Here is an 84,841-nt window from a genome sequence, read left to right as displayed (position 1 = left end):
TGTAACCTGGACTGTTTCGGATATCTGTGATACGATCACCACGCAGGCGACCTACACGGTAAATCCGGTTCCGTCGCTTTCTTTTAGTGATCCTGCTGACGACTCTTCTGATGGGTGCGAGTTTGACGCAATCGACCTGACTACTGCTCAAGGGCTGCTAGATGCAGACCTGCAGGCATGGGTAGATGTCAATCAAGCTACCATTGCAGCATCCGGCGGTTGCAGTCCGACGGTAACGAATGACTTTACAACTCAGTCAATAGACTATTGTACAAATGGAACTGTTACTATTACCTGGACGATCGAAGATCTTTGCGATACTCAAACTCGTCAGGCGACTTACACATATACCGCACCGCCGGATGTTATAATTAATTGTCCTTTGTCAATAAATATAGAAGCATGCCAACCACAAAGCGATATTGAAGCTGCTTACAATGCATGGGTAGCAGGGTTTACTTATTCAGGAGGCTGTAGTTCAACAGACAACATTGCTTCAATTCCCGCACTTCCGGCAGATGCATATGATAACGGAGCAAATCTTTCGTTTACATACACCGTTGACAATTTGTGTAGTCCGCAGAGTTGTACCTCGACATTTGTCGTTGAACCGGATACCATTCCGCCGACCTTTACAGCTGATCCGTACGAGAACTGTGTAGATCCGCTGCAATATGTAATTTATAATGAATCAAATCCGAATCCGTATTTCAACCAAACTGATCCGAACCTGGAGAAAGATCCCAGTCCTGATCATAGGACAATGTATGCCGGTGATACTTTCCTTGATTTGACTTCACTCGAGGACAATTGTTGTGATTCACTTTCAATGGTCGATAACATACATTGGAGGATTGATTTCCAAAATACCATAGATCCAATAACTGGTGCTACTATTGTTAATGATCCTATTATTGGAACAGGACAACCATCGACTTATGGAAGTGATATTCAATTGTGGGGTGATGGAGTAAATTACACAACACTTATTCATACCATTACCTATTGGGTAGAAGACTGCCACGGTAATGTAAGTGAAGAACTAGTTAATGAGATAAAAATAACACCAAGACCTCAAATAATAAAACAGTATTAGAAGAAGAAATGAAAAGAGATAAACAACATAGTAACATTAATACATTCCGCATGGATATTGACCCTGCTGCACAGGGAGCGGCCCTGCTGCATGGTGAGCTGTTCCTGCTGCCCGGGGAGCCGTACTTGCCACCCGCTGAGGCGCCACAACGGTCCAGCAGGTCGTCCTGCCCGACAGGGCGGGGTACTATACCCGCAGGGCTGACAATTTGTATAGCAGGGACGCGTCACAAGGTCACAGGGCTGACTTTTTGTGAGCCCGGGACAGGTCATAAGGTGGCAGGATTGGCAAAATCTTCCGCAGGGCGGGAAAAAATTGTTGCGGGGAAACAAGAAATTGCTCAGGGAAGGGGTAACCTTGCCGAGGGAAGCACTCAGACTGCCCATGGACAGCTTAAATTCGAGCGGGAAGCACTTAAACTGCCGATGGACGCCTTAAATTGCCGATGGACGGCTCAGATTGCCGGGGGGCCGTACCAAATGCGGGTTTCAGAAAAAGACGAAACACGGGTAAAACCTTCAGGATCTTTGAAAACTTTGACGGTTTCGGAAGGAAGAAAAAGAACCGTTCTAGCCCGTCGCACACCCTTTAATTCCCTAAAGGGAGTCGGGGCCAAGTGTGAGAACTCCCCTTCAGGGGTTGGGGGTAGCACAGGAGCAAGAAGAAGGAATGATGAATGTCCCCTTCAGCTAAAGCATGCCGGGCAGGGATTAACGAACGCTTCTGTTCGTAAGGATTTCTTTCCCCTCCTTGACAGGAGGGGGTGCGAAGGGTCGAGTGAGAGAAGGGGTAGTGGATTAAAAGATATAACTGAAACAGCAAACATGCACGAAGCTCTCCGCCGCACACCCTTTAATTCCCTAAAGGGAGCCGGGGCCAAGTGTGAGAACTCCCCTTTAGGGGCCGGGGGTAGCGTTGGAGTGATAAGAGAGAATAACGATTTTAAACCTTCAAGGCTCGGCAAACACTTGAAGGTTAAGCAAAACAAGTCAGAACACGAACCTTTAGGAGTTTCACAAACCCTAAAGGTTTCAGTAACACATAACAAAATAAAATCAATTTCTCTGGTAACAGGGGAAAGGACAGTAGCTAACAATTTAAAACAATCGAGTGCCTATGAAACATGACTAATGACTAAAATCTTTCCGGTTCTGTAATTAGGCTGGAGAGTTGGTTCTGTACGGGGGAGCTAACAACCCCGGGGGCGATCGGGAACTGTGGTATTTTTTCTCTACAACAACAAGTCTTAATTGACGATACAACAACTACCACATTCCCGGAAGCCGGACCATCAGGCTTCAAATCCACTTTCGCCATCGAGCGATCGGGGCGAAGGTGGAATTTGAGAATAAAAAAAAGGATGCGCAGTGTTGCGCAAAACAAAATTTAAATAATAAAAATTTGGATAGTTAAGATGCCTGTTCGTTCAAAATATCAATTCGTTGACCCCGTCCCTAAAGGGAGCGAATTGATTGTACCTGCACCCTTTAGGGTTGGGGTAAACAGGTAGAAGCAATTTGCGGCTATCCAAATGAAAAGAGTAAAAAAATAAAGAATGTTGAATAAAGGATTACATAGCGAAGGAGTTCAGAGTTCAGAGTTCAGAGTTCAGAGTAATGAAACGAACTTGACTTCAGCTTCTGGAATGCCACGTCATCCCGTCCCGATAGCTATCGGGATTGTTTCAGGATCTCATGCTCGTGGCTCGAAGCTCTGTGCTCAAAGCTATCTACATCCACAAAACAAATTTGCCTATGAAACATCCCTAACATCAATAAAAGCGATGCAGCTGAAGGATTCTTCACAGCAGCTTACTTCAACTCTCCCCTCAGGGGAGATAAAGAGGGGTGAAAAGAAGTCGCCTTTATGCAGCAATGTATTAATAAACAACCTCATTGACCCGACCCTAATTGATCTGCGTTATCCTTATACCAATTGTTATACAAAATGCCGCAAAGCAAATTTTGTAGTTACAATGGTTAATGCCGATAGACTGAAAAAGGAAGTCCCGAAACTTCGGGACGACAATTTTGAAGCTCATCGGTACATACAAACACAAATTGAGTTTAGTAACATTAACAAAAAACGGATTGACAAACCACTAAAACCAAACTGTCGATCCACAAACATTAAAAACACGTTCTGTGACCTTGATGAGGATATAATTTGGAAAAAATCCAATCTAATTATTCATGCCCTGCACACCAGGAGCACGAATTTCTCCCCCCTAAAAAGGGGGAGTGTCCCTGACCATAAGCGTCAGGGAGAGGGGGTAGCTTTCAATACATACCCAATTCAATTAACAGAACCGTATTAACGTAAAAATTAATATCATGAAAAAGCAAATTTTAATTTTATTCTTGTTCGTAGCGGCTATAGTCGCCGGAACGTCTAATGCCTTTGGGCAACTATCTGTTGGTAGTCCTGATCTTCCCTATTTGGATGTACAGCCTACTTACTGTACTCCTGCAACTCCTATTGACTGCGGAAATGGAAGTGATGCCTTAGCTCCAGTGCCTGGTACATCTTATGAGTATACAGTTACATCTCCTACGTCGACAGGTGCTGTGCATTGGTTTGTAGCCGACCTTACTGCAGATGGTACTATTGTGGACGCCCAGGGGAATATTGCTGCGACAATAGAATTAGCGGATGGAACAAGTAATTATATCCTAACCGCCGATGGAGCATATAATGATGTGACCACTCCTAATACCTCTAAGACTGTTAATATCACATGGAAAGCATTTGATGGTAACGCTAATACTATAGTACTGGTTGTGTACAATGTTGACGATGCAAATTGTACGGATAATATGGAAGTATACCGCATTATTCCTCAATACAATTTTTCACTTGATATTGCTAGCATAGCAGATGATGGTGTTAATGGAGGTGATGTAGCTCCTGTTGAAGATTGTGTAAACCCAATTCAAGCTGCATCGTATGACGGTTCTAACTTAACCGTGGATTACGGAACAGATTACGTTTTCTTTGCGGTTAATGCTTCCAACTGGCAAACCTCTTGGATGCCTGGCGATTTCGCAGTAACCACAGATCCTGGCTCTGGCCTTGGTGGAAGTACTGTAGCTGTTACTGGATGGGCTTATCCTGATCAAGCTTTCGGGGCTTCTTCAGTATGGAATACCGTGGGAACAGACCCGGTAGAAGCAAGTCATTATGCAAGTAATAATAATGGCTTTATCGCCTCAGAATGTATTATTGTCCGGGTTGAAGTTGTCCATAGTACTTTAGATGAAAACATTTTTGCTGAAACCATAAATTTGACGGTTAATGGCGACATGTACAATGCGGAAACTGCTACTCATGATGGAACTTATCCTGATTTAGAAAGTGGAGATGGTACAACTGCTTGTACTGATGATCTTACATCAGACAATGCGGATTACATACTTACTCCGAGACCTGATATTGATGAGACTACTCCTTCTCCGTTTGAAACTAAAGTTCCTGCTGGAGACTAGTAGTTATGAAACTTGCTTTTTCATAACCTAAGATATAAGGCGCAGAGCGCAAAGGGCACGGGGCCAGGTGTCCCGACCCTTCAGCCGGCGCTGGATTAAGGAAGAAGGATTGAAGGACTGAAGCATTGAGGGATTGATAATGATGTCCGGAGATACAATCTAAAGAGGTTATGAAGAAGTGATAAACAAGGCAAAAGTCAAAAGAAGAAAGTCAAAAGTGTACGTCATTAATGACGATTGACTAATGACTTGTAGCTCTAATAGAATTCCGAAGGCCGAAGTGTTGAGGACAGTGAAGCTGTCCGAAATCCTGACCAAACTTGTCCTGACCGAAGCGTCAGGAGCGTCAGGGCCAAACGGAAATACAAAAAACTTAGCGTCTTAGCGCCTTGGCGAGAGATTAATTCACGTAAAGTCGCAGAGTCGCAAAAAGGAAGTGAACAGTCTCAGTTAGCAGTATTCAAAGTCATCCGACTTGAAGCTTGCAGCTTATGACTTGTAGCTTATATAAAATTTTAAACATGTAAAAATGTGAACGATAAAACTTACAACATCAGGAAAAGCAATGCACCTCCCCTGGTATGGGGAAAGCCAAAAGCTCTAAGCTCTAAGCTCGAAGCCCAAAGCTCCATGACCCGGGGTAGGCTGCTGCTTTATCCAAACAACGGATGTTGGAAACGTGGCCGGGGCGACCCGCCCATCCAACCGGTTGATACTGCCCAACGGGCAAATTCATCCTCTGTGGACCTCTGCATGCACTCTGAGCTCTCTCCCGAGGTATCGGGACAAGTTGCGGTTAAATATAAAATCGAAACAACAGGGAATCAGGACAGCGCAGAGCAACACAGAGCGATGATTAATCCGCGAAAGACTTCAACCTGTGAAATAAATCGAAGATTTTTGCAAGGCAAATTTCACAGGCTAAAGGCTTTTCGCCGGTACTGCATCCCGCATGTTCGGGCCTTGCAGGAGAAAATGTCTTTAGTTTTAAGCGATCCGTGTAAAAGATGTTGTGAAAAAAATAGAGTTCACTAATACTGAAAAAAAACAAAGACCTTCAGGTGTTTAATAACCTTGTAGCGTTTTGAACCACGAAAGTGAAAGACAAACAAATGAAGAATAAAAGTTCACAGCTTACCCGGATTCCCCCTTTAGGGGCCAGGGGTAGCAAGGACTTTAGAATAACGAATGATGATTAACGATTTATGATTGCAGAACGAAGAAGGCCCAGGCTGAGGCACAGGCGAAGAAGAAAGTGAACAGTCACAGTTTTCAGCCTGCCCGGCAAGCTATAGCTGACGGGTCGCAGTTGATAGTTTTGCAATTTGACAATAGAACTGTTTAGCAATAGCAGTAAATGGAATGACAAATAATAAATGTAAGAGTGACAAGCACGAGGCTCACAGCCCGCAGCTCAAAGCTCGATCAATGAATGATGATTAACGAATTAAGAATAATGAAGGCAAAGGTGCAGGCTGAGGAGCAGGAAAACTTCAAAGGGGGCGGAAGATTTCAACCCGGGGCAAGATTCTGGGATAAGAAGTAATGATCGCCCGGGCTTAAGATTGAGTCGTTGATCAAAGTTCAAGTGCCGTTTTGAGCAAGAAATTGCCGGATTTAATCATGAATTGAAGAAGATGAAAAAAATGTACTGAGAAAAAAAAATTACTTACGCACAAGACCGAAGTTATATGCGGACATAAAAAAAAAACTACCGCAAGTAATTTCAATCATTACCGCAAGTAATTTTAATAACACATTTGATAGCTGGATTTACGAATGAAAATATTAGAAGTATGAAGAAAATTTACATTTGGCAGTTTTACAATTTAACAATAGAACAGTTTAACAATGATTAAATAGAAGTCAAAAGGAAAAAGGACAAAGTCAAAAGTCTATCCGGAATTCAAAAGCAGACGGGGCAAAAGAAAGCTCTTTAATAATGACTGATGATATTGACTGGTGTCTTACAGCTTGTAGCTGATTATGAAGAAGAATCTCGTACATACTATCATTACCGCTTTACTGGGAATATTCCTGGTAGCACTGACCGTGGCAAAAGCTTCGGCCCAAACGCCTATTTCGGTGAACGAGTGCGATACCATGACCTTTAGCGTAACCAGCCGTCCGGGTATTCCGGAACCGCATTATGTGTGGGGCATTTACGAGGCCTCATCCGGTACAACCGATGTGCTCGATCCGGCCGGAACACTCGATCCCGCATTGCATTTTGTTGATGGCATGTATGCCAGTGGCGAAGGCAGTACGGTTCAGGTAGTCGGTCTTACACCCGGTTTTTATTATGTGCGTATTCACGTGATTGATGAAGAAAGCTGTACCGATAATATTGAGATGTATGTACTGGAGGTGCTGGAATCAACACTCGATCTTGAAGTTTATGCCGATTCGGTATGTATAGGAGAACCTACCAATGTTTACATTCGGTTTACAGGTATCGGACCTTACGATGTGTATTATACCATTGGCGACCAGGTAACACCAAGTGTAGTGAATGTGATGGGCGGAGTACCGGATCCTGAAATAGCCATTCCGATTACCGAGCCATTACCGGTAGGTGAGACCACATTCTGGATAATTAAAGTAGAAGATAATTGTAAAGCCTATGAATATTCGGTAGATGAACGACCAAATACCGGAATCCTGATCTACCCAAAACCGGCCAAACAACCGATCTATTTAAAGGAGGATTAGCGTATGGTGAACATAAATTGTAAATTCGAAATGAACTTAGCGTCCTGGCGTCTTAGCGAGAGAATTTTCACGCGAAGCCGCGAAGCCGCAAAGAATAATTTGAAAGACAAACATTAAATAAAAGATAAACAAGCTCGAGGCTCACTGCTCACAGTTTGTAGCTCAAAAAAGAAATGAAAAAATTGATGTACATAGCATTCTTCCTGTTGATGGCGGCAAACCTGCTCGCCCAGGAGACCTATGTCATTGATTCGGTATGTGTGGGCGCCGAGCGTACCTATCGTCGCGATGGAGAAAAACTCTATACTTACTACTGGGATATTGTGGATAGGCTAGCAGGTGATACCATGCACAATATACCTGGTGTTGATTTTACGGAGGTAGATGGAATAGACACTACCTGGGGCAATGAAATCACGCATCTTTGGGACAAGGTTGGTGATTTTGATATTGTGGTCATGGTGACGACCGAACACGGTTGTGATACGGTTGAACAAGGTATGGTACGGGTATTCCCGCTTCCCGAAGCCATAGCCGGCGACGACCGGGTGATCTGTAATGTCGACGATATTATACTTTCGGAAGATACTGCTTATAATTACAGCATCCTTGAATGGACAAGTCTTAGCGATGGTACTTTCAGCGATCCGTACAGCCTGCATCCTACTTATTACCTGGGGCCCACCGACAGTGTTGCAGGCAGCGTAACACTGGTACTTAGAGCGGACGGACTGGCAGATAACGGAACCTGCGAACCCGATTTTGATACAGTGACTTTTACGTTTAGCAGACCTGAAGTTGAATTGACGAAAATTGATCCCTTATGCTACAACGACAGCAATGCATCCATTACTGCGAATGTCACTGTTGGGCAGCCTCCTTTCGATTATGTATGGGAAGGACCACCGGGTTTTGAATCTGTAAATTCAGCTACTGTTAATGGTTTATGGGCCGGAACCTATAACGTTACAGTCACCGATGCCAACAATTGTACGGTTTCCGATTCTATAAAGATCGTGGATCCAATTCTGCTGGAAGAACAAATTGACGACGTTGGTATAGTGAGCTGTTTCGGATATTCCGACGCCTATATCCTGTCATCAGCCTGGGGAGGTACCGGAGAGCTTTCTTACAATTGGCAGGGAACACTGGGATCAACCTTCGATACCGATGATATTTACGACATTCCAGCCGATACTTATATTTTAACGGTTACAGATTCGAATCGTTGTGTTGTTCGCGATACGGTATTAATTGCACAGCCCGATTCACTGCTTGCTTATATTACAGTGGACGATTCGATATTATGCGTTGGAGAACAAGTAATTTTAATTGGTAATTCGGTAGGAGGAACCGGTAGTATCACCAGTACATGGTCGGGATACGGTGCTAATTTCCTCGACAGAAAAGATAAAGCAAATGTGATCTTTAAGAACTCAGGACCGGGAATTTTCGATTTAGTCTACACAATTGAAGATGACGAAGGATGTACTGCCAGCGACGAGATTCAGATTATTGTTTACCCGCCTGACTTTGTGTACGATTCTATGGAAATTTGTGCGGGTGCAGATCCTTTCATCTGGAACGACAAAACGATTACCAGCGACATGGATCGAGTTTATAGAGATACTTTGATCAACCAATATGGCTGCGACTCGGTTATTACTCTGGACGTTACGGTCTTGTTCCCTGAACCAAAAGACACTACAATTTATATTTGCGAAAATCAAGAACCATTTGTATTGTACACCGACACGATTGTTCCGGGTGTTCCGGGAATGGATAGCTTGTACCTCGATACGATGTATTATTCTACCTCTGGCTGCGACTCCCTTCATATTAAGCTGGAAGTATTTACACTTCCAATAACAGATACGCTGCTGGATACTACTCTGTGTGTAGGGGCTCCGGAGTTTGCATGGAACAACCGCTGGATCATGACCGAACAGGATAGTATTTATCTGGATACCCTGGTAAATAGTTTTGGGTGTGATTCATTGCTTACCTACGATGTGAAAGTGACACCTCCTGATACCTTCAAGGTTGACAGCATCATTTGTCAGGATGAACCTGAATTTGTATGGAACGGAATTACGATACAAACAGTTTTCGACAGCATTTACGAGGCCAGGTTAACCAATCAGTATTTGTGTGATTCGCTGGTTTATCTCAATATGCATATTGTCCCGTCAACCGATACTATCATCGATACGATGCTATGTTACGGGAATCCGCCTTACGCCTGGAATAACCTTACTATTTTTGCCGAAAATGACAGTACTTACCTCGATACGCTGGTGAATGCAGCCGGATGTGATTCTCTGCTGACATATAATGTTGAAATAATAATTCCGGATACGGTTTATGTTTACGATACCTTCTGCCGGGGCGAGGTCGTGGCCGACTGGAATGAAATACCGATCCAAACACTCACGGATGAAATTTATGAGGCGCAATTGACGAATACAATGAATTGTGACTCGATCGTGTATTTGGGTGTTACCATCCTTCAGGGGATAACGACTCACGATACCATTGAAGCCTGTGAGGAATATACCTGGTTAGCGGGTAACGGTCAAACTTATTATGCTTCGGGGACCTATCTGCATACGGTAGGTGGAAGTATCTGTGCCGATAGTCTGTGGTTGCATCTCACCATAAGTCCACCTATCGATATCACCGCCGATCCGGTTGATGTATTGTGTTACGGCGACAGCACCGGCACGATCGATATTACGGTCAGCGGTGGACTTAGTCCGTTCACCTTTAAATGGAACACGGGCGAAACAACTGAGGATCTGGCCAACTTACCGGCCGGAATCTATTCTGTGCTTGTAACTGATATAATTGGATGTAGCGATTCGATCGAAGTTGAAATCACACAACCAGATTCTGTTTCGATCATTCTCGAGGCAATAACTCATGTTTCTGATGCCGGACTCAGTGATGGTAGTATTGAAGTCTCGGTTGGAGGAGGAACTCCGGGCTATACTTACGAATGGACCAATGAAGCGGGTGTGGTAGTTGGTATCAATGAAGATCTGTATAACCAGCCAGCAGGAACGTATACACTACATGTGCTCGATGCGAGTGATTGCCCGGCTGAATTTACAGCGACCATTATCGAACCTGTTCCACCAGAGAGGTATATGGTTTGTGCCGGGACTACTGATTTAACCTGTTATGAAGATCTGGCAAATTATCCGATAGCAACTACCCTTTCAGAATTCCTGGCTTTGGATACCTCACTGGAAGTTTACTCAATATGTGGCATAGACACGGCAACGTTTACTTATCGTGATTCTGTTATCACAGCTAGTTCTTACTGTTATGAGGAAATCAGGATTTACTCGGTTACCGATTCCTGTGGTAATATTGTCGGGACCTGTTATCATCAGGTAATTGTTGATGACAAGGTTCCGCCAACGATGAGCTGTCCTCCTGATATTACGGTTACGGATGGAATTGTACCCGATCCTTATGCAGATACCACCGCCTTCCTGACTGCAGGAGGAACCTTCGATGATAACTGTGCTGTAGTCAGTTTCCGTCATGTGAGAGATGTATCAGATGGAGGATCCGATCCTGAAATTATAACCAGGACCTACGAGGTGACAGATTATTGTGGTAACGTTGACAGATGTGCGCAAATCATAGAGGTATATATAACAGTCGAGTTTGTGATTGAATGCGATGGCTTACCATCAGAAACATTTGAATGTAAAGGAGATTTGCCAAAATATACGCTTTCAACTTTTAGAGGCGATGGTGGTTATGCCAACAGCTATCCGTTAGATATTGTCAGTTTTACTTATAAAGATCAAAGTAACGGCCAAACCTGTCCTGAAACGGTAACACGTACATTCACCATTACCAATGAGGTTGGTGACGAGGAATCGTGTACCAAGGTTTATGTAATAGATGATAATACGCCGCCAACTTTGATATTACCGGATAAAGAAGCTTATTGCAGCATAACAGCCTCAGAATGGAGATTGCCTTATGAGGATTACGTTGATGTGCTTAGGTATCGAAACTCACACGGTAATGACGCATTCGACAATTGTGGTAACTCAAATATTAGGCTGGTTACATTCATGAGTCAAACCAAACGGGGAACCTGTCCAACAGTATATGAAAGAGTGTACCGCATTTACGACAGATGTAATAATTGGTCAGAAACAACTGAACTCATTTATGTTTACGATACTATAGCTCCGGTTATTACTTACTTTGAACCGATTATTGAAAGCGAGTGTGATTTACCGCCGGAATATACTGATGCGAGACCTTTCGCAACTGATGAATGCGCTGTTCCGCAGATCACATTACTTGAAGAGTTTGCAGGAGGTGTTACAGAACCGGATGTATTCTACCGCCGTTACCGTATAACCGATGGTTGTAACGATGTGGATACGCTTCAAAAGATAATTATCAATACTATCTATACTCCGGATTTTGAACCACTTGGTCCGCTCTGTCAATTTACTGAAGCGCCTGAATTACCTGATACTTCATTAGATGGATTTACAGGTTACTGGTTCCCGGATACTTTGAGTACCGATGAGTCAGGATTATTTACTTTAACATTTATCCCGGATTCGGGACAGTGTGCAAGTCCGGTGACCATGGAGATTGAGGTACGTCCGGCTATCGAGGTGTATGAATTATTGCATGTTGATCAGGACTATAATCCGGCACCGGTTGGCGAAATACAAATTGGAGTCTATGAAGGAACCACTCCTTTTGATTATTTGTGGAGTAATAGTGACACAACTGATTACATCGACAGCTTGGCTGCAGGTACTTATACGGTTTACGTAAACGATGCTATTGGCTGTATCGATACACTCACTGTTGAGATTACTTCGTTAGAGCCTGAGCTGGCCTGTATCCCGGATACAGCTATAGAATGTCCGGATCCGTCGCAATATCCGAAAGCAGATGACATTAGTAAGTTTATGGCCTACGGTGGCTTCTACAATCCGTTGTTTATCTTGGACGGATTTGAATCTTTCGACCAATTTGTTGACCGAGACTCCTGTCTAAGCATCGATCGCTTCTATGTGATCAAAGACATTTACGGCCGCATTGATACCTGTGTTCAGCATGTCGACTTCTACGATAATGTTCCACCTGTGATCATTGCTCCTGATGGCGATACCTCTGAATGTTCATCGATAGTAATTCCACGGATTGATAATTATGATGATTTTATTGCTTTGGTTGGAGTAGAGAATGCACCATACGATCCGAATTGTCAGATTGATCCGACAACGTTTACAGTTCGTGATACAGCAATTATCCTGGCACCCGGTCGTTCTCAGGTGATCTATTACTTTAGCATTGCCGATTTCTGCGGAAATGTTGGCCGCGATACCAGCTACTACCTGGGAATCGATGACCAGGCACCGGAAGTATTCTGTGCTGATATAACTGTTTACCTCGATGAAAAAGGAGAGTATCAGATGACAATTCGCGATTCAGTGGCAATTGTTGATAGTGTTTATGATAATTGTACGGCACCGGAAGACCTGGAAGTTTATCTGCAATGGAGAGATGTGACTTGTGAGGATGTGGAATCCGGCATCCAGGTTCAAATAATGGTCGTTGACGAAGCTGGTCTTTCAGATAGTTGTACGGCAACGATTACTGTAGCGGATACCTTGCCACCAACAGCACTTTGTAAGCCTGATACTATTTACCTCGATGAGAACGGGCTGGCGAGCATTACAGAAGATATGATCGATAACGGATCGTTCGATAACTGTACGGATGTTACACTCGAACTCGACCGCTACAATTTCGACTGTGATAATCTTGGTCCGAATACGGTTACTCTGACCGTAACTGATGGGTATGGATTACAGGATAGTTGTAGTACTACAGTTACCGTACTTGATACCATTGCACCTCGGATTACCTGTATCACGCGCGATACGGTTCAGCTCAGTGAAGAAGATGGAACCTATACACTCACCTATGCAATGGTTACTACATCAGAGTGGGAGAACTGTACAATTGTTGACACCTTGTTAAGCAGGTATGTACTCGATTGCGATGATATTGAAAACAGTCCGGTAACCATTACTGCAATTGCGATTGATCAGAGCGGAAATGAAGGCTATTGTACTGCAGAGTTCGTGGTATTTGGTAACCTTCCTCCGGTTGCACTGCCTGACTACGATACAACTGTAATGGATGTGCCGGTAACTGTTAACGTTGTGGAGAACGACTATGATGTTGGTTTAAAAACAGACATAAAAAATGAAACATTAGAACTGGTAACTGCACCGGCCAATGGTTCAGTGCAGATCGATAAAGTTAGTGGTTCTGTTACCTATACTCCTAATCCCGGATTTGTTGGCGATGATGTATTTATGTATACCATTTGTGACGATGCCATTCCTTGTAAAGAAGAGTGTGCTCAGGCACTGGTATTCATCACAGTTGTGCCGGCCAACGAGCCACCTGATGCCGTTGATGATTACTTCGAAGTACCGTGTATTAGTCTGACAGGAAGCGTAACATTGAACGATTCCGATCCTGACGGCGATGCTATTGTTGTGAATTCAGTGCCGCTTGTACAGCCGGTCAACGGAATACTGGTACTTTACGATGACGGACATTTTGAATATGAACCATTTGTTGATTTTACCGAGGGTATCGATAGCTTCCAGTATGAGATATGGGATATACCGCGTTTCGGAGAAACCTTGTACGACACAGCCTGGGTATATATTACCCGTGTACCGGATAACGATTGTGACGGTGTAGCCGATGCAATTGATATCGACGATGATAACGACGGTATACGCGATAATATTGAAAACGGAGGTTTCTGGCCTGAGGATCCGGATGCTGTGCTGGTAGATTCTGATCAGGATGGTATCCCGGATTACCTGGATATTGACTCGGATAATGACGGAATTGTTGACAACATTGAAGGCCAGTGGGAGCCTAAAGAGAACTGGAATGAACCGGTTGGATGGCGGGATGAGAACAACAACGGTTGGGATGCGCACTACGACTATGATGAAGGTGCAGGAGGTATTCCATTCGATATCGACCTGGCAGATACCGATGGTGATGGTATTCCGGATTATCTGGATTCCGATTCGGATAACGATAACGTTCCTGACTACATTGAAGGAAATGACGACAATGCCGATGGTATTGCCGACGTGACAAGGATCTACAGCGATATCGATCGTGACGGTCTGGATGATGCCTACGACTGGGTTGACGGATGGGGAATTCCGGATCTGATAGACAACGAAACGGGAAGTACGGCACCATTGCAGGACTTTGATGGTGACAATATCCGCGACTGGCGTGATATAAATGATGAAGACGACGAATACCTGACCAGGGATGAGGATATCAACGGCGACGGTGATTATAGCAACGACGACCTCGACCTTGACGGACATCCGGAGTACCTCGATACTGAGCTGGAGTGCGAACTGTTTATCCCGGAAGGATTCTCGCCAAACGACGACGGTGTCCACGACTTCTTCCAGATCCTGTGTATCTATCCGCGTTACCCGGATGCGAAACTGATGATCTTTAACCGGAACGGTAACCTGCTCTGGGAGAAAGAAAAATACGGTAACTATGACTACTGGGGCTGGAACGACGCCTGGTGGTGGGGAACTTCCGACAATAAACTTACCATTGGTCGTTCGGGTGGATTACCGGCAGGAAACTACATTTATGTATTGCTGCTGAACGATGGACTTGGCGGAGTTCGTAACGGAACCGTTATGCTGGCATACTAGAGTAGTTTATTCACGCATGAGTTTGATATAAAATCCAGATCCCATTTTTTGCACTGTTCCTGCCTATCTGCAGACCGCTTTAGAACGGTGTTAAGCTTGAAACAGATTCCTCGCTTTGCTCGGAATGACAAGGTATTTATAGAGTTAGATGTTGGTGAGGATGTTTTGGTAACTTTGCCACCAAAACATCCTCACCAACATCTCTTAGAATCAGAACTCTCTGTCATTCTGAGCGTAAAGCAATGAAGCGAAAGAATCTTTTCATAAAATTTTTAAAGGACAACAGTGCAAAATCATAAGGAATAAGTATGATCAGTCATATCCGCTATCACCACCTTAAAAGACGGTGTAAAATACTCTTTGCTGTAATTGATATCTTTCGTCGAACGCACTTATTTAGATTGACAGGGAATCAACAATCTAAATCACCCGTTGAATAAAATCAGGTGTTACTCCAGCGCCTGCTCAATGTCCGAAATCAAATCATCAGGATTTTCAATACCCACCGATAAACGCATCATGGTGTCGCGGATATCGGCCACATTTCTTTCCTGCGCTGTAAATTCAGCATATATCGTCGATTCCGGATGGATGATCAATGATTTGTTGTCGTTAAGGTTGGTAGCTCGTCTGATTATTTTCAGTTTGTTCATAAAACGGTAACAGGCTGCTTTTGATTCGAGATCAAAACTCATAATGGTTCCGGGAACGCCTTCAAAATATTTCTTTGCCCGCTCGTAACCGCGATCGTTTTCCAGGCCGGGATAATCTACCCGCTTTACTTTGGCATGACCGCTAAGAAATTTACCGAGTTTCATGCAGTTTTGGTAACAGCGTTCAACTCGGATTTCAAGGATATCGAGGCCTTGTATCTGGAAGCGTGCAGTTTGCGGAGCCATACTTCCTCCGGTGTTCCGGTAAATGTTCTTTTTAATTTTGGCGATCAATGCGTTTTTGCCAAACTTTTGAATGTAAGTTGAAACATTCGGATTGAGGTTCCAGTCGAAATTCCCGTGATCAACGATGGCGCCACCAAACGAAGTAGCGCCACCCGAAATGTATTTGGTGGTTGAAATTACCTCGATGTTTACACCAAAGCTGCCGGCCATAAAAACATTGGGCGGTGTGATGGTGCTGTCGGCAATAAGCAGCAAATTGTGCTTGCGGGCAATTTCGGAAAGCATTTCAATATCCGGAATTTCGAGCTGTGGATTAGTTACCGTCTCGAAATAAATAGCACGTGTTTTTTCATCGATCAAGGCTTCAATTTCTTCTGCATTTTTTAAATCTGAAAAACGGGTTTCCAGACCAAACTCAGCCAGCGTTTGTTTGAAGAGGGCCAGCGTGTGCCCAAAAAGCCGATTGCCCGAAATGATATTTTCCCCGGCTCGCGTAATCGCCATAATCGTATTCGAAATAGCGGCCATTCCTGAACTAACCGCCACCACTCCCTGGCTTTCGGTTAATGCCTTTAATTTAAGCTCGAAATATTCAACTGTAGGACTCGACGAACGGGAGTAAACGTGTGCAATGTATTCTCCCTTAAAATTTGCTTCGATTTGTTCTGCAGAATCAAACTCGTAAGCTACTGCTTCGTAAACTGGCATCTGCAATGCTTTGTGCGGATCTTCTTTAGCGTAGGGTACATTTAATGCTTTTGTTGTAAAACCGGTTTTTGGCATCATTAAAGTTTTTAGAAAAAACAATTGTGAAACATAAAAAGTTTTAAAAGAATTTCGAAAGTTGGTATAGTATTTGTAAAACAACCTGCAGTTTTAGATTAATAATTAAACAGCGTTTAAGGATTATTATTCAACCATGGCGCCCCCCGCCATGGTTTTTTTGTGCACAAATTTTCTGCGTCTTTTGACATTGTATGTTGATTTAATAATAAATAGGTAGGACGAAACTATTTTGTAACAAAAATCACAACTAAAAACGATGATCTCATGTAATGCTGGTTCGATTATTGTAACTTATAGTACGGTTTTAAATTAATAATTAAAACCATTTATAGTAAACTTAGCCATGGTGCCCCCGCGCCATGGCTTTTTGCTAAAACCCCGCTAAGATTAACCATGCGATTCGCAACTCCCTTTTAAGCATTCAACTGTTCATAGTTTTGCAAGGCTACAAATTTATTACAAAAGAATATTTTTTGCAGGAGGGGTAGTAAGCATCTAAGCACATTTTGTGTAATGTTTCGGGTTAAAGGAATCAAGGCTGCATTCTTACGCCTTGTTTTTTATCGGGTTATTCCGATTCCTTTATGAATACCTTGAAAATTATTGTAAATTTCATTAACTGTTTACCTTGTTTACATATCTTTATGAAAAACGAGGAGGACAATTTTGCTTGCATTATGCAGCATTAAAAATTGTTTAACGAAAGACACAATAACATGAAAAAATATCTGCCTAAACTTGTACAGGACGATCCGTGGCTGGAATCCTATTCGGGGGTCATTTCCGACAGAATGATAGTAGCCGAACGCAAAGAAAAAGAACTCACAGGAGGTGCATCTCTTAACGACTTTGCATCGGGTTACTTGTACTTTGGACTGCATAAAACACCCAACGGTTGGGCGATGCGCGAATGGGCTCCCAATGCTACACACATCTATTTGGTTGGCTCGTTTAACAACTGGGAGGAACAATCGCAATATGCCTTCACTCATATTGGAAATGGCGTTTGGGAACTTATTTTACCTGAAGATGCATTGCAGCATGAAGACTTGTATGCTTTGCAAGTGTATTGGGCGGTGAATTCCGGCAAACGTATTCCGGCATGGGCGAAACGGGTAGTTCAAGACGAAGAAACCAAGATGTTCAATGCGCAGGTTTGGGCACCCGAGGAGCCCTATTCCTGGAAATATCCAAATTTTGAACGTGCTGATGAGCCTCCCTTGATTTATGAAGCCCATGTGGGAATGGCAGGTGAAGAACCGCGCGTGCACACCTACAATGAATTTCGTGAACACATGCTGCCACGAATAAAGGGAAATGGTTACAACACCATTCAACTGATGGCCATCCCGGAACATCCTTACTATGGTAGCTTTGGTTACCATGTGTCGAGTTTCTTTGCAGCCTCTTCGCGTTTTGGAACGCCCGACGAACTTCGCCAACTCATCGATGAGGCGCATGGCATGGGAATAGCCGTTATTATTGACCTGGTGCACTCGCATGCTGTAAAAAACGAAGTCGAAGGTCTGGGAAAATACGATGGCACACGTTTTCAGTTTTTCCACGATGGACCCAAAGGGGAACATCCGGCCTGGGATTCATACTGTTTTAACTACGATAAAAATGAAGTATTGCATTTTTTGCTGTCGAACATCAAATTCTGGATGGAAGAATATCAATTCGATGGATTTAGGTTTGACGGGGTAACCAGTATGTTGTATTTCAATCATGGCCTGGAAATCGCCTTTACAAATTACGACGATTATTTTAACGCCAATGTTGATCACCAGGCAACCACCTATTTTAAACTGGCGAATAAGCTGATGAAGCAGGTTAATCCGAAATCGATATCAATTGCCGAAGATATGAGCGGAATGCCCGGTCTGGCTTCTCCTGTAGAAGATGGTGGTCTTGGATTTGACTACCGGATGGCCATGGGAATGCCCGATTTTTGGATCAAAGTGATTAAAGAAAAGTCGGACGAACATTGGGATGTTGGTGAGATTTTCTACCAGCTTACTTCGAAACGAATGGAAGAAAAGGTGGTGAGTTATGCCGAGTCGCACGACCAGGCTTTGGTGGGCGATAAAACCATCATTTTTCGATTGATCGATAAGGAGATGTATTTCAGCATGCGAAAAGACCAGCCCAACCTGACCGTTGACCGTGGAATTGCGCTACACAAAATGATACGTTTGGCTACCGCAAGCTCAGCAGGCGGTGCTTATCTGAATTTTATGGGCAATGAATTTGGTCATCCCGAATGGATTGATTTTCCGCGCGAAGGAAATAACTGGTCGTTCAAACATGCCCGCCGGATATGGAGCATCGCCGACGACCCTGAATTGAAATTTCACTGGCTCTACGATTTCGATAAGGAAATGATTCAGTTGCTCAACGAACATCGCATTATCACTGTGCCTTCGGTTGATCTGGTATTGGATAACAAACCTGACCAGGTTCTGGCCTACCACCGCGGACTTTTCCTTTTTGTGTTCAACTTTAATCCTGATAAATCGTTTGCCGATTATGGTATCCCCTTGGGTGCAGGAAAATACAAAGTAGTGCTGAGTTCCGATTCAGGCCGGTTTGGTGGCTATGATCGGGTGGATGAGCAAATCAGTTATTATACCATGCCGAGTGCGGGAATAAACAGTCAGCATTACCTGAAACTTTATCTGCCGGCACGAACAGGTTTGGTATTTAAAAAAATCGATATTGCAAAGGTGAAATAAATGGTCGACTCAAAATTCCATACCCCGGTAAAAATTCCTAAAATACCGTGGGAAACGGGCTATCAGAAAAAGAACATTTTTATGGGCTCGTGTTTCACCGAAAACGTGGGGCAAAAAATGGAAGACCTTAAATACCCGGTCGACATTAATCCTTTTGGAATTTTGTATAACCCGACATCGGTAGCCGAAGGACTGAAATCACTGTTGTCTGTCAGAAAATTTGGCCCCGACGATCTTGCCGGGTACAACGGTTTGTGGCACAGTTTCTCGCACCATGGTCGCTTTTCGGGAACGGATAAAGACCAGGTGCTGGAAAAAATAAATACACGAATTCAATATTCTTCAGAATTTTTGAATACTGCTGATTTTTTATTCATCACGTTTGGTACGGCATGGATTTACAGGTACAAGAAAACAAAGGAGATCGTTTCCAATTGCCATAAAATACCGGCAACTGAATTTAACCGCGAGCGCTTATCGGTTGATGAGATTGTGGAAACTTACAGCGCACTGCTTCCCGCTGTTTGGAAGATGAACGAAAGCTTGAAAATAATATTTACTGTCAGTCCAATCCGGCACTGGAAAGATGGCGCCGTTGAGAACCAAAGAAGCAAAGCCATTTTACACCTGGCAATCGATGAACTGCAGAAACGCTTTCCTGAGCGTTGTGCTTATTTTCCGTCCTACGAAATAGTTATGGATGAACTGCGCGATTATCGCTTCTATGCGGCTGACATGTTGCATATTAGCGAAGTAGCCGTCAATCATATCTGGCAGCTTTTTGAAGAAGCACTGATTGATGAAGAAAGTCGTAAACTGGCTCAAAAAGTACAGAAAATACGATCCGCAGCGGCGCATCGTCCCATCAATAAATCAACTCCCGAATTCAGGAAGTTTATTAAGAAAATTTATAATGATATCCTTGAACTTGAAATCGAATTTCCCTATCTTAACTTAAAGTTAGAAAAAGAACATTTTACCCGTAATTTGGAGAAAACGGGAGGTGTTCACTCTAAAAAGTGATTAAAATCATATAATTTTGTGGGCGAGGGTTTGTCCTTACTTCTAACTTTCTTAATCAATAAATCTCACACAAAATTTTAGGATTATGCATTACCTCAGTTTTGATCAGGAGCAGTTAATCAATTTAGAATATTCGCTTTACAAGGAAATACTTCGTACCAACAAAGCCGGATCATATCTTTGTACAACACTCAACGGATGTAACACACGAAAGTACCATGGATTACTGGTTAGCCCGATTGAAAATTTTGGAGGTGAAAAGCATGTTTTACTGTCATCGCTCGACGAGACAATAATACAGAACGAAGCTGAATTTAACCTGGGGATCCGCCGTTATCAGGGAGGATCTTACGAACCCAAAGGACACAAATACATCCAGAATGTGAGGTTTGGAAACGTACCAAAAATAACCTACAGGGTAGGAGGTGTGGTGCTTACGAAAGAGCGTTTGCTCGTTGAGAAAGAAGAACAGGTACTGATAAAATATACCCTTGAGAAAGCCAAAGCACCAACAACCCTCCGCTTAAAACCTTTTCTGGCTTTTCGAAACATTCACGAGCTCAGCAAAGCAAACATGTTTGTAAATACGCATTACAAAAATGCCGACAACGGAATATCGGTAAAATTGTACGACGGCTACCCCGACCTTTTTATGCAAACAAGTAAAGCATCGGATTTTGTTCCGGCGCCCGACTGGTATTACAATGTTGAGTACCTGAAAGAATTGAACCGTGGCTACGAATACCTCGAAGATCTTTTTGTGCCGGGTTATTTTGAATTTCCTTTAAAACAAGGTGAGTCGATAATTTTTGGAACCGGCTTAAAACAGGTAAAATCGGTTTCCCTGAAGCAACGGTTTACACGTGAATTTAAAAAACGAGGGCAGCGGGAGACCTTTAACAGTTCGCTCGAACATGCGGCCAGACAATTCGTAATGCATAAAAAGAAAACGGCAGAGATCATTGCCGGATTTCCCTGGTACGGCAGCATTACACGGCAAACATTTATTTCGCTTCCCGGACTCTGTCTCGCACTCCGTGAACAAAAGCTGTGTGCGACCATCCTCGATTCGTACCTGAAATATTTTAACGATGGATTTTTCCCGGATAATATCAATGCCGAAAAACTGACTTACCATGCAGCCGATACTTCGCTTTGGTTTGTTTGGGTGGTTCAGAACTGTTACAAGAAGAACGGAAATCCAAAATCGACCTGGAAAACATATGGTCCTGCAATTAAGCGCATTTTAGAAGCTTATCGTGATTCAAAGCTGGATTACATCGGGACAAACGACGACGGCCTGGTTGAAGCTTACAAAGATAATGTTGCATTGACCTGGATGGATTCGAGTGTGAACGGAAATCCGGTGGTGCCGCGACCTGGGATGGCGGTTGAAGTAAATGCCCTGTGGTTTAATGCCATTTGTTTTGCGCTCGACCTGGCAGATATGGCAGGCGATATGGAATTTATCGATCAATGGAAAGACATGGTGGAGAAAGTAGCCCGCTCGTTTCTGAAAACCTTTTGGAACGATGGCCACGAATCTTTAGCTGACTATGTTTACCAGGGACAGGCCGATTGGGCCGTTCGGCCAAATATGGTCATTGCAGTGGCATTCGATTACACCCCGCTGTCAAAAGAGCAGCAAAAACAGGTGCTTAGCGTTGCCAAACGTAAGCTGCTTACCAACCGAGGATTACGGACTTTGTCGCCCGATCATTTGCGCTATAACGGCAACGTTACCGGGAACCATCAGGAACGTGAACTTGCCGTCCATATGGGAGCTGTTTATCCCTGGTTGTTGCAGTTCTTTGTTGAAGCCTACCTGAAAATTCACAAACGGGGAGGGTTACCATTTGTTAAGCAGATTGTCGAGAGCTTTGAGCAGGAGATGACAGAGAACTGCGTGGGTACGGTTTCCGAAATGTACGACGGAAATCCGCCGCACGCAGGAAAAGGTGCCCTCTCGCAGGCATGGAACGTGGCCGGAGTAAATTACGCCTTACGATTGATCCACAAATACAGGGAATAATAAGTTAGAACTGAATCTTAAAAATCAGTAGTAATGAAGATACTCATGTTTGGTTGGGAATTTCCACCACATATTTCAGGAGGCCTTGGAACCGCTTGTTTCGGACTTACAAAAGGACTCGCTGAGATTAAAGATGTGGAGGTAACTTTTGTTGTGCCAAAAGCTTTTGGCGATGAGGACCAGTCGGCCATGCGCCTGATTGGTGCAAATACAGTCCCGATCAGCAAGAAGGAAATCCAGCTTGGCGAAACCGAAAAAAAGATGGAATATCTGGAGGTCGATTCCACAATTGTTCCTTATGTCAGCGAAGAAGAATTCTGGAAACTCAAAAGCAAGAAATACAGCCGAAATACACGTTTTGTTGAAACAGAAGATGGAACTACCATCAATTTCACCGGAACGTATGGCGGCGGGTTGTTAGAGGAGATTAAAAATTACGGATTGGTGGCCGAGATTATCGCTTCAAGTGCCGAATTCGATATTATACACGCCCACGACTGGCTGGCTTATCCGGCAGGAATGGCTGCCAAAAGGGCTAGTGGTAAGCCGCTTGTTGTGCATGTTCATGCTACCGACTTCGACCGGAGTGGCGGCAGTGTAAATCCCCGTGTGTATGCCATTGAACGCGAAGGAATGGAAATGGCCGATAAAGTGATAGCAGTCAGCAACCTGACGCGAGATACCGTGATCAATAAATACGGCATTAACCCGGAAAAAGTTGAAACTGTTTATAATGCAGTTGAGCCGGTTAATGATGAACCGACTTCATTGCCGGAAAAAGGAATCGACGAAAAAGTGGTTACTTTCTTAGGGCGGATCACCATGCAAAAAGGTCCTGAATATTTTATTGAAGCTGCCAGCCTTGTTCTTCGGAAAATGAACAATGTGCGTTTCGTGATGGCAGGGAGCGGCGATCTGCTCGATACCATGATCACCCGTACCGCCGAACTGGGAATTGCAGACAAATTTCATTTTACCGGTTTTTTGAAAGGAAACGATGTCAGCGCATTGTTCAAAATGACCGATGTATTCGTTATGCCTTCGGTTTCCGAACCCTTTGGAATTGTTCCTCTTGAAGCCATGCAATTGAATGTGCCCGTTATTATTTCCAATCAATCGGGAGTGGCCGAAGTGCTCGAGAACGCCATTAAAATCGACTTCTGGGATACCTTTGCCATGGCCGATTCAATCTTTGGAATACTTAATTATCCATCGCTGGCAACTCACTTTAAAACAGAAGGGAAGCACGAAGTAGATGCGTTCAGATGGGTAAATTCGGCCATGAGAGTAAAAGAAGTATACGACAATGTGTTAGCCTAAATTATAAATAGAAACGAATGAAATCAATTTGTTTATCATTACAAGTGCACCAGCCATTCAGGTTCCGTCGCTATCGTTTTTTCGATATCGGCAACGATCATTATTATTACGACGATTATTCGAATGACGCTATTCTGCAGCGGGTAGCTGATAAAGCATATCTTCCCGGGAATAAATTGTTGCTGAAACTCATCGATAAGCTTGAAGGGCAGTTCAAAGTTTCATTTGCAATTTCGGGTACTGCACTCGAACAATTTGAGTTGTATGCTCCCGAAGTTCTTGAATCTTTCCGGGACCTGGCAAAAACCGGTTGCGTTGAGTTTTTATCGGAAACCTATTCACACTCCTTAACCTCGTTAAAAGATGCGGCTACTTTTAAGGATCAGGTGAAACAACACGACGAACGGATATTTGGATTGTTTGGACAAAAGCCGCAGGTATTTAGAAATACCGAAATGATTTATTCCAACGAGATAGGGGAATTGGTTTCAAAAATGGGATACAAAGCCATGCTCACGGAAGGTGCAAAGCAGGTACTGGGCTGGAAAAGTCCGAACTTTTTATATGTAAATGCTTTAAATCCAAGGCTGAAAATATTGATGCGCAACTTTAAACTCAGCGACGATCTGGCTTTTCGTTTCTCCAACGGTAACTGGTCGGAATATCCACTGACAGCCGAGAAGTTTATTGGCTGGCTCAATAAGCTCGAAAAAACAGAGGAGGTGGTTAATTTATTTTTGAGTTATGAGTCATTTGGGGAGCGTCAACCGGCAGAAAGCGGAATTTTTGAATTCCTCGAAGCCTTTGCCAAACAGGTTGTTAAAAGCGATGAGCTGGCTTTTGCCACACCCGCCGAGATTGTAGAAAAATTACAGCCTATTTCTGTGGTCAATGTTCCCGAATCAATTTCGTGGGCCGATGAAGAGCGCGACCTTACTGCCTGGCTGGGGAACGGAATGCAAAAAGAAGCCTTCAATAAACTGTATGAACTCAGTTCGCGCATGAAACGATGCCGGGATGATGAATTGCTGAAAGACTGGAATTACCTTCAAGTAAGTGATCATTTCTATTACATGTCGACCAAACATTCGCTCGACGGTAGTCAGAACCGATCACAAAATCCATTCGATTCGCCTTACGACGCCTTCATCAATTACATGAATGTGCTTAGCGATTTTAAAATGCGGTTAAATGCACTGGTTCCTGAAAATGAAACCGAAAGTGAAATCGCCATTCTTCAGCGCATAATTGAAGAAAAAGATGAAAAACTTAAAAAACTGGAGGCCGATCTGAATCGACTGCAGACAGCCAAAAAGCCCAGGAAACCACGCGCTAAAAAGGGTAAATAGTTTTGAATTTCAGAAAATTAAAGAAAAGGTTAAGAGAAATTGTATAAACGACAAAATATACAAATAAAAACTATTTTTGCAATCCGTATTAATCACGGTTACAAAGATGAACCAATAACATATAAAGGTGTTAACCTTTGTTCAAGGTTCTTTGCTGTTAGTTAATATTAATAATCAAAAACAATGAGTACAGAAAAATTAAGATATATACCAGCACCGGAAATTGAGGTGGCTGAGTGGCGTAAAATTAGTGTAGAATCCAATCTTCCGGATAGTTTGCAGCCCTTGCGCGAGCTCTCTAAAAACCTTTGGTGGGTTTGGAGCAACGAGGCACGCGAGTTGTTTCAGTATATTGACGAAGAGATTTGGGAAGAATGCGAACACAATCCTATTCTTTTACTCGATAAAGTAAGCTACAATCGATTACTCGAACTCACAAGAGACGAGGGATTTATTGAGAAAATGCACCGGGTTTACAATTCGCTGAATGCTTACCTCGAAGAACGTAAATCGCTTGAAGGTCCTCAGGTCGCATATTTCAGTATGGAATACGGCTTGCACGACAGTTTGAAAATTTTCTCGGGAGGACTTGGAATTCTGGCAGGTGATTACCTGAAAGAAGCCAGTGATTCACGGGTAAATCTTGTGGCCGTTGGCTTACTGTATCGATTCGGGTATTTTAAGCAGACGCTGAATTTGCACGGCGAACAGATGGCGAATTATGAAGCCCAGCAATTCACCAAGATCCCTGTTCAACCTGCTGTTGATAAGGATGGGAATTGGGTAAATGTTGAAGTACAATATCCCGGAAGAAATGTTGTTGCACGGGTTTGGCAGGTAAATATAGGTTCCGTGAAACTCTTTTTACTTGATACTGATCATACCGGAAACAGCGACGAAGATCGTTTTGTTACGCATCATTTGTATGGAGGCGATAATGAAAACCGCTTGAAACAAGAGTTGCTGCTTGGTCTTGGTGGTATAAAAGCATTGAAACAACTGGGATACGATTCCAACATCTATCACTGTAATGAAGGGCATGCTGCTTTCATTGGAATCGAACGCATTATTAATCTGATCAACGAAAAAGGACTGTCGTTCGCCGAAGCACAGGAAGTAGTGCGCGCTTCAACTGTTTTCACTACGCACACGCCTGTTCCGGCAGGGCACGATTCGTTCCATAACGACATGTTTAAGCACTACATGAACAGTTTTCCGGATAAACTGGGGTTGAAATGGGATGAGTTCGACATGCTGGGTAAAGCCCACAAAACCGACGATCATTTCAACATGAGTTATTTGGCCAGCAACTTGTCGCAGGGGATTAATGGTGTGAGTATGTTGCACGGTGATGTGAGCAAGGAAGTACTCAAAGATATGTACCATGGCTTTTTGCCCGAAGAGCTCGAAATCGGTTATGTAACCAATGGTGTGCATTATCCGTCGTGGACTGCACCTGAATGGAGATCTCTTCATAAGCGATATTTCGGTGAACATTTTCCGGCCAATCAGTTGGATTTTGATGTTTGGAAGAACATTTACAACGTACCCGATCACGAGATCTGGGAACTCCGGAAAACCTTGCGTTTGAAGATGATCAACTACATCAAACAACGGTTTACCAACAACTGGATTAAAAGGAATGAGAATCCAAAGATCATTACCGAGATTTTGGGTAAGTTGAATCCCAACTCGCTGACCATTGGTTTTGCTCGTCGTTTTGCAACCTATAAACGGGCGCATTTGTTATTCCGTAACCTCGATCGTTTGGCAAAAATTGTCAATAATCCCGAACGTCCGGTTCAATTTATTTTTGCAGGTAAAGCGCATCCCGCCGATAAGGCCGGTCAGGATCTGATCAAGCACATTGTGGACGTTTCAAAGCGACCGGAATTCAGAGGAAAGATTTTGTTTGTGCAAAATTACGATATCAACCTGGCAAAAATGCTGCTCCAGGGAGTTGACGTGTGGATGAATACACCTACTCGCCCTTTGGAGGCTTCAGGAACAAGTGGAGAAAAAGGGGTGATGAACGGAACACTGCACTTTTCTGTGCTCGATGGCTGGTGGGTTGAAGGTTATCGCGAAAATGCAGGATGGGCATTGCCGGCAGAACGTGCCTATGATGTACAGGATTTCCAGGATGAACTGGATGCCGAAACCATCTATAATATACTCGAAGATGAGGTTGTGCCATCGTACTACGAACGCAACATGGCCGACATTCCTGAACGTTGGATCGGCTATGTTAAAAATACTATCGCCCAGGTAGCTCCTAATTTTACTACCGGAAGGATGATCAGAGATTATCAGGATCGCTACTACAATCCACAGTTTGAGCGGGCTTCGCGAATTCTCGCCGATGATTATAAATTGGCTAAAGACCTGGTAGCCTGGAAAGAATACATCATTTCGAAGTGGAAAGGTGTTAATGTGAAGAAAATTGAAATGGTAGAAGGATTCACCACCCGTTTTATTATGGGAAATGAATATCCGGTAAAGGTAACTGTCGACCTGAACGGGCTTTCGCCTAAGGAAGTTGGTGTTGAGCTGGTGATCACAGAAACCAGCGAAGAGGAAGGGACAAAAATCTTCGATGCATGGGAGTTTGAACCACAAGGATGCCAGGATAAACTTTGCACCTATTCGTACCTTGTTAAACCGGCTCACCCGGGATCCTTCAATTACAGCTTCAGGTTGTTCCCAAAACATGAAAACCTGCCACATCGCCAGGATTTCAAGTACATTAAATGGATTTAATGCAATTATTTATTCGATAATAAAAGGTGTCGCTTGACACCTTTTTTTGTGCCCTGAAATCAATGACGGAATCTTAACAGAAATATATTCAGTATTTGATTGAGCTTTGTCCGGCTAAGATTTTTTTCAATTCATACAAACTGTTATTTTTACAGCCCAATAATTAAAACCATTAACTTCTAAGTCAGTTACAGGCATGAATTCACGGAATTACTGTGCTCGCTTACAAGTTTAAACCGCTTAAAGTAAGTCGTATGAAGAACAGGAAAAAAATTGGAACAAAGATTAAGGACTTCAGGGAGTTCCGCCAGATGAGTCGTGAAGACCTGGCATTAAAAGCTAATCTCGATCCGGTTCAGCTTGAAATGATCGAAGAAAAAGGATCTGTTCCTTCATTAGGACACCTCATAAAAATTTCGCGCGCATTTGGTGTGCGTATTGGCACCTTCCTCGACGATCAGGAAAAAATCGGACCGGCCATTGTAAGAAAAGGTGAAGAACAGGCGGCTTTCAGTTTCTCAACAAAAGATGAAACTACGCGTGAGCACCTTAACTTTTTCTCGCTGGCACAAACAAAGCCCGGACGTCACATGGAGCCGTTCATTGTTGAAATTGAAGCAACGGCTGCATCCGACTACAAATTATCCTCGCACGAAGGGGAAGAATTTATCTTTGTTCTGGAAGGAAAAGTAGAGATCAACTACGGGAAAGAAATTTATCAGCTTGAGCAGGGCGACAGCATTTACCTCGATTCCATTGTTGCACACAATGTACATGCCGTTGCCGATCAGAATGCAAAACTGCTTGCGGTTGTTTACACGCCGGTATAACTAACTAAACAAGACTGATATGCAGTTACTCGATTATACCCTGGGCCAGATGTTGGAAAAATGGGCCTACGAAACTCCCGATCAGGATTTTATCGTTTATCCCGACCGCGACCTGCGTTTTTCATACAAGCAGTTCAACGAACGGGTAGATCAACTGGCAAAAGGATTCTTGTTCATAGGCATCAAACCCGGCGACAAGGTTGGAATTTGGGCTAAAAACGTTCCTGACTGGACTACCCTGATGTTTGCAACTGCAAAAATCGGAGCGGTTCTGGTTACCATCAATACCAATTATAAACTTCACGAGCTAGATTACCTGCTTAAGAACGCCGATATTCATTCTCTGTTTTTAGTGGAAGGATACCGTGACAGCGATTACGTTCAAATGATTTTTGAGCTGGTTCCCGAGTTAAAGACCCAGGCACGTGGCGAGTTAAAGAGCGAACGTTTCCCAGAACTGAAAAACGTGGGTTTCATTGGTCAGCAAAAGCATCGGGGGATGTACAGTACGGCCGAGCTCATTTTGCTGGGATCGCACATCGATGATCTGGAGTTGGAAAGTGTAAAAGAAACGGTGAATTGCCACGATGTGGTAAATATGCAATATACTTCGGGTACTACCGGATTCCCGAAAGGTGTTATGCTGTCGCATCATAACATTATAAACAATGGTTTTGCTGCCGGCGAATGCATGAAATACACCCGCGACGAGCGCCTGCTGGTTTGTGTACCTCTTTTTCATTGCTTTGGTTGTGTGCTTGCAGTCTGTGCCATTATTACGCACGGTTCTACCATGGTGATCAACGAAGAATTCGATCCTTTGATGGTTTTGGCTTCGGTTCAAAAAGAAAAATGTACCGCATTGTATGGAGTTCCAACAATGTTTATTTCTGAGCTGAACCACCCGATGTTCGATATGTTTGATCTGTCGAGCCTTCGGACAGGAATTATGGCAGGAGCATTGTGCCCGATTGAAACCATGAACCAGGTGATGGACAAAATGCACATGAAAGACATTATTATTGTTTACGGTCTTACGGAATCCTCACCCGGAATGACAGCTACGCGGACGCACAATTCACCCGAGGTTCGTGCAACCACAGTTGGCTTCGAATTTCCGAATGTTGACGTTAAAATTGTTGATCCCGAAAGTGGTGCAGAGTGCGAGCCCGGAGTCCAGGGGGAGATTTGTTGCAGGGGCTACAATGTTATGAAAGGTTATTACAATAATCCGGAAGCTACAGAAAAAGCCATCGACAAAGAAGGTTGGCTGCATTCGGGCGACCTGGCCATAAAAACTGAAGACGGGTTCTATAAAATTACGGGCCGTATAAAAGACATGATCATTCGTGGTGGGGAAAATATCTATCCGCGCGAAATTGAAAACTACCTGTATGGAATGCCGCAGATAGAAGCTGTTGAGGTGGCAGGCGTTCCAAGTAAAAAATACGGAGAAGCCGTTGGTGCTTTCATCAAGTTAAAAGATGGACAAAAACTTACCGAAGAAGAAGTGATCGATTTTTGCCGGGGGAATATTGCCCGGTTTAAAGTCCCAAAGTATGTTTTTTTTGTTAATGACTTTCCGATGACAGCCAGCGGTAAAATCCAAAAATATAAATTGAGCGAACTTTCACTTGAGCTTTGCAAGCAAAAAGGTATTGAAATCGTATAATTGTAAGGCGATTTTTATGCTGAAAAATAATTTTATTCTACAAGAGTATTACAAGTAATGTACAACATATATTATATGTTGGAATACCTGATAATACTGACTTTCATCATTTCCCGGCTTATCATAAACCAACACTTTTGCAGCGAAATAGTTATGAGCAATTTTTTTTAGATTTTTAACCCATTATACGAAGGGTAATAATTAGACAGCGCAGTAAATAAGGCCAGTGATCAGATGATCTCTGGCCTTTACATTTACAATAACCCAAAACTATTTTATCTTTGCAGCACATAAATCAACTCTAATGGCTAAATACAAACGTATTTTATTAAAACTAAGCGGCGAATCACTGATGGGCAGTCAGCAATATGGCATCGACCAGCAAAGGTTGAGTGACTACGCTGAAGAAATTGCAGATATTGTTAAAGGTGGAACTCAGGTAGGTATTGTAATTGGCGGCGGAAACATTTTTCGTGGCCTCAGTGGAGCAGCCAAAGGTTTCGATCGGGTAAAAGGCGATCAGATGGGAATGCTGGCCACAGTAATAAACAGCCTGGCGCTAAATTCGGCTCTGAATAATGCCGGAGTAAAATCGAAGGTGTTAACAGCCATTAGAATGGAACCCATTGGCGAATATTATTCAAAAGATAAGGCCGTTGAGTTACTATCAAAAGGGGAAGTAGTTATAATTTCCGCCGGAACCAGTAATCCGTATTTCACAACTGATACGGCCAGTGCACTGCGAGGAATTGAAATTGAAGCTGACGTGATGTTGAAGGGTACCCGCGTGGATGGTATTTATTCAGCCGATCCGGAAAAGGATCCTGATGCAACCCGGTTCGAAACGATTAGCTTTGACGAAATATATGCAAAAGGCCTAAAAATAATGGATCTTACGGCGACCACTTTATGTAAAGAGAATGATTTGCCGATCCTCGTATTCAATATGGATCAAAAAGGTAATTTAAAGCGAGTTATGAAGGGCGAATCGTTAGGAACAATAGTGCACAACTAATTGTTTCTTATTTTAACTTGCAATAAATTATTTAAAAAATTTTCAAGTATTTATATTTTTTCTATATTTGCTAACAGTCCTTGGTTGGAAACTCAGTGTTTTAACGAATGCAAGAAGAAGTAGATTTAGTTTTAGACGTTTGTAAGGAGAAGATGGGGGCAGCCGTTGAGCACCTCGACAAAGAACTAGCTCACATTCGAGCAGGAAAAGCATCACCAGCCATGTTAGACGGCGTTCTTGTAGAATATTATGGAAGCCAGACACCTTTGAATCAGGTGTCGAACGTAAGTACACCCGATGCGCGTACAATTGCAGTTCAGCCCTGGGAGAAATCATTGATCCCGGAAATTGAAAAAGCGATTATAAACGCAAATTTGGGACTGAATCCGGACAACAACGGAGAAATTATCCGAATAAATGTTCCGGTACTTACAGAAGAACGAAGAAAGTCGCTGGTAAAGCAGGTACACAACGAAGGTGAACAGGCAAAAATCAGTATCAGGGGGGCACGAAAAGAAGCAAATGACGAACTCAAGAAGCTTCAAAAAGACGGATTGTCTGAAGATATGGAGAAAGATGCTGAAGACCAGGTACAAAAACTGACCGACGACTTTGGTAAAAAGGTAGATACTTTAGTAGATGCTAAAGAAAAAGATATTTTAACGATATAATTGTTTCTAGTTTTCTGTTTTCTGAACATTGTTTAATTGTTTTCATGGCTTTGAGGCAGCTTGTAGAAGCTGCCTTTTTTTTGCCTTTTTTTTCAGCTTATCAACACCGGAATTTAATGTGATCCCGATCCCTTTCTTTTGAAGTAATAACTTTTCTTTTCAGAACGTACATCGTATGTGTACACCTGTTCGTGTCGGTAAAAAATGGAGAGTAGCCCGATATCACCTGCACAAAAAAAGCTGTGTGTAGACATAATCGTAATCATCAGGTAGAACTCCGGGGAGTGAAGAAATATAAAAAGCCCCACGATAGTTATCATTTTAATGACGACAAATGGCGCCAGGGCGATCAATTCAAACTGTGATTTGTTCAAAACGTGCCGGTCAGCTTCGGCATAGAAAATAAATTTGCGCAAATAAGCTCCGTAATGCACTTTTTTAGCCCCGCTAAGTTTCAGCGCCAGACCATGAAGTAATTCATGAATAGGAATCAGCAAAGTAAAACTAAAAAGTAAAGCAACTATACTAAAAACAAGGGGAGTCCAATTGTCGTGGTACGCCAAAACTATGGAACGCGTGATAAAAAACATTCCGACCAAAAGCATCAGGATCTGGTAAATCATAAATCCGGTGATCAACTTTCCGCCTTGTGCCAACTGCTCCAGCACAAATGTTTTTATGGTGGAATGCTCCAGTTCAGCGATCAATTCAAAATTTTCCGTGTTTTGTAATTCTTCAATCGTTGGATTTGCCATACCTACTCATAACGGATTATCTTATAAAGGTCTTTCAGGTTAAAAAGTTTAATAAGAATGGCAAAAACAAAGGCGCCTAAAATCATGCTTAGGTAACCGGTTAGCCAGTGACCGATGCTTTTTGAAAGTGTGCCGATAACGGCAACCACTCCAATAAAAATCAGTATCTGGAATACAAATCTGAAGTTTACATTGAGCTGAAATATCCTAATGGCAAGAATAAGCTGAACTGCTCCTGTAAAAAGCTGCGTGACAAGGCTGGCGTATGCCGATCCAAAGGCCTGAAAACGTGGGATTAGTATAAAGTTGAGCGTTACGTTTATCAGCATGCCGGTGAAAGCCATGATGTTTAGTTGTTTCATGCTGCCATTAGCCGTTAAAAGCGTACCGAAAATGTAGGTTGTGGCAATACCGATAAATCCGGTCATTAGGATTCCGAGAATGCCGGAAGAGTTTTCGGTATTGGAAGTATAAAGAACATCCATTATTTCGCTGGAGTAATAAAGGCTGGAAATGGCAATGATTATGGCCGGTACAATTAAAAGGGTAAAAGAAAGTTTTGCCATTTGACCGATATGTTCTTTTAGCTTGATCATTTTTGAAAATATGGGAAGCAGCAAACCGGCAAAAAGAACTCCAAACATCGAAACGGCATCGAGCAGGCGAAAAGCCTGTGCGTAAATTCCGGCTTGTTCCTTGCCAATTGGGTGGGGAAGCAGGCGTTCAAGCATCACCGAATCGATCCGGTTATAAAACGACATCAGTAAAATCAGCAGGGCGTAAGGATAAGATTTTCGAAGAAAAACCGCAAAGAATGCCAGGTTGAACCTTATTTTTATTCGGCCTGATTTGCTGAGCACAATACTTAGTGTGATTAATGCTGTGATGGCGTATGCAAGCGTTTGAGCATAAACGAACCAATTGATGGTAAACACAATATTGAACATACTCGTGAAGAGTAAAAGACTGCAAATAATGATCATCAGAGTGCGATCGAGAACCGAGATAAAACTATCGGTTCGGAAAAGGTGCAAGGCACTAATGTTCGATCGCAGATAGAGGGTGAATGAAATCAGAAACTGGTTGAATATCAGGAAAACCAGCAGGTGGAACTGCACCTGGTCATAGCCGATAATGGCAGCAGCTCCAAAAGTGAAAATAGCATAAACAATGGCCAGTAAGAACTTCAGACTGATGATGTGCGACAAATGTTTTGGCAACAAAAAATTGTGCTGGGCAATGTTTCGGTTGTTGTAATTGGTGATACCCAGATCGAGCAGGATATTCAGCAACATTGAAAAGTTGAACAGGGCAAAATACAGCCCGTAACTTTCATCTCCAACGGTATTCTGTACAGTTCTGTCGATACCAAAAATCCAAAATGGTTTGATCAACAGATTGAGGAAAAGGAGTAATATCAGGTTAGTTACAAATTTACGCTTCAAAACATGAGGATAAGTTTGTTGCAGCTACGTATTTAACGCCTAAAAGTAGCAAATATTGAACAACCCGATCGATAAAATAAATACAAACTTTGTACATTTACCAAAACTTGAAATTTACTCCATGGTTATTGCGGTTAATACGCGTTTACTTATAAAAGGCAAGCTCGAGGGAATCGGTTGGTTTACTTACGAAACACTAAAGCGGATGACGCTGAATCATCCGGAGCACGAGTTTATTTTTATCTTCGACCGGGCTTACAGTCAGGATTATATTTTCGCGGAGAACATCGTTCCTGTAGTAATCGGTCCGCCAACACGCCACCCGGTTTTGTGGTACCTGTGGTTCGACTATCAAATCCCGCGTATTTTAAAAAAGTATAAAGTAGATCTTTTTTTATCGCCTGATGGATATCTTTCGCAACGGACAAACGTGCCTCAGCTGGGAGTTATTCACGACATCAACTTTGTACACCGCCCCGATGACCTGCCCTGGTTAAAAGCAAAATATTACAATTACTACTTTCCGAAGTTTGCCAAAGCGGCCAAACGTTTGGCAACGGTTTCGTTTTATTCGAAAGAAGATATCAGCCGATCCTTTAAGGTCGATTACGATAAAATCGATGTGGTGTACGACGGTATCAACCAGATTTTTGAACCTATTTCGGAAGCGGAGATTACAAAAGTTAGACAGAAATACACCGATGGCTCGGATTACTTTTTATTTGTTGGTGCATTGCACCCGCGTAAAAATGTATCGGGATTACTAAAAGCCTTTGATGCCTTTAAAAGCGTTAACGGTAACGAGACAAAACTGGTTGTGGTTGGCGGCGAAATGCATAAAACCGGTGATATCCACGAAACCTTTGAGAACATGCGATTTAAAAAGGATGTAGTGTTTACAGGACGTGTACCGACCAGTGAGTTGCACGATATTTTCGGCGGTGCACTGGCGCTCACTTTTGTGCCTTTTTTCGAGGGATTTGGAATTCCGATTGTTGAAGCCATGAGCGCGGGTATTCCGGTGATTTGCTCCAATACTACTTCAATCCCGGAGGTTGGAGGCGATGCCGTGCTTTACGCCGATCCGATAAAAATTGACCAGATTACAGATGCCATGATCAAAATCCATAAGGATTCCGAACTGCGCCAAACTCTTGTAAAAAAAGGATTCATACAAAAAAATAAATTTAGCTGGGACGAAACCGCCCGATTGCTTTGGATGAGCGTTGAGAAAGCACTTCAGTAAGAGGAGTGTCCTGTGGTCAGTTGCATTTGCCAGTACTGCAATCTTTCAATTTAACGGTTTAGCAATTTTACAATTAAATGAGTAAGCAACAACTTTTATCCTGTTTCCACAAAAATAAAGTTGAAGCCGGTTGCGACGAGGCCGGGCGAGGATGTCTGGCCGGGCCGGTGTTTGCTGCTGCTGTGATCCTTCCTTCCGGTTTTGAAAACGAACTGTTGAATGATTCCAAGCAACTTTCAGAAAAGAAACGTTACGAGCTACGTCCACTGATCGAAGAACAGGCCCTTGCCTGGGCAGTAGTGGCTGTCGATAACCGCGAAATCGATGAGGTGAATATTCTGAATGCTTCCTTTCTGGCGATGAACCGCGCGGTGCAAAAGCTTAAAATTGAACCTGAACATTTGCTGATAGACGGTAACCGGTTTCGACCACAAACAAAAATTCCGTTTACCTGTGTGGTGAAGGGTGATGGCCGTTTTTATTCCATCGCAGCGGCCTCGGTGTTGGCCAAAACCTATCGCGATGATTTTATGCTGCAGATCCATCAGGAATTCCCGAGTTACAACTGGGACCAAAACAAAGGTTACCCGACAAAAAAACACCGCGCTGCCATCAAAGAATTTGGGCCGACAAAATACCACCGAATGTCGTTTCGGCTGCTGGATGAACAATTGGAACTGGACTTTGAGTGATCGAAGTTCATCACAAGTCAGCTATGGCGCATCAAAATATTTTTTAACCACAGGCAACGTTTGCCGGATCATATGCATTTTATAGATAGAAAGAAACAATCTGACTGAGTGCAACTTCAAAAGTTAATTCATAAAAGTTCGAAAGGAGAACGACGGGCGCAAAAGCAATTCTTTGAACTGTATGCCGACCGTTTGTTTGCCGTGGCCAGGCGGTATGCGGTTTCGTATGAGTCTGCCGAAGAGGCACTCTGTCAGGCTTTTCTGAAGATCTTTGAAAAACTGCCGGACTTCGAATTTATCAACGAAGCTGCTTTGTTGGGGTGGTTGTCCCGTATCGTGATCAATCAAACGCTGATGGATCGCCGGAAGGAACTTAACACACTATATAAATTGGAAACGATCCATGAAGAGCACTACAACATTGCAGGCACAGAAGAGATAGACGATGCAGCTTTAATTGAAGTGGTGAAAGAACTTCCCGACGGTTACAAGACCGTTTTTATGATGCACGTGGTAGATGGTTATGCGCACAAGGAAATTGCAGAAACGCTTGGGATCTCAGAAGGTACTTCGCGTTCGCAGTTTTTTAAAGCAAGGAAATTATTACAAAAGAAATTGAATTACGACTATGGACAAGCTGGAACATAATATCAAAAAGGCATTTGCTGAAAATGATGCCGGCACCCGATACCCGGGAAAGGAAGCGATGTGGGAACGTTTGGATAATTCACTGGGTAGTTCCAAAAAAGTGGCAGCATGGTGGAGGGTGGCTGCTGTTTTTCTGGGCTTGTTACTGGCGAGTGGTGTTATTGCCGGATTAAATTATCAGCGGAAACAAGATGCCAGAATTGAGAAACTGGAAACAAACAACTTGCAACTTCAGTATGCACTTGATTCCCTAAAGTCGCTGCCTTTGCAGGTAAAAACGGAAACGAAAACGGTGGAGAAGGTCGTTTACCGTGATCGAATCGTTCAGCAAAAACAAAAGTCCAATGAAACAAACTGGCAGCAAAAATACCTGAATTTGCAAGACTCCTCTGAACAGTTACTTTTTGCTCAGCAAAAAAACCATAAAGCAGAACTCGAAAAGCTGACCGCTGATTTACACGCTGCCCAAACCGAACTGACTGCAATAAGAAGCACGGATGATTCAAATCAGGCAGAACCTTTTCAATTAAAAAGCGAGCGGGTGGAACTGGATGTTCAGAAAAAACCAGCTGTTAATAATCCGGAGATGGAGGTTAAAATATTCCCGAAAAATTTTGGCGGCAAAACAAAAGATTTAAACAGAACACTCTTTAAAAAATAGCCATGAAAACATTTAAAACAGTATCAATCGTATTTATTCTAAGCATTATTTCTCAATCGGTAACTGCCGTGAGCGCTACTTTTAAAGGCGACACCATTCGCTATAAATTTGATAAAGTGCTGGTGGAGGTAACAAGTCCCAATTTTGTTTCGAACAGTCCCGAGAGATTACAGTTGGGTGAGCGAGTAAGCCAGGTTCAAAAGATTTTGAATGAGATGACGATCGAGAAACCTTCTGAGGGTGAGCGTGTAATGATTGCCGTCCGGGATGTGGGAAATGATCTTCTTGAAGGAAATTTCAAAATCCTGGAGCTAAGAAACGAGAAAATGAACTCCAAGGACCTGGTGATTTTTGACGATGGAACCATCTTCGAAAAAGACTTTGGAAGGTATTGTATCAGTTTAAATTACCATGACCTGATAATGAAGCTGTATTTAGACAACCTTTCCGACTTGTCCTATTTTTCATCGGATTTGTTTATGCAAAAGGCAAAAAGCGGAACCGAAAGTATTCAGAAGGAAATAGGACAGCACCGAAAGTACCCGGTTCAGGCTTGGGTTGATTTGCGTGCTGGTACCCCGGAAGTATTCATCCAGGATTCGGGCGATAAACCGCTCGATATGCTCTTGATCTCTGGAGGAATAGGTGCCGGTTGGGTAAGAAACACCTTTGTTTCTGATCTTAATTTTCGTCTTGGACTTGGATTCGTAAATCGGGGAATGATGAAAAATATCTACTCCGTTGACTGGAGCATCATGTATGATTTTACGAACTCAAGCGATGAAAATTATTTCGACTTGAATCATTTTGTATCCTTGGGGTGGGAGCATAATTTTTCGAATTCTCCGCTGGAAGAAAAATGGTACGGACTCTCGTTGGGTTACCTGGTAAAGCAAAACAACCACTTTTTTAAGGAAAATACCTTTCGCTTATCGATGAACAAGAAAATCAACAATACATTTTCTGTAAAGCCGGAACTGTATTTCAACGATTTCTTTAAAAATATTTACCCGGGTATACGGTTATCCGTAGCTTTCTAAAAAAACCTTGTTCAAGCGTAACTGTATCCCGGAGAAATTCGGGATCTTTTACATTTGCCTGAAATGAATGGCCAGTCCTGAATTGGGCATAATATTAAAATTCAACTCCGAAGAGGGATTAACTGTCTTGGTATCGATGCGGACTTTTGTAGGAACATCAATTTCAGGATCGTACGAATAAATGATGGCTTCATAATTTTCACCTGCATCAAGAAATGATAAATCCAGTTGCAATTTATGTGAATTTTCTCCCGTTAAGGAGCCGAGAAACCAGTCTTTGTCTGATTTTCTGGCAACAGTTGCAAATTCTCCAATTTTACCTTCAATTACTTTTGTGTCATCCCAAACCGTTGGCATATTTTTGAAAAACTTCAGTTCCGGGGTTTCAACAATAAAATCTTTGGCACCGGGCACTCCACCAATTACATCCGAAGAATTTGGCGGACGATCGTACCAAAAAAGAAACTGCCAGGGACTGTACATCATTACAGCTTTCGCGAGTTGCGAAACATGCCCGCCCATTTTTTCAGTAACGCGTGGTGCATAGTAGCAAATGGTGTTATCGCCGGCACCCGCAAGCATTCTGGTAAAAAGCGTTATCAAAGTATGCCGGTTGTCCGGGCTCTCTTCGTCGCCGCGAATACCTTCCTGGGTCATGAGGTTGGGGTAGGTGCGTGAAAATCCGGTGGGCCGGTATTCATCATGAATATCAACCATCAACTCGTATTTGGCCGCTTTTTTTACGGCATCGTGCAGCCAGGCCGTCCATTCCTGCGATCCCACCTGGACAAAACCATACTTTAATCCTTTTACTCCCCAGGATTGGTACAAAGGGAGAATTTCATCAATTTGTTTTTCCAGAGCGCGACGATTTACATAAAGGATAATACCAATTCCTTTGCTGTTGGCATAGTCGATTACTTTTAGCAAATCGAGGGGACCGGGCGATCGCTTCGGATCAACAGTAATCGTGGTTGCATCTGAAGTTTCGTCATATTCCAGTCCGTACCATCCTGCATCAAATTCAACGTATTGTAAACCGTTTTTCGCAGCAAAATCAACGCAGGCGATTCCGCCTTTGGTCGTCAGTGTCACTTCACGAATTACTTTCCCGGGTTTAATCCACGAAACATCATCAATTGAACATGGATCATTCAGATTTTGAAGGAAATAATTATTCTCCAGCAGTTCTCCCGGAGATTCTCCAATCATTATTGTTCGCCAGGGAGTAGTATATGGTAGCTTTATTTTGGGCTGATCGTGTAAAACCGCCATCAAAGAATTGGATGTGTCGCCTGCCTGCATTTTCATGCGCGAAAAATCGATGAGTTTTGCTTCGCCAATCGCCAGAAATTTATTTCCGGCTTCAACTACCAATGGCCGTTCAACAGGATTTGAGATTTCGTTGACAGGTACTTTTCGGTATTCCGATTGTGCCCGGTCAGAAACCCAGCAATTGTAGTTATCGGTTAAGCTGAATTCGGTGAGTTCTTCTTGAATCCGTAATTCTTCATTCTCCTGATCCGAAAGAAAGTTGACATTAAAAGCGACTCCTTCGTTATACACCCGAAATGTTACCTCAAATTCCCTGGCGCGGTCGCTGTTTTCTTTTAATCGGATTTCTACTTGATTATAAATATCCGGAACCTCGGCGAGTTTACCGTAGACAGGTTTCCAGCTTTGATTAACTTTTGATTTTCGAACCGAAACGATTTGTATGTTTGTTCCAATTTTCTCTCCATTGTCAAGCTCGAATCCAATAAAAGAAGGTTGTAAAATGACTTTCCCTCCGGTACTTACGGAATAATAGTTGTTGGACGACTGATCGATCCAATAGTCGACTTTTATTTTCCCGTCGGGACTTTGAACAGAAACGGAATTGGAATCACTGCATGCAAAAGACAACATGGCCAGCAAAATAATTATTAGGTTTTTCATATGATCAAATTTGTTTATTTTCAACGGTATCATATGGAATTCGCATGTCGGTCGGTTGACGGATAATCATCAACGGCTGGATTGAACCCTTTTTCATGCTCATTTCATGGTTTAGTTGTATTTCATTTCAAATATCAGAAATGAAAATAACAAATGGTAGCTGAACCCAAAAAATGTAGATGATTTTTCTTTTTAATTGGAGGCAATTTGTTCACCCATAGCAATCGATGTTTCCAGCCCTTCACGGGTGTTTTTGATCAGGTCTGCGTCGAACTTAATTTTATCTTTTTTAAACAGAAGAACGAGGGTCGATCCGCCAAAAGCGAAATAACCTTTTTCGTCGCCTTTTTTTACCTGACCTGTTTGGTAAGTCTGAATGATACTGCCAACCATTGTCGCGCCGACATCAACAATAATGATTTTGCCGAAATCTTCGGTCGTAAGCGTGCAATATTCGCGTTGGTTCCGGCAGAAGATCTCTAAATTTTTCTGCAATGCCAGTGGCGAAACCGAATAATAGTGACCTTTTATTTTGATAGATTCCGAAGCCTTACCTGCTGCCGGGAAATGATAGCGGTGATAATCGGGAGGGGCAAGCCGGACAATGGCCATAGCGCCATCCTTGTATTTCTGCGCTAATTCTTTATTCAGAAGAAATTCATCCAGCGAGAATTCCGATCCTTTGATAAAAAACGAACGAACATCATTGAGTGACGGAAACACCAGGATTTTTCCATCCGCCGGAGAAACTAATCCCTCCTGAATGGTCCGCGCCCCGGGTTTTAATTTGCGGTAAAAAAACTGGTTAAAAGTTTTATAATTGCCGGCATCCTGAAATTCATCGATGTTGATATGGTGTTCAGCAATAAATCCGGGAATTCTTTTGGCCGACATTTTTGTATCCATGTACCAGCCTCCAAGGTCGGAAACAATTTTGCGCTTCACCAGCAAATGTAATGCAACCTTACCTGTTGCCGACGAGTAAAGCCATTTTAGCATACCCTTGCCCGGAACCGTTTCTTCCTTTATTTCGCCACTCGCTCTTTCTATGTATTTTATGCTGTTCATTTTGTTGTCGAGTTCAACTCTTTGCCGGCACGAAAAAAATAGTAGGAACAGAAGAATTAAACCCGTTAATCGAATAAAACTATTCAGGTTTATAGCCAACATCTTCCAGCAGATTAGGTTGAAACGAGGCTTCTACTGCAAGTTCGTCGCAACGTTCGTTCAACGGATTATTGGCATGCCCTTTTACCCATACAAATTTAACAAGATGCTTCTTGTAAATCTCCAGAAAACGCATCCATAAATCGGCATTTTTTTTCCCTTTAAAACGTTTTTTTACCCAGTTGAATACCCAGCCTTTTGCTACTGCATCAGCTACGTATTTCGAGTCGGTGTAAATGGTCACTTCGCTACCCGGGATTTTCAGGGTTTCCAGTGCCACAATTACGGCCAGCAATTCCATGCGGTTATTGGTTGTCAGCCGGTAACCTTCCGACATTTCTTTGCGGTGTTCGCCGGAAAGCAGCACAATTCCATAGCCTCCCGGTCCGGGATTTCCTCGTGCCGCACCATCGGTGTATATCGTTATTTTGGGTCGGGCCATTTTATTCAGGTTGTGAGTACTGAGTACAAAGTAGTGAGTAAAAAGTTACTTAAACAAAAAACCCCGTCAAAAATGACGAGGTTTTGTTGTAAATATCTTGCGGAAGCTACTTTATAATTTCCATTTCTTCAATCAGGTGGTCGGCACCGGCGTATACATCGATCACCCACAGCACAAAGCGGATATCGACATTTATACAACGTTGCAGGTTTGGCTCAAAGGCAAGGTCACCACTCATGGCTTCCCAGTTACCATCGAACGCAATCCCGATCAGTTCTCCTTTGCCGTTAATTACCGGACTACCCGAATTACCACCGGTAATGTCGTCGTTGGTAATAAATGCTGCATGAAGTTTTCCATCGGCATCAGCATACTGACCATAGTCTTCTGCCAGCAAAAGTTCTTTCATACGCGCCGGAACGTCAAATTCGTAATCACCCGGAATTTCTTTCTCCAAATATCCGTCGGTAGTGGTGTAATACTTGTAAGTTACACCATCGCGAGGATCGTAATCCAGCACCTTCCCGTAGGTTAAACGCATGGTTGAATTGGCATCGGGATAGAATTTTTTGTTGGGCTGCATTTCCATTAAGCCCGCCAGGAACAGACGTTGTCCTTTTTTTAGCTCATCGCTTTTTGTTGAAATTTCGTTGCCGATTTCGCGGTACTTGCTGAAAATATCGTCGGCAGCATTAAAGGCCATGTCTTTCTTTAACACCTTTAACGAAGGATCATCAAGGAAAGCGAGGAATTCTTCTTTGCTGTCGAAAATGGATTTACGGAACATTTTTTCCGCATATTTTTCGTAATCACCTTTGTACTTCTTCTGAATATCTGAAAAGAATGCAGGCTGGAATTTCGGTGCGTTTTTAGTAGCATAGATCTGCATCAATGCTGCAGCAATTTGCTGATCGGTGTAGGCGCTGTAATCTTTGTAAAAGTCTTCAGCCATTGCTTTAAGAGCCACTGAATATCGCTCAATCCTTTCCTGATTTTTCTCCGGATCTTTCAGAAAATCAACCATTGGTTTCATCCTGTTGGCAAACATGAAAATTTCGGGGCCGCGCAGCAAGGCCTCCGACATGTAGGCACGCGCTTTATCTGCTTCAACATCGGTATAGTAATCTTTAATCAGACTCAATGCCTCACCGTATTTTGCTTTTCTGGCGGAATTGGCATTGACCCAATCTGTAAATTCATTTTCCAGTTCTTTTTTCTGATCGATGACTTTCAGTTTGGTAAGCGCCTCGTTTTGGCCAATTGCATTTTTGTAGTAGTTGGCACTGCGTGCATGTTTTGAAGCGTATTGGATTTTTGCTTTTTGACTGCTGGCCATGTAATCGGCGATGATATCCAGTTTTTTCTCCCTTACCTCAATACGCGAGGTATTGGTCACTTTCATGGTGTAGTCGATTCCGTACGAAGTTTTGTACCGGTCGGTTCTTCCCGGGTAGCCCATTACCATGGCAAAGTCGCCTTCCTGAACACCTTTTAGCGAGATGGGTAAAAAGTGTTTTGGCTGGTATGGAATGTTGTCTTCGGAATACTCGGCAGGTAAGCCGTCGGGGCCGCTGTAAACACGGAACATCGAGAAATCGTTGGTGTGACGGGGCCACATCCAGTTGTCGGTGTCGCCGCCAAATTTTCCCAGTGCCTGTGGTGGAGCACCTACCAAACGCACGTCCTTGAATGTTTCAGTAACAAACAGGTAAAATTTATTGGAGTTGAAAAAGTCGCGCACATAAACTTCGTAGTGCGTATTCCCTTTTGCTTCTTGTTCAAGCTGATCGGCCACAGCGTTAATTTTATTACTGCGCTCTTCTTCGCTCATGTCGTCGTTAACATCAGCCAGTACTTTATCAGTGACATCCTCAATACGCACTAAAAATGTCACTGTTTTTCCCGGATTTGGCAGTTCTTCGTCCCTCGACATCGCCCAGAATCCGTCTTGCAGGTAATCGTGCTCAACACTCGAGTGTTTTTGTATTTCGCCAAAACCACAGTGGTGGTTAGTGAGTAGGAGTCCGTCTTTCGAAACGACCTCAGCAGTACACGATCCGCGATCGAGCGCTACAACTGCATCTTTCAGGCTCGAGTTGTTAATGCTGTAAATCTCATCAGCACTCAACACACAACCCATTTCATGCATGGTATTGATGTTTAATTTGTGAATCAGTGAAGGAAGCCACATTCCTTCGTCGGCTACTGCAGAACCGAAAAGAAGCACCGTTAATAGCAGTATAAGATTTAATCTTTTCATTGTTTAAAAATTTAAAATACCCTTTGTTAATCCATGGGATTCGCCTCTTTGACAAGGTAAAGTCAATTTAGGTATTCTTGTACTAAAAATAAGAACCGCAAATATAGTTTTTCCAATCACTTCAAAAAGTGATATTTCTCTTAAAAAATAGTTTCGTTCAACATACTTTTTTGGAAAGTAGTTCGAGTTGAAGTTATTTTTAGGATTGGTTTTAGGATAGGTCTTTCCCGGGGGATAAAAATTACACCTGAATATTATTTTTTCTGGAAGGAAGTTTTATTTTTCGTAAAGATCGTGAATATCGCATGCTGCCAGTTCAACAAAATAAGCGGCTATTTCATCGGTAACATCTGTTACAAATTTTTCGCCTTTTTCGGCTGTTGATTTTTTTGGATTCCCGATTCCGGTATCTTCCGATACTTTGTCCCACCGACGCGGTGCCCAGGCTGTTTTATCTCTCAAAGCTTTTAGTTTGGGTAATTTTTGACTTCCATCTCCGGCTTCGGAAAGCGGCAAAACGAGCTCCGGGGAAAAATGTAAAATGATGCTGGTTTCCATCTCGTTGGCGTGATCGCCGGCTTCTACGAAATACTTTTCAGGATCGAGAAGTTTAAACCATTCAACCAGCGACAGGAACATTTCGGGAAATTGTGGTTGAATCTCACGGATGATAGGCTTGAAATCGTTTCCGCCATGACCGTTCATGATCACCAGCTTTTTAATTCCCTGCCTGTCGAGTGCCGTAACAATGTCTTTAAAAATCAGGGTTTGGGTTGAAGGAAGTGTGTGCAAACAAAACGACAGTTCAAGTTGGCCAACGTTCTGAACTCCAAGTGGAATTGTTGGCAACACCATGATTTTTGCTCCTCCGTTCCACGCTTTTTCGGCAGACAAAGCAGCAATTTTTGCCGTTTCCAGCGAATCAGTACCATAGGGCAAATGGTAATTGTGTGGCTCGGTGGCTCCCCAGGGAAGAATGGCCACATCGTATTTCTGATTTTTGATTTGCTTCCAGTTGGTTTCTTCTAAAATATACGGTTTCATGGTGTTTATTTTTCTATATGTACAGTGGTAAAAACAATCCCCTGATACGGATTCTGCATTCCTGCTTCGAACAAACAGCCTAAGGTGTTTTTGTTGATTTGGCACAAGTCGGAATATGCCGCTGGTCCGGGATGCAGTACTTTGTGAACTTTCCAGGTTTTACCTTGGTCGACACTCCTTTTTAATGTCATATTTGTGCGACTGTCGGTGCTGGCCGGATTCAGAAACCACACCGAATTGTTGGCTTTGGTGTACAGTAAACTGGCCTGGCATATTGGTTCAATCAAGGCGGTATCCGACTGAAGTTTCGACCAGGTTAATCCACCATCATTGCTGTAACTTATTTTACGTGCTTTCTGTTCTCGGTCGTAATTACGCATGTTTAGTACCAGCTTTCCGCCCGGAAGTTCTGCAACAGTGCTTTCGTTAACCTGATGTTGCGGAGTAGTACCACCAAGAAGCCAGGTTTTCCCATTATCATCGGAATAAATGACATGTGAATAATAGTGTTTGGTTGCGGCTTCAATATGATCACAGGGAATAAGCAGACGGCCTTTGTTTTTGCCCGATTCAATTTGAATACCATGACAGGGGCCGGTGGCATACCAGGTCCAGTTCTTTTCTTTTACGCTCGAAGTGATTTCTGTTGGAGTTGTCCAGCTATCTCCGTTGTCCGACGATAAAGACACAAAAACGCGTCGGGTGTCTTTGCTTTTCAGGTCAATAATATCTCGTTCGTGATCCTCTCCCAGGTTCCAGGTCATCAATAAATGAATTTCACCTGTTTCGGTATCAACAACCGGTGCCGGATTTCCACAAACATTGTCACCGTCGTTCCAGATTACTTTTAGCGGGCTCCAGGTTTTTCCGTCATCATCCGAACTTTTCATAACCAGATCGATATTGCCCGTATCTGAACTTCCGTTTATGCGTCCTTCGGCAAAAGCGAGTAATCTTCCGGAGTTTGTTCGTGCAATGGCCGGTATGCGAAAAGTAGTATAACCTTCGGTGCCACTTTCAAAAATGTAATTTAATGGTTCTTGCTGATGGATGATGCTCTCGATGGGGATGATCTGATAGGTCAGGTCGGCCTGACTTCCTTCATACAAAATGCCGATATGTTTTTCATCGATCTTCGTCATGCAGGAATAGCCTCTTCCCCCCAATTCATCGATAAGAAAATTGTACTCCGAAGGCCACGTGTTGCCGTCATCAAAACTGACTTTAATGGTTAAATGGTCTCGTTTGGTCTTTGAATTTGGATTACTGAATACCACCAGCGATTGCAATTTTCCTCTTATTTCAAAAGTATCTTTAATAAGGCTGGCCATGCAGTTTGGTTCCTGTAAAGTGTGGTTTGATGTCGGATGTTCCGTCCAGGTCGTTCCGAGATCACCGCTTACATAAACTGCACGTCCGTTTTTTTCAGTAGAGTTGTTTCGGTTACGGTCGTCGCGCATATTTAACATCAGTTGCCCCTTGTTTAACTCAATAACCTGGGCTTCGGTAGTGTGCGATTTAGCGCCAGTGCCAATGTGCCAGTTTTCGCCGCGATCTTTGCTCCATATTATAGTAGAGTAGGGGATTTCATTTTCATCTTTAAATTGGGCAGGAAAAACCAGTGTGCCGTCTTTCATGGTAATACCTTTACCGGGTCCCTGTAAAAGCAAATGCCATTTGGGATTTTTTACTTGTTGGGTAATATTTATTGGTTCCGACCAGGTAAGTCCGTCGTCCTCCGATTTCACCAGCATCAGCTGGCTGGTTTCTTCCGGTTTTATACCGGGTTTCGATGCAAACCAGTTTCTTTGTCCGGGATGGCCATGCGCCCAAACAGCAGCTACCCAAATGTTGTTGGTCTTCCGGTCGACAAGCACCGACGGATCGCCAATACCATTTTCTATTTCAGCTTTGCCGCCCCATTTGCCCATATTCATAATAACTTTCATGGGAGCCCACGAACGACCGCCATCAGTACTGCGGCTCATGCCAACATTTATGTCTTCCTGTAAATCGGTTGCACTGTTTTTCCGATTGTCGTAAACGGCAATTAGTGTTCCTTTGTTGGTGGTAGCCAGACCGGGAATTCTGTAGGTGTTAATGCCATCATCTAGATGTTTTCGTAAAGCAATTCCATATCTTAATTCAGGTGTCTTTTCGGTGTTTTTAACAGAATATGTATGCCCTGAAATAGTAAGTTTTTTGCAAGCGACTTTGACGGTGTTCGTCAATTCAGCCTGATGGGCCATATTTAAGGCCAGCCAAAAAGTATTAATTCCTTCCAAAAGTTTCTGTTCACCTTTTATTGCTGTATGCTGTTTTATGTTTTTTCTTGTTCCGAAAATATTGCTCGCATCCAATTCGTGATAATTAGCTGCAAAATATGCTGAAATTTCATCAATATCTGTGTTTGGTAAGTTTCCCCAAATCTCAGTGTTAATTTTCTGTAGTTTGAGATTATTTTCTTTACCCGAGGTGAAGATCCTGATTTCAAGAACCGGATTCGTGATTTTTCCTTTTAGAACCGGTATTTGGTATGCTTTTACTGAAATGGAGTCTACTTCCATTTCCCGGGCGTTTGCCTGAAAAATAAGGATCGAAAAAAGCAGAATCAATACAGTTGGTTTAAGCATGTTAGATTGTAGTTTATTGGTTCAGACGAAGGAGAATACCTAAAATCGTAACAAGGTGATTCCGAAGGAAAAAGGTGTTAGTTCAGGGCCTTTGTCTTCTTTGAAAAAGGAGACCAGGTCATAAGTGGCATGAAGATTTATCCAACGGTATCCGGTTCGTATCATCAATCCGTAGTTGAAATCGCGCAGCGAGAAATGATCCACTACCTTAAGTTTTTCGTTTTGTTCCACCTTGTATTTCACTTTTGTGTGGCTGGTCAATCGCACACTGCCATACATGCCTCCAGAAATGTACATCCGGTTCCTGTAATTATTTACCGGTATCTGAAATTCGGCCAGCACGGGAAGTACCAGCGACACCAATCCCAGTTTCGATTTTTTGATATCATTAAAAGTCAGTTCCTGTGGTTGCACCACATTGTTTTCATCCAAAACAATGGAAGTATTGTCGTCCAGACGGTAACTGTACATCCGAAGTCCAAGCCCGGTTACCAACCCAATGGTACTTCTGTTGCGTTGCAGACCGATACTTTGTTGAACAAAATTGATGTACAACGAATTTGAACGAAGCACATCGTTACTCATGAAATCATTGTCGTAGCCCGAGTAATCTTCATTTAAAAACAGATTGAATCCAATATCGATTCCTGCCCAGTGCCCTGTGAAATCATCCTGCCAGAAATTAAAGCCGCTTGTGGTCACCTGCCGGATATTTATTCTGCTCAAAATCTTTTCAGGGTCTTCATCCACAGGCACAATTGTATCGCTTACCTGAGCACATACACCCTTGAACAGACCGACGATCAGTCCTATAATAAGGAGTAACTGCCGGAAATAACGTTTTGTTTTCAATGGCATGGAAAGATTCATAAGATCTTTTTTGTATGATACCTAGTAACAAATGTAAGAGAATCCCCCTTAAAATGCAGTGCTTTCAGGTGTAAAAAAGATAAAACGATGTTGAATCCGACAAGCTTGTATTGGAGTGGGATTTGGTGAACGTTAAATTTCCTGAAAGTTTTGCATAAATCGCTGAAAAACAAATTAAAGGAGTACCTTTGCGGCCACTTTAAAAATTATAGATGAATTTATTCGAATCAATGGGTTTAAGGTCTGAAATCCTGGAGGCTATTCAGGAAATTGGATTTGAGAAGCCCACGCCGATACAGGAAAAAGCAGTTCCGTTTTTACTGGAAAGCGATCAGGATATGGTCGCATTGGCTCAAACAGGAACAGGAAAGACCGCGGCTTTTGGCTTGCCCATTATTCAGCAAATTGATAATACAGCAAATGCACCGCAGGCATTAATTTTAAGCCCAACACGGGAACTGGCATTGCAAATTGCCGCCGACCTCGAACAGTTTTCAAAGAACATTAGTAAGCTGAAGATAGCTGTTTTATATGGTGGCGCTGACATCAAAAAGCAAATTAAAGCTCTTGAATCGGGAGCTCAGATTGTTGTGGGAACTCCGGGAAGAACTTTCGACCTCATTCGCAGGAAAAAGCTTAAAGTTCATGGCATTCAGTGGTTGGTGCTCGATGAGGCCGATGAAATGCTTTCAATGGGATTTAAAGACGACCTGGACGGAATCCTGGAGGATACGCCGGCAGAGAAACAGACCTTGCTTTTTTCGGCTACCATGCCAAAAGAGATCGTTTCCATTTCCAAAAAATACATGACTGATCCGCATGAAATTTCAGTTGGGAAGAAAAACATTGGTGCTGAAAACGTGGAGCATCATTATTACCTGGTGCATGCCAAAGACCGCTACATCGCATTGAAACGTATCGCAGATATTAATCCAAGTGTTTATGGAATTATATTCTGCCGCACGCGTGCTGAAACCAAGGAGGTTGCCGATAAATTAATGAAGGACGGATATAGCGCCGATGCGCTTCATGGCGATTTATCACAGGCGCAGCGCGATCATGTGATGTCACGATTTCGTGCCGGACACCTGCAAATGCTGGTCGCTACTGATGTGGCAGCTCGTGGTCTGGATGTGAACGACCTTACTCATGTTATCAACTATAACCTACCCGATGATCCGGAGGTGTATATTCACCGAAGCGGACGTACCGGACGTGCCGGGAAACGTGGAATTTCCATCACGCTGATTCACATGCGCGAAAAAGGGAAACTCAAGGACGTTGAGCGTAAAATAGGTAAGAAATTTGTTAAGGTTGCAGTTCCAAGCGGCAAGGAAATTTGTGAAAAACAACTGTTTAACCTTATCGACAGGATGGAAAAGGTAGAGGTAAATAATGAACAGATCGAGCCTTTTTTACCGGTTATTTACAAGAAACTGGCTTGGCTCGAACGCGAAGATCTAATTAAACGTTTTGTCTCTGTTGAGTTCAATCGTTTTCTTAAATACTACGAAAATGCCAAAGATATTAATGTTGATGAAGCTTTTGAAAGAGAGTCGCAACGTGGCGATCGGAAAAAACGCGGACGCGAGGATAGTATTCGCGGTGACCGGGGCAGAGGAAGAAGTGGTTCCTACACTTACTCGCGTTTCTTTTGTAGCGTAGGTAAGAAAAATGGCGTCAACAAGCGCTCAATTATTGATCTGATCAACCAGAATATGCCTGGGAAAAGCGTTGAAATTGGTAATATTGAAGTATTGAAAGGCTTCTCCTTTTTTGAAGTGGATCAACGCTACGAAAAAGAAATTATGAAATCCTTTAAAAATGCCCGTTACAAAGGCCAGCGAATTGGCATAGAACTGGCAAACAGAAAAGGCAAAAAATAAATTGAAAAGCTGATCGGATTTCCGGTCAGCTTTTTTCTTTCCCGTTCGTCCCCCAATATCTCCCGTTCAGCAACTCTTTTTTTCTAAAATGTTTTCATTCTGCGAATTTTGGATCAGAAATCATTCAAAATCAAAAAAGCCATGAAAACAATTTCTTTATTTCTCGCACTGGCCCTGGCAACAAATGTTGTCGCGCAGCAAATCCAAAAACTTAATATTCCTGAAAAGCTTCCAAACGATCTGGAACTGATCGATGAAATTCAGCATTTTCGGGTGACAACTACGCATTACAACGGTGATATCTTTGGCAACTTTTATAACAAGCAACAGATTTGTGGCGACTACACCCGCGGGCTTGAAGGAGGAAAAGTAAAATGGAACAATGTTAGTTTTTCACAGTCGAATTCGCCCGACCGAAATGCTAAATTCCCCAGTCCTTCTCCTGTTGCTTACATGGAAAACTTTACCTACCTACCCAATGAAGACATGTTAAAAGCCGAGAAATTTGAAGCTTTTACTGAGTATGCTGATTTTACCAAAAACCTGGTTTGGGACATGCTTGGGATCGAAGGATTTGCCTGGGCTTATTTCGACAAATTGCAACTTAATTTGCCTTATGCCGTGGAGGGAATGAACGGGAAAGTGGATTTGGCCGGTCAGGGGTATTTCGAAAATAAAGACATTCAATTAACCTGGACGGGAGTCTCGGAACGAAACAATGAAAACTGCGCGGTAATTGAATACCGGACTTTGAATAATCCGCTGGAAATAAAAACGGAAAGCCTCGAAATGAAAGGGCGCAGTCACTATTGGGGAACCATTTGGGTGTCGTTGGAAGACAAACAGATTGAACATGCTGTATTGTTCGAAGATGTGGTAATGGAATTACTGTTTCCCGGTGCCACTCAAAAACAATTAATGGATGCCACGCGAGAAATTACGTTTAAACGGATAATCTAAATAGCACTGATTATTAGATACGGATTGGGTGTCGGCGAGCAATCGCCGCCGCCCGATTCCATTTACCCGGCAATTATATGTATTGTCCTAACATCAAAAAGAATTAGTTTTAGTATTTTCAAAAACCAAATCATGAAACATCCAACGGCAAATAAAACAGTTCGGCAAAAAGTAATTTGGCACCTGCTTGTATTGGCTGGCGCAGTTGGTGTTAGTGCCCTTTTCAGCCTGATCTTATTTCAAAAAATAATTCATTCGGGACTCTTAAACATGCTCGTCCTTACTTTTCTTCAGTTGGAGTTATTTTTGTGGCTGGGGTACCTGTTTTTTTATGGTGTTAAACCTGATGCACCCGGAGTTATAAAAACCACATTAATTCGATTTATACTCTTCTATCTCACCGTTTTGGCAGTTGCATTTATGCTTTACGTATCACTTTACACCTATCATTTCATACGTTCCGGATCCGATTTTTCACAATATTTACCCAGTCTTTTTAGTGCTGATCTCAAGTTCTTTTTTAACGCAGTAATTATTGGATTTGGACTGGGTGCTCTATTCTTCTTTTATTCTCAATGGACCGATGCCTTAAAAAGCATGCAAAAGCTAAGGGAAGAAAAGCTAATCTTTCAGTACGAGACATTGAAGAGCCAGGTCAATCCGCATTTTCTTTTTAATAGTTTAAATACTTTGTCGTCGCTGGTTCGAAAAGATGTGGACCTATCGGAAGAATTTATTTTGAAACTGTCGTCAGTTTATCGATATGTACTTGAAAACCAGGATAAAGATTTGGTTCCCTTGAAGGATGAACTTGCTTTTGTGAATGACTTTTTTGCGCTACAAAAGGTTCGCGATCAGGAAAAGATTGAACTTCAGGTTGAATCAAACGGGCAGGGATCAGAAATGATTGTTCCGGTTTCGCTGCAAATGCTGGTTGAAAATGCATTAAAACACAATGTGGCTTCACGTAAAGAACCTTTACGGATCACGATTCATTACGAAGGATTGGACAAGATAGTAGTAAGGAATAATTTGCAGGAAAAGGAACAATTGGGTACTTCTTCAGGAATTGGATTGAAAAACCTGGATGAGCGCTGCCGATTGATACTCGATCGTGAAATTGAAATCGTGAAAACACAAGATGAATTTGTGGTGAAACTACCTCTTAACCCGTGAAATGATGCAAGTAGTAATTGTAGAAGATGAACATTTAGCGGCTGAAAAGCTGGCGGATCAGCTTCAGCGAACGGTTCCGGGAATCGAGATATTAAGGATCTTGGAATCGGTGGAAGAGGCTGTAAATTGGTTCGGATCGCATCCGGCACCCGACCTTGTGTTTATGGACATTCAGTTGGAAGACGGCATTTCATTCGAAATTTTCGAAGCGATAAAACTACAGGCTCCGGTAATTTTTACCACAGCTTTCGACGAATATGCCATTCGGGCATTTAAAGTGAACAGCGTTGATTATTTATTGAAACCCATTAGTGAGGAAGATTTAAAAAAGGCACTTCAAAAATTCAGAAATATTTTTAATGAATCGGATTTTACCAGCCGGGTCACCCGGGTAATCGAGCAGGTTTCGAAAAAGTATAAAACACGGTTTTTTATGAAAGTCGGGACTCATTTTAAATCGGTGAAGGTGGCCGATATCTGTTGTTTTTTTGTTGAAGAACGAAATACATTCCTGAAAACTACATCGGGGAAAACCTACGACATCGATCATTCGCTCGACCAGTTGCAAACCATGGTCGATCCGGAACAGTTCTTCAGGATAAACAGGAATTTCCTGGTGAATATCAACTGTATTTCAGAAATTGTGGCCTATTCAACCACTCGCTTAAAACTGAAGTTGGAGGTAGAATGCACAGAAGATCTGATTGTTAGCCGCGATCGTGTGTCGGAGTTTAAACACTGGATGGACAAATGAAAAAAGGAGCCCGAAAGCTCCTTTATCCTCTTCTCTTAAGTTAATCCTGTTAACTTCCCTTCTCTCACTCAATATGTTGTGCTGGTATTAAACCAGTTTTGCATCAAGTTCAATTCCGGCAGTACCACCGGCATATAGTCGCGAAATCGGACATTTTTCCTTGGCTGCTGCTGCAAGTTCATCAAATTTTTCCTGCGATAAACCTTCGCATTTCACTACGCTGGTTAATTTAATGTTGGTTATTGCAGGACCACCGTCGAGTTCGCCTAAGGTTACTGCTGCCTCTGTTTCAATGCTTTCCGGCGTAAGTTCTTCTCCACTGATTAAAGCTGAGAGGAACATCGAAAAACATCCGGCTTGTGCTGCGCCTACCAATTCTTCCGGGTTTGTTCCTTTTCCGTTTTCGAAACGCGAGGCAAATGTAAACGGGCCGCTATAACCGGTTATATCCATTTTCCCCGAACCTCCTTTTAAGGTTCCGTTCCATACTGATTTTACTTTTCTTACAGTCATGTTTCAAATTTTTTAGTTCACAGTTATTAATGTTTTATCGCCGGGCTGCCAGTCGCAACCGGTTAGTCCGGGATTTTGAGTAGCTTCTAGTGCTCTTAAAACTTCTTTTACGTTACGGCCCGTAGAATCGTTATTGCAATTTACCCACTGAATGATTCCTTCGGGATCAACAATAAATGTTGCACGGTACGCCACGCTGCCAGGTTGTAATATACCCAATTTTTTGCTAAGCGACTTTGAAGTATCTTCAATTAATGGGAAAGCCAAATCGTTTAATCGCGGATCGTTGGTTTTCCAGGCCAGGTGAACTTCCTGTGTATCGGTAGAAACACCATACAATTCGGTATTCAGTTCGGCAAACTTAGCTGCATTGTTGTTAAACTCAACAATTTCGGTTGGGCAAACAAAGGTAAAGTCTTTCGGATAGAAAAAGATAACCATCCATTTTCCTGCCTTTTTATGATCGTCTGAGGTAATCGTTTCAAACTGATTATTGGCCAAAACAGCCTCTTTCTTAAATTTTGGGAATTTTTCTCCTACTGATTTCATGCTTTTTTTGTTTTATAATTTCTTAATTGGTTTTCTTTAAAAGATGAAACAAAAGTAGAATGAAAAAGTGCTCCCATCAAATCGATTTTTTTGAACGTAAATAGACGAAAATTATACCCGCACATATAAAATACTGATATTTAGTCAATTTTTCAAATTGTATTTCTTACAGTCATCAATGGGGATATCATTTTTGTCTTTCATCGATTATTTGTTTCACAACATTTGGTGTTGATTTAAGTATCAATATGACTATATTTAAAGACTTTTTGAAAAAGTATAAAATACCTATCCGATTAAACAAATATTATTATGGAGGAAAAATCAAACAAAAGTAACGTATCAAGAAGATCGTTTATTGGTACTTCGGCCGCAGTTGCAGCCGGAATTTCAATTGTACCGAGTCATGCTGTGGCTGGCTTGGGACATAAAGCACCCAGCGACAAACTGAACATTGCCGGCGTTGGTGTTGGTGGAATGGGGTTTGCTAACCTTAAAAATCTGAAGTCGGAAAATATTATTGGCCTCTGCGACGTGGATTGGAAATACACCGGAGGTAATGGTGTTTTCGATACCTTCCCAAAAGCAAAGAAGTACAAAGACTGGCGTCGGATGTACGATGACATTGGTAAAGAAATTGACGGGGTTGTAGTGGCAACTGCCGACCATACCCACGCCATTGTTGCAGCTACTGCCATGACAATGGGGAAACATGTTTATGTGCAAAAGCCTTTAACTCATTCGGTTTACGAGTCGCGCTTACTGACCAAACTCGCTAAGAAATACAACGTGGCTACTCAAATGGGTAACCAGGGATCGTCTGGCGAAGGAGTAAATCTTACAACCGAATGGCTGGCAAACGGCGAAATTGGAGATGTAAAGAAAGTGGAGGCTTTTACCGACCGTCCGATTTGGCCGCAAGGTTTGAATACCCCCGAACAAGGCCAGTGGGTTCCTGAAACTTTGGATTGGGACCTGTTTATCGGTCCGGCTAAGATGCGTCCTTACAATGAAATTTACCACCCATGGAACTGGCGTGGTTGGTGGGATTATGGAACGGGAGCACTTGGCGATATGGCCTGTCATATTTTACATCCTGTGTTTGTTGGTCTCGAATTAGGATATCCGATACATGCACAGGGAAATTCAAGTTTGTTGCTGAATGATTGCGCACCCGTAGCACAATCGGTAAAACTTACTTTTCCGGAAAGAAAAGCGAAGAAAAAAATGAAAATGAAACTTCCTGAAGTTGACGTTCACTGGTACGATGGCGGTATTAAGCCGATGTTGCCAGAAGGTTGGCCCGATGGAAGAAATCCTAACGATTCGGGTGGTGGTGTATTGTTCCACGGATCAAAAGATACGCTGGTTTGCGGATGTTATGGAAAAGATCCATGGTTGCTTTCGGGTCGTACACCTGATGCCCCAAAATTCCGTCGCCGCGTAGAAACCAGTCACGAAATGGATTGGGTACGTGCTTGTAAAGAAAGTGCAGAGAACCGTGTGCCAACCGCTTCCGATTTTAGCGAAGCCGGACCATTTAACGAAATGGTGGTAATGGGAGTTCTTGCCGTTCGATTACAGTCGTTGAATAAAGAGCTGGATTGGGACGGTGAAAACATGCAGTTTACCAACCTTACTGATGATGAAACCATCCGTACTGTGGTAAAAGATGGGTTCAAGATTCACGATGGTCATCCAACATTTGACAAAACATGGACGGATCCAATTTCTGCCAAAGAATTTGCAGCTGAACTAATCAAGCATACCTACCGTAAACCATGGAGTTTACCTGATATGCCTGCATAATAAGAATAAGATATTCGTTTAAGGGTGTCAACAAACGACACCCTTTTTTTGCCTCCTGTGAAAAGCAGAAAATTACTTGCGTAATTTCATGCAAATTTGTAAACTTGCACGCCGAAAATCATGATTACTTGATGGTTTTCATTTTGGGCCTATAGCTCAGTTGGTTAGAGCACCTGACTCATAATCAGGGGGTCCCTGGTTCAAGCCCAGGTGGGCCCACTTAGCAATCAAAGAGTTACAAGATTTATTACTTGTGACTCTTTTTTTGTTTGCACAAAATTTGCACGAAAAAGTCTTGTTTGTCTATTATTTAGCCCTGATTTGAATGATTCTTTCTGAAGTATTTATCCTATTTCGAGTAAGCAACCGCATCTTTGAATTATTACACTGTAGTTATTTATCTCAATCGTGATTGATTATTCATTCGCTTGTTAATCCAGTTATTTAACAATAGAAGAATAAATACTACAATAATCCATTGCGCAACGCAGGTCATCAGGCTGTAGGCACTAAATGGGTTAAACCAATCATCTACTGAAGCAGAAAGAGAAAGCCACCACACCAGCAGTACGACTGCAGCGATTGGGATAAAAAATTTCATTATCCTTTCCCACCATATACCAAGTTTCCAATCATCTGTGTTTGTTAGAATTTCTTTCTGTCTTATATTAGCTAATCCTTCGCGGATTAAGATAAACGCAATAAATGCCCCCGATATCATTAAGGCCAGTCCCCAAACAAAATCCTGGTTACTAAGAAAATTCAAATTTCGGGCTGAAGGAATACCAAACAAATAACTGATTAAAACCACGCTAATAATTGCCCAGGGACGTCTCATGCCACCGTCAATTAACACACGAGTGGGCAGTTCCATTTGCGCAATTAAAGAAGAAAAGCCTGCAAAAGTTAATCCCAGAAAAAACAATACGGCAAGGGGATTCCCAAAAAACATACGTGCAAACAACTGTGGCATCCAAATAAAAGTTAATCCTGTTGAAGCGGGGCCACTAGTTTTCATGATTTCAAGAATTTCAGGTTTCGTCATACCCATATCGGTTTGTAAAACAGCAAACACAGTCCCAAATATAATGATACCGGAAACCAGAGAAATAAGGTTATTCCCAATGCCGGTTGCAAAAGCATTTTTCACAATACCGAATTTTCTTTTCATGTATATGGCATAGGTCAGAAATAAGCCCCACCCGGCACCGGTATCCCAGGCATTTTGCGTAAGTGCTTGCAACCATATTTTGGGATTCTGTAGTTGTTCCCAGTCTGGCTTGAACAAATAAACTACCCCGGACCAGGCTCCCTCCAAAGTAAGTGCCCGAATGATGCTCAATAAGAGGATTACAAGAAGTGTGGGAATCAGAATTTTATTAACCCGTTCGATGGAAGAAACCCCCTTCCAAATGGCCAGGGCACCTAACCCCATAGCCAAAGCATGCGAAATAAGCGGCCATCCACCACTTTGATATTTATTCCAAATGGTCATTGATGTTTCCATGGTATCAGGGAGCGAATGTGTTAGCGTGTAAGCAAAATAGTATATGCACCACCCCACCACTACAGAATAAAAAAAAGTAATTGCTGTGGCGACAAAAGCAACAAAAGACCCCATCCAAGCGAACTTTTTACCGATTGCTTCGATAAAAGTTGCAACAACCCCGCGACGGTGTTTCATTCCTAAAACATATTCTCCAATAATCAGGGGAATACTCCAGAGAAAGAGAAAAGAAATCCAGGCAATCAAAAATGCACCGGCACCATCATCCCCACCATTTTGGGCAACAATGCGCGGAAACCGCCAGATATTACCTGTACCAATTGCTATACCTAAAACACTGAGAATAAATCCCCATCGGGAAGAGAAATGCTGTTGTGAACCTTTAGTATTGCCGTTTGCCATTAAAAATTCTTAGTTCAAGTGTAGTTAGAATCATTCTGTAAAAGTTAAAATACAATTTTATTGTTGATCTACAATATAAATTTCTCAAATGGCATATTTCCCGTAAAATCAAATCAATATCATACAAGTAATATTTTTTGATTTCATGTTTCCCGGTAACACTTGCATAAAGCTAATTCTGCTTCTTTCTTTGTCGTTCAGTTTTTTTGATAATCTCGATGTAAATCTTAATAATTAATCAATACTGCAATTCCCAGAAAGATTCCTGCAATCAGCACTAGGATAAGGAATAGTGGTGCGATGAAGCGCAGCCATTTTTCATACGGGATTTTTGCCATGCTGAGCATCGCCATCAGGATTCCTGAGGTGGGAATGATGATGTTTGAAAATCCGTCACCTGAGGTGAAAGCAAAGACAGCAGTTTGCCGGCTTACACCCAGCACATCTGCCAGCGGAGCCATAAGTGGCATGGTTACTGCAGCCTGACCCGATCCTGACGGGATGAAGAAATTGAGTATGGTTTGGAAGACGAACATCCCTTCAACAGCTACGATCCTGGATGTATCGTTCATTAATCCGGAAGATGTATGAATTATCGTATCGAGGATCTGACCATCTTCAAGTACCACACGAATTCCACTTGCAAATCCGACCACTAGTGCAGCTACTACCATCTCTTCCATTCCTTTAACAAAAGCTTTCATTGCTTCTGATAAAGAAAGGCCGGAGACCAGGATTGCTATTATTCCCATCAACACGAATGCTCCCGACATATCGTTCAGCCACCATCCCTTCTTCTGAAAGGCATATATTGTATAAAAGAATACAATTGCAGAACTGGAAAGAATCAGGATGTGCGAAATTTTCAGTGGTTGTTTTTCCATTTTAATATCGGCAATTGAAGGATCATCATTCGGAATCATCATTTTTGAAGGATCTTTCCTGATCTTTCTTCCGTACAATAATACGTATCCAATTGTCACAGACATGATCACCACAAAAAACACGACTCTGAACAGTATGCCGCTGCCTGGTGGAACCTCGGCAATTCCCTGGGCAATCTGAACGGTAAAAGGATTAGTTGTTGCCGCCGCAAAACCGACAAGTGCTCCCAGATAGATTATCGACATGCCATAGATACGGTCATATCCAAGTTTGTAAGACACCATAAGGAATATAGGAACCAATGGGATCAGCTCTTCTCCCATTCCAAAAGTTGATCCACCAATACCAACCGCAAGCATGAGGGTAATGGTCAGAACAGGTCCGGAATTTGAAAAGCGCTCAAAGAGCGTTTGTATAAAAGCCGTTATGGTTCCCGTACGTTGAAAGATTCCCAATACACCTCCAATTATAAATAACATGAAAATAATGTTTGGAACATCTTTTACATCCGCCATACCGCGGGGAATAGCCGTTAGGAATCCAATTAAGCTGACCGGACTGGCTCCCTCGTCATTTGATTCGCCAAAGAATATTCCTTTAAGCGAAATATGCTTGTTTAATTTGCTGTACGTTCCCGGGATGACAACTGTTCGGGATGATCCTTCGATGTTAATTGTCTCGCGCTGATAGATTCCGGATGGTACCACATATGAAAGAACACTGCATAAGAAAATGATAACCGTAAGTAGTACGAATACGTGCGGGATTTTAAATCGCCTGGATTTTTCTGAACTCATCTGAATCCTTTTTTCTTAAAAATAGTAATTAATTGACTGAGTCAGGAAGTGGAATTGATTTTGGAGATGTATTTGCAGGTTTATAGTACAATCACCCCTTCAATCTCATCCACCTTTTCGGTAATCTCCACGATTTCATCAGCAGAATCCATAAGAGCAATACAAGTAACTGAAACGTGTTTTAGATTTGGTGTGTGTTTGAAGGTGATTTTCCCATCTCTGGGAAGAAAGGCTTTAATACGGTCAACATTGCCTTCGTGATTGGGCGCAATGAATTTAAACATATATTCCAGTGGCCAATCTTCGGTTTCCATTAATCGGTATCGCAGGTTTTTATATTTGTCAATATTCATAAAATTCGAGTATTTTTAGTAATACAATAGAAAGCACTGTTTCGTTCACTGCTTTAAGCTTAAATTGATTGTTTTTGATTTAAAACACGAAATGCAAATGCCGCTCAAATATTCAATTTTTCGGCTAATTTCACAACTTGTTATTTATATTGTATTTTAGAAAACGATAAATGTTGTGTAAAGTCCAACCTACCTAAGATTTGAAAAGAATTCTGTACATATTACTCTTCATTGTTCCACTTTTGGGTGCTGCTCAGGTAAAAAAGATTGGTGTTCCGAATATTCTGAATTACCCCAAAGTAGTGTATAAAGCAGGTACGCAAAACTGGGGAGTTGCGCAGGATCCGGATGGCTTTATGTATTTCGCCAATAACGATGGTCTGCTTCGTTTCGACGGGTTGAACTGGGATCTGTTCAGAGTTTCAATATCACCGGTAAGGTCGGTTTGCATCGACGATGAAGGAACAATTTATGTCGGGCTTGACGATGATTTCGGAATTTTTGATACCAATTCAAATGATGGCCCGGTATTTCGCAGTTTGCGCGATAAATTACCCGATGACGTCAAGGAGACAGATGTCGTCTGGAAGATTTACGACACACAATATGGTATTGTTTTTCAGTCGTTTCAGTACATTTTTATGTATGAAGATGACGAAATTAAAATCATTCAACCGCAAGAGGAATTCTACTATTCTTTTTACGTAAACAAACGTTTGTTTTTTCACGAGCCGGGAGTTGGACTCTTTGAATACATCAATGGATTTGTGAATAAAGTACCGTGGGCTGATGATTTAAGGGACAAGGAAATACGTTCGATTGTAAGTTTTTACGAAAATCATTTGTTGATTGGAACGCTGCAAAACGGATGGTACGAGTATAAAAACGGTAAGCTCGGGAAATGGAATGCGCCCGTTAACGAGCAAGTGCAAAAAGACATACTTTTTTGTGCCGTAAGGCTTGATGGGAACAACCTGGCCATTGGTACCATTTTAAACGGATTGATCATCACCAATTCTGACGGGGTAATAATCCAACACCTCAACCGTACAAAAGGGGTTCAAAACAATACTATTTTAAGTTTGTATAACGACCGGTCGGGTAATTTATGGCTTGGACTCGACAACGGGGTGGATTACATTGAGTTGAATTCTCCATTAAGTTACATTTCGAGTGCCGATGGAATAAGTACCGGTTATTGCGCAATCGTACATGATCATTTGCTTTATCTGGGAACAAATCAGGGGCTTTTTGTGAAGCCTTTTAGTGCTGGCGGTAATTTTGAACAGAATGAATTTGAACTGGTTCCGGAAACCGAAGGACAGGTTTGGAGTTTAAAAGTATTGAACGGGAAATTGCTTTGTGGCCATAATCTTGGTGCTTTTCAGGTTGAAGGAAAGAGCGCCACCAGAATAAGCGACGAACCAGGGGGGTGGACTTTTATACAGCTTGAAGAAGATCCTGATTATGCCGTTGGTGGAAATTTTAGTGGTTTAACGGTTTTTCATTATGACGGTAATAACTGGGAACTTGTTAACAAAGCAAAAGGCTACAGCGAATCGAGCCGTTTTCTTGCTGAAGACGAATATGGTAATATTTGGATGAGTCACGGGACAAGAGGTATTTTCAGGATAAAGCTTAATGCAATTCGCGATTCGGTTGTCGACAATAAACTATATGGTATAAATGAAGGTTTGCCTCAAAATTCTCTGAATATATTGCTGGTTATCGATAATGCATGGTACATTTCTACGGTTGATGGTATTTACAAATACAATGAAACTGATGATCGATTTGAGAAGGATGAGCAGATGAATGCGCTTTTCAACTTAAATAAACAATTGAAATTTGTAGATAAAGATCCCAAAGGAAATTACTGGTACATTGCTGACAGTGAAACCGGGGTGTTGCATAAAAATGACGATGGTACATATACAAAAATTGTGGCGCCATTCAAGCAATTAAGTAACAAGCTGGTCCAAGGGTGGGAATTCTTGTATGCATATGGCATCGACAATGTATTTATTGCAACGGAATCTGGATTTGCCCATTATTCTTCGCGCATTGTAACATCTTACGACCATCCTTTTAAATGCTTTATAACAAAGGTCGATGTACCTTATTTAGATACCGTGATTTATCCTGAGAGCCAGGAAACAATAAACGAATTTCCTTTTAAAAAGAATGCCTTTCGCTTTTATTTTTCAGCGCCTTTTTACCAGAATCCTGAACAGATTGAATTCTCTTATTTTATCGAAAATTATTCCGATCATTGGTCATCGTGGTCGAATGATATTTACCGCGATTTAACCAACTTGCCCGAGAACGAATACGTATTTCGTGTAAAAGCCAGAAACAGCTTTGATATTGAAAGCGAGGAAGCCAGCTATTCATTTGTGATCACGCCACCGTGGCACCGGTCAAGAATGGCTATGTATTTGTACATCTTCCTGGTACTTCTACTCGGTTTAGTTGTTGTTTGGTTGGTAAACAAACGCTTCGAGAAATCGAAACAGAAGGAACGGAACAAACACGAAAAAGAACTTCGAAAGAAAGAAAAGGAATTCGAACAGCAATCGGTATTGGCTGATAAAGAGATCATTCGTCTGAAGAATGAAAAACTGGAGGCTGAAAAACTTTCGCTCGATAAGGAACTCGCCAATCAAACGCTGAACATTGTAAACAAAAACAAGTTCCTGACGAAAATAACCGGGGAACTTAAGCGGATGTCTGAAGAAACAGAAGATAGTACCGTTAAATCGAGAATGGCCATTCTAAAGAAACGTATCGACAAAGAGATCGACAATCAGCACCAAAAGAAAATATTTGAAAGTTATTTTGAAGAGGTGCATGCCGAATTTTTTGAACGACTGAAAGAACAGTTCCCGCAATTGTCACCAAAAGACCTGAGACTGTGTGCTTATATTCGAATGAACATGTCGACAAAAGAAATTGCCACTTTACTTACAATCTCCGAACGCGGGGTTGAAATCAGCAGATACAGACTGCGTAAAAAGCTTGAGCTTTCCCGTGACGTTAATCTGTCCACTTTTCTGATAAATTTATAGTTTTTCATTTCCTGTTGTACAACACATTTTTTATTGAGGTAGTATTTAGTGAGAATTGTGTATTTCAAAATACTGTAAATCAGATTTATAAAAAATGAATGATGTATTTTTGATGTATTCATGAAATGTTTCTGATGTAATAATGTGATGGCGAATATTTTGCAAATGTGCCTGATTTTGTGTCAAATTTGTTGTCGTCGAAAGATAAATAGCGACAAATATTGATGAACAGGTCATTTTTATTTGAAGCTGTATTATTTGTTGTTTAACTAAACTATGTAACTATGGTATTCAAAAATTATCCTTGGAAACCCCCAAAGGTAATTCCCCAATTTATTCCAAATTATTTTACAGCTAGCTTGTACACTTATTAAGTGCAAGACATTTCGAACAATAACTATTATTACTAATATCAAAATTTGATCTATGAAAGAAAAACTCGTAATGAGAAAAATTCTCATGTTGCTTTTGAGTACAATTTTATCCTGGGGTGTTTTTGCACAGGAAGTTGTACTAAAAGGTGTAGTCGTTTCTGCGGATGATAATCAACCCTTGCCGGGTGTAACTATCGCAGAAAAAGGTACAACAAATGGAACGGTCACCAATGTAGATGGTGAATATTCTTTAACTGTTCCTGCTGATGCTGTACTTGTTTTTTCATTTGTGGGAATGAAAACACAGGAATTGGCTGTAGCCGGAAGAACCGAACTTAACGTACAAATGGAGAACGTCGCGTTCGACGTTGACGAGGTGGTGGTTGTCGGTTACGGTGTTCAAAAGAAAAGTCTGGTTACAGGCGCCATTTCAAAAGTGGAGGGCGAATCGTTAAAGAAACAATCCGACATGCGTGTAACACAGGCGCTGCAGGGAAAAACAGCCGGTGTTGTAATATCAGGTAACTCAGGGCAACCGGGCGACAACGTATCGGTTCGTATCCGGGGTATCGGAACAAACGGCGATGCGGAACCGCTTTATATCATCGACGGACTTCCGATGAGTGGAGCAGGAACCGATTTTCTTTCTTCAGGCGACATCGAGTCGATTGAAGTGCTGAAAGATGCTGCTTCGTGTGCTATTTACGGTGCACGTGGTGCAAACGGTGTAATTCTTATTACCACAAAAAGCGGTAGTAAAAACGAAAAATTCACGGTATCGTACGACGGTTATTACGGCGTACAAAATCCATGGAAAAAGATTAACCTGCTGAATTCGCAGGAATACATGATGTTGACGAATGAAGCATCATTGAACGGAAACGGTTCTTTGTTCTTCTCGAACGAAGATATTGCCGGATACACTGCTGACACAGACTGGCAGGATGAAATGTTCAATTATGATGCACCAAAACAAAATCACTCAATCAGTTTTAACGGAGGTACCCAACGTTCAACTTATTCATCGTCGATAAATTATTTTAATCAGGAAGGTATTGTGGCCAAGGGAAAATCGGAATATGAAAGGTTCAGCTATCGTTTGAATACTACTAGCGAATTCGGTTTCTTTAAATTAACCAGTAACGTTAACCTGGTTCGCATAATCAGTAAAGGAATTGATACCAACAGCCATTTTGGAAACGGTTTGGCTCAAGCCTTAAACATGCCGCCAATTGTTCCGGTATACAACGAAGATGGATCGTGGGCAACTCCCGAGCAGTTCGGAATTGGATTGCAGGAGATCACGAATCCAGTGGCTTTGTTAGACCAGGTGAACTCGGAAACAAAAACCAGTAAATTTATTGGTGGATTGACCGGTGAAATTGATTTTGGAAAACTTAGTGAGACATTGAAAGGCTTAACTTTGAAATCGTCGTACAGTGGTGAATTTGCTTTGGTCGACGACCGTGGTTATTCACCTGATTACTACCTCGATGCACTGCACTTTACAACAACCGATCAGGCTAACCGTCAGATGCGGACATATAGCCGATGGAACTTCGAAAATGTATTGACTTACGACCGTACGATCGATGATCATCACTTTACTTTAATGGCCGGTACCACTGCCTTCCAGGATGAGTTTAATAACATTGGCGGTAGCAAAAGGGATGTGATCTTCGATGATCTGGAGCATTCATACATTGATAACGCAACCGATCCTGAAAGTATGAGTGTTTACGGTGGTTTCTCGGAACACACGGTAGCTTCTATCTTCGGACGTATTAACTACGACTATAAAGACCGCTACATGCTGGCCGCAACGCTGCGCCGAGATGGTTCTTCGCGTTTTGGTGCTGAAAATAAATACGGTTACTTCCCGTCATTCTCTGCAGGTTGGGTAATCTCACGCGAGAATTTCATGGAAAATGCCTCAGGAACAGTCAACCTGTTGAAGCTGAGAGCCAGCTGGGGACAGAACGGTAGCGAAAACATAGGTGATTTTGGTTATACTTCAATTATTGGTAACCAGAACATCTATTATTTTGGCGACAACAAAACTCAGTACAATGGTACACAACCAACGCGTATTGCAAACCCGTCTTTGAAATGGGAAACTTCGGAGCAAACCAACATTGGTGTTGACTTTGCAACCCTGGAAAGCAGCTTACGTGTTTCGTTAGATTATTACATCAAAACTACAAAAGACTGGTTGGTTACTGCACCGGTTCCTATGTTGGTGGGTAACTCTGCACCAATTATCAATGGTGGCGAAGTAAAAAACAGCGGTTTTGAAGCTGAGGTAAGCTACCGCAAACAATTTGGTGATTTTTATTTCAGTGCATCGCTCAACGGAGCTTACAATAAAAACGAAGTTACCGATATTCAAAATGCCGAAAAACGCCTGCAGGGTGGAGACGGTGGTTTTGGCCAATCAGGAATTTTGTATGCCGGTGTTGGAACACCAATGGGTATTTTCTACGGCGTTAAAACCGATGGAATTTTCCAAACTGAAGAAGAGGTTGCTGCTTACACCAATAATGATGGCGGATTGATTCAGCCACAGGCCAAACCGGGCGACATTCGCTTTATTGATGAGAATGGCGACGGACAAATTACCGAGGACGACCGTGTAGATATTGGTTCACCTTATCCTGATTTTACAGGAGGTTTAAACCTTGAAATGGAATATGCAGGATTCGATTTTAGCATGTTTATTTATGCTGCACTCGGACAGGAAGTGTACGATGCAACACGTCGTTACGATATGAACGGTACCAACTACCGCGGAGAATGGCTGAATCGCTGGACCGGTCCTGGAACATCTAATAACTATCCGCGCGTAACATTTGTTGATGATAACGAAAACATGCAAACGGTGAGCGATTTCTTTGTACACGATGCAAGTTTTGTGCGCCTCAGAAACATTACACTGGGTTATACATTGCCGGCGTCGGTAACCAACTACCTGAAAATTGACAGAATTCGTTTCTATGTTTCTGCTGAGAACTTATTGACTTTCACTCCGTATCTGGGATACGACCCTGAAATTGGTGGTGGAGTATTTAGCAATGGGATCGATCATGGTATTTACCCGCAGCCAAGAACAGTTTTTGGTGGTATAAATATCACTTTTTAACAGGATCATCTGAATGCATTTAAATTCAAAATTTTAGAAAGATGAAACGAGCATGTAACAAATATCAAATCAAACACGATCGTATCGCATGCGAGTTACTCGGTTTACCGTTAAAAATTAAAAAGAATAAACGAATGAAAAACAAAACAATATTAATGCTCAGCTTTATTGCATTGGTTTTGCTTCAGGTATCCTGTTCACAGGATTTCCTCGAGCTTCAACCTAAAACTGGGCAGGTAGAAGCCAACTACTATCAAAACGAAGAGCAGGCATTTTTGGCTGTTACAGCTGTTTACGATGCCTATTCTGTGCAGAACTGGCAATTTGTACCTACCATGTCTGATATTTTCTCAGACGACACTTACGCCGGTGGATCTAACATTAGCGACATGGCCCAATGGCAAGACATGGAAATGTTTAATATGGACGCTGAAAACGGATCATCTTCCGATCTTTGGAATCGTTGCTACTCGGGTATTTACCGGGCCAACCTGTATTTGCAAAAACAGGAAGAAGTAGAGTGGGTAACCGACGGATTAAAAGAGCGTCTGGAAGCTGAAGTGCTTTTCCTGCGTGCTTATTTCTACTGGGATTTGGTTCGCCACTACGGTTATACTCCGCTTATCACTGAAGTTTTACCTTCGGTTGAAGATTACAAGAGTCTTCCACAAAATACACCCGACGAACTTTTTACGCAAATTGCAAGCGACTTGTTAAAAGCCGAAAGTGTTTTGCCGGTGTCATTGACTGCCGAAGAAACCGGACGTATTTCGAAAGGTGCGGTGCAAGCTTTAATTGCCAGGATTTATATGTATCACGAAGATTTTGCAAAACCTGTAATTGGCGTTGGAAACTGGACCGATGGATCAACAACAATTGACAAAGCCTATGCACAGCAAGCTTTAGAATCGGTGATCACGAGCAACGAATATGCACTAGTACCCAGTTATGCTGAACTTTTTAGCTGGGAAAACCAGAACAACGAAGAGTCGATCCTTGAAATTCAGTACTCCGAAAAAGCCATGTCGGGCGACTGGGGCGGCTGGAACATCAATGGTAACTTCTCGTGTGTTTGGGTTGGCGTACGTAATCCGTCGGGCGATAACGGCCGGCTTTTCCCGGGATGGTCTTTCTCAGTTCCTACCTGGAGTTTGGTAAACGAATTTGAAGATGGCGACCCGCGTAAGGATGTAACCATTTATAATGCCGAGACAAAACTCGACGACTATACACGTGCATTCATGAATACCGGTTATTTCAACAATAAATTCATGGCTCTGAATGCCTACATTGGACCCGGTGGTGACAACAGTCACAATTTCCCGCGTAACTTTATGGACATCCGTTATGCCGATGTACTTCTTATGGCATCCGAACTTTTCCTGTCGGATAATCCATCAAAATCGCTGGATTATTTCAACCAGGTTCGTACCCGTTCATTGGGAGAATCGGCAGCTAAATCATCGATTACCATCGACGATATCTTCCACGAACGTCGCGTTGAACTTGCACTAGAGGGAAGCCGTAAATGGGATTTGCTGAGAAGAGGTAACGATTATGCCGCACAAATGATTAACAGCAGTTTTAATGTGCCGGCCGATGTACCAAATCCGTCGCATTTCGAACCACGTACTTTTAAAGCCGATACCTGGGGCATGTTCCCAATTCCGGCCAGCGATATTCGTAACACAAACGAAGGTGCGTTAACACAAATGGTTCCCGCTTATAAGTAGGCATAAATCGTTTAATCATTTAATATGAATAAGATGAAACGACCATGGCAAGAAATTGGACATAAGGGATGACTATTAAAATCATGGGAGTTCCATCTTATACCTTTGAAAACTTACAATTTTAATAAGATGAAAAATAAAATATATTTTAAACTGTTCGGGTTGCTGGCACTAATCATGATGTTCAGCTGCGAACCATTTATGGATGAAAACCCGGAATCGAGTACCAACCTTCCGCCTGATCCGGCTGCAATGGACTTCACCATTTCTCCTGGAAGCGATGCTTTCCATTTTATTGTTGAGCTAGTGAGTCCGGATATGAGTGGTATTTATGCCGTTAGTTTTGATATGGGGAATGGTACTACGGTAAGAAAAGAATCAGCAACGGCTTATTATCCGCTGCCGGGAGATTATACCATTACCATGAAAATTACAACCAACGGAGGAAGTAGTTCAATTACAAAAACACAAACCACTACCGAAACCGACTACTCAATTTTTGATGATGAGAAATACGTTGCTTTAACAGGTGGTATCGAAAATACTGAAGGTAAAACCTGGGTGGTTGATGCTGAAAGTCAGGGACATTTTGGTGTTGGAGACGCTTATCTGGCAGGTGGAATTGGTGTGGATTGGTGGTCAGCTGCTCCTTACACCAAAGAAGGTACAGGTGCTTATGATGATGAATTGACATTCTTCCTTGATGGATTTAAAGTTATCTACGAAAACCACGGAGTAAGCTATGTTAAAGGTTATATGAAAGATGACCCCAACCTGGCTGATGTATATTTAAATCCACGTCAGAATAAAGATGACTATGATGTGGATTATGTAACACCGGTAAACGGATCCTGGTTGATCTCTGAAAGAGATGGAAAAACGTTCCTTTCCTTCTCAAGCCCGACTCCAATTTTCCCGGGACTCGATGTAGGTGCTTTGGATAATGAATACGAGATTCTCAATATTTCGGAGAATTACATGGAGTTGACATGTTTCAGTGCTTACGAGGACTGGACCAAGTGGCATTTCATTCTGCGCAATAAAGACTACGTAAAACCATCAATTGAGTACAGTATTACTGTTGATCCTACCGGTGATGTAAACACTTACGGCGTTAACTTTACTGTGGGTAACATACCTGCCGGTGAATCGATTGACAACATTGCTGTTGATTTTGGTGATGGTACGATAAAAGAAACTGCCGATGTAAACGAAGTATTGACAAATACTTACATGCGCAAAGGAACATACAATGTTACGGTTACTACAACCACTTCACTGGATGTTGAAAGCGAGTCGTTTACGGTTGAGGTCGCAGAGAATCATCCGGATTACGAAGAATTCCTGCTTGATGCAATGGTGATGTATGCCGATTTCAGTGAAGTAATGTTGGCATCCGTAGAAGGACAGGATTGTTTTGTAGCTACCTCTGACAACCCAATGATGCAGTATCCGAACAAGAGCTCAAAAGTTGGATATTATTCAAAAACCAACAATCAGTGGGCAAATGCCTTTATGCAGTTGCCCGCCGGTTATCGTTTCGACCTGACCATCCGTCACACCTTTAAAATGATGGTTAATGGAAAGGCAGGCGATGTTGTACTCTTGAAACTGGAAAATACCGATTGGGGTGGCGATGCCTGGATGTCAGGGGTCGAATTAACCTACACCATTCAGCAGGATAATACCTGGGAAGTGGCAGAATACAACTTCGAAGGTGTTTCCAATAACGGCTCGGCAGGCGATTTCTTCACCGGCGATGTAACTGATCCGGCTGCGGCTGTGAGCAAAGATTTTTATAATGTTATTCGTATCATGTTGAATCCGGGTAACGGAGATGGTACACACGAATTCTATTTCGACGAGTTGGCAGGTCCTCACGTAGAGGGAATAAAATCTGCCTCTCTGAAGTAAGTTTAGTTAGATGACAAGGGGAGCATTTGCTCCCCTTTAACTCCTGTTTTCTTTGAAAAGAATCACAAAACCTTTTTAACAAATGTCGGTCAGGTTGGCCACAGACTGTGTTTGTTTCGAAGGGAGACGCTAAAACTATGCATATCAGTCAGATTAAAATAAAAAAGGCAGTGTTGAAATTGTTCGTGTTGCTCGTGCTTATTTCGGGCAGTACAACCATTTTTGCCCAGGGGTTTTTACATGCCGAAGGTAACAGAATTGTAGACGGGAATGGTGAAAACGTCATCTTGCGGGGAATAGGCACCGGCAACTGGATGGTCATGGAAGGTTACATGATGAAAACCGAAGGAGTGGCCGGTACGCAACATGAATTTAAAGCCAAACTCGAAGCACTGATCGGCGAGGAAAAAACCAACGCTTTTTTTGATACATGGTTGCAAAATCAGTTTACCAAAACCGATGTCGACTCCATGAAAGTGTGGGGTTTTAACAGCGTTCGGGTAGCTATGCATTACAATTTGTTTACACTGCCGATTGAGGAAGAACCGATTGCAGGCAAGAATACATGGTTGCTCAAAGGATTTAAAATGATCGACAATTTGCTCGACTGGTGTGCCGATAACGAAATGTACCTTATTCTCGATTTACATGCGGCTCCCGGTGGACAAGGGGCAAATGCTGACATTTCAGATTACGATCCATCGAAACCATCGCTTTGGGAGAGCGAAGCTAACAAAGCAAAAACAGTGGCACTCTGGCGAAAACTGGCCGAACGTTACAGCAACAGTCAGTGGATCGGCGGATACGACCTGATCAACGAAACCAACTGGACATTTTCAGAACCTGATAACCAACCTCTGCGCGATCTTTTAGAGCGAATTACAACTGCCATTCGTGAAGTGGACACCAACCACATCGTCTTTATCGAAGGCAATAGTTTTGCCAACGATCATTCGGGATTAACTCCGCCGTGGGACGATAATTTTGTATACAGTTTCCACAAATACTGGAGCGGGACTTCTACAAACGATCTTGACTGGATCATTGCTTTGCGCGACGAATACAACGTTCCGCTGTGGCTTGGAGAATCGGGCGAAAACTCGAACACCTGGTTTACGGAACTCATCACATCGTGCGAGCAAAATAACATTGGCTGGTCGTGGTGGCCGGTAAAAAAGAATGGCATCAACAACGTGCTGTTTGTGCCAATGAGCAATCGTTATCAGAACCTGGTGAGGTACTTAAAAGGCGAGATCTCTACAACTCCTTCGGCTTTGGAAGCGAACCAGGCCGTTTTAGAGTGGGCAAAAAATCAAAAAATTGAAAACAACAGGGTTCAGCGCGATGTGATCGACGCGATGATCCGCCAGCCGCACACCGACGACGTGATTCCTTATGTTGATCGGAAAGTTGGAGAACCGGTGTATTTTACAGAATACGACCTGGGGAAAAACGGTTTTGCCTATTACGACAAAGTTGCGGCCTATTATGGCGGAGATTATACCGCATGGAATACAGGTTGGGAGCTTAGGAATGACGGAGTAGATATTGAAAAGTGCCTGGACACCGAAGCCGTAAACAATGGTTACAACGTGGGTTGGACAGAACAAGGCGAATGGATGAAATATACCATCAAGGCAGATTCTACTGCTTTGTACACTTTTAATTTAAGATACGCGTCAGGTGCTTCCGGAGGAATGAAATTTCATCTCGAGGCTAACGGTGCCAGGGTGAGCGAAGATTTTAGTGTGCCATCGAGCGATGGTTGGCAAAACTGGAAAACAGCCTCATTTCAAAATGTACTGCTCCCTGCCGGAAATATCCAACTGAAATTTGTGATTGATCAGGGAGAATCGAACCTGAGTTATTTTGAATTTACCGATCCAAAATCAGCAAAAGATCTGGATTTTGAAGCACTGTCAGCACACACCGCTACTCAAAACTCCGACATATTCTTAGTCGTTAACAAAGCCATTACCAGCGATGAGGAAACACTGAATATAAGTGATTTCCAAATAAAGGTCGATGGTAAATCGGTTGGTGTTGATAGTGTTGGATTGGATGCTTCAAATTCGAATACAATCGTTTTAAGCATCGATCAGTCTATTCGGTCTGATCAGTTGATCACTATTTCTTACAGCGGAACTTCGGTGAACGCGGAAGGTCAGAATCTGGAATCTTTCATTGATTTGCCGGTGGAAAACAATGCACCATTAACGCATGCAATTCCCGGAAAAATTGAAGCCGAGGCTTTTGAGCTTAACCGCGGACTTTCGCTCGAGAACTGTACCGACCAGGGTGGGGGACAGAACACCAGTTATACAGCTCCGGGCGAATACCTCGATTACCGGGTGAATGTTACCCGAACAGGAATTTACCAGTTGAATTACAGGGTAGCCACTGAATACTCTGATGCCGAATTGGTGTTACAGGCAGGCGATGGTGAGAGTTTTAGTTCGCTGGATACCATCAGGTTCGAAAGCACCGGAGGGTGGCAGAATTGGGAAACTCAAACGACCAGCGTTCGGCTCGAAGCAGGTTATTATTTTATTCGCCTGCTGATCAAACAGGGCGAGCACAACCTCAACTGGTTTCAACTCGATTTATTGACTTCAGCACCGGAAATTGAAGCGGCTGAATCGTTCCGCATTTATCCAAATCCGGCGAATCGAAAATTAACGGTTGAATTTTTGGAATACCACTACAATCCGGTAACACTGCAGGTATTTAATATGAGGGGAAGTGCTGTTAAAACGATACAGCTTGAATCCGGCAGCCGTGCGACGATTGACGTTACCGGTTTACTGCAAGGAGTTTATGTGCTTCGTTTGGTGGATTCGAACAAAACAATCAATAAACAATTTCTGGTCACTCATTAAAAAACAGAATGAAAACATTTCTTTCCATAGCATTTGTACTCGCATTTGGTCAGCACATTTTTGGCCAGGTGAAGGAGTTGATATGGGAAGACAATTTTAATACCGGCCAGCTTAATCCTGAAAACTGGAACATAGAAACAGGTACTGGTGTAAATGGAGATTGGGGAACCGGTCAACTCGATCGCGCCACCGATCGTCAAAAAAATATAAGCTTTCTGAAAAACGTGCCGGGAGCAGAAGATGCCTGTTTGGTAATTACTACGCAAAAAGAATTTTACATCGACAGAAACTACACCAGCGGGCGTATTAATACAGCCGGGAAAAAATCGTGGGGCCCCGGGCACAGAATCGTTGCAAAGGTTTACCCGCTTGATGTAAGACAAATGGGACAGGGATTTGCATTTTGGATGATGCCCGATGAAATACCTTCGGGTTGGAATTATATCATGTGGCCACAGGGAGGTGAAATTGATATTATGGAGTATGTAGGCTCTATCCCGTTTCATAACCTTGGAAGTGTGCATTATGCCTGGTTTTGGCAGGACAATCAATATGTCGATTGGAACCACGGACACCAGGGGGCTTATTACAGTTATGCCGAAGGCGAAGTGCCCGATCCGGCTGAACCTGGTTATGGAGACTATCCGCCTTCAACAAACGATCCTAACGCAGGCAGTTCCGGATTTCACGAATATGGAATTGATTGGTACGCCGATCGGATGGAGTTTTTTGTGGACGACAATGTTTATCACATCCATTACCTGAATGATGGCGGCGCTTATTCAAAAGATGGCGAGGATCAGTTCACCGTTAAGTCTATTGCCGGGCGGAGAGTTGGTGTTTCGGAATATTCCAATCATTTTCCCGAGTGGCGCCCGTTCGAGCATAAAATGTACGCCATTTTAAGTGCGGGTGTTGGCGGTAGTGATTATACTTATGGAGGACCAATTGTACCGGAAGCCGATTTTCCATGTTCGGTTTATATCGACTGGATCCGGGTATATAAACTGGATGTAAATGTTGGGATAAAGGAAACAGCGCAAAATTTCGATTTTCAATTCTATCCTAATCCGGCAAGCGATAAACTCACCGTCGATTTGTTCGGTGCTGACCAGGAATTGATATCAATACAGGTTATCGATATTCAGGGAAGGGTATTAAAAGAACTTCATGCTAAAGGAACCCGAAAGGTTATAATCGATTTGAAGGGAATGACAGAAGGTAATTATCTGCTTAGTGTAAGCGACAAAAAAAGTAAACAAAGCAAGCGGTTTATGCTTGCCGGAAATTGATGAAGCGCAAAGTTGAAATCTTAATTAAGAAATTGAAAAAATTGAAACATTTGTTCGACAAGGAGAAGGATAATTTAAATATTATAAAATCTACAGTAAGTGCATGATTTTAACCCGGACAAATGCGATAAGCAAGAAAACTGAAGAAGAACAAAAAAGATGAAGACACTACATTTTAAAAATAAATGGCCCATATTAATGGCGTTAATCAGCCTGATCATTCCATTTGCCGGTTGTGGAGAAGAAGATGAACCGGCAGCAGCGTTTGAGGTCGATTTCTCATATTCTTTTCTCGACGATAACAATGTTCGTTTCAGTAATACTTCGGAAGGAGAATACCACATCATGAACTGGGATTTTGGAAATGGCCGCACCGAATCGACTACCACTAAAAGTCAATCGTACGATGTTTATTATCCCGAAGCCGGCGACTATGACGTAAACCTGACTGTTCTTGGTCTTGATGGGGACCGAAAATCAGCTACAAAATCAGTAAATATTGCAAGCACCGATTTCTCCATTAGTTTTACGGCTGAGCCTGATGGTGCAGATCCAAACTATGTAAATCTTGAAAATACTTCGATGGGCGATTTCGATGCTTTCAGATGGGTGTATCGAAATAAGATCATCGAAAATGAAACCAATGCAGTGGCTTATTTCCCCTATGCCGGAACTTACGAGGTTCAACTGATCATCGATAAGAACGGCGAAACCTTTAGTTCATCGCAAAATGTTACGATAGTATCTGATGATCCCGAATATTTCTCAAAACTGGAATTGGTGTGGTCGGAAGAATTTGAAGGCAACGAAGTAAATGCCGATACCTGGACTTTTGAAACCGGCTCGGGAGGCTGGGGCAATAACGAACTTCAGAATTATACCGATGGCGATAATGTAACAGTTCAGGATGGTATTTTAACCATTACTGCCGAAAAGGTGAACGACGCACAGGTTGCCGGATCCTACACTTCAACCCGAATGATCACCAATGGCAAAAAAGAATTTACCTACGGGCGCATGGAAATCAAAGCCAGGTTACCAGAAGGAACAGGAATATGGCCGGCAATCTGGATGCTGGGGTCCAACATTGGCAGCGTGGGCTGGCCGGCATGCGGCGAAATCGATATCATGGAATACGTGGGTTATGAACCCAATACAGTTCATGCCACCGTTCACACTGCGGCCGGATACGGAGGAAATGCAAACGGAAGTAGCAAAACGCTGGAAACAGCTGAAGAAGACTATCATGTTTACGGTTTGTTCTGGACCGAAAAGGAACTGGTATTTTATACCGATTCAATTGGGAATGTAACTCATCGTTACGCGCCATCTTCAAAAGATGATGAAAACTGGCCGTTTAACAAACCACAGTTTTTTATCCTGAATGTTGCTGTTGGTGGCAATTGGGGAGGTGCTCAGGGCATCGATAATTCCATTTTCCCGCAATCGATGGAAGTGGATTATGTGCGTGTTTATCAGGAAATGTAAAAATAAACTATACTAAAATGAAGATTAAAATTTTAACATCAATCGTTGGGCTTTGGCTGTTGGCAAGCTGTGCTGCAGGATTAAGCGATAGTCAGGATCTGCAGGAACAGAAGATCAGGCAAATTATCAGTGAGATGACACTGGATGAGAAAATTGGCCAGATGCAACAATCAAACGATGGTTTTTTCGGTGACGACGAAGCTACAAAACAAGCCATCAGGGATGGCAAAGTAGGATCGTTCCTCAATATGGTGGGGGCAGAACGCATTGCTGAATTTCAGCGTGTGGCTCTCGAAGAAAGTAAGCACGGAATTCCGCTTTTATTTGGTCGTGATGTTATCCACGGATTCCGCACCATCTTCCCGATACCTTTGGGAATTGCATCATCGTGGGAACCGGATCTGGCTCAGGAAGCCATGCGTGTTTCAGCGGTTGAAGCTTCGTCGATGGGGATTAACTGGACCTTTGCACCCATGATGGATGTTACCTGGGACCCGCGTTGGGGACGCATTGCAGAAAGTTGTGGTGAAGATCCCTTGCTGGCATCTAAGTTTGCTGTAGCTATGGTCAAAGGTTTTCAGGGCGATTTGAATGATCCGACCGCAGTGGCAGCCTGTGCCAAACATTTTGTGGGTTACGGTATGTCGGAAGCCGGTCGCGATTACAATACCACCTATATTCCCGAGCCCTTGCTGCGCAATGTTCATTTGCGTCCGTTCAAAGCTGCAGCCGATGCAGGTGTCCTTACTTTTATGTCAGCGTTTAATGATTTAAATGGAGTGCCGACTTCAGGAAACGAGTTTACGCTGAAACACATTTTACGTGATGAATGGGGTTACAAAGGGATGGTCGTTAGCGACTGGGCATCGATTGAAGAAATGATCGCACACGGATTTGCGGCCGATAAAAAACAGGCGGCCGAAATTTCGGTAAAGGCAGGTGTTGATATGGAAATGGCCTCCACCTGTTATGCCGACAACCTGAAGCAACTGATTAAAGAAGGTGTAATTTCGGAAGATTTGGTCGACAATCATGTTGCTAATATTTTGCGCGTGAAAATGGAAATGGGATTGTTCGACAAGCCATACGACAATCATGTTTCGACAGACACAATTTTGGCGCCTTCACACTTAAAGGTTTCACGCGAACTGGCGCGAAAAAGTATGGTTTTGCTAAAAAATAACGACAATACTTTACCCATTTCTAAAAACATTCGTTCGCTGGCCGTGATAGGTCCGCTTGCTGATGCTGCCCGCGACCAACTAGGAACCTGGATCTTTGATGGCAATGGTGACGACTCAACCACTCCCAAAGAAGCTTTTGGTGAGATTCTGGGCAACAGAATGAATTACAGTTCGGGATTGGAATACAGTCGCGATAAATCGACAAAAGGCTTTGCAAAAGCCATTTCGGCAGCTCAAAATTCTGACGCTATTTTAATCTTTGCAGGAGAAGAAGCCATACTTTCAGGAGAGGCAAATGCCCGCGGAATTATCGATTTGCCGGGTATTCAAACTGAGTTAATTACGGAACTTAAAAAGACGGGTAAGCCGCTTATTTTGGTTGTTATGGCCGGAAGACCTCTGGGCATTGGTGCCGAAATGGACATGGCTGATGCAGTGCTCTATGCCTGGCATCCGGGAACCATGGCCGGACCTGCAATTGCCGACCTGGTGTTTGGTGACTTCTCGCCTTCGGGAAAATTGCCTGTAACCTTTGTTAAAGGTGCCGGACAAATTCCGTTCTATTATTACCGTAAAAATACAGGCCGCCCGGCTACCGAGAACGACGTTGTTTATATTGACGACATTCCACGCGATTCCAAACAACTTTCTTTGGGTTTTAAATCAATGCATATCGATTACGGAATTACTCCGCTACTTCCGTTTGGTTACGGCTTAAGTTACACCGAATTTAAGTACGATAACCTGAAACTTTCATCCAAAGAAATGTCGACTGATGGGGCGATTACGCTATCAGCCGATATTAGAAACATTGGGAATTACGAGGCTGAAGAAATCGTTCAGTTGTATATACACGATAAAGTGGGAAGTATTACACGACCGATAAAAGAATTAAAAGGTTTTGAGAAGATCAACCTGAAACCAGGTGATGTAAAAAATGTGAGTTTTGAACTCAAAGCAGAAGATCTGCAATTCTATAATGGAGATGACTATATAATCGAGCCGGGCGACTTTGAAGTCTGGATCGGACCAAATTCCGACGAAGGTTTAAAAGGCTCGTTTGTATTGAAATAAAACCGGGGAAAGACAGTAAGTCTAAAGGCACTTTCAGAAATGAAAGTGTCTTTTTTAGTTTAGTTGTCCCGTAAACATTCCTCTATAATGGCCTCCACGTGAATTTTTGTGGTATTCAGAAAAGGTAGCTGTAAATATTCCTTTTCCTTAAAAAGAAGAGGAAACTCGGTGCATCCCAGGATAACCGCATCTACATTGTGTTTATCTTTTAAATCGGCAATAATTTCGAGGAATTCGTTTTTTGTTTGCTCTGTAAAAATACCAAGTTCCATCTCGTTAAAGATTTTGGAATGGATAAATTCGATTTGCTCTTCATCCGGCACAAAAATATCGATGTCAAAATCCTTGAATACCTTCCGGTAAAAATCGTTTTGCATTGTGAATCTCGTTCCCAGCAACAGACAGCGTCCGAGTTTCATTTCTTTTGCCCGCTTTGCGCAGGACTCTACAATACTAATCAACGGAATTCCAAGCCGGTCCTGAACTTCATCAAAAACAAGATGTGGAGTATTGGCGCTAAGTACGGCAAAATCGGCCCCGGCATTTTCAAGGTCTACGATCCGGTCTGCAAGGTACTTCGCAGCTTCCTTACGCTTTCCATCGTTTAAAAGCCCAACAAACTTCCACATGTCCACACTGTAAATAACAATTTCGGGATAAACAGCCTGCCGATTTTTGTTCTCCTCATTAAAATAATTAATGATCGTTTTGTAATAATCAATAGTAGCTTCAGGTCCCAAACCTCCAATAATTCCAATTCTCTTCATCCTGTTTCAATTTTGCTTGTCAGCTTTAAGTGAAGTTCCCTCAAAAGTAACAAATTCAAAAGTGAGCAACTGGATTTTAAATAGGGAGTTGCTGCTCATGTAAAAAACATTAACTTTGCTGCACATCAAATATTCTTTCCAAAGGGTGTTTGATTATACAGAAGAGTGGAGAGATCGGGCTCTGAGAAACTCTGGCAACCTTGTCCGTCGAATGACGGATGAAAAGGTGCCAATACCCGGCCGGAAACGGAATTATAATTTAAGCACAAGCGATGAAGAAACTGCACAACAAATTATTTTTTACCAGCTATTTGCACGGGGCGAATATGTGCATGCACAAGCGGTACTAACCGCGTATCAAAATAGCATCGTAAAAAATTCCATTAACAAAATTAAACATGAAGATTGAAGCTGATTTCGGTGATGTCATGCTCCGACTTAGAGCTTCCAACTTCCGACTTTATAAAATATGTCGAAAACAAAATCGTACGAAGAAATTAACCAAAAACTTAAGGCCGGGAAAGCAGTTGTACTAACCGCCGAAGAAGTTTCGGAGATGGCCAAAGAGCTGTCGCCCGAAGAAATAGTTGAAAAAGTAGACGTGGTAACCACAGCCACTTTCGGAGCGATGTGCTCATCAGGTGCCATCATTAATTTTGGTCATGCCGATCCTCCAATCCGAATGGAAAAGATCAGGTTGAACGGAGTTCCCTGTTACGAAGGACTGGCGGCTGTTGATTCCTACATCGGGGCAACTGCCTGCGATCCGGAACGCCCTGAATATGGCGGAGCACATGTTATTCAGGATCTGCTGGAAGGTAAGGATGTTTTGCTCGAAGCCTGGGCAAAAGGCACCGATTGTTACCCGCGAAAACACATCAAAACCAGGATTAATATCAATACTGTAAATGAGTTCACACTGTTTAATCCGCGCAATGCCTACCAGAATTACAATGTGGCTGTTAACACCACAAAAACCATAAAACACACTTACATGGGTACTTTGCTGCCCAACCTGCGAAACGCTACTTATTCCACTTCGGGCGAACTGAGTCCGTTGATCAACGATCCGGAGTTTAAAACCATTGGCCTTGGAACACGAATTTTCCTGGGAGGAACGCAGGGATTTGTGGTTTGGCCGGGAACACAGTTTCACACCACCAAACCCAAAAACGAATTTGGTGTGCCGGTGACCAACGCTGCAACCATTGCAGTTATGGGGAATTTAAAAGAAATGTCGGCCGATTACATTCAGGCGGCCTACTACGAAAAATACGGGGTAAGTATGTTTGTAGGTATCGGAATTCCGATTCCGGTGTTGAATGCGGACATTGCCAAACGCGTATCAATCAACAACAGCCAGATCGAAACTTCCGTGCTCGATTACGGGACGGTGGGAACGCCCAAGCTGGGCCAGGTGACTTATGAACAACTTCGTTCGGGGTCAATAAAAGTGAAAGGGAAAAAGATCCGCACAGCACCGGTAGCCAGTTTGTCGAAAGCACGCAAGATTGCCGATGAACTTAAAAAATGGTTGCTGAATGGCGATTTTGAAGTGAGTAAACCGGTTCAGATGTTCCCGCAAAACACCGCATTAAATGGTTTAAAAGAAACGGAGGTTGATAATGATTAAGAAAAGATACATTCTGAATTTCCCGCCCGAGAGCGGTGACAAAGCTTTTACATATCACCTGGTAAAAGATTACGATGTTCGGATTAACATTCTGAAAGCTGAAGTTTATCCCGGCAAACGAGGTAGTTTGTTGCTTGAACTGCAGGGGAAAAAGGACAATATAGAGAAAGGGGTTGAATACATTAAAAGCCACAAAATTGTATGCGAATCGCTGGATAAACGCATTCATTTTCAAAGTGAAAAATGTATCGATTGCGGCAACTGTACCGCCGTTTGTTTTGCCGGTGCGCTTACTATGGACAAGCAGTCGTGGAACCTCGATTTCAATAAGGATAAATGTGTGGTTTGCGAACTTTGCATCCCGGCCTGCCCGTTAAACCTTTTTAAAATTGATTTTCAGTAATGAATCTTTTTGAAGAACGAACATACCGTACCCAGTTTAATACTGAACGTTTTAAAGGATTCGAGGTGAAGCACCTTGAAACGGATCTTTGGGTTGGAGTTGATCCGGGGTCATTCGATGAAAAAATGGAAGGTTTAGTATTGGAAAAAATCAAAAGCTTACGGAAAATATTTGATAAATACATTGAAGAAGAGCCTTTTTTCAAGAAGAGTTTAAAGCCTTTTCAGCCCGCAGAAATTGCGCCTGCAGAAGCAAAAGAGATGGCACATGCAGCCGAAAAAGCCGGGATCGGACCAATGTCGGCAGTAGCTGGTTTGTTTGCCCGTGAAGTGGGCGAAGAAATTCGTCGAAACTTTTCGGTAAAGGAACTGTTAATTGAAAACGGCGGCGATATTTACCTGTTTTTACAGGATGAACTGGTATTGTCGGTTTTTGCCGGCGAATCAATTCTTTCGGAACGGATTGGCCTTGTAATTCCTGCAGCGGCGAACGCTTTTGGTGTTTGTACCTCGGCCGGAACAGTAGGCCCTTCGTTGAGTTATGGAAAAGCCGATGCAGTTGTGGTTGTTTGCGAAGATATTTTGCTGGCCGATGCTTTGGCTACAGCACTTGGGAACCTGGTAAAATCGCCCGATCATGTGCAGAAAGTGATCAACAAAGCAGACAAATATCCCGAAATCCAGTCGCTGCTGATTATTTGCGAAGATAAGATTGGGATTAAAGGGGAGAATGAAATTAGGATATTGAAATAGCCTTTGTGTACCTTTATGTTTCCGTGGTGCAACTTTGTGTAATTGATTACCACAGAGAGCCACTAAGCAGACTCAGAGAACGCAGAGTTTAAAAGCAAGAAAACAAAACAGACGATGACTTCAAAAAAAGATATAAGAAAAGAACTTAAGACCCGGGTACTGGTGATGGACGGGGCCATGGGATCATTGATACAGGAATACAAATTAACCGATGCCGATTATCATGGCGAACGGCTAAAAAATCATCCGAATGATCAGAAAGGGAACAACGATATTCTATCGATCACACATCCCGAGATCATAAAAGAAATACATCGTAAGTACCTGGAAGCCGGTGCCGATATTTTGCTGACCAATACGTTTAATGCAACACGAATTTCGCAGGCCGATTATGGTACTGAGGATCTGGTGTATGAAATGAACAAGGTTTCTGCAGAAATTGCCGGTGGTCTTGCTGCAGAATTTACGGCCAGAAATCCGGATAAGCCACGATTTGTAGCCGGATCGCTGGGGCCGACCAATAAAACATTATCGCTGTCGCCTGATGTGAACGACCCCGGTTATCGTGCAGTTAGTTTCGATGAGGTGAAATCTGCTTATCGCGAACAGGTAGAAGGCCTGCTGGATGGTGGAGTTGATCTGCTTTTAATAGAAACCATTTTTGATACCTTGAACGGAAAAGCCGCCATATTTGCCATTGAAGATGCACTGGAGGCACACGGGATTAATCTTCCGCTGATGGTTTCCGGAACGATCACTGATGCCAGCGGTCGTACGCTTTCGGGACAAACACTTGAGGCTTTTCTTAATTCGGTTTCGCATGTTGAATTGTTGAGTATCGGCTTGAACTGTTCGTTGGGGGCCAGCGATTTGCGTCCCTATGTTCAGGAACTGTCAAAAAAAGCACCGTTCCATATTAGTGCACACCCCAATGCCGGATTGCCCAATCAGTTTGGCGAATACGACGAAACCCCGGAGATCATGGCCGGTTACATTAAAGACTATCTCGACAATAATTTTGTAAATATTATTGGTGGATGTTGCGGAACAACACCCGATCATATTCGTGCTTTTGCCGAGTTGGCGGCACAGGCCAAACCACATCAATTGGTTGCTTCTTCAACCAACACAAAACTGAGTGGAATGGAGCCGGTGACCATCACCGAGAACACCAACTTTGTAAATATTGGTGAACGTTGTAATGTGGCAGGCTCAAAAAAATTTGCCCGCTTGATCAGCGAAGAAAAATATGAAGAGGCACTCTCGATAGCACGCTCTCAGGTTGAAAATGGTGCCCAGGTGATTGATGTGAACATGGACGATGCCATGCTCGATGCAGAAAAGGAGATGGTGACTTTTCTGAACCTGATCATGTCTGAGCCCGATATTGCCAAATTGCCGATCATGATTGATTCTTCAAAATGGAAGGTGATCGAGGCCGGACTAAAATGTTTGCAGGGGAAAGCTATTGTCAACTCCATCAGTTTAAAAGAAGGAGAAGAAGTTTTTATTCAGCAGGCAAAAACCATTAAAAAATATGGCGCCGCTGTAATTGTAATGGCTTTTGATGAAAAAGGCCAGGCTGATAATACCGAGCGGCGCAAAGAAATTTGCACGCGAGCCTATAAAATACTGACTGAGCAAGTACATTTCCCGCCACAGGATATCATTTTCGATCCGAATGTACTCACCATCGGAACCGGAATTGAAGAGCACAACAATTATGCGGTTTCGTTTATCGAATCGGTAAAGTGGATCAAGGAAAACCTGCCACTGGCTAAGGTAAGTGCAGGAGTGAGTAACGTGTCGTTTTCGTTCCGCGGGAACAATGTAGTACGCGAAGCCATGCACTCGGTATTTCTTTTTCACGCCATCAATGCCGGTCTCGACATGGGGATCGTAAATCCGGGAATGTTACAGATTTACGACGAAATTCCCAAAGATCTGCTCGAAAAGGTAGAAGATATAGTTTTAAACCGCAGGCCAGATGCCACCGAGCGTTTGCTCGAATTTGCGGAAACTTTAAAAGCTTCGGGCAAAAAAGAGGAGAAGAAAGACGAATGGCGTGAACTACCACTGGAAAAGCGGATTGAACATTCGCTGGTAAAAGGTTTGCCTGAGTTTGTGGATGAAGATATAAACGAAGCGCTTCAGAAATATTCACCGGCACTCGAAATAATCGAAGGTCCGCTGATGGATGGAATGAATGTAGTAGGCGACCTGTTTGGATCGGGTAAAATGTTTCTTCCGCAGGTGATAAAATCAGCGCGAGTAATGAAAAAAGCGGTGGCTATATTATTGCCATACATTGAAGCCGATAAAGCAAAATTCAAAAACTCAACAGCACAGAAAAAGGTATTGATGGCGACCGTAAAAGGCGATGTCCACGATATTGGTAAAAATATTGTTGGAGTGGTGTTGGGGTGTAATAATTACGAGATCATCGATCTTGGAGTAATGGTGCCCACCGAAAAAATTCTGGATGAAGCCGTCAAAAATAATGTCGATGTAATTGGGTTGAGTGGTCTTATAACACCGTCGCT

54 protein-coding genes, 1 tRNA gene and 1 riboswitch (1 of these 56 cut by a window edge) are annotated in these 84,841 nt (G+C 42.6%); of the genes, 39 read left to right on the top strand and 16 right to left on the bottom strand.

The features are described 5' to 3' along the window. The 6 genes from WFY05_RS04205 to WFY05_RS04180 all read left to right on the top strand — a co-directional run. Positions 1-1,096, top strand: a 1,096-nt coding sequence (locus tag WFY05_RS04205) for a hypothetical protein (RefSeq protein WP_340111475.1), incomplete at its 5' end; no start/stop codon positions are given. A 284-nt stretch (positions 1,097-1,380) separates the two neighbouring features. After that, on the top strand, positions 1,381-2,223 hold the full coding sequence (locus tag WFY05_RS04200) for a hypothetical protein (RefSeq protein WP_340111474.1): 843 nt from the start codon (positions 1,381-1,383) through the stop codon (positions 2,221-2,223). Between the two features lie 428 nt (positions 2,224-2,651). Beyond that, positions 2,652-3,413: a hypothetical protein gene (locus WFY05_RS04195; protein ID WP_340111473.1), complete on the top strand. Its 762-nt coding sequence runs from the start codon at positions 2,652-2,654 to the stop codon at positions 3,411-3,413. Between the two features lie 16 nt (positions 3,414-3,429). After that, a complete protein-coding gene (locus WFY05_RS04190; protein ID WP_340111472.1) occupies positions 3,430-4,581 on the top strand; it encodes a hypothetical protein in 1,152 nt (383 codons plus the stop codon). 1,986 nt (positions 4,582-6,567) lie between these two features. Further along, entirely contained in the window at positions 6,568-7,293 is a 726-nt protein-coding gene (locus WFY05_RS04185) for a hypothetical protein (protein WP_340111471.1), read from the top strand. Positions 7,294-7,466: 173 nt separating this feature from the next. Continuing rightward, on the top strand, positions 7,467-15,074 hold the full coding sequence (locus tag WFY05_RS04180; protein WP_340111470.1) for a cadherin-like domain-containing protein: 7,608 nt from the start codon (positions 7,467-7,469) through the stop codon (positions 15,072-15,074). A 449-nt stretch (positions 15,075-15,523) separates the two neighbouring features. Here WFY05_RS04180 and WFY05_RS04175 read toward each other — a convergent pair whose 3' ends face one another. Continuing rightward, entirely contained in the window at positions 15,524-16,759 is a 1,236-nt protein-coding gene (locus WFY05_RS04175) for an aminotransferase class I/II-fold pyridoxal phosphate-dependent enzyme (protein WP_340111469.1), read from the bottom strand. A gap of 716 nt (positions 16,760-17,475) precedes the next feature. Here WFY05_RS04175 and WFY05_RS04170 point away from each other — a divergent pair. The 10 genes from WFY05_RS04170 (at position 17,476) to frr (ending at position 32,166) form a co-directional block, all read left to right on the top strand. Beyond that, positions 17,476-19,494 (top strand): alpha amylase C-terminal domain-containing protein, encoded by a 2,019-nt coding sequence (locus WFY05_RS04170; protein WP_340111468.1) that lies wholly within the window; start codon positions 17,476-17,478, stop codon positions 19,492-19,494. After that, positions 19,495-20,517 carry a GSCFA domain-containing protein gene (locus tag WFY05_RS04165; protein ID WP_340111467.1) on the top strand — a complete coding sequence of 341 codons (1,023 nt, stop codon included), beginning with the start codon at positions 19,495-19,497 and terminating at the stop codon, positions 20,515-20,517. It begins immediately after the preceding gene. Between the two features lie 85 nt (positions 20,518-20,602). After that, positions 20,603-22,549, top strand: a complete 1,947-nt coding sequence (locus WFY05_RS04160) for an amylo-alpha-1,6-glucosidase (RefSeq protein ID WP_340111466.1) — start codon at positions 20,603-20,605, stop codon at positions 22,547-22,549. 33 nt (positions 22,550-22,582) lie between these two features. Continuing rightward, the gene (locus WFY05_RS04155) at positions 22,583-23,869 is read left to right on the top strand and encodes a glycosyltransferase family 4 protein (RefSeq protein ID WP_340111465.1); all 1,287 of its coding nucleotides are present in this window, start codon (positions 22,583-22,585) and stop codon (positions 23,867-23,869) included. A 17-nt stretch (positions 23,870-23,886) separates the two neighbouring features. After that, positions 23,887-25,218, top strand: a complete 1,332-nt coding sequence (locus WFY05_RS04150) for a glycoside hydrolase family 57 protein (protein WP_340111464.1) — start codon at positions 23,887-23,889, stop codon at positions 25,216-25,218. A gap of 183 nt (positions 25,219-25,401) precedes the next feature. Next, complete coding sequence (glgP, locus tag WFY05_RS04145) at positions 25,402-27,978, top strand: alpha-glucan family phosphorylase (protein WP_340111463.1); 2,577 nt, start codon at positions 25,402-25,404, stop codon at positions 27,976-27,978. Positions 27,979-28,232: 254 nt separating this feature from the next. Next, positions 28,233-28,808 carry a helix-turn-helix domain-containing protein gene (locus WFY05_RS04140; protein ID WP_340111462.1) on the top strand — a complete coding sequence of 192 codons (576 nt, stop codon included), beginning with the start codon at positions 28,233-28,235 and terminating at the stop codon, positions 28,806-28,808. Between the two features lie 19 nt (positions 28,809-28,827). Next, positions 28,828-30,480, top strand: a complete 1,653-nt coding sequence (locus WFY05_RS04135) for an AMP-binding protein (protein ID WP_340111461.1) — start codon at positions 28,828-28,830, stop codon at positions 30,478-30,480. A gap of 304 nt (positions 30,481-30,784) precedes the next feature. After that, positions 30,785-31,495 (top strand): UMP kinase, encoded by a 711-nt coding sequence (gene pyrH / locus WFY05_RS04130; RefSeq protein ID WP_340111460.1) that lies wholly within the window; start codon positions 30,785-30,787, stop codon positions 31,493-31,495. Between the two features lie 107 nt (positions 31,496-31,602). Next, a complete protein-coding gene (gene frr / locus WFY05_RS04125; RefSeq protein ID WP_340111459.1) occupies positions 31,603-32,166 on the top strand; it encodes a ribosome recycling factor in 564 nt (187 codons plus the stop codon). A 113-nt stretch (positions 32,167-32,279) separates the two neighbouring features. On the opposite strand, the gene WFY05_RS04120 is transcribed toward frr, so the two are convergent. Then, positions 32,280-32,921, bottom strand: coding sequence for a DUF3267 domain-containing protein (locus WFY05_RS04120; protein WP_340111458.1), 642 nt, complete (start codon positions 32,919-32,921; stop codon positions 32,280-32,282). A 2-nt stretch (positions 32,922-32,923) separates the two neighbouring features. Beyond that, positions 32,924-34,366: an oligosaccharide flippase family protein gene (locus WFY05_RS04115; protein ID WP_340111457.1), complete on the bottom strand. Its 1,443-nt coding sequence runs from the start codon at positions 34,364-34,366 to the stop codon at positions 32,924-32,926. Positions 34,367-34,421: 55 nt separating this feature from the next. On the opposite strand from WFY05_RS04115, the gene WFY05_RS04110 reads away from it, so the two are divergent. The 5 genes from WFY05_RS04110 to WFY05_RS04090 all read left to right on the top strand — a co-directional run bounded on the left by WFY05_RS04110 (position 34,422) and on the right by WFY05_RS04090 (position 38,653). Continuing rightward, positions 34,422-35,612, top strand: a complete 1,191-nt coding sequence (locus tag WFY05_RS04110; protein WP_340111456.1) for a glycosyltransferase family 4 protein — start codon at positions 34,422-34,424, stop codon at positions 35,610-35,612. Positions 35,613-35,689: 77 nt separating this feature from the next. Next, a complete protein-coding gene (rnhB, locus tag WFY05_RS04105; protein WP_340111455.1) occupies positions 35,690-36,304 on the top strand; it encodes a ribonuclease HII in 615 nt (204 codons plus the stop codon). 108 nt (positions 36,305-36,412) lie between these two features. Next, positions 36,413-36,952 (top strand): RNA polymerase sigma factor, encoded by a 540-nt coding sequence (locus WFY05_RS04100; RefSeq protein WP_340111454.1) that lies wholly within the window; start codon positions 36,413-36,415, stop codon positions 36,950-36,952. Continuing rightward, a complete protein-coding gene (locus WFY05_RS04095) occupies positions 36,933-37,613 on the top strand; it encodes a hypothetical protein (protein WP_340111453.1) in 681 nt (226 codons plus the stop codon). Before WFY05_RS04100 ends, WFY05_RS04095 begins: the two co-directional genes overlap by 20 nt. 2 nt (positions 37,614-37,615) lie before the next feature. Beyond that, positions 37,616-38,653 (top strand): hypothetical protein, encoded by a 1,038-nt coding sequence (locus WFY05_RS04090; protein ID WP_340111452.1) that lies wholly within the window; start codon positions 37,616-37,618, stop codon positions 38,651-38,653. A gap of 48 nt (positions 38,654-38,701) precedes the next feature. On the opposite strand, the gene WFY05_RS04085 is transcribed toward WFY05_RS04090, so the two are convergent. The 7 genes from WFY05_RS04085 to WFY05_RS04055 all read right to left on the bottom strand — a co-directional run bounded on the left by WFY05_RS04085 (position 38,702) and on the right by WFY05_RS04055 (position 49,007). Then, positions 38,702-40,591, bottom strand: a complete 1,890-nt coding sequence (locus WFY05_RS04085; RefSeq protein ID WP_340111451.1) for a glycoside hydrolase family 97 protein — start codon at positions 40,589-40,591, stop codon at positions 38,702-38,704. A gap of 192 nt (positions 40,592-40,783) precedes the next feature. Continuing rightward, positions 40,784-41,659: a phosphatidylserine decarboxylase gene (locus WFY05_RS04080; protein WP_340111450.1), complete on the bottom strand. Its 876-nt coding sequence runs from the start codon at positions 41,657-41,659 to the stop codon at positions 40,784-40,786. 79 nt (positions 41,660-41,738) lie between these two features. Then, complete coding sequence (rnhA, locus tag WFY05_RS04075) at positions 41,739-42,200, bottom strand: ribonuclease HI (protein WP_340111449.1); 462 nt, start codon at positions 42,198-42,200, stop codon at positions 41,739-41,741. A gap of 106 nt (positions 42,201-42,306) precedes the next feature. Next, positions 42,307-44,460: a S46 family peptidase gene (locus WFY05_RS04070; protein WP_340111448.1), complete on the bottom strand. Its 2,154-nt coding sequence runs from the start codon at positions 44,458-44,460 to the stop codon at positions 42,307-42,309. A gap of 276 nt (positions 44,461-44,736) precedes the next feature. After that, positions 44,737-45,504: a creatininase family protein gene (locus WFY05_RS04065; protein ID WP_340111447.1), complete on the bottom strand. Its 768-nt coding sequence runs from the start codon at positions 45,502-45,504 to the stop codon at positions 44,737-44,739. A 5-nt stretch (positions 45,505-45,509) separates the two neighbouring features. Further along, entirely contained in the window at positions 45,510-48,137 is a 2,628-nt protein-coding gene (locus WFY05_RS04060; protein WP_340111446.1) for an exo-alpha-sialidase, read from the bottom strand. A 39-nt stretch (positions 48,138-48,176) separates the two neighbouring features. Next, on the bottom strand, positions 48,177-49,007 hold the full coding sequence (locus WFY05_RS04055; RefSeq protein ID WP_340111445.1) for an outer membrane beta-barrel protein: 831 nt from the start codon (positions 49,005-49,007) through the stop codon (positions 48,177-48,179). Between the two features lie 212 nt (positions 49,008-49,219). Between WFY05_RS04055 and WFY05_RS04050 the strand changes: the two genes are divergently transcribed. From WFY05_RS04050 to WFY05_RS04035, 4 genes are all read left to right on the top strand, one after another. Continuing rightward, a complete protein-coding gene (locus WFY05_RS04050; protein ID WP_340111444.1) occupies positions 49,220-50,893 on the top strand; it encodes a DEAD/DEAH box helicase in 1,674 nt (557 codons plus the stop codon). A gap of 141 nt (positions 50,894-51,034) precedes the next feature. Continuing rightward, entirely contained in the window at positions 51,035-51,853 is an 819-nt protein-coding gene (locus WFY05_RS04045) for a hypothetical protein (protein ID WP_340111443.1), read from the top strand. Between the two features lie 132 nt (positions 51,854-51,985). Next, on the top strand, positions 51,986-53,029 hold the full coding sequence (locus WFY05_RS04040) for a sensor histidine kinase (protein ID WP_340111442.1): 1,044 nt from the start codon (positions 51,986-51,988) through the stop codon (positions 53,027-53,029). A gap of 1 nt (position 53,030) precedes the next feature. Beyond that, on the top strand, positions 53,031-53,783 hold the full coding sequence (locus WFY05_RS04035) for a LytR/AlgR family response regulator transcription factor (RefSeq protein WP_340111441.1): 753 nt from the start codon (positions 53,031-53,033) through the stop codon (positions 53,781-53,783). Between the two features lie 87 nt (positions 53,784-53,870). Here WFY05_RS04035 and WFY05_RS04030 read toward each other — a convergent pair whose 3' ends face one another. Then, positions 53,871-54,296, bottom strand: coding sequence for an OsmC family peroxiredoxin (locus WFY05_RS04030; protein ID WP_340111440.1), 426 nt, complete (start codon positions 54,294-54,296; stop codon positions 53,871-53,873). Positions 54,297-54,308: 12 nt separating this feature from the next. Next, complete coding sequence (locus tag WFY05_RS04025) at positions 54,309-54,845, bottom strand: peroxiredoxin (protein ID WP_340111439.1); 537 nt, start codon at positions 54,843-54,845, stop codon at positions 54,309-54,311. A gap of 312 nt (positions 54,846-55,157) precedes the next feature. On the opposite strand from WFY05_RS04025, the gene WFY05_RS04020 reads away from it, so the two are divergent. Both WFY05_RS04020 and WFY05_RS04015 read left to right on the top strand, forming a co-directional pair. After that, on the top strand, positions 55,158-56,654 hold the full coding sequence (locus tag WFY05_RS04020) for a glycoside 3-dehydrogenase (protein WP_340111438.1): 1,497 nt from the start codon (positions 55,158-55,160) through the stop codon (positions 56,652-56,654). 145 nt (positions 56,655-56,799) lie between these two features. After that, positions 56,800-56,873, top strand: a tRNA-Ile gene (locus tag WFY05_RS04015). 178 nt (positions 56,874-57,051) lie between these two features. Here the strand turns inward: WFY05_RS04015 and WFY05_RS04010 are convergent. From WFY05_RS04010 to WFY05_RS04000, 3 genes are all read right to left on the bottom strand, one after another. After that, the gene (locus WFY05_RS04010; protein WP_340111437.1) at positions 57,052-58,563 is read right to left on the bottom strand and encodes a sodium-dependent transporter; all 1,512 of its coding nucleotides are present in this window, start codon (positions 58,561-58,563) and stop codon (positions 57,052-57,054) included. 227 nt (positions 58,564-58,790) lie between these two features. Beyond that, positions 58,791-60,245, bottom strand: coding sequence for a YfcC family protein (locus tag WFY05_RS04005; protein ID WP_340111436.1), 1,455 nt, complete (start codon positions 60,243-60,245; stop codon positions 58,791-58,793). Positions 60,246-60,325: 80 nt separating this feature from the next. Continuing rightward, the gene (locus tag WFY05_RS04000; protein ID WP_340111435.1) at positions 60,326-60,598 is read right to left on the bottom strand and encodes a DUF493 family protein; all 273 of its coding nucleotides are present in this window, start codon (positions 60,596-60,598) and stop codon (positions 60,326-60,328) included. A gap of 200 nt (positions 60,599-60,798) precedes the next feature. Between WFY05_RS04000 and WFY05_RS03995 the strand changes: the two genes are divergently transcribed. From WFY05_RS03995 to bglX, 8 genes are all read left to right on the top strand, one after another. Further along, positions 60,799-63,666: a ligand-binding sensor domain-containing protein gene (locus WFY05_RS03995; protein ID WP_340111434.1), complete on the top strand. Its 2,868-nt coding sequence runs from the start codon at positions 60,799-60,801 to the stop codon at positions 63,664-63,666. A gap of 426 nt (positions 63,667-64,092) precedes the next feature. Further along, positions 64,093-67,179, top strand: coding sequence for a SusC/RagA family TonB-linked outer membrane protein (locus tag WFY05_RS03990; protein ID WP_340111433.1), 3,087 nt, complete (start codon positions 64,093-64,095; stop codon positions 67,177-67,179). Positions 67,180-67,313: 134 nt separating this feature from the next. Then, entirely contained in the window at positions 67,314-68,912 is a 1,599-nt protein-coding gene (locus WFY05_RS03985) for a RagB/SusD family nutrient uptake outer membrane protein (protein ID WP_340111432.1), read from the top strand. Between the two features lie 129 nt (positions 68,913-69,041). Next, the gene (locus tag WFY05_RS03980; RefSeq protein ID WP_340111431.1) at positions 69,042-70,826 is read left to right on the top strand and encodes a PKD domain-containing protein; all 1,785 of its coding nucleotides are present in this window, start codon (positions 69,042-69,044) and stop codon (positions 70,824-70,826) included. Between the two features lie 137 nt (positions 70,827-70,963). Next, a complete protein-coding gene (locus WFY05_RS03975) occupies positions 70,964-73,705 on the top strand; it encodes a carbohydrate-binding protein (protein ID WP_340111430.1) in 2,742 nt (913 codons plus the stop codon). Positions 73,706-73,713: 8 nt separating this feature from the next. Then, the gene (locus tag WFY05_RS03970; RefSeq protein ID WP_340111429.1) at positions 73,714-74,997 is read left to right on the top strand and encodes a glycoside hydrolase family 16 protein; all 1,284 of its coding nucleotides are present in this window, start codon (positions 73,714-73,716) and stop codon (positions 74,995-74,997) included. 159 nt (positions 74,998-75,156) lie between these two features. Further along, positions 75,157-76,485 (top strand): family 16 glycosylhydrolase, encoded by a 1,329-nt coding sequence (locus WFY05_RS03965; RefSeq protein ID WP_340111428.1) that lies wholly within the window; start codon positions 75,157-75,159, stop codon positions 76,483-76,485. Positions 76,486-76,502: 17 nt separating this feature from the next. After that, the gene (bglX, locus tag WFY05_RS03960; RefSeq protein ID WP_340111427.1) at positions 76,503-78,743 is read left to right on the top strand and encodes a beta-glucosidase BglX; all 2,241 of its coding nucleotides are present in this window, start codon (positions 76,503-76,505) and stop codon (positions 78,741-78,743) included. Between the two features lie 59 nt (positions 78,744-78,802). On the opposite strand, the gene WFY05_RS03955 is transcribed toward bglX, so the two are convergent. Beyond that, complete coding sequence (locus WFY05_RS03955; RefSeq protein WP_340111426.1) at positions 78,803-79,510, bottom strand: aspartate/glutamate racemase family protein; 708 nt, start codon at positions 79,508-79,510, stop codon at positions 78,803-78,805. A gap of 150 nt (positions 79,511-79,660) precedes the next feature. Further along, a riboswitch (SAM riboswitch) is annotated at positions 79,661-79,771 on the top strand. Positions 79,772-79,979: 208 nt separating this feature from the next. On the opposite strand from WFY05_RS03955, the gene WFY05_RS03950 reads away from it, so the two are divergent. The 4 genes from WFY05_RS03950 to metH form a co-directional block, all read left to right on the top strand. Next, positions 79,980-81,143, top strand: a complete 1,164-nt coding sequence (locus WFY05_RS03950) for a homocysteine biosynthesis protein (RefSeq protein ID WP_340111425.1) — start codon at positions 79,980-79,982, stop codon at positions 81,141-81,143. Continuing rightward, positions 81,136-81,546 (top strand): NIL domain-containing protein, encoded by a 411-nt coding sequence (locus WFY05_RS03945; RefSeq protein WP_340111424.1) that lies wholly within the window; start codon positions 81,136-81,138, stop codon positions 81,544-81,546. The genes WFY05_RS03950 and WFY05_RS03945 overlap by 8 nt, the downstream gene beginning before the upstream one ends. After that, a complete protein-coding gene (locus tag WFY05_RS03940; protein WP_340111423.1) occupies positions 81,546-82,298 on the top strand; it encodes a UPF0280 family protein in 753 nt (250 codons plus the stop codon). Before WFY05_RS03945 ends, WFY05_RS03940 begins: the two co-directional genes overlap by 1 nt. 114 nt (positions 82,299-82,412) lie before the next feature. After that, on the top strand, positions 82,413-84,841 hold the 5' portion of the coding sequence (gene metH, locus WFY05_RS03935; RefSeq protein ID WP_340111422.1) for a methionine synthase. 1,240 nt of this gene lie beyond the right edge of the window; only the first 2,429 of its 3,669 coding nucleotides appear in the window; it begins with the start codon at positions 82,413-82,415; its stop codon lies beyond the right edge, outside the window.

This window comes from Maribellus mangrovi (assembly GCF_037646455.1).
Lineage (GTDB): Bacteria > Bacteroidota > Bacteroidia > Bacteroidales > Prolixibacteraceae > Draconibacterium > Draconibacterium mangrovi_A.
The sequence above is the reverse complement of the archived record's forward strand: the minus strand, read 5'-3'. Positions and strand labels throughout refer to the sequence as shown.

Excerpts from the sequence above, each read along its gene's own strand:
- WFY05_RS04195 (WP_340111473.1), top strand. The coding sequence starts at position 2,652 with ATGTTGAATAAAGGATTACATAGCGAAGGAGTTCAGAGTTCAGAGTTC.
- WFY05_RS04190 (WP_340111472.1), top strand. The coding sequence starts at position 3,430 with ATGAAAAAGCAAATTTTAATTTTATTCTTGTTCGTAGCGGCTATAGTC.
- WFY05_RS04185 (WP_340111471.1), top strand. The coding sequence starts at position 6,568 with ATGAAGAAGAATCTCGTACATACTATCATTACCGCTTTACTGGGAATA.
- WFY05_RS04180 (WP_340111470.1), top strand. The coding sequence starts at position 7,467 with ATGAAAAAATTGATGTACATAGCATTCTTCCTGTTGATGGCGGCAAAC.
- WFY05_RS04175 (WP_340111469.1), bottom strand. The coding sequence starts at position 16,759 with ATGATGCCAAAAACCGGTTTTACAACAAAAGCATTAAATGTACCCTAC.
- WFY05_RS04170 (WP_340111468.1), top strand. The coding sequence starts at position 17,476 with ATGAAAAAATATCTGCCTAAACTTGTACAGGACGATCCGTGGCTGGAA.
- WFY05_RS04165 (WP_340111467.1), top strand. The coding sequence starts at position 19,495 with ATGGTCGACTCAAAATTCCATACCCCGGTAAAAATTCCTAAAATACCG.
- WFY05_RS04160 (WP_340111466.1), top strand. The coding sequence starts at position 20,603 with ATGCATTACCTCAGTTTTGATCAGGAGCAGTTAATCAATTTAGAATAT.
- WFY05_RS04155 (WP_340111465.1), top strand. The coding sequence starts at position 22,583 with ATGAAGATACTCATGTTTGGTTGGGAATTTCCACCACATATTTCAGGA.
- WFY05_RS04150 (WP_340111464.1), top strand. The coding sequence starts at position 23,887 with ATGAAATCAATTTGTTTATCATTACAAGTGCACCAGCCATTCAGGTTC.
- glgP (WP_340111463.1), top strand. The coding sequence starts at position 25,402 with ATGAGTACAGAAAAATTAAGATATATACCAGCACCGGAAATTGAGGTG.
- WFY05_RS04140 (WP_340111462.1), top strand. The coding sequence starts at position 28,233 with ATGAAGAACAGGAAAAAAATTGGAACAAAGATTAAGGACTTCAGGGAG.
- WFY05_RS04135 (WP_340111461.1), top strand. The coding sequence starts at position 28,828 with ATGCAGTTACTCGATTATACCCTGGGCCAGATGTTGGAAAAATGGGCC.
- pyrH (WP_340111460.1), top strand. The coding sequence starts at position 30,785 with ATGGCTAAATACAAACGTATTTTATTAAAACTAAGCGGCGAATCACTG.
- frr (WP_340111459.1), top strand. The coding sequence starts at position 31,603 with ATGCAAGAAGAAGTAGATTTAGTTTTAGACGTTTGTAAGGAGAAGATG.
- WFY05_RS04120 (WP_340111458.1), bottom strand. The coding sequence starts at position 32,921 with ATGGCAAATCCAACGATTGAAGAATTACAAAACACGGAAAATTTTGAA.
- rnhB (WP_340111455.1), top strand. The coding sequence starts at position 35,690 with ATGAGTAAGCAACAACTTTTATCCTGTTTCCACAAAAATAAAGTTGAA.
- WFY05_RS04095 (WP_340111453.1), top strand. The coding sequence starts at position 36,933 with ATGGACAAGCTGGAACATAATATCAAAAAGGCATTTGCTGAAAATGAT.
- WFY05_RS04090 (WP_340111452.1), top strand. The coding sequence starts at position 37,616 with ATGAAAACATTTAAAACAGTATCAATCGTATTTATTCTAAGCATTATT.
- WFY05_RS04085 (WP_340111451.1), bottom strand. The coding sequence starts at position 40,591 with ATGAAAAACCTAATAATTATTTTGCTGGCCATGTTGTCTTTTGCATGC.
- WFY05_RS04080 (WP_340111450.1), bottom strand. The coding sequence starts at position 41,659 with ATGAACAGCATAAAATACATAGAAAGAGCGAGTGGCGAAATAAAGGAA.
- rnhA (WP_340111449.1), bottom strand. The coding sequence starts at position 42,200 with ATGGCCCGACCCAAAATAACGATATACACCGATGGTGCGGCACGAGGA.
- WFY05_RS04070 (WP_340111448.1), bottom strand. The coding sequence starts at position 44,460 with ATGAAAAGATTAAATCTTATACTGCTATTAACGGTGCTTCTTTTCGGT.
- WFY05_RS04065 (WP_340111447.1), bottom strand. The coding sequence starts at position 45,504 with ATGAAACCGTATATTTTAGAAGAAACCAACTGGAAGCAAATCAAAAAT.
- WFY05_RS04060 (WP_340111446.1), bottom strand. The coding sequence starts at position 48,137 with ATGCTTAAACCAACTGTATTGATTCTGCTTTTTTCGATCCTTATTTTT.
- WFY05_RS04055 (WP_340111445.1), bottom strand. The coding sequence starts at position 49,007 with ATGAATCTTTCCATGCCATTGAAAACAAAACGTTATTTCCGGCAGTTA.
- WFY05_RS04050 (WP_340111444.1), top strand. The coding sequence starts at position 49,220 with ATGAATTTATTCGAATCAATGGGTTTAAGGTCTGAAATCCTGGAGGCT.
- WFY05_RS04045 (WP_340111443.1), top strand. The coding sequence starts at position 51,035 with ATGAAAACAATTTCTTTATTTCTCGCACTGGCCCTGGCAACAAATGTT.
- WFY05_RS04040 (WP_340111442.1), top strand. The coding sequence starts at position 51,986 with ATGAAACATCCAACGGCAAATAAAACAGTTCGGCAAAAAGTAATTTGG.
- WFY05_RS04035 (WP_340111441.1), top strand. The coding sequence starts at position 53,031 with ATGATGCAAGTAGTAATTGTAGAAGATGAACATTTAGCGGCTGAAAAG.
- WFY05_RS04030 (WP_340111440.1), bottom strand. The coding sequence starts at position 54,296 with ATGACTGTAAGAAAAGTAAAATCAGTATGGAACGGAACCTTAAAAGGA.
- WFY05_RS04025 (WP_340111439.1), bottom strand. The coding sequence starts at position 54,845 with ATGAAATCAGTAGGAGAAAAATTCCCAAAATTTAAGAAAGAGGCTGTT.
- WFY05_RS04020 (WP_340111438.1), top strand. The coding sequence starts at position 55,158 with ATGGAGGAAAAATCAAACAAAAGTAACGTATCAAGAAGATCGTTTATT.
- WFY05_RS04010 (WP_340111437.1), bottom strand. The coding sequence starts at position 58,563 with ATGGCAAACGGCAATACTAAAGGTTCACAACAGCATTTCTCTTCCCGA.
- WFY05_RS04005 (WP_340111436.1), bottom strand. The coding sequence starts at position 60,245 with ATGAGTTCAGAAAAATCCAGGCGATTTAAAATCCCGCACGTATTCGTA.
- WFY05_RS04000 (WP_340111435.1), bottom strand. The coding sequence starts at position 60,598 with ATGAATATTGACAAATATAAAAACCTGCGATACCGATTAATGGAAACC.
- WFY05_RS03990 (WP_340111433.1), top strand. The coding sequence starts at position 64,093 with ATGAAAGAAAAACTCGTAATGAGAAAAATTCTCATGTTGCTTTTGAGT.
- WFY05_RS03985 (WP_340111432.1), top strand. The coding sequence starts at position 67,314 with ATGAAAAACAAAACAATATTAATGCTCAGCTTTATTGCATTGGTTTTG.
- WFY05_RS03980 (WP_340111431.1), top strand. The coding sequence starts at position 69,042 with ATGAAAAATAAAATATATTTTAAACTGTTCGGGTTGCTGGCACTAATC.
- WFY05_RS03975 (WP_340111430.1), top strand. The coding sequence starts at position 70,964 with ATGCATATCAGTCAGATTAAAATAAAAAAGGCAGTGTTGAAATTGTTC.
- WFY05_RS03970 (WP_340111429.1), top strand. The coding sequence starts at position 73,714 with ATGAAAACATTTCTTTCCATAGCATTTGTACTCGCATTTGGTCAGCAC.
- WFY05_RS03965 (WP_340111428.1), top strand. The coding sequence starts at position 75,157 with ATGAAGACACTACATTTTAAAAATAAATGGCCCATATTAATGGCGTTA.
- bglX (WP_340111427.1), top strand. The coding sequence starts at position 76,503 with ATGAAGATTAAAATTTTAACATCAATCGTTGGGCTTTGGCTGTTGGCA.
- WFY05_RS03955 (WP_340111426.1), bottom strand. The coding sequence starts at position 79,510 with ATGAAGAGAATTGGAATTATTGGAGGTTTGGGACCTGAAGCTACTATT.
- WFY05_RS03950 (WP_340111425.1), top strand. The coding sequence starts at position 79,980 with ATGTCGAAAACAAAATCGTACGAAGAAATTAACCAAAAACTTAAGGCC.
- WFY05_RS03945 (WP_340111424.1), top strand. The coding sequence starts at position 81,136 with ATGATTAAGAAAAGATACATTCTGAATTTCCCGCCCGAGAGCGGTGAC.
- WFY05_RS03940 (WP_340111423.1), top strand. The coding sequence starts at position 81,546 with ATGAATCTTTTTGAAGAACGAACATACCGTACCCAGTTTAATACTGAA.